Origin of the sequence: Dyella sp. (genome assembly GCF_035503745.1) — a bacterium.
Classification (GTDB): Bacteria; Pseudomonadota; Gammaproteobacteria; order Xanthomonadales; family Rhodanobacteraceae; genus Dyella_B.
On record NZ_DATJTC010000029.1, the window covers coordinates 1 to 101510 of the forward strand.

At 64.3% G+C, this 101510-nt stretch carries 80 protein-coding genes and 1 other RNA gene; 47 read left to right on the top strand and 34 right to left on the bottom strand.

Features of this window, described 5'->3' with window-relative positions:
• Positions 1–162: 162 nt before the first annotated feature.
• Genes tagH through icmH form a run of 4 tightly spaced genes read left to right on the top strand, consistent with a single transcriptional unit; the run spans position 163 to position 4793 of the window.
• Positions 163–1503: a type VI secretion system-associated FHA domain protein TagH gene (gene tagH / locus VME63_RS11485; RefSeq protein ID WP_325433388.1), complete on the top strand. Its 1341-nt coding sequence runs from the start codon at positions 163–165 to the stop codon at positions 1501–1503.
• 17 nt (positions 1504–1520) lie between these two features.
• Positions 1521–2633: a type VI secretion system lipoprotein TssJ gene (tssJ, locus tag VME63_RS11490; protein WP_325433390.1), complete on the top strand. Its 1113-nt coding sequence runs from the start codon at positions 1521–1523 to the stop codon at positions 2631–2633.
• Positions 2630–3967: a type VI secretion system baseplate subunit TssK gene (tssK, locus tag VME63_RS11495; protein ID WP_325433392.1), complete on the top strand. Its 1338-nt coding sequence runs from the start codon at positions 2630–2632 to the stop codon at positions 3965–3967. The genes tssJ and tssK overlap by 4 nt, the downstream gene beginning before the upstream one ends.
• Before the next feature lies 1 nt (position 3968).
• A complete protein-coding gene (gene icmH / locus VME63_RS11500) occupies positions 3969–4793 on the top strand; it encodes a type IVB secretion system protein IcmH/DotU (protein WP_325433394.1) in 825 nt (274 codons plus the stop codon).
• Here the strand turns inward: icmH and VME63_RS11505 are convergent.
• Positions 4783–5097, bottom strand: a complete 315-nt coding sequence (locus tag VME63_RS11505; RefSeq protein ID WP_325433396.1) for a hypothetical protein — start codon at positions 5095–5097, stop codon at positions 4783–4785. The genes icmH and VME63_RS11505 overlap by 11 nt on opposite strands.
• A 17-nt stretch (positions 5098–5114) precedes the next feature.
• Between VME63_RS11505 and VME63_RS11510 the strand changes: the two genes are divergently transcribed.
• The 6 genes from VME63_RS11510 to dusB all read left to right on the top strand — a co-directional run bounded on the left by VME63_RS11510 (position 5115) and on the right by dusB (position 11245).
• Positions 5115–5633 carry an Hcp family type VI secretion system effector gene (locus VME63_RS11510; protein WP_325433398.1) on the top strand — a complete coding sequence of 173 codons (519 nt, stop codon included), beginning with the start codon at positions 5115–5117 and terminating at the stop codon, positions 5631–5633.
• A 58-nt stretch (positions 5634–5691) separates the two neighbouring features.
• Positions 5692–6111: an inner membrane protein YiaA gene (yiaA, locus tag VME63_RS11515; RefSeq protein WP_325433400.1), complete on the top strand. Its 420-nt coding sequence runs from the start codon at positions 5692–5694 to the stop codon at positions 6109–6111.
• Between the two features lie 49 nt (positions 6112–6160).
• A complete protein-coding gene (locus VME63_RS11520) occupies positions 6161–8659 on the top strand; it encodes a type VI secretion system Vgr family protein (protein WP_325433402.1) in 2499 nt (832 codons plus the stop codon).
• A gap of 67 nt (positions 8660–8726) precedes the next feature.
• Positions 8727–8927: a hypothetical protein gene (locus tag VME63_RS11525; RefSeq protein ID WP_325433403.1), complete on the top strand. Its 201-nt coding sequence runs from the start codon at positions 8727–8729 to the stop codon at positions 8925–8927.
• Between the two features lie 121 nt (positions 8928–9048).
• On the top strand, positions 9049–9306 hold the full coding sequence (locus VME63_RS11530; RefSeq protein ID WP_325433406.1) for a PAAR domain-containing protein: 258 nt from the start codon (positions 9049–9051) through the stop codon (positions 9304–9306).
• Between the two features lie 961 nt (positions 9307–10267).
• Positions 10268–11245: a tRNA dihydrouridine synthase DusB gene (gene dusB / locus VME63_RS11535; RefSeq protein ID WP_325433535.1), complete on the top strand. Its 978-nt coding sequence runs from the start codon at positions 10268–10270 to the stop codon at positions 11243–11245.
• 308 nt (positions 11246–11553) lie between these two features.
• Here the strand turns inward: dusB and VME63_RS11540 are convergent, their stop codons facing one another.
• The gene (locus tag VME63_RS11540) at positions 11554–12813 is read right to left on the bottom strand and encodes a nucleoside permease (RefSeq protein WP_325433408.1); all 1260 of its coding nucleotides are present in this window, start codon (positions 12811–12813) and stop codon (positions 11554–11556) included.
• Positions 12814–13063: 250 nt separating this feature from the next.
• Here VME63_RS11540 and rhtC point away from each other — a divergent pair, with 250 nt between their 5' ends.
• A complete protein-coding gene (gene rhtC / locus VME63_RS11545) occupies positions 13064–13693 on the top strand; it encodes a threonine export protein RhtC (protein WP_325433410.1) in 630 nt (209 codons plus the stop codon).
• A 5-nt stretch (positions 13694–13698) separates the two neighbouring features.
• Here rhtC and VME63_RS11550 read toward each other — a convergent pair whose 3' ends face one another.
• From VME63_RS11550 to VME63_RS11565, 4 genes are read right to left on the bottom strand one after another with little or no spacing between them, the layout of a single operon-like run.
• Entirely contained in the window at positions 13699–14307 is a 609-nt protein-coding gene (locus VME63_RS11550; protein WP_325433412.1) for a uracil-DNA glycosylase family protein, read from the bottom strand.
• Positions 14304–15674, bottom strand: coding sequence for an FAD-binding oxidoreductase (locus tag VME63_RS11555; RefSeq protein ID WP_325433414.1), 1371 nt, complete (start codon positions 15672–15674; stop codon positions 14304–14306). Before VME63_RS11555 ends, VME63_RS11550 begins: the two co-directional genes overlap by 4 nt.
• Positions 15675–15705: 31 nt before the next feature.
• A complete protein-coding gene (locus tag VME63_RS11560; RefSeq protein ID WP_325433416.1) occupies positions 15706–16062 on the bottom strand; it encodes a YraN family protein in 357 nt (118 codons plus the stop codon).
• Complete coding sequence (locus VME63_RS11565) at positions 16062–17885, bottom strand: penicillin-binding protein activator (protein ID WP_325433418.1); 1824 nt, start codon at positions 17883–17885, stop codon at positions 16062–16064. Before VME63_RS11565 ends, VME63_RS11560 begins: the two co-directional genes overlap by 1 nt.
• A gap of 86 nt (positions 17886–17971) precedes the next feature.
• On the opposite strand from VME63_RS11565, the gene rsmI reads away from it, so the two are divergent.
• From rsmI to lpxC, 18 genes are all read left to right on the top strand, one after another.
• The gene (gene rsmI / locus VME63_RS11570) at positions 17972–18799 is read left to right on the top strand and encodes a 16S rRNA (cytidine(1402)-2'-O)-methyltransferase (protein WP_325433420.1); all 828 of its coding nucleotides are present in this window, start codon (positions 17972–17974) and stop codon (positions 18797–18799) included.
• 107 nt (positions 18800–18906) lie between these two features.
• Positions 18907–19269, top strand: an RNA gene (gene rnpB / locus VME63_RS11575) — RNase P RNA component class A.
• 312 nt (positions 19270–19581) lie between these two features.
• Positions 19582–20028: a division/cell wall cluster transcriptional repressor MraZ gene (gene mraZ / locus VME63_RS11580; protein ID WP_325433422.1), complete on the top strand. Its 447-nt coding sequence runs from the start codon at positions 19582–19584 to the stop codon at positions 20026–20028.
• Positions 20029–20338: 310 nt separating this feature from the next.
• Positions 20339–21283, top strand: coding sequence for a 16S rRNA (cytosine(1402)-N(4))-methyltransferase RsmH (gene rsmH / locus VME63_RS11585; RefSeq protein ID WP_325433424.1), 945 nt, complete (start codon positions 20339–20341; stop codon positions 21281–21283).
• Positions 21280–21552: a cell division protein FtsL gene (ftsL, locus tag VME63_RS11590; RefSeq protein ID WP_325433426.1), complete on the top strand. Its 273-nt coding sequence runs from the start codon at positions 21280–21282 to the stop codon at positions 21550–21552. Before rsmH ends, ftsL begins: the two co-directional genes overlap by 4 nt.
• Positions 21549–23375: a penicillin-binding protein 2 gene (locus VME63_RS11595; RefSeq protein WP_325433428.1), complete on the top strand. Its 1827-nt coding sequence runs from the start codon at positions 21549–21551 to the stop codon at positions 23373–23375. Before ftsL ends, VME63_RS11595 begins: the two co-directional genes overlap by 4 nt.
• Positions 23372–24847, top strand: coding sequence for a UDP-N-acetylmuramoyl-L-alanyl-D-glutamate--2,6-diaminopimelate ligase (locus tag VME63_RS11600; RefSeq protein WP_325433430.1), 1476 nt, complete (start codon positions 23372–23374; stop codon positions 24845–24847). Before VME63_RS11595 ends, VME63_RS11600 begins: the two co-directional genes overlap by 4 nt.
• Positions 24844–26211 carry a UDP-N-acetylmuramoyl-tripeptide--D-alanyl-D-alanine ligase gene (locus tag VME63_RS11605; RefSeq protein WP_325433432.1) on the top strand — a complete coding sequence of 456 codons (1368 nt, stop codon included), beginning with the start codon at positions 24844–24846 and terminating at the stop codon, positions 26209–26211. Before VME63_RS11600 ends, VME63_RS11605 begins: the two co-directional genes overlap by 4 nt.
• Positions 26201–27283, top strand: coding sequence for a phospho-N-acetylmuramoyl-pentapeptide-transferase (mraY, locus tag VME63_RS11610; RefSeq protein WP_325433434.1), 1083 nt, complete (start codon positions 26201–26203; stop codon positions 27281–27283). The genes VME63_RS11605 and mraY overlap by 11 nt, the downstream gene beginning before the upstream one ends.
• The gene (ftsW, locus tag VME63_RS11615) at positions 27283–28524 is read left to right on the top strand and encodes a putative lipid II flippase FtsW (RefSeq protein WP_325433436.1); all 1242 of its coding nucleotides are present in this window, start codon (positions 27283–27285) and stop codon (positions 28522–28524) included. The genes mraY and ftsW overlap by 1 nt, the downstream gene beginning before the upstream one ends.
• Entirely contained in the window at positions 28521–29594 is a 1074-nt protein-coding gene (gene murG / locus VME63_RS11620; RefSeq protein ID WP_325433438.1) for an undecaprenyldiphospho-muramoylpentapeptide beta-N-acetylglucosaminyltransferase, read from the top strand. The genes ftsW and murG overlap by 4 nt, the downstream gene beginning before the upstream one ends.
• Positions 29591–31030, top strand: coding sequence for a UDP-N-acetylmuramate--L-alanine ligase (murC, locus tag VME63_RS11625; protein ID WP_325433440.1), 1440 nt, complete (start codon positions 29591–29593; stop codon positions 31028–31030). The genes murG and murC overlap by 4 nt, the downstream gene beginning before the upstream one ends.
• Positions 31030–31965, top strand: a complete 936-nt coding sequence (locus VME63_RS11630) for a D-alanine--D-alanine ligase (RefSeq protein ID WP_325433442.1) — start codon at positions 31030–31032, stop codon at positions 31963–31965. The genes murC and VME63_RS11630 overlap by 1 nt, the downstream gene beginning before the upstream one ends.
• The gene (locus tag VME63_RS11635) at positions 31962–32708 is read left to right on the top strand and encodes a cell division protein FtsQ/DivIB (RefSeq protein WP_325433444.1); all 747 of its coding nucleotides are present in this window, start codon (positions 31962–31964) and stop codon (positions 32706–32708) included. The genes VME63_RS11630 and VME63_RS11635 overlap by 4 nt, the downstream gene beginning before the upstream one ends.
• Entirely contained in the window at positions 32705–32968 is a 264-nt protein-coding gene (locus VME63_RS11640) for a hypothetical protein (RefSeq protein ID WP_325433446.1), read from the top strand. The genes VME63_RS11635 and VME63_RS11640 overlap by 4 nt, the downstream gene beginning before the upstream one ends.
• On the top strand, positions 32965–34203 hold the full coding sequence (ftsA, locus tag VME63_RS11645) for a cell division protein FtsA (RefSeq protein WP_325433448.1): 1239 nt from the start codon (positions 32965–32967) through the stop codon (positions 34201–34203). The genes VME63_RS11640 and ftsA overlap by 4 nt, the downstream gene beginning before the upstream one ends.
• Positions 34204–34320: 117 nt before the next feature.
• A complete protein-coding gene (gene ftsZ / locus VME63_RS11650) occupies positions 34321–35502 on the top strand; it encodes a cell division protein FtsZ (protein WP_325433450.1) in 1182 nt (393 codons plus the stop codon).
• A 471-nt stretch (positions 35503–35973) separates the two neighbouring features.
• A complete protein-coding gene (gene lpxC, locus VME63_RS11655) occupies positions 35974–36888 on the top strand; it encodes a UDP-3-O-acyl-N-acetylglucosamine deacetylase (RefSeq protein ID WP_325433452.1) in 915 nt (304 codons plus the stop codon).
• 203 nt (positions 36889–37091) lie between these two features.
• On the opposite strand, the gene VME63_RS11660 is transcribed toward lpxC, so the two are convergent.
• Complete coding sequence (locus VME63_RS11660) at positions 37092–37574, bottom strand: DUF721 domain-containing protein (protein ID WP_325433454.1); 483 nt, start codon at positions 37572–37574, stop codon at positions 37092–37094.
• Between the two features lie 28 nt (positions 37575–37602).
• Between VME63_RS11660 and VME63_RS11665 the strand changes: the two genes are divergently transcribed.
• Together VME63_RS11665 and secA are read left to right on the top strand one after the other, a co-directional pair.
• Positions 37603–38535: a M23 family metallopeptidase gene (locus VME63_RS11665; RefSeq protein WP_325433456.1), complete on the top strand. Its 933-nt coding sequence runs from the start codon at positions 37603–37605 to the stop codon at positions 38533–38535.
• A gap of 319 nt (positions 38536–38854) precedes the next feature.
• The gene (gene secA, locus VME63_RS11670) at positions 38855–41578 is read left to right on the top strand and encodes a preprotein translocase subunit SecA (protein WP_325433458.1); all 2724 of its coding nucleotides are present in this window, start codon (positions 38855–38857) and stop codon (positions 41576–41578) included.
• Between the two features lie 68 nt (positions 41579–41646).
• On the opposite strand, the gene VME63_RS11675 is transcribed toward secA, so the two are convergent.
• The 6 genes from VME63_RS11675 to VME63_RS11700 form a co-directional block, all read right to left on the bottom strand.
• Positions 41647–42498, bottom strand: a complete 852-nt coding sequence (locus VME63_RS11675) for a symmetrical bis(5'-nucleosyl)-tetraphosphatase (RefSeq protein ID WP_325433460.1) — start codon at positions 42496–42498, stop codon at positions 41647–41649.
• 48 nt (positions 42499–42546) lie between these two features.
• Positions 42547–42930 (bottom strand): Co2+/Mg2+ efflux protein ApaG, encoded by a 384-nt coding sequence (gene apaG, locus VME63_RS11680; protein WP_325433462.1) that lies wholly within the window; start codon positions 42928–42930, stop codon positions 42547–42549.
• A gap of 79 nt (positions 42931–43009) precedes the next feature.
• A complete protein-coding gene (gene rsmA / locus VME63_RS11685) occupies positions 43010–43792 on the bottom strand; it encodes a 16S rRNA (adenine(1518)-N(6)/adenine(1519)-N(6))-dimethyltransferase RsmA (RefSeq protein WP_325433464.1) in 783 nt (260 codons plus the stop codon).
• Complete coding sequence (pdxA, locus tag VME63_RS11690) at positions 43789–44838, bottom strand: 4-hydroxythreonine-4-phosphate dehydrogenase PdxA (RefSeq protein ID WP_325433466.1); 1050 nt, start codon at positions 44836–44838, stop codon at positions 43789–43791. The genes rsmA and pdxA overlap by 4 nt, the downstream gene beginning before the upstream one ends.
• A 25-nt stretch (positions 44839–44863) precedes the next feature.
• Entirely contained in the window at positions 44864–46228 is a 1365-nt protein-coding gene (locus VME63_RS11695; RefSeq protein ID WP_325433468.1) for a peptidylprolyl isomerase, read from the bottom strand.
• A gap of 105 nt (positions 46229–46333) precedes the next feature.
• Positions 46334–48727 (bottom strand): LPS-assembly protein LptD, encoded by a 2394-nt coding sequence (locus VME63_RS11700; protein ID WP_325433469.1) that lies wholly within the window; start codon positions 48725–48727, stop codon positions 46334–46336.
• Between the two features lie 363 nt (positions 48728–49090).
• Here VME63_RS11700 and msrB point away from each other — a divergent pair, with 363 nt between their 5' ends.
• Positions 49091–49492 carry a peptide-methionine (R)-S-oxide reductase MsrB gene (msrB, locus tag VME63_RS11705; RefSeq protein WP_325433472.1) on the top strand — a complete coding sequence of 134 codons (402 nt, stop codon included), beginning with the start codon at positions 49091–49093 and terminating at the stop codon, positions 49490–49492.
• Positions 49493–49507: 15 nt separating this feature from the next.
• Here the strand turns inward: msrB and VME63_RS11710 are convergent, their stop codons facing one another.
• From VME63_RS11710 to VME63_RS11720, 3 genes are read right to left on the bottom strand one after another with little or no spacing between them, the layout of a single operon-like run.
• Entirely contained in the window at positions 49508–50425 is a 918-nt protein-coding gene (locus VME63_RS11710; RefSeq protein WP_325433537.1) for a histone deacetylase family protein, read from the bottom strand.
• Positions 50426–50440: 15 nt separating this feature from the next.
• Positions 50441–51007 carry a cob(I)yrinic acid a,c-diamide adenosyltransferase gene (locus tag VME63_RS11715; protein WP_325433474.1) on the bottom strand — a complete coding sequence of 189 codons (567 nt, stop codon included), beginning with the start codon at positions 51005–51007 and terminating at the stop codon, positions 50441–50443.
• Positions 51008–51009: 2 nt separating this feature from the next.
• A complete protein-coding gene (locus VME63_RS11720) occupies positions 51010–51615 on the bottom strand; it encodes a hypothetical protein (RefSeq protein WP_325433539.1) in 606 nt (201 codons plus the stop codon).
• 102 nt (positions 51616–51717) lie between these two features.
• Here VME63_RS11720 and ubiH point away from each other — a divergent pair, with 102 nt between their 5' ends.
• From ubiH to VME63_RS11740, 4 genes are all read left to right on the top strand, one after another.
• Positions 51718–52944 (top strand): 2-octaprenyl-6-methoxyphenyl hydroxylase, encoded by a 1227-nt coding sequence (gene ubiH / locus VME63_RS11725; RefSeq protein WP_325433476.1) that lies wholly within the window; start codon positions 51718–51720, stop codon positions 52942–52944.
• A complete protein-coding gene (locus VME63_RS11730) occupies positions 52941–54143 on the top strand; it encodes a UbiH/UbiF/VisC/COQ6 family ubiquinone biosynthesis hydroxylase (protein WP_325433478.1) in 1203 nt (400 codons plus the stop codon). Before ubiH ends, VME63_RS11730 begins: the two co-directional genes overlap by 4 nt.
• A gap of 165 nt (positions 54144–54308) precedes the next feature.
• Positions 54309–55103: a dienelactone hydrolase family protein gene (locus VME63_RS11735; protein WP_325433480.1), complete on the top strand. Its 795-nt coding sequence runs from the start codon at positions 54309–54311 to the stop codon at positions 55101–55103.
• A 234-nt stretch (positions 55104–55337) separates the two neighbouring features.
• Positions 55338–55679 carry an RcnB family protein gene (locus VME63_RS11740; RefSeq protein WP_325433482.1) on the top strand — a complete coding sequence of 114 codons (342 nt, stop codon included), beginning with the start codon at positions 55338–55340 and terminating at the stop codon, positions 55677–55679.
• A 110-nt stretch (positions 55680–55789) separates the two neighbouring features.
• Here the strand turns inward: VME63_RS11740 and VME63_RS11745 are convergent, their stop codons facing one another.
• A complete protein-coding gene (locus VME63_RS11745; protein WP_325433484.1) occupies positions 55790–56794 on the bottom strand; it encodes a polyprenyl synthetase family protein in 1005 nt (334 codons plus the stop codon).
• A 193-nt stretch (positions 56795–56987) separates the two neighbouring features.
• Here VME63_RS11745 and ssb point away from each other — a divergent pair, with 193 nt between their 5' ends.
• The 3 genes from ssb (at position 56988) to VME63_RS11760 (ending at position 60866) form a co-directional block, all read left to right on the top strand.
• Positions 56988–57500 carry a single-stranded DNA-binding protein gene (gene ssb / locus VME63_RS11750; protein ID WP_325433486.1) on the top strand — a complete coding sequence of 171 codons (513 nt, stop codon included), beginning with the start codon at positions 56988–56990 and terminating at the stop codon, positions 57498–57500.
• Between the two features lie 261 nt (positions 57501–57761).
• Entirely contained in the window at positions 57762–58889 is a 1128-nt protein-coding gene (locus VME63_RS11755) for a heavy metal-binding domain-containing protein (protein ID WP_325433488.1), read from the top strand.
• A gap of 246 nt (positions 58890–59135) precedes the next feature.
• Positions 59136–60866 carry a hypothetical protein gene (locus VME63_RS11760; protein WP_325433490.1) on the top strand — a complete coding sequence of 577 codons (1731 nt, stop codon included), beginning with the start codon at positions 59136–59138 and terminating at the stop codon, positions 60864–60866.
• Between the two features lie 20 nt (positions 60867–60886).
• Here the strand turns inward: VME63_RS11760 and VME63_RS11765 are convergent, their stop codons facing one another.
• Complete coding sequence (locus tag VME63_RS11765) at positions 60887–62827, bottom strand: esterase/lipase family protein (protein ID WP_325433541.1); 1941 nt, start codon at positions 62825–62827, stop codon at positions 60887–60889.
• A gap of 76 nt (positions 62828–62903) precedes the next feature.
• On the opposite strand from VME63_RS11765, the gene VME63_RS11770 reads away from it, so the two are divergent.
• A complete protein-coding gene (locus VME63_RS11770; protein WP_325433492.1) occupies positions 62904–63914 on the top strand; it encodes a DUF4105 domain-containing protein in 1011 nt (336 codons plus the stop codon).
• Positions 63915–64110: 196 nt separating this feature from the next.
• Here the strand turns inward: VME63_RS11770 and VME63_RS11775 are convergent, their stop codons facing one another.
• From VME63_RS11775 to VME63_RS11795, 5 genes are all read right to left on the bottom strand, one after another.
• The gene (locus VME63_RS11775) at positions 64111–66090 is read right to left on the bottom strand and encodes a M1 family aminopeptidase (RefSeq protein ID WP_414648249.1); all 1980 of its coding nucleotides are present in this window, start codon (positions 66088–66090) and stop codon (positions 64111–64113) included.
• A gap of 20 nt (positions 66091–66110) precedes the next feature.
• Positions 66111–67328, bottom strand: a complete 1218-nt coding sequence (locus tag VME63_RS11780) for an AGE family epimerase/isomerase (RefSeq protein WP_325433494.1) — start codon at positions 67326–67328, stop codon at positions 66111–66113.
• Positions 67325–68302, bottom strand: a complete 978-nt coding sequence (locus tag VME63_RS11785) for a carbohydrate kinase (RefSeq protein WP_325433496.1) — start codon at positions 68300–68302, stop codon at positions 67325–67327. Before VME63_RS11785 ends, VME63_RS11780 begins: the two co-directional genes overlap by 4 nt.
• Positions 68303–68374: 72 nt before the next feature.
• Positions 68375–69625, bottom strand: a complete 1251-nt coding sequence (gene fucP, locus VME63_RS11790) for an L-fucose:H+ symporter permease (RefSeq protein ID WP_325433543.1) — start codon at positions 69623–69625, stop codon at positions 68375–68377.
• A gap of 101 nt (positions 69626–69726) precedes the next feature.
• Positions 69727–70776: a LacI family DNA-binding transcriptional regulator gene (locus VME63_RS11795; RefSeq protein ID WP_325433498.1), complete on the bottom strand. Its 1050-nt coding sequence runs from the start codon at positions 70774–70776 to the stop codon at positions 69727–69729.
• A 208-nt stretch (positions 70777–70984) separates the two neighbouring features.
• Here VME63_RS11795 and VME63_RS11800 point away from each other — a divergent pair, with 208 nt between their 5' ends.
• From VME63_RS11800 to VME63_RS11815, 4 genes are all read left to right on the top strand, one after another.
• The gene (locus VME63_RS11800) at positions 70985–73285 is read left to right on the top strand and encodes a GH92 family glycosyl hydrolase (RefSeq protein WP_414648250.1); all 2301 of its coding nucleotides are present in this window, start codon (positions 70985–70987) and stop codon (positions 73283–73285) included.
• 155 nt (positions 73286–73440) lie between these two features.
• Complete coding sequence (locus tag VME63_RS11805; protein ID WP_414648251.1) at positions 73441–75249, top strand: sensor histidine kinase; 1809 nt, start codon at positions 73441–73443, stop codon at positions 75247–75249.
• Positions 75246–75692: a response regulator gene (locus VME63_RS11810; protein ID WP_325433504.1), complete on the top strand. Its 447-nt coding sequence runs from the start codon at positions 75246–75248 to the stop codon at positions 75690–75692. The genes VME63_RS11805 and VME63_RS11810 overlap by 4 nt, the downstream gene beginning before the upstream one ends.
• Before the next feature lie 79 nt (positions 75693–75771).
• Positions 75772–77364 carry a response regulator gene (locus tag VME63_RS11815; RefSeq protein ID WP_325433506.1) on the top strand — a complete coding sequence of 531 codons (1593 nt, stop codon included), beginning with the start codon at positions 75772–75774 and terminating at the stop codon, positions 77362–77364.
• Positions 77365–77370: 6 nt separating this feature from the next.
• Here the strand turns inward: VME63_RS11815 and VME63_RS11820 are convergent, their stop codons facing one another.
• The 10 genes from VME63_RS11820 to pgmB all read right to left on the bottom strand — a co-directional run bounded on the left by VME63_RS11820 (position 77371) and on the right by pgmB (position 96262).
• Complete coding sequence (locus VME63_RS11820; RefSeq protein ID WP_325433508.1) at positions 77371–78789, bottom strand: sigma-54 dependent transcriptional regulator; 1419 nt, start codon at positions 78787–78789, stop codon at positions 77371–77373.
• Between the two features lie 80 nt (positions 78790–78869).
• Positions 78870–79949, bottom strand: a complete 1080-nt coding sequence (locus tag VME63_RS11825; protein WP_325433510.1) for an alpha/beta hydrolase — start codon at positions 79947–79949, stop codon at positions 78870–78872.
• A gap of 90 nt (positions 79950–80039) precedes the next feature.
• The gene (locus VME63_RS11830; RefSeq protein WP_325433512.1) at positions 80040–81767 is read right to left on the bottom strand and encodes a trehalase family glycosidase; all 1728 of its coding nucleotides are present in this window, start codon (positions 81765–81767) and stop codon (positions 80040–80042) included.
• 63 nt (positions 81768–81830) lie between these two features.
• On the bottom strand, positions 81831–84086 hold the full coding sequence (locus VME63_RS11835; protein ID WP_325433515.1) for a glycoside hydrolase family 65 protein: 2256 nt from the start codon (positions 84084–84086) through the stop codon (positions 81831–81833).
• Positions 84087–84137: 51 nt separating this feature from the next.
• Entirely contained in the window at positions 84138–84941 is an 804-nt protein-coding gene (locus VME63_RS11840) for a class I SAM-dependent methyltransferase (protein ID WP_325433517.1), read from the bottom strand.
• Positions 84942–84984: 43 nt separating this feature from the next.
• Positions 84985–86802, bottom strand: coding sequence for a 2OG-Fe(II) oxygenase family protein (locus VME63_RS11845; RefSeq protein ID WP_325433519.1), 1818 nt, complete (start codon positions 86800–86802; stop codon positions 84985–84987).
• Between the two features lie 25 nt (positions 86803–86827).
• Complete coding sequence (locus tag VME63_RS11850; protein ID WP_325433521.1) at positions 86828–89074, bottom strand: glycosyl hydrolase family 95 catalytic domain-containing protein; 2247 nt, start codon at positions 89072–89074, stop codon at positions 86828–86830.
• Between the two features lie 47 nt (positions 89075–89121).
• The gene (locus VME63_RS11855) at positions 89122–90387 is read right to left on the bottom strand and encodes an MFS transporter (RefSeq protein ID WP_325433523.1); all 1266 of its coding nucleotides are present in this window, start codon (positions 90385–90387) and stop codon (positions 89122–89124) included.
• Positions 90388–90619: 232 nt separating this feature from the next.
• On the bottom strand, positions 90620–93178 hold the full coding sequence (locus VME63_RS11860; RefSeq protein ID WP_325433525.1) for a TonB-dependent receptor: 2559 nt from the start codon (positions 93176–93178) through the stop codon (positions 90620–90622).
• A gap of 63 nt (positions 93179–93241) precedes the next feature.
• Positions 93242–96262: a beta-phosphoglucomutase gene (pgmB, locus tag VME63_RS11865; protein ID WP_325433527.1), complete on the bottom strand. Its 3021-nt coding sequence runs from the start codon at positions 96260–96262 to the stop codon at positions 93242–93244.
• 286 nt (positions 96263–96548) lie between these two features.
• Between pgmB and VME63_RS11870 the strand changes: the two genes are divergently transcribed.
• The gene (locus VME63_RS11870; protein ID WP_325433545.1) at positions 96549–97511 is read left to right on the top strand and encodes a LacI family DNA-binding transcriptional regulator; all 963 of its coding nucleotides are present in this window, start codon (positions 96549–96551) and stop codon (positions 97509–97511) included.
• 196 nt (positions 97512–97707) lie between these two features.
• Here VME63_RS11870 and VME63_RS11875 read toward each other — a convergent pair whose 3' ends face one another.
• Positions 97708–98883, bottom strand: coding sequence for a hypothetical protein (locus VME63_RS11875; RefSeq protein ID WP_325433529.1), 1176 nt, complete (start codon positions 98881–98883; stop codon positions 97708–97710).
• Positions 98884–99406: 523 nt separating this feature from the next.
• Here VME63_RS11875 and VME63_RS11880 point away from each other — a divergent pair.
• Positions 99407–101077 carry a dermonecrotic toxin domain-containing protein gene (locus tag VME63_RS11880; RefSeq protein ID WP_325433531.1) on the top strand — a complete coding sequence of 557 codons (1671 nt, stop codon included), beginning with the start codon at positions 99407–99409 and terminating at the stop codon, positions 101075–101077.
• Between the two features lie 57 nt (positions 101078–101134).
• Positions 101135–101510, top strand: a 376-nt coding sequence (locus VME63_RS11885; RefSeq protein WP_325433533.1) for a hypothetical protein, incomplete at its 3' end; no start/stop codon positions are given.

Below are 101510 nucleotides of genomic sequence, written 5' to 3' on the forward strand. Positions count from 1 at the left end.
ACCCTCCGTTCGGATACGCGCCGAACAAGCTGCCGCATGGCGCGAGGAAGAAGCCCGCGAACATCCGTATAGGCGTCCAAGCGATCCGGAACAGGCGGCACGCGACAAGCAGACGCTGGATGACTTTATTGCCGGCGGCCCCGGTGTGGATTTGGACAAGCCATGACCGCCACTCAGCGCCACATCACGCTTGTGGTTTCCAATCCGGAGATCCTGCAATACGGCAACAAACCGCGGCATCGCTTTGATCGCACGGGAGGCACGATCGGTTGTCGAGGGGCCAACTGGTTGCTGATGGATCACCATGATCGTATCGAACCGATCCACTGCGAGATTTGCCTGGAAGACGGCCATTTTTGTGTCGTTGATCGATGCGGCAAAACCCATATCAATGGCGCCCACGCGCCAATGGGGCGCGGTGTGGGTGCGCGGTTTAGCGAAGGGGATACCCTTCAGGTCGGTCCCTACGATCTGACCGTGCTTCTGGGCGATGCCGATGCGATTGACGGAGCATCCCAGTCCCTTGGGGAGGACGGGATCGACCCGGAGTGGGCCGGTTTGCGGCGTGAGGGCGCCGAACTATCACACGCGCCGATGTCGTCAATGGCATTGCGGGATGCGCATGCAGCGTTTCAAGCGCTCGCCGCACCCGACCGCCCCCTTGCGTATCTGGATCCCCTCGAGGCGTTGGACGCGGCCGAGCGCGCCACTACGCGTTCCTCGCACGACCCGCTGGATCCCACCCATTACGGCCTGGCGGGCCCCCAGCCCCAGGCCGACCTTGGCGCCACCCGCTTCGAGGCGGTATCCGGCACACCTAAAACGCTTTCTGGAGAGACAGGCATGAGCACTTTACCGTCGGACACGACGCAAGCCCAGCATTGGTTGACCGCGCAACAGTTCTCGGGTGGGGATGCGCGCCAATTGGTCGCCCCCCTGATGGAAGGCCTCGGCGCGTCATGGGGGGCCATGGAGGGGCGGGCCGCCTATCGGTTGCTGCAGGAGACTGGACAGGCGCTTGAGGCGACGTTGCGTGGACTGTCAGCGCTGTATGGCTCGACGACGGAAAAGGAAGACCGACTGTCACTGCTGGGTCGCACACTGCAACCCATTGAGGACAACCCTTTGCGCCTGGGCCTGAACTATGAAGACACCGTACGCGCGCTTTTCGGCAACGAGCGCAGCGCGGTGCATCTGTCGCCCAAGGCGGCCGTGGAGGAAAGCCTAGCGCAGGTCCGTGGCCATCAGGCGGCCCTCGTGCAGGCTATCGGCGCCGGTTTGGAGGCGCTGCTTGGGGCGTTCTCACCGGACGTGTTATTGCAACGCTTCCAGCGCTACCAGCCTGATCCGGCGCAGCCCTCCGGTGTTGGCGACTGGGCGTGGCAGATGTACGCCCACTATTACGGTGAGTTGGCTTCGTCGCGGCAGTTGGGCTTTGAGAAGCTGTTCTGGGAGGTCTTTGAGCAAGCCTATGACCGAGCGCTCCGCACGGAGGCACAATGAGGTTCCGTCGAGCCGCCGTGTTGCTGCTGGTCTTAGTGAGTGCGGCCGGCTGCAGCATGCTCGGATTTCATCGAAAGGATGCAGAGGCGCCGACGCAGGTGGCGCTGAGTTTGTATGCGGCACCCAACGTGAATCCCAACGCCGATGCGTCGCCACCGGATATGTCCGCGCCTGCCATGCAGACATCGGACATGGCGACAGTCACGGTGGACATTCACGCCGAGGAAGGTCCGTACCTCGTCAACCTTACGGGAGGCAGCAAAGCCGAACTCGCCGAAAAGATGAAGGCGTTGCTCGACTATCTGCAAACACCCGACGAGGGCAGGCCCGCACCACAGGTGGCGTTGGAGGTGTCGCCCGTGCCGGGAGCGGCGGCTGTGGACAGCGCCCCGTCTGTGTCGGGTTCCCATGGCGCGGGAACGGTGGCATCGACCGTCCAACCCACCGTGGCCACGGCTGCCGCCGTGGCGCCTTATGCGCCTGGCGTACCCAGCGGCGTGGGCAAGATCACCGCCGGTGCCGCGAGTATCCTCGCGACGCCCCCGCCCACCGCATCGCCTATGGCTGCAGCCCCTCGATCTTGGTCATTGGCAGCCGCTCCACTGACACGCGGCAACGCGACAGTCATCGAGCAGGTGCCGGTTCCCCTTCATGCGGGCAGCCAAACATCAGCGGCGGGCGCCACGCATGCCAACGCACCGGCCCTTGGGCAGTATGCCGATAGCCCATCGGGCCCATCGTCTACGCCGGAGGCCTCCACAATCGCCAATGCCGGCACGCCGATTTCCTTCAAGATCCTGCAATTGAAGGACGATTCAATGTTCCTCAATGCCGATCACGACCTGCTGGCCGAAGATCTGAGGAAAGCATTGGGCAGCACCTATATCGATGACGATGACTACGTGCTCCAGCCGGGGCAGTTCAAATACATCGATTTCAAGAAGATGGACAAAAACACGCGCTATATCGCCGTGCTCGCCAACTTCCACGATCAAAGCAGCGCCGCCTGGAAGCAGGTGATGCGTATCGAAGCGGGCGGCTACAAATACTCCCTGCTGGTGATGCTTCAGAACCTCGACGTCGTCATGACGGATGAGAGCTACCACCAGCCGCCGAGGAAGAAATCATGACATCAAGAAACCCGGTCATCTGGAGTGAAGGACTGTTCGTCAAACCCCAGCACTTCCAGCAACAGCAGCGCGCGCTGGAGCATCATGCCAACCAGCGGGTCAGCGCGGTCAGTGCGCACCTGTATGGCTTGAGCGAGCTGGAGATCAACCAGGAATACTTAAGCTTCGGCAAGATCGCTATCGTGCGTGCGCGCGGCGTCATGCCGGACGGCAGTGTGTTTGACCTGCCCAACGACCAGGCGCCCCCGGCGCCGCTGGCTATCACCGATGCCTCCAGCGCCAATCAGGTGGTCTATCTCACACTGCCGCTGAAGTCCGATGGCGTGCTCGAAGTTCAGTGGCCCGAGTCCTATGCCCAGGCGCGCTATGCGGCGCGCGCCGAAGAGGTCAAGGACACCCACAGTCAGGAGGGCGACTATGTCTCGATGGATGTGGCGTCGCTCAATCTTCAATTGACCCTGGAACGCGACGATCGCAGCGCCTTTACCGGCATTGCGCTGTGCCGCATCCTGGATCGCCGACCGGACGGCAGCCTGATTCTGGACGAGACCTTTTATCCCACCAGCCTGTCCCTCAGCGCGATCCCGCCACTTCATCGTTTTCTGGGCGAAACCGCGGGTTTGATGCGCGAGCGTGCGAAAAACATTGCCGAGCGCATCGGTTCGCCCGGCCAGTCCGGTGTCGCCGATGTAACGGACTTCAATCTGCTGCAAGTGCTCAACCGTTTGCAGCCTTACTTTCTGCATCTGTCCCGATTGCGCCACGTGCACCCCGAACAGCTCTATGTCGCCTTCAGCCAGGCCTGCGGCGAACTGGTGACGTTCACGGACGAGGGGCGCTTGCCGCTCGAGTATCCGGCTTATCAACACGACAATCTGCGCGTTTCCTTTCGCATGCTGGAGGAAACCTTGCGTCGATCCCTCAGCACCGTGCTCCAGCCGCGTGCGGTGTCCTTGCCAATCATCAAGCAGCAGTACGGCATGCTTACCGCCGCCGTCCAGGATCGCAGCTTGCTGGCGAGTGCGGACTTTATCCTGGCGGTACGCGCGCGCATGCCCCTGGACACGCTTCGCCAGCAGTTCGTACAGCAGGCCAAAGTGGCGTCCATGGAAAAGCTCGGCGAACGGGTCAGTCTCCAGCTGCCGGGTATCCCGCTGGGCGCCTTGCCGGTGGCACCGCGCTATCTGCCATTCCACGCCGGGTTCACTTACTTCCAGCTCGATCGCACGCACGCGAGCTGGCAAATGATGCGCGATACCGCCGGCTTCGGCTTCCACATTGCCGGCGACTTCCCCGAACTCGAACTTCAGTTCTGGGCCATCCGGAGCGAATGAGATGACCGACTCGACCACTATTCGGCAGCGCAACGGCTTCTTGCGCGGCACACCCACCCCTGTGTTCGCCCAAAAGCAGTTCATTGGTTTCCAAACCATTGACGGCATCGACAACGATGCGGATCTCGGCTTCCCTTTGCGAGGCCACGGTTTCAACCCGCTGGTGGACGCCGCGCTGCCGCTCTTTGGCGTGGTCATTCGCCTGCGTCGTATGGACAAGCACGGCCACGTCGAACGCTTGTACAACGCCGTGCGCGATCAGATCGCAGCGATCGACGAAGAGGTGCGCAGGCAGGGTTACGAGGCTGCCACGCAGCTGGCTTACCGTTATGCCCTGTGCGCCTTCATCGACGAGGCGGTGATGCAAACGCACTGGGGATCGCATTCCTCATGGGCGGAACGCTCGCTGCTGAGTGCGCACCACCAGGAAACATGGGGTGGCGAAAAGTTCTTTACCGTTCTCTCCCGCATGTTGATGGACCCCAAGAAGTACCGCGACGTGCTGGAGTTCAAGTACTTGTGCCTTTGCCTGGGGTTCAAAGGCAAGTACGGCGTGCAGCACAACCAGACCGAAGCACTTCAAGGACTCATCAAGAAGGTGCACAAGGTGCTGCGCGAGCTGCGCGGTGACACACCCGAACGGCTCACCGACGGACAAGATCAGGTCACCCGCCGGCGCTACAACGTGGGTTGGCAGTGGCCGTGGTGGACCCCGTGGCTGGCCGTGCTCGGTGCGCTTGTTGTGGTCTACGGGCTGTACGCGATGAACCTGCATCAGACCGCGGATGAAGTGCTTCGCTCGCTGGACACCATGCTCAAGCGATAGCTGCGGCGTGAAAAACGCGTGGCGGGCAATCCATTGCCCGATCGGGCAAAAATTTGCCCGCTTGAAACGGCACAAAATCAATCACTTGAAAGTAAGCGAGCAACCCATTGCCCGATGCATCGGAAAAATCGGTCATTTCGGAGAAGGCGTGAGCAACTACCTGCGGCAGCGTGCGAAAGAGGATTGCGTAAAGCGTTGATATGCAGTCATTTTGTTCACACGCCGGCGTGTTGGCACGGCATTTGCTACACCGCCTCTCGTCATCCCTGCGGATGGCTTCGCGGCCCATGTGGCCATCGCTCACGACAATGGACTTCTGTCATGCCAACACCCGCCTATATCAGCATCACCGGTAAGACCCAGGGCAACCTCACCAAAGGCGCCTTCACCGCCGACTCCGTCGGCAACGTCTACGTGGAAGGCCACGAAGACCAGATCCTGGTACAGGAAATCGAGCACCGCGTCACCACCCCGACCGACCCGCAGAGCGGTCAGCCGTCGGGCCAGCGCGTGCACAAGCCGCTCATGTTCACCTGCGCACTCAACAAAGCCGTGCCGTTGATGTATCAGTCGCTCGCCTCCGGTGAAATGCTCCCCACGGTCGAAGTGCAGTGGTTTCGCACCTCGGTCGATGGCAAGCAGGAACACTTCTTCACCACCAAACTGGAAGACGCCACCATCGTGGACATCACCACCGTGCTACCGCACGCGCAGGACGCGTCCAAGTCCGACTACACCCAGCTGATCAAGGTGTCGCTGGCCTACCGCAAGATCTCCTGGACCCACAGCATCGCCGGTACCGAGGCTTCGGATGACTGGCGCAAGCCGATGGAGGCTTAACTCTCCGCGCAACATCCGAGGTGGCGGCCGCCACCTCGGTTCATTGATTGAGGACATCATGGAAACAACGCTTCATAAACCCTCCGGCGCGTTCGTCGCCGCATCGTGGATTGCCCTTTTGCTCGGGGTCGTCGCTTTTCTGGTCGGCCTGTGGAACGCGGCCTTGGCGCTCAACGAAAAGGGCTACTACTTTGTCGTGCTGATGTTCGGCTTGTTCTCGGCAGTCTCCATTCAAAAGAGCGTCCGTGATCGCGCCGACGGCATCCCCGTCACCGGCATCTACATGGGCTTGGCCTGGATGTCCATGCTCATGGCTTTGGTGTTGCTCGCCGTCGGCCTGTGGAACGCCACCAGCCTGCAGCTGAGTGAGAAGGGGTTCTACGGCATGGCATTCGCGTTAAGCCTCTTTGGCGCCATTGCGGTGCAGAAGAACACGCGTGATTTGGCTCACCGTACACCAGAGAGCACCGCCGATTAATTTCGCTCCGGCGACCTTGCCGGGTCGCCGACTCGCCAGGACGAGAGTGATGTCACGCCAAACGGATCTGCGTTTCACCTTCCAGGCGGCCAGCGGCCCGGCCTTGGAGGTCATCGAATTTCATCTGGACGAAGCGCTCTGCGAGCCCTACGTGCTTACGCTGGAGTTGGCGAGCGCCCATGCGGCCATCGACTTTGGCCAGCTGCTGGATCAGCCAGCGGTGTTCACGCTATGGCGCGGCGAACACGCCGAACGCATCGTGCACGGCATGGTCAGCGCGTTCGAGCAGGGCGACACCGGCCATCGACGCACCCGCTATCGCGCAATCGTGGAGCCGATGCTGGCGCGCATGGGCCTGCGCAGCGACTGGCGCATCTTCCAGCAACAGACTGCGCCGCAGATACTGCGAGCCGTGCTCAAGCGCTCAGGCATCGCCGACGTCGACCAGCGCCTCAACAAAGACCATCTCCCCCGCGAATACTGCGTGCAGCCCGGTGAGACGGATCTGGATTTCTTTACGCGCCTGAGCGCCGAAGAAGGTCTGTACTACGCCTTTGAGCACAGCCCCCATGGCCACACGCTGATTCAGGGCGATGTGCTTTACACCCACGGCGTCATCACCGGCGGTGCCGTCACCTACAACGCCACCCCGGGCGGTGATCAAGCCGAACCGTGCCTACGCTCGTTCCGTTACACCGAACACGTGCGAACCGCCGCGCAAACCCAGAAGGACTACACCTTCAAGCATCCGCGTTACGGTCAAAGTCACACCAGCACCGGCAGCAACCTCGACCATCAAAGCCGCGACTACGAGCGCTACGACTACCCCGGCCGCTACAAACAGGACGAAGCCGGCAAACCGTTCACCCAGACGCGCCTGCTGGCGCTACGCCGGGATGCGCAAATCGCCACCATCGAAGGTGACGACGCGCGCCTGCAGCCCGGCCTCGCCTTCGACCTGCAAGGCCACCCGCGCGAGGACTGGAACACCGGCTGGCGGACTGTGCGCATGGTGCACACCGGCACCCAGACGACCAGCCAAGCCGAAGAGAGCGCCGACGCCACCACTGGCACCCGCTACCGCTACATCGCGCAGGTGATCCCCGACCGCATCGAGTGGAAAGCGTCCCTGCACCCCAAGCCGCGCATCGATGGCCCACAGATGGCGACCGTAGTCGGTCCTCGGAACGAAGAAATCTTCACCGACGAATACGGTCGCGTGAAAGTGCAATTCCCGTGGGATCGCCAAGGCCAGAATGACGAGCACAGCAGCTGCTGGATTCGCGTCAGTCAAAACTGGGCCGGGGCCGCGTGGGGCCACATCGCCATTCCGCGCATTGGCCATGAAGTCATCGTGAGCTACGTCGATGGCGACTGCGACCAGCCCATCATCACCGGTCGCACCTATCCCGCGACGAACCCTCCGCCCTACGCCTTACCCAAGTTCCAGGCAATCGAGGCAGTCAAGAGTAAAGAGCTCAAGGGCAATCGCGCCAACGAACTACGCATCGATGATACGCCTGAACAAATCAGTGCGGCGCTGATGAGCGACCACGGCGCCACTGCCCTGCACTTGGGCTATCTCACCCAACCTCGCCCCCAAGGCGCGGCACCTCGTGGCGAGGGTTTCGAGCTGCGTACCGACGAGCACGGTGCGCTCCGAGCAGCCAAGGGTCTCCTTCTGTCGACGGACGGACGGGTCAAAGCCCAGGGCGGTCAACTAAGCCGTGCGGAACTGGTGCAGTGTCTGGAAAGCGCGTTGGAACTGGCCAAACAGCTCGGTGATTATGCGGGCCAACACCAGAACCTTATTCATGACGCGCGGCCTCAGCAGACCTTGAGCCATGCCGTACGTGACTTGGGGCACGGCGCCAACGACGAAAGCCAAGGCGCCAACGGTGGCCTACCGCTGATCGCACTGAGCAGCCCGGCTGGCATCGCCGCCGGCACGCCGCAATCGATCACGTTGGCGGCGGGCCAGCATGTCGATAGCGTGGCGCAGCAAAACCAGCAGATCACCGCCGGCCAAGCACTGGTGATGAACGCCGGCCAGGGCATCGGCTTCTTTGCGCAGGGCGGTGAACTCAAGCAGATCGCCCACCAAGGGGATCTCACCTTGCAAGCGCAGCAAGCCAGCGTGCGCCTCGAGGGTAAGCAGAGCGTGGAACTGTATGCCACTGACGACCATATCCTGGCCGTTGCGGGCAAACACCTCACGCTGATGTGCGGCGGTGCGTATATCAAGCTGGAGGGCGGCAACATGGAGTTGGGGTGCCCCGGTGAACTGCGCTTTAAAGCCGGTAGCTACGACATGGAGGGTGCAGCGAGTGCGCAAGGTGAATTGCCGCAGTTTGACGTAGGTGACACGCAGCGCCAATTCCGTGTGCTCATGCCCGACGGTGAGCGACCTGTGCCCGATCAACCCTACAGCATCACCTCCAAGCATGGCGAGATGGTCAAGGGTGTCACCAATGCCCAGGGAGTCACGCAATGGCTGCAAAAGGACACCATGCAGATCGCTGAGCTGGTGCTGCACAAAACGTCATGACCGACATTGTGTTCGTCGGCCTCACAAGGCCAGCGCATCTGACATCGAATGCACGAAGCGTTCAGCCATGAGCAACACCATTCCTGCTACAGACCAAACACGCGCACTGCTGCTCCCCAAGGCGGCAATTGCCGATGTACACAAGCAACAGCCCAAACCATGCATCACCATCGTGGTGCACGGTGTCGACGATCTCGCGGGGGGTGTATGCCGACATCAAAATGGTGTCGGACACGTTCCCAGTGGGCATTGGAAATTTTCGTCATAAGCCTATTTTGCAGGCATTTCATGCAACTTCCGATTTTGAGACAGTTTCTGCTGAATTTTGATCGACATTCAAGCGCACCAGCGCACCGATAGTTCGATGGCATTCCTACAAGGAGATGGCAATGCAATTTCCCGGCAAGCGCCCCGTACGTGAGGGCGACAGCACTACCCACGGCGGTACCGCGCTGCCGGTGTCGCATCAGTGGCGTATTGACGGCCGACATGTCGTTCGCGTCGGAGACGCCGTGAAGTGTCCAAAATGTGGACACACCACCATCGTCGAAGGCGATGCCTACCTGCGCATCGGTAACAGGGCGGTGGCCTTGCATGGTCACCACACCAGTTGCGGCGCCACTCTTATCGCGAGTCTGCCGGCATAGGACCGAGTGACCCATCGTGCCAAGGTTATGCCCGTGACAGGAAGAGCGGGTCACCCCTGAGTACAATAATGAGCGATGCCGTCGACCATATCTATCAACGTTCCATCGACGTCGAAAAGGCGGTCGCTACCCGTCGATAGAGCCTGCAATCGCTGTGAAGGCCCTCTTGCTTATTGGAGGCTATCCAGGACGCTCATTCAGCCAGAGAGGCTCTGATGTGCATTGCATGGTGCGTGGGCATTGGGTAAGGCGAGCTTGTATATGCACTGCCTGTGACCAGGAACGTCAGGAGCGACATCGTGCGCCAGAACGTGAGCGGCTGGGTACGTGGGTCGTCAGGGGAGACATGGTCTGAGTCCGAATCAGAACAAGCTGGGAGCGTATGCGAGAAGGAAAGCCGCTGGAGGGCACCTATGTGGTAAACGTCTTCGACAAAGACGATCACTAATGGTGTGGAGTATGATGTACGGCAAATGGACTGGGCCGAGCATCCACATGCAATCCCCGCGCACGAGATCTAACGCAAGGGTGTCAGATTAAAGCAAGCAACATCGCTCGAAGCCTCGGGATTTTCACCGTGAGCCCAACGATCTTGGCATCCGCTTCCACCAGTAGCGATAGCGCATGATTTCTCTGAAGGGTCATGGGTTCGATCTTCTCCTTGAGCTCGTTGTTACGTTGGAAGCACCTAACACATCTTGTCGTGCAGAGGTTCCTTGAGCGGCACTTCGTGCTGCACATAGGTCTGAATCCCGGCGACGAGTGCGAAGGTACAGGCGCCGGGGCAGGCCGTGTTGTCTCGTGTCGCTCAGTCAGGTGTCCACCCAGCCGGGCCCAGGCCCATTAACCTCGCTAGTCCAAGCAGGGTGGCTCAACCGATTCCCACGGACAAGGACTGCGGTTACGCACTCAGTAGCGCCAATTTTCGACTCAAATGCATGATGCCGCCGGTACTTTTCAAATGCAGATCGGACCCTACAAAATTGATCCTCCACTGGTCCTAGCGCCGATGGCTGGCGTGACCGATAAGCCTTTCCGCTTGCTTTGTAAGCGTCTTGGGGCCGGTTACGCTGTGTCTGAGATGACCATTTCGGACCCCCGGTTCTGGGGTACGAAAAAGAGCCAGTGGCGCATGGATCATGTGGGCGAACCCGAGCCGGTTGGAGTTCAGATCGCGGGGGCTGATCCGCGCCTTCTTGCCGATGCTGCTCGGTACAACGTTCAGCAGGGTGCTGAGGTGATCGATATAAACATGGGGTGTCCGGCCAAAAAGGTCTGCAGTGCATGGGCAGGATCTGCCCTATTGCAGGACGAATCTCTGGTAGGGCGCATCTTGGACGCGGTGGTGGGGGCAGTGGATATTCCAGTGACTCTCAAGATCCGCACAGGCTGGGGTAAAGAAAATAGAAATGGTGTCGCGATTGCTCGCATTGCTCAATCAGCGGGCATCGCGGCCCTGGCGGTGCACGGACGAACGAGGGATATGCATTACACCGGCGAAGCGGAGTATGAAACGATCGCCGAGATTAAGCAGGCGGTACACATTCCGGTAATGGCTAACGGAGACATTACCGACCCTGAGAAAGCAAAGAAGGTGCTTAGCGTGACGGGGGCTGATGCGCTGATGATCGGTCGCGCTGCGCAGGGGCGTCCATGGATCTTCAAAGAGATCCTTCATTATCTAGAAACGGGCGAAAAGCTGCCGGAACCTACTCCAAAGGAAGTGGGCTCCATTCTCATCGCTCACCTCGAACAGTTATACGAGCATTATGGGGAAAGGGACGGCGTTCGAATTGCTAGAAAGCATCTGGGATGGTATGCCAAAGACCGCGAGGAACATGTCCGCTTTCGAGCGGTGGTGAACAGGGCGGAGACGGCGCTCGAGCAGATGAGCTATGCCCGGCAATATTTCGAGTTGCTTGAGGGTGAGTGCGGATAGGAATGTCCGCTGACACGGGCATACTAGATGTCAGCCGTTTCAGTCAAAGCGGGTGACAGTAGAGACTGGTGGTTAGGTCGTTATAAATATAGTTTTTCTGTCTCTCGCTCCACCCTCTTGTAAAGGGTACGTGCTGCTGTCGATGATCTGCGTGCCGTTGGCCACGTTGAAGCGCGCCGCCTCGGCCAGCCCGGAACGCCCAATGCCCCGGCGCCAGCCCGAGCCGGGGGCGTCTTGCTGGCCGGCAGATGCGCTCGCCGGCCACGCATGGGAACGGGTGCCTTCTCAGAATGGCGGCGGCGCGCCGCTCAATGGATGGGTGCGCCGCTCAGCGCTTCGGGCGCGTGCTTATGCCTGAACAAAAACACGAACAATACCGCGACCACCAACGAATACGAGGCGAAGCTCATCCAGATGCCATGCCATTCCAGGCTGCGGTCGGGGCGCGTGAAGTAGGTGTCGATCACCACGCCGCTGATCCAGCTGCCCAGCACCGCGCCGATGCCGTTGGTCATCAGCATGAACAGCCCCTGCGCGCTGGCGCGGATCGCCGGGTCGCTCTGGCCTTCCACGAATAGCGAGCCGGATATGTTGAAGAAATCGAAGGCCATGCCGTAGACGATGCACGACAGCACGATCATCCACAGCCCCGCGCCAGGATCGCCGAACGCGAACAGGCCAAAGCGCAGCGTCCACGCCAGCATGCTGATCAGCATCACCGTCTTGATGCCGAAGCGCTTGAGGAAGAAGGGAATGGCCAGGATGAACAACGTTTCCGACACCTGCGAGATCGACATGATGATCGCCGGGTAGCGCACCGCGATCAGGTTTTTGTACGCGCCGATCTTGTCGAAATCATGCAGGAAGGTATCGCCGTAGGCGTTGGTCAATTGCAGGGCCGCGCCCAGCAGCATCGCAAAGATGAAGAACGCCGCCATCTTTGCGTTCTTGAACAGCGCGAAGGAGGTAAGCCCGAAGACGTCGAGCCAGGAGCGATGATCCGCCCCGCGCAGGCGCGGCGGACACGGCGGCAACGTGAAGGCATACGCGCCCAGCACCAGTGCGGCGGCCGCGGCCACGTAGAACTGGCCGGTAGTGGTTTCCAGATGCAGCAGGCTTACCGTCCACATCGCGGCGATAAAACCCACCGTGCCCCACACGCGGATGGGTGGATACGCGCGCACCACGTCCACGCCGTCGCGCTTGAGCGCGTTGTAGGCCACGGTGATCGACAGCGAGATCGTCGGCATGTAGCACATCATGTTCAGCAACATCACCCAGAACAGCGTGCGCGGGTTGTCGATCATCGGCACCATGCACAGCACGAGGGCGCCGCCGAGGTGCAGGCACCCGTACAGGCGCTCGGCGCGGATCCACTTGTCGGCGATCACGCCGGTGAGGGAGGGCATGAACAGCGAGGCGATGCCCATGGTCGAGAAGATCGCGCCGAACTGCTCGCCCGACCAATGGCGGTTCTGGAACCAGTAGGCGCCGATAGTGATCAGCCAGGCCCCCCACACGAAGAACTGCAGGAAGTTCATCGCGATCAGCCGCAGCTTGAGACTCATGGATGGGTGTCCTGCATGGTTACTTTTCCCCTGTATCAGGCCGCGGGCGAGTAGGTATCGATGGGCCCGCCGGTACCCGGCGATGGTGCCGGCAAAGGCTTTGTCAAGGCATGCAAAGGCCTTGGTGGTGTAAGGCAATAGCCCTTGGCAGCGTAGAGGAAGGCCCGGCCGGCCGGCAAGGTTCGCCGCGGCAGGTGTCAGGGGATGGGCCGAACCCTTACACTGCGCGCCAGTTCGCAGGAGCCCGCTCATGAACCTGTTCATCACCATTGCGATTGTCCAGATCATCGCCCTGATGAGTCCCGGGCCGGATTTTTTCTTCGTGTCGCAGACGGCGGTCAGCCGCTCGCGGCATGAAGCGATGGCCGGCGTGGTCGGCATTACGCTTGGCGTGGCGGTATGGTCGGCGCTGGCGCTGCTCGGGCTGCAGTTGTTGCTGCATCGGCTGATCTGGCTGGAGCGGCTGATTACGATCGGCGGCGGGCTGTATCTGTGCTGGATGGGCGTGAAGATGTTGCGCGGCGCGTTCGCCAAACCCTCGGCCGATACTGCCGAGCCCGCCGTGCAGGTGTATGCGGGCGCGCTGCGTTCGATGCGCAATGGCCTGTTCACCAACCTGGCCAATCCGAAAGTGGTGATTTATTTCGGCAGCATCTTTTCGGCGTTCGTCGGCCAGGGCGTTGCGTCCGGTGCGCGCTGGGGGCTGTGGGCGCTGGTGGTGATCGAGACGTTCCTGTGGTTTTCCTTTGTCGCGGGCTGCTTTGCGATGCCGGTGATGCGCCGTGGTTATCTGCGCATCAGCCGCTGGATCGACGGCTGCGCGGGCGCGGTGTTCATGTTGTTCGGCCTGCACCTGATCTTTTCGCAGCGCAGCGCCTGATCGGCTCAGTGGCGGCTTGGCATGTCAAGCGCCTGCGCGACTTCGCGGCGCAGGATCGGCAAGAGTTCGGCTTCGAACCACGGATTGTGCTTGAGCCATGCCTGATTGCGCGGGCTGGGGTGCGGCAAGGGCAATAGGCCATTCGCCAAGTGCTCGCGCCAGGCCGATACGGTGTCGGTAAGGTTGGCGCCGCAGCGCGTGCCCAGCAAGCCCGCTTGTGCGTACTGTCCGATCGCCAATGTCAGTTGCACGTGCTTGAGCATGGGCATGATGCGCGGGTGCCACGTGCGCGCGCATTCGGGGCGTGGCGGCAGGTCGCCGTTACGGCTGCTGCCGGGAAAGCAGAAGCCCATGCTGACGATCGCGATGCGCTGCGCGTCGTAGAAGGTTTCGCGATCGATGCCGAGCCAGCCGCGCAGGCGATTGCCGCTGGCGTCGTCGAACGGCATGCCGCTGGCGTGCACTTTCCGCCCCGGCGCCTGGCCCACGATCAACAGCCGCGACGAGCGCGCTGCCTGGATGACCGGTCGAGGTCCGTCGGGCAGGTGCGCCGCGCACAAACGGCACGCGCGGACGTCCGCAAGCAATGCACCCAACGTATCGCGCCCACTCACGGCAGCAGCTTGCCGGGATTGAGAATGCCGTACGGGTCGAACGCGGCTTTTACGCTGCGCATCAGGTTCAGCGTGCTTTCCTGCAAGGCAAGTGGCATGAATGGGCGTTTCACCAGGCCAATGCCGTGTTCGCCGGACAACGTGCCTTCCAGTGAAATCACCAGCGCGAACACGTCGGCGAGGCATGCATGCGCGCGTTCGCGTTCGGCGTCGTCGCGCGGCAGCAGATTGACGTGCAGGTTGCCGTTGCCGGCATGGCCGAAGGTGACGATCAGCACGTCATGCTTCTTGGAAAGTTGGCGGATGCCTTCGACCAGTTGGGGCAGATGGCTGACGGGCACCACCACGTCTTCGTTGATCTTGTTCGGCGAGATCGTGCGCTGTGCGGGCGACAGCGCCTTGCGCGCCGACCATAGCGACTGCGTTTCCCCGCTGCTTTGCGCCACGCGCAGTTCTTGCAATCCTTCGCCCTGCGCCGCACGCGACACCGCGTCGACGGCGGAAGGCAAGGTATCGGGCTCGCCGTCCACTTCGATCATCAGCATCGCGCCGGCGAGCGGTACGTCTTCGCCGCCGTGGTCGTGCGCGAGCTTCAGCGCGACATCGTCGATAAACTCCAGCGCGCACGGCGTAACCGGCTGCGCCATGATGCGTGCCACGGCATGCGCGGCGCTGCCCACGTCGTGGTATGTCGCGCGCAAGGTGCGCAGGCCCGATGGCTTGGGCGTGAGCTTCAACGTGGCTTCGGTGATCAGCGCGAGCGTGCCTTCCGAGCCGATCAGCAGGCGCGTGAGGTCGTAGCCGGTGGCGCCTTTGCTGGTATAGGTGCCGCAGCGAAAACCTTCGCCGGTACCCGCAACCGCCTTAAGGCCCAGGGTGTTTTCGCGGGGGCTGCCGTATTTGACGGTACGCGGGCCGGCTGCATTGCAGGCCAGGTTGCCGCCGACGCTGCACCACGGCGAGGAGGTGGGATCGGGCGGCCAGAAAAAACCGTGCGGGGCCAGTGCGCGTTGCAGGTCGCCGTTCAAGACGCCCGGCTCCACCACCGCCAGGCGGTTGTCCGGATCGATGCGCAGGATGCGGTTCATCCGTTCGAAACTCACCACCACGCCACCCTCAACGGGTACGGTGGCGCCGGTGGTGTTGGTGCCGCGTCCGCGCGCGATCACGGGTACGCGATGTTCGCGGCATGCTTGCACCAGCGCTTGGATTTGCATGTGTTCCTGCGCGAATACCACCGCATCGGGCATCGCGTTGTGGCGCGAGTTGTCGTAGGCATAGGCGATGCGTTGGGCTTCGTCGGTGAAGCAGCCCTGCGGGCCAAACGTGGTGCGCAGGGTGTCGAGCAGGCTGGCGGGGAGTTTCATGCGCACAGTATCCCACCGGCGCCGCTTGCCGTCAGGCGGCGTCGAATGCGTTGCGCAGCCAGTTCATGCGGGCATCGTCGATGGGGCCGTCATAGCTGACGACGTCGAAGCGGCAGGCGCGATGCGCATGCTGCGGATGGGCGGCCAGCCACAGTTGCGCGGTCCGCACCAGCCGGGCCTGTTTTGTCGCGGTGATCGAGGCCAATGCGTCGCCGTGGCCGGCACGTACGCGATGGCGCACTTCGGCGAACACGATGGTTTCGCCATCGCGCATCACCAGGTCCAGTTCGCCATAGCGCGTGGTGTAGTTGCGCGCGAGCAGCTTGAGCCCGGCGCGTGTCAGTGTGCCGCACGCGCGCTCCTCGAAAACCGCACCTGCCTTGCGCATCAGTTGCCGCTTGGCGCGGCGGCGCTGCTCGCCGGTGCCGGCGCGCTGCTGGAGGGCGCCGGTGCGTTTTCCATTTGCAGGTCGCCGGTCACCGGATGGGCTACGCCATCCTGGAACTTCAGCCAGGCCAATACGCGATTGATGTGGCCGAAGGTGTCGGCGGTGAGCTGTCCGGTGGCGCCGGGGACGTAGCTGCCGGGATGGCTGCGCAGCCAGTCCAGGTACGGCACGAGGTTCCAGGCATCCATGCCGAAGGCAAACAGCAGTGCGGTGGCGCCGCGCGCTGCCGGCAATTGCGCGGCGATGTCCTGGTAGCTGGGCAGGCCCGTCTGCGCGTCGAACAGCCAGGGCGCGTCGCAAAATTCAACGCCTTCCAGGTCACGGTCCGCGGCGGGGTTCTCCACGCCGCTGTAAATATGCGAGGTGGCGAACACCGGCAGGTTGATCCGCGCCACGCGCAGCTGCGGCAGCAGCAGGCGCGCCTGTTCGGCGCGCATGCTGATGAAGATGCCGGCATCGCTGCCGGCGCTGCCGGCATTGAGCGCGTTGATGGCGTCACCGTCATTGACGTTGCCCGAAGCGATCTGCGCTTCGCCGGCGATCTGGCCGCCCTTGGCCTGCAGCTCGGCCTTGAAAGCGGCCGCCGAGCGCTTGGCGAAATCATCGTTGGAAATCACCACATAGGCACTATGCACGCCGCGGTCGATCATGTGGTCGGCAACCTGCGCGCCTTCGTCTTCAGGCAGCAGCGCGAATTCGCTGGTGGTGCCGGCAGGCAGGCTTTTGTTTTCCGAACGGTTGAGCGCAAGCACCGGCACCGGCAACGAGGACTGGCCCAGCACGCCCATCACTTCCGGACGCATCAGCGGGCCCACCACCAGTTGCGCGCCGTCGGCGACGGCCTGGTCGTACGCCTTGATCGCGCTTGCCGCATTGCCGCCGCTGTCGTAGACGCGAATGGCGGCACGCGGTGCGTGCGTATCGGAAGCCTGGAAATACGCGGCAAAAAAACCTTCCCGAATGGCCGAACTTGCCGCGACCAGGCCATCGCTGTTGGGTAGCAGCAAGGCGATGCGCGCGGGCATCTTGTAGCCTTCGCGGACGCTGGCGTTGCTGCCCGGTACCAGGGTGCCCACGGGCTGGTTCAGGTTGGGCTGCGCCTGCGCCATGGTGACGCCAAGACGGCCCAATGCCTCCACGATCCACGGCAGCATCGGATCGCCCGACTGCATCGCGGCGGCGCGCTGCTTGAGCGGCGCCACACCCAGGCGCGCCAGCAGGGAAACGGCCTGATCGCGGTTCTTCTGCCGATCGGCGCCTTGCAGCAGGCCGTCCAATTGCACGCGCGTGCTCGCCGCGCTCCACAGGTCGCCGGTGTCGGTCATCGCCTGCGCGCGCAGGTCCAGCAGACGCGGCTGCAAGTCGGCGGGCGCATTCGCCGAGCTGGTGATCTGCAACGCGAGCGGCGCGTTGTGCTGGGCGATGGCGATCTGCGCGCGCAAGAGGTCCAGCCGCAGCGGATCGTCATCGGTCAGTTGGTCGCGGTGCATGCCGGCGACGATGGGCATCGCGCGGTCCAGGGCGTTTTCCTGCGCATAGGCTTGGGCGGCGAGCAGCTTGTAGTGATCGGCGCGGTCGGGGGTTTGCGCGGCAAGCGCGAGGTATGCTTGCGCGGCCTGGTCGTATTGTCCCTGGTGCGCGAGGTTGTCCGCGCTCTGCACCGCGGCGACTTCGGCAGGTGAGCGCGGCACCATCGATGGTACGCAGGCACTCAATGCCACCGAAATCAGCAATCCTGACGCGGCAAGACGACAAAGGCGCATGGGTTTCCTCGATTCTTTAGTCAAAGCGGGTCAATTGCGCGATCATAGCTGATCGCATCGACAGCCCGCGGTGGACGGATTCCAGCATGTCATCGACTCAGACCGGCTGCCTGTGGGTGGTGGCCACGCCTATCGGCCATCGCGACGATATCTGCGCGCGCGCCATCGAAACCTTGCGTAACGTCACGGTCATTGCCGCCGAGGACACCCGGTACAGCAAGCCCTTGCTGCTCCAGTACAACATCGCCACGCCGCTGCTGGCGCTACATGAACATAATGAGCGTGAAGCGGTCGCGGCGATCTTGCGGCGGCTGCAGCAGGGCGAATCGGTGGCGTTGATTTCCGATGCGGGCACGCCCCTGATCAGCGACCCGGGTTTTCGCCTGGTGCGCGCGGCGCGCGAAGCAGGCATCCGCTGCGCGCCGGTGCCCGGTGCTTGCGCGGCCATCGCGGCCTTGTCGGTGGCGGGGCTGCCCAGCGATCGCTTTGTGTTCGAAGGTTTCCTGCCGGCCAAGCCGGCGGCGCGGCGCGCCAGGCTGCAGGAACTTGCGGGCGATGCACGCACGCTGATTTTCTACGAATCCTCCCATCGCATCATGGAGAGCCTCACGGACATGCGCGAGGTCTTCGGTGCGGAGCGTGCGGCGGTGGTGGCGCGCGAACTGACCAAGCTGTTCGAGACGGTGTTGAGCCACACGCTGGGCGATCTGGTCGAACGCGTCGCCGCCGATGCCAATCAGCAGCGCGGCGAATTCGTGGTGCTGGTCGCCGGGCGCGGCGAGGATGTGGATGGCCGCCTCGCCGAGGGCCAGCGTGTGTTCGCGCTGCTGCGCCAGGAACTGCCCGCGGCGAAGGCGGCCAAGCTTGCCGCCGCGATCACCGGCGCGCCGCGCAAGGCGCTTTACGAGGCTTGAGCGGCAGGCATCGAGGCCGGGGCCTCCCGTGCCGTTGGTGTCGTATCGCCCTGGATTGCCGCTTTTTTGCCATGACTGGCCGCTGCCCTGCCGATACAATGGTCGGCGGAGTCGGCCGGACAGTCGCGTCGCGCGCAAGCGCATCGAGGAAAGTCCGGGCTCCACAGGGCAGGGTGCCAGGTAACGCCTGGGCAGCGCGAGCTGACGGCCAGTGCAACAGAAAGCAAACCGCCGATGGCCCGCAAGGGCACAGGTAAGGGTGAAACGGTGCGGTAAGAGCGCACCGCGCGCGGGGACAACGTCGCGTGGCACGGTAAACCCCACCCGGAGCAAGACCGAATAGGGGAACGATAACGCGGCCCGCGTTGTTCCCGGGTAGGTTGCTGGAGCCAGGCGGCGACGCCTGGCCGAGAGGAATGACTGTCGCGCCGCAAGGCGTACAGAACCCGGCTTACAGGCCGACTCCACCTCTTTCCTCCGTAGTTGCCGTCCATCCGATCGTGTCGGATGGACGGCAATCGGCTGTAGGCCTTGGATGAACGCCGGGTTCATCCCGAGATGGCCTGGACGGCCGGACAGAGCGGGCGCCGGCGGGCGGCCGATGGGCAAAAAATCTCCAGCTATCAAGCACCTTGGAGCACTTGCTAGAAATCGCTGGAAATTTGGCCGCACTGTTGCCTTTCTCATTGATTCACAAGCAAAAATCCCTTGACAGTCGCAGGGGGTGAGACTATCGTGGATTCCTGTGTGAAATCGTGGGATTTCGTGGGAGTTTACGGGTCGTGTTCCAGGGCGAGACCGCCATCACCGTCGACGACAAGGGCCGCCTGGCCATCCCGACCGCGTATCGGGAGCTGGTGGCGGGCGCTTGCGCCAATCGGCTGGTGATCACCTACAACCCCTTCGAGCAGGGCTGCCTCTGGCTGTTCCCGCGCGCGGAGTGGGAGCGGGTGCGCGACCAGGTGAACGCGTTGCCCAACGTCAAGGCGGTGCATCGTGCGCTGCAGATGAAGCTGGTCGGCGCTGCCGCCGACGTGGAGCCGGACAGCGCCGCGCGCATCCTGCTTCCGTCCAGCCAGCGCACCGCGGCGGGCATCGAGAAAAAAGCGGTTCTGCTGGGCATGGGCAACAAGTTCGAGCTATGGAGCGAGCAGGCCCACCTGGCCAAGATCCGCCAGACCATCGGCGAAGACGAGATCAGCGACGACATGACGGACTTGCGGCTCTGACCGGTGACGGCCAGAGGCGAAGCGATTGCGGACATAAGGCGGGAGTGCGGCATGGCCAAGAGCCAGAATTCATGTTGCCAATGGCCCGCGCCGGGAGTGAGTTGCGTGCAAGGCAAGCAAGCGCGAGGGAGTGTATGTCCGTACACGACCGAGCGATGACGCGTCCTTGCGCCCAACCAGGCCCGGCTCTTCGGGTTGTGTCGTTGTGGCCTTCATGCAGCAGCGCGCGGCTTGACCGGGGCGTCACCCCGGCTTGCGCCGCAGCCTGCCGCCTGAGGACCACAACGACACAGCGCGGGCCATTGGCAACATGAATTCTGGCTCCGTATTGCGGCACATCCCGGTAATGCTGGATGAGGCGGTGGAGGGTCTCGCCGTGCGGGAAGGTGGGCGGTATCTCGATGGCACGTTCGGACGCGGCGGTCACGCCCGCGCCGTGCTGTCGCGCCTGGGGCCGGCGGGGCGCCTGCTGCTGATGGATCGCGACCCGCAGGCCATCGACGCCGCGCAGCGGGAATTCGCCGCCGATCCGCGCGTGTCGATCCGCCACGGCAACTTTTCCACGCTGGCCGAATGGGACGAAACCGCCGACGGCCTGGATGGCGTGCTGCTGGATCTTGGCGTCTCATCGCCGCAGTTGGATGAAGCCGCACGCGGCTTCAGCTTCATGGCCGATGCGCCGCTGGACATGCGCATGGACACCACCCAGGGCGAGAGCGCGGCCGACTTTCTCGCCCGCGCCGACGAGCGCGAGATCGCCGATGTGCTATGGACCTTCGGCGAGGAGCGCTTCAGCCGCAAGATCGCCCGCGCCATCGTCGAGCGTCGCGCCGAAGCACCGATCGCCCGCACCGGCGAGCTGGCCGCTCTGATCGAGCGCGTGGTAGGCCGACGCGAGCCGGGCAAGCATCCGGCCACGCGCAGTTTCCAGGCGCTGCGCATCCGGGTGAACGGCGAACTGGACGCTTTGCAGCGCGGGCTCGATGCCGCACTCGAACGCCTCAACGCGGGTGGCCGTTTGTCGGTGATCAGCTTCCATTCGCTGGAAGATCGCGCCGTAAAGTTGTTCATCCGCGATCACTCCGGCCGCGTGCAAGGCAGTCGCCGTGGGCCGCCGGTGGCGGCGGCGCCGGCGCGCCTGGCGGCGGTGGGCAAAGCACGGTTTCCGTCCGAGGCGGAGCAGGCGGCCAACCCGCGCGCGCGCTCGGCGGTGCTGCGCGTGGCGGAAAAATTGCCGGACGAGGTGCTGGCATGAAGGTGATCGGCGTCTTCGGCCTGCTTATCCTGCTCGCCGCCGTCATGGTCAGTGCGATCGCGGTGGTGTGGACGCGCCACCAGAGCCGCGTGCTGTTCGTGCAGCTCACCCAGCTGCAAGGTCAGCGCGACGATCTCAACATCGAATTCGGCCGGCTTGAACTGGAGCAGGCGACCTGGGCCGAGCCGCGCCGCATCGATGACGAAGCGCGCAGCAAGCTGGGCATGTTCATGCCCAGCCCACAAGACATCCGGCTGGTGCAGCAATGAACCCGCGCCCGCGCATCCCCGCCAAACCCGCCGCGCGCCGCCAGAGCGCGGGGCCCAGCGTGCGCCGTCGCATGTTGCTGGTGATCGGCGTGCTCGGCGTCGCGTCGGTCGGGCTGGTTGCGCGCGCGTTCGATTTGCAGGTAGTGCGCAAGCAGTTCTATCAGAACCAGGGCGACGCGCGCTTCCTGCGCGAAGTGCCGATCGCGGTGTCGCGCGGCACCATCTTCGATCGCAATGGCGAGCCGCTGGCGGTATCCACGCCGATGGTGTCGATCACCGCCGTGCCCTCGGAAGTGCTGGACAACCCCGACCGCATCCCCGCGCTCGCCCAGGCGCTGGGCACCACGCCGGACGATTTGAAGGCGTACCTGGAACAGCGCGCCGATCGCGAATTTACCTACCTGCGCCGGCAGATGAGTCCGGACGCGGCCCAAGGCGTGCTTGACCTCGGCGTGCCGGGCGTAAACGGGCAGCGCGAATACAAGCGCTATTACCCCTCCGGCGAAGTGACCGCGCACGTGCTGGGCTTCACCAACGTCGACGATCATGGCCAGGAGGGCCTGGAACTGGCGTTCGACAACTGGCTGGCCGGCAAGCCGGGCGCCAAGCGCGTGATCCGCGACCGCATGGGGCACATCGTCGAAGACGTGGAACAGGTGCGTGCGCCGCAGCCCGGTCAAAACATTACCCTCAGCATCGATCGCCGCATCCAGTTCCTCGCCTATAGCGAGCTGAAAAAGCAGCTGCAGAACGTCAACGCCGATTCGGGCGAAATGGTGATCATGGACGTGCACACCGGCGAAATCCTCGCCATGGTGAGCCTGCCTACCTTCAACCCCAACGTTGTCACCGATAGCCAGCCTGCACAGCGCCGCAACCGCACCGTTACCGACGTGGTGGAACCGGGCTCCACCATGAAGCCGTTCACCATGGCCGCGGGCCTGTCCAGCGGCAAGTACACGCCCACCTCGCCGATGATCGATACCGGCAACGGCCACTGGTACTTCATGGGCAAGGACATCCGCGACGTGGAGTCGGGCGGCAACGGCATGCTTACCCCTACCGGCGTGCTGACCAAGTCCAGCAACATCGGTGCGGCAAAAATCGCGCTGTCGCTGGATACCCAATTCCTCTACGACACGTATCGCGCGTTCGGCTTCGGCGAAAGCACCGGTAGCGGCTTTCCTGGCGAATCGGCCGGCTTCCTCCGGCCGGGCCATACCTGGCGGCCGATCGAAAAGGCCACGATGGCCTATGGCTACGGCCTCAACGTCACACCGCTGCAGCTGGCGGTGGCCTACGGCACGCTGGCCGACAACGGCATCATGCACACGCCTACCTTCATCAAGGGCGGAGGCGATGCCGGAAAGCAGGTTATCTCGCCCACCATCGCGCGCGAGCTGGTGGACATGCTCGAAACGGTCACCGCGCCGGGCGGTTCGGCCACGCGTGCGCAGATCGCCAATTACATCGTCGCGGGCAAAACCGGCACCGCGCACCTGGCATCCGCCGGCGGTTACGCCAAGAACAGTTACAACTCGCTGTTTGCCGGCATCGTGCCGGCCACCGATCCGCGGCTGGTCGGCGTAGTGGTGATCAACAATCCCAAGTCCAGCATTTATTACGGTGGCCTGGTATCCGCGCCGGTGTTCTCCAGCGTCATGACCGGCGCGCTGCGCCTGCTGGACGTGCCGCCGGACAACATCGGCCGCTGGTATGCGGGTGGTCCGTTGCAGGCCGGCGGCGGCCTGGCGGGTACCGCGACCGCGCAGCCGCAGAACGCCAAGGACGATCAATCCGCGGTGGAGGCGGTCGAGCCATGACCGGCCAGCGTCTGGATCACCTGCTGCAAGGCATCGCCGAAACGAGGGCCGCGGGCCCCGTCATGGTTTCCGGCCTTGCGCTCGATTCGCGCCATGTGCGTAGCGGCGACGTCTTTTTCGCCTTGCGCGGGACGCGCGGGCACGGCATCGAATTCGTCTCCGGCGCAGTGCGGCGCGGCGCGAGCGTGGTGCTGGCCGAGGCGCCCGCGTGCGCATTCGAGCCGGTCGATGTGCCGGTGTTGTGGATAGAGGGCCTGCATGCGTTTGTGGGCGAGATCGCGGCGCGTTTCTTCGGGCGCCCTTCCGAATCGATGCGCGTGACCGGCGTGACCGGCACCAACGGCAAAACCTCCACCGTGCAGCTGCTGGCGCAGGCGCTGGAGATGCTTGGCCATCGCGCGGCGACCATCGGTACGCTGGGCGCGGGCCTGCACGGCCAGTTGCGCGAAGGCGAGCGCACCACGCCCGATGCGATTGCCGTGCAGCAGCTGCTGGCGCAATTTCGCCGCGACGGCGCCACGCATGTCGCGATGGAAGTGTCTTCGCATGCGCTGGAACAAGGGCGCGTGGCGGCCACCGCATTCGAGGTCGCGGCGTTCACCAACCTCACGCGCGATCATCTGGATTACCACGGCAGCATGCAGGCCTACGGCGCAGCCAAGGCGAAGCTGTTCGCATGGCCGCGACTGCGGGCGGCGGTGATCAATACCGACGATGCGTTCGGTCATGAACTGGCCGGCACACTCGCACCCGGCGTGCAGACGCTGCGCTTCAGTAGCGCGGGCGATGCGCAGGCGGAGATTGGCGCCACCGATATCGTGACCTCGGCCGAAGGCATCGCGTTCCAGTTGCGCACGCCATGGGGAACGCGGCATGTCCGCAGTCGCCTGCTGGGACGCTTCAACGTCGCCAACCTGCTCACGGTGGTGGGCTGCCTCGGCGCACTGGGCGAATCGTTCGGGCGCATCGTGGACACCGTCGAGGCGCTTGAGCCGGTCAACGGCCGCATGAATCGCATCGGCGGCGTGGATGGCCTGCCGCTGGTCGTGGTGGACTACGCCCACACGCCCGATGCGCTGGAACAGGCGCTTGATGCGTTGCGCGCGCATTGCGCGGCGCGGCTGATCTGCGTGTTCGGCTGCGGCGGCGAGCGCGATGCCGGCAAGCGTCCGCAGATGGGCGGCATTGCCGAGCGTCTGGCCGACACCGCGATCGTCACCGACGACAATCCGCGTGGCGAAGACGGTGACGCGATCGTCGCCCAGATCCTGGCCGGCATGCGTCACCCGGAGGCGTCCATGGTGCAGCGCGATCGCGAAGCGGCCATCCGTGCCGCGTTGGGCATGGCGCGCGCGGGCGACGTGGTGCTGATCGCCGGCAAGGGACATGAAACCTATCAGGAAAGCGCGGGCACAAAGCGCGCATTCGACGACATGGACGTGGCGCGTGCCGCGTTGGGAGGGCACGCATGATGCGCTTGAGCGCCATCGCTTTATGGACCCATGGCCGCATGCTCGGCGCCGACGCCCAGACCACCGGCGTGGCGATCGATTCGCGTAAGGTGCAGGCCGGCGACCTGTTCGTCGCGTTCAAGGGCGAGCGCGTGGATGGCCATGACTATCTCGCCGATGCCAAGGCGCGCGGCGCCGCCGCCGCGCTGGTCGCGCGCAAGATCGACATCGACCTGCCGCAAGTGCTGGTGGACGATGTGGAGCTGGCCTTGGGCGATTTCGCCAGCGCGGTGCGCGCGCAGCGCAATGCGCACGTCATCGGCATCACCGGCTCCAACGGCAAGACCACGGTGAAGACGCTTGCCGCCGCGATCCTCTCGCGCCACGGCCGCACGCACTTCAACACCGGCAGCTTCAACAACGAAATCGGCCTGCCGCTGACGCTGCTGTGGATGCCCGAAGACACCCAGTACGCGGTACTGGAAATGGGTGCCGGCAAGCCGGGCGACATCGACTATCTCGCTGCCATCGCACGGCCCGAAATCGGCCTCGTCAATCTCATCGCGCCGGCTCATCTTGAGCGCATGGGTACGATCGAGATGGTGGCTGAAACCAAGGGCGCGGTGTATCGCGCGTTGCCGGCCGACGGCGTGGCGGTGATCAATGCCGACGATGCCTTCGCCAGCTTCTTCGCGGGTCTGGCCGGCGCGCGCAAAGTGCTGCGCTTCGGGCTGGATCACAAAGCCGACGTCGGCGCCGATATCGTGGAGCAGCGCGTGGACGGTTCGCGTTTCGTGCTGAGCACGCCGCAAGGCGATGCCGAAGTGTCGCTGCCGCTGCCGGGTCGCCACAACATCGCCAATGCGTTGGCGGCGAGCGCGATTGCGCTGGCGCTGGATGTGCCGCTGGACACCATCGTCGCCGGGCTTGAGCAGGCCTCGGCGGTGGAGGGGCGCTTGAAGCGCATCGCCATGCCCAACGGTTGTACGTTGATCGACGACAGCTACAACGCCAATCCCAGTTCCATGCACGCGGCGATCGATACGCTCGCGCTGGCCGAGGGCGAGCGCTGGCTGGTGCTGGGCGACATGGCGGAACTGGGCGCCGATGCGCGCGCGCTGCATGCGGGCGTGGGCCGCCATGCGCGCGAGCGCGGCATCCAGAAACTGTTCGCGGTCGGTCCGCTCAACGCCGCCGCTGTCGAGGCGTTCGGCGCGGGCGGCGCGCATTTCGCCGACAAGGCCACCTTGGTCCAGGCGCTGCGCATGCAGCTGCGTGCCGGGGTCACGGTACTGGTCAAGGGCTCGCACTCGGCGGGCATGGAACAGGTTGTCGCCGCGCTGAAAACCGCGCAGCCGCAGGAGGGCGCCCCCCATGCTGCTTGAATTGGCCGACTGGATGGCGCGGCATTTCACCGCTTTGCATCTGTTTTCCTACATCACCTTCCGCACGATCATGGCGACGCTGACGTCGTTGTCCATGTCGCTGTTGTTCGGGCCGGCGTTGATCCGCAAATTGGCGGCGCTCAAGGCGGGGCAGGTGGTGCGCAAGGATGGTCCGCAGACGCACCTGTCCAAGGCCGGCACACCGACCATGGGCGGGGTGATGATCCTGCTGGCGGTGGCGGTGGCGACCCTGCTGTGGGCGGATCTCGCCAATCGCTACGTGTGGCTGGTGCTGGCCGTGCTGCTGTGCTTTGGCGCGATCGGCTTCTACGACGACTACCGCAAGCTGGTGCTCAGGGACAGCCGCGGCCTCGCTTCGCGCTGGAAATACTTTTGGCAGTCGGTGTTCGGGCTGGGCGCGGCGTGGTTCCTGTTCCATAGCGCCGTGCTGCCGGCCGAGACCGCACTGTACGTGCCGGTATTCAAGCACGTGGCGGTGCCGCTGGGCGTGTTCTTCCTGGTCGTGGCCTATTTCATGATCGTGGGTTTTTCCAACGCGGTGAATCTCACCGATGGCCTCGACGGCCTGGCGATCATGCCGACCGTGCTGGTATCGGGCGCGCTGGGCATCTTCGCGTACCTGGCCGGCAACAAGGTGTTCTCCGAATACCTGGCGATTCCGGCGATTCCCGGCGCGGGCGAGCTGGCGATTTTCTGCGGCGCGCTGTCCGGCGCGGGGCTGGGTTTTCTCTGGTTCAACACCTATCCGGCGCAAGTGTTCATGGGCGACGTCGGCGCGCTGGCGATCGGTGCGGCGCTGGCGGCGATCGCAGTGATCGTGCGGCAGGAAATCGTGCTCTTGATCATGGGCGGCGTGTTCGTGATGGAAACGGCGTCAGTGATGCTGCAGGTGGCCAGTTTCAAGATGACCGGCAAGCGCATCTTCCGCATGGCGCCGATCCATCATCATTTCGAATTGAAAGGCTGGCCCGAGCCGCGGGTGATCGTGCGCTTCTGGATCATCAGCGTGGTGCTGGTGCTGATTGGCTTGGCAACCTTGAAGGTGCGTTGATGTTTGATTTTGACACATCGCAGGCAAAGCGGCGGCAGGGCCCGCGCGGCAAGTTCGACTTGCCGCTGCTGGTGGCTCTGATCGCGCTTGCCTGCGTGGGTGTCGTGATGGTCACTTCCAGCTCGATCGCGGTAGCCGATTCCCAGCATTGGGGCCAGTTCTACTTTCTGAAGAAACACATCATGTTTCTTTCGATGGGGCTGGTGGCCGCAGGCGTGGCGATGCGCACCGAGTTGAAAGTGGTGGAAAAGCACGCCTTCTTCCTGATGCTGGTGGCCTTCATCATGCTGCTGGCGGTGTTCGTGCCGCATCTGGGCATGAAGCTCAACGGCGCACGGCGCTGGCTCAACCTGATCGTTACCTCATTCCAGCCGGTCGAGGCGGTGAAGCTGATCCTGGTGGTGTACATCGCCAGCTATCTGGTGCGCCACCGCGAAAGCATCGAGACGCGTTTCCTTGGCCTGATCAAGCCGCTGGCGGTATCGGGCGTGATCGTGCTGTTGCTGCTGGCGCAGCCTGACTTCGGTTCGGCCACGCTGGTCATTGCCGTCACCATCGCCATGGTATGGCTGGGCGGTGCGCGGCCGATCTTCCTGTTTCTGATGGGCCTGCCGCTGATGCCGCTGCTGGCGATCGCGGCGACCAGCGAAAGCTATCGCATGAAGCGCCTCACCACCTTCCTGCATCCGTGGGATCACCCGTTCGACGACGGCTTCCAGCTCACCCAGTCGCTGATGGCGATCGGCCGTGGCGAGTGGACGGGCGTGGGCCTGGGGTCGAGCGTGCTGAAACTGTCCTATTTGCCCGAAGCGCATACCGATTTCATCTTCGCCGTGATCGGCGAGGAGCTGGGACTGTTCGGCATCATCGCCGTGATGTGCCTGTTCGCGCTCACTGTATGGCGTGGCCTGCACATAGGCCTCAAGGGCGTGGAAGTGGGCCAGCGTTTTGCCGGCTACATCGCCTTCGGCATTTCCCTGATGATCGGCCTGCAGACGATGGTGTCGATCGGCGTGAACCTGGGCGCGCTCCCCACCAAGGGCCTGACCCTGCCGCTGATCAGCTACGGCGGTTCGTCCATCGTGCTCACCTGCGCGATGGCGGGCGTGCTGCTGCGTGCCACCTACGAAATCAACCGGGCGCTGGATGCGCGGCAGATGGCCACGCGCGTGCCTGCCGCCGCCGTGCCGGACGCGAACGCGCCGGCGACGCCACGCGAGCGCGAGGCGGTGGCCGCATGACTACGCAGGCTCCTGTCTTGATCATGGCCGGCGGAACCGGCGGCCACATTTTCCCCGGCCTGGCCGTGGCCGAAACGCTGCGTGCGCAGGGCGTGCCGGTGGTGTGGCTGGGCGCAGCCGGCGGCATGGAAACCAAAGTAGTGCCCGCGCACGGTATCGAGCTGCACACGGTGGCGGTCGGCGGCCTGCGCGGCAAGGGTTTGAAGACGCGCCTGCTGGCGCCGTGGATGCTGCTGCGCGCACTGCTGTCGTCGCTGGCCGTCTTGCAGCGGATCAAGCCGCGCAGCGTGCTATCGATGGGCGGCTACGTGGCCGGTCCCGGCGGTGTTGCCGCGCGCCTGTTGCATCGTCCGCTGCTGGTGCACGAACAGAATCGCGTGGCGGGCTTTACCAACCGCAAGCTGGCCGCGCACGCGCGTCGAGTCATGGCGGGCTTTGCCGATAGCCTTCCCAATGCCCAATGGGTGGGCAACCCCGTGCGGGGCGCCATCGCATCGTTGCCCGCGCCGGCGCAGCGCATGGCCGGCCGCACCGGCAAGCCGCGCCTGCTGGTGCTTGGCGGCAGCCTGGGCGCGCGCGCGTTGAACGCATCGGTGCCGCAAGCGCTTGCACTGATGCCGGCGGAGCAGCGTCCGGAAGTGCTGCATCAGTGCGGCAACCGCGGCATCGAGGAGGCGCGCAAGGCGTACGCGGATGCGGGCGTCCAGGCGCGCATCGTGCCATTCATCGAAGACATGGCCGGCACCTATGCATGGGCGGACCTCGCGCTGTGCCGCGCGGGTGCGTTGACGCTGGCCGAGCTGACCGCCTGCGGCCTGGGCGCCGTACTGGTGCCTTTCCCGCACGCGGTGGACGACCACCAGACGCGCAACGCCCAAGCGCTGGTCGCCGCTGGCGCCGCGCAACTGATACAGGAGCGAGATCTGAATACCAACGACCTGGCGCAGCGCCTGACGACCCTGCTGGGCGATCGCGCGGCACTGCTGGCGATGGCCGAGGCGGCGCGCACGCTGGCCAAGCCGGATGCTGCCGCGGACATCGCGCGCGCCTGCCTGGAGGTGGCCGCATGACACCGCGCCGCCTCCTTGCGCACGAAGACTTGATGAGCACTTTCCGTCGCGTGCATTTCATCGGCATCGGCGGCGTGGGCATGAGCGGCATCGCCGAGGTGCTGCACAATCTCGGTTATGCCGTATCCGGTTCCGATCGCAGCGAATCGGCCACTGCGCTGCGTCTGCGCGGGCTGGGCATCGAGCTGCACATCGGTCACGCGGCGGCGCATATCGGCGATGCCGACGTGGTGGTTACATCCAGTGCCATCAAAAACGACAACCCCGAACTGGTTGCGGCCCACGAAGCGCGCATTCCGGTCATCCCGCGCGCGGAGATGCTGGGCGAGCTGATGCGCTTTCGCCGCGGCATCGCCGTGGCCGGCACGCACGGCAAGACCACCACCACCAGCCTGGTCGCCAGCGTGCTGGCCGAAGCCAATTACGATCCCACCTTCGTAATCGGCGGCCAGCTCAACGCCGCCGGTGCGAACGCGCGGCTGGGCACGGGACAATACCTGGTGGCCGAGGCGGACGAGTCGGACGGTTCGTTCTTGCTGCTCTCCCCGGTGATCGCCGTGGTCACCAATATCGACGCCGATCACCTGGAAAACTACCAGGGCGATTTCGCGCTGGTGCGCAAGGCGTTCAGCGATTTCCTGCATCGCCTGCCGTTTTACGGTCTGGCGGTGTTGTGCGTGGATGATCCGGAAGTGGCGCAGCTGGCCAAGATCACCGCGCGCCGCGTGATGACCTACGGCATCGACAGCAGCCACGCGGACGTGCGCGCCGCCAACGTGGTGCAGCGCGGGTTCGAAATGCATTTCGATCTGCTGCTGCCGGGCATGAAGGATGCGATTGCGGTGCGCCTTAACCTGCCGGGCCGTCACAATGTGCTCAACGCATTGGCGGCGGCCTCGATCGGTTGGCAGCTTGGCGTGGAAGCCGAAGCGATCGCGCATGCGCTGGCCAATTTCCAGGGCGTGGGTCGCCGCTTCCATCGGCGCGGAGAGATCGCACTGGATCACGGCAACGTGATGTTGGTCGATGACTATGGCCATCACCCGCGCGAACTGGCTGCGGTGTTCGCCGCGGCGCGCGGCGGTTGGCCGGAGCGGCGCCTGGTGGTCGGCTTCCAGCCGCATCGCTACAGCCGCACGCGCGATCTGCTGGACGATTTCGCCAACGTGCTGGCCGAGGCGGATGTGCTGGTGCTGACCGAGGTCTATCCCGCTGGCGAAGCGCCGATCGCCGGCGCCGATGGCCGCGCGCTGGCGCGGGCGGTGCGCGCCCGCGGCAAGGTCGATCCGGTGCTGATCGGCCATCCGCGCGAATTGAAAGACACGCTGCCGGCGCTGCTGCGCGATGGCGATCTATTGCTGCTGCTGGGCGCCGGCGACATCGGGAGCGCGGCGGTGGAGCTGGCCCAGGCCGGTCATTTGAGGACCCACGAGTGATGAAGATCCAGGACCCCGCACAATTTGGTCGCGTCGCCGTGGTGATGGGCGGCAGTTCGGCTGAGCGCGAGGTGTCGCTCGACTCCGGCCGCAATGTGCTGGCGGCGTTGAAGGCGCGCGGCGTGGATGCGCATGCGATCGACGGCATCCCCGCGCTGCTGGATGCGTTGCGCGCCGGTCATTTCGCGCGCGTGTTCAACATCCTCCACGGCCAGCACGGCGGCGGCGAAGACGGTGTGCTGCAAGGCGCGCTGGAGTCGCTCAACGTGCCGTACACCGGTTCGGGCGTGCTCGGCTCGGCCTTGTCGATGGATAAGACGCGCTCCAAGCGCGTGTGGCAATCGCTGGGTTTGCCGACGCCCAAGTTCGTCGCACTGCCGCGCGGCGCGGACGTGCATGCGGCGGCACGGGAGATCGGTTTCCCGTTGATCGTCAAGCCTGCCTGCGAAGGTTCGAGCGTGGGCGTCACGCGCGTGTTCGAAGAGAAAGATCTTGATGCCGCCGTGGCTCTGGCCGAGAAGTATCCCGGCGATCTGCTGATGGAAACGCTCATCGAAGGCGACGAACTCACCGTCGGCATCCTCGGCCGCCAGGTGCTGCCGAGCATCCACATCGTGCCCAAGGGCGCGTTCTACGACTACAACGCCAAATACATCGCCGAAGACACGCGCTATATCTGCCCGGGTCTGGAAGGCGAAGCCGAAGCGGCCCTGCGCGCACTCTCACTGGAGGCCTTCGATGCGCTCGGCTGCTACGGCTGGGGCCGCGTGGACGTGATGCGCGACCGCGACGGCCGCAACTGGCTGCTGGAAGTGAACACCGCGCCGGGCATGACCTCGCATTCGCTGGTACCCAAGGCCGCCGCGGTGGCGGGCATCGACTACCAGACCTTGTGCTGGCGCGTGCTGCAAACCAGTTTCAGGGAGGATGCATGAGGGGAAGCATCCGCCTCGTTGCCTGGTGTCTGGCCATCGCCCTGGTGGTGTTGCCGATCGTGGGCGTGTTGTGCGGCTGGTTTGCCGCCGACCGCTGGCCGGTGACCCAGCTGACGGTGCAGGCCCAGTTCAAGCACGTGAGCGCCGAGCAGATCCGCGCTGCCGTGCAGCCGCGCCTGGGCAAGGGCTTCTTCGCCTTGAATCTGGATAACGTGCAGCAAGCGGTGGCGGCCTTGCCGTGGGTCGAATCGGTGGAGGCGAGCAAGCGCTGGCCCGATACCCTGCTGTTGCGCGTGTACGAGCGCCAGCCCTTCGCGCGCTGGAACGGCAACCAGCTGATCAGCGGCGAAGGCAAGGTGTTCAACGTGCCGGACGCGGCCCAATACACGCAGCTGCCGGATCTGCACGGACCGGACGACCATCTGGCCGAAGTGGTGAGCTTCTTCGCCGAAGCGCAAAAGGCGTTCACCGGCACGCATTTGAAGATTACCGGCGTATCGCTGACCGAGCGCGGCAGCTGGAGCGTGGCCACCGATTCGGGCGCGCAGATCGTGATCGGCGATCGCGGCCAGGCCGGACGCCGCCTGCGCCGCTTCCTGGACGTGTATCCGCAGGTGATGGCCGGTCACGTGCAGGGTTTTGAATATGCCGATCTTCGTTACACCAACGGCTTCGCCGTGAAATGGCCGCAAGCGACGGCCGCCCCGACCGCTCCTACCGCCGGAGGCACGCCCCGCACATGAAACAGAGCCTGCTCTCATACACCACGCATCTCGCGCTGCCTTTGATTGACCGCCAGATGGTCGTGCGTGGCGCGGCGCCCGGCTGGCTGTCAGGCCAAGGCGCGCGCCGCCGCACGGCGGCCAATCAGGGGCAGGCATCGGCGCCGGGTCTGTTGGCCCACATGGCTGCGTCGTCACTCAGTTACGTATCGACATACGCTTTTTCGTTCTTCCTTGCCCTGCGGGCAAACAGCTTCCGGCGCGGGGTGCTTGGTATATGAGAGCAGGCTCTCGAAGTGAAAAGCAGCTGGTTGTCGGCCTCGACATCGGCACCTCCAAGGTGGTGGCGATCGTGGGCGAGTACGAGCCGGGCGAGCCGATCGAAATCATCGGCATCGGCTCGCACGTGTCGCGCGGCATGAAGCGCGGTTCGGTGGTGGACATCGAATCGACCGTGCACTCGATCCAGCGCGCGGTGGAGGAGGCCGAACTGATGGCCGGTTGCGACATCCGCTCCGTCTTCGCCTCGATCTCCGGCAGTCATCTGGAGACACGCAACTCGCACGGCACCGCGGCGATCCGTGACCGCGAAGTGGCGCCGGGCGACCTGGAGCAGGTGTTGGAAGCGGCGAGCGCGGTAGCGATCCCGGCCGACCGCAAGGTCTTATATAAAGAGTCGCAGGAATACCGCATCGACGGCCAGGACGGCATCCGCTCGCCGGTCGGCATGAGCGGCGTGCGCCTGGAAGCCTCCGTGCACCTGGTGACCGGCGCGGCCGCGGCGGTGCAGAACATCAGCAAGTGCATCCAGCGCTGCGGCCTGTCGGTGGACGAACTGGTGCCCTCGGCCGTGGCCAGCGCCAAGGCGGTGCTCACCGACGACGAACGCGAACTGGGCGTATGCCTGGTCGACATCGGTGCCGGTACCACCGACATCGCGATCTACACGCAAGGTTCGATCCGCTACACCAAATCGCTGCCGGTCGGCGGCGACCAGGTGACCAACGACATTGCCTACGGCGTGCACACGCCGACCGCGCACGCGGAGGAAATCAAGATCAAGTACGCCTGCGCGCTGGCCCAGCTGGCGCACGCGGAGGAAACCATCCAGGTACCGAGCGTAGGCGACCGGCCGCCGCGCCGGCTGGCGCGCCAATCGCTCGCGCAGAGCGTGCAAGCGCGCTACGAGGAAATTTTCGAGATGGTGCAGGACGAGCTGCGCCGCTCCGGCTACGACAGCCTGGTCGCCGCGGGCGTGGTGCTGACCGGCGGCGCCTCGCGGATGGAGGGCGCGCTGGAGCTGGCCGAGGAAATCTTCCACAAGATGGTGCGCATCGGCACGCCCCAGCACGTCAACGGCTTGGGCGAAGTGACCGCCAACCCGCTCCATTCCACGGGCGTGGGCCTGCTGCTGCATGGCGCGCGTTCCGGCGGCACGCGCATGAGCGGCCCGGCCGGCGGAAGCATGGGCGGCCTGGTCGAGAAGCTGCGCGGCTGGATCACCAAGAACTTTTAAGCGGTTTGGCCGCGCAGGAGGCGCGGTACGGGCGAATGGAGGTTCGCTCATCACCAAGGGATGACAGGAGTCGTCCCGCGGTTACAACGACAACGAAAGCTCTACGGAGGACGGGAAATGTTTGAATTGGTCGAAAAACTGGCACCGAACGCGGTGATCAAAGTCATCGGCGTGGGCGGCGGCGGCGGCAACGCCGTGGCGCACATGCTCAACTCCAACATTGAAGGCGTCGACTTCGTCGTCGCCAATACCGACGCGCAGGCCATGAAGGGCTGCGGCGGTCGCATGCACCTGCAACTGGGCGCCAACGTCACCAAGGGCCTGGGCGCGGGCGCCAACCCGGAAGTGGGCCGCCAGGCCGCGCTGGAAGATCGCGAGCGCATCGAGGAAATGCTCGAAGGCGCGGACATGGTGTTCATCACCGCCGGCATGGGCGGCGGCACCGGCACGGGTGCGGCGCCGGTGGTGGCACAGCTGGCCAAAGAGAAGGGCATTCTGACGGTGGCGGTAGTCACCAAGCCGTTCCCGTTCGAAGGTCGCCGCCGCATGCAGGTCGCGCTCAAGGGCATCGAAGACCTGTCCCAGCACGTGGACTCGCTGATCACGGTGCCGAACGAGAAGCTGCTGTCGGTGCTCGGCCGCGAAGTAACCCTGCTCAACGCATTCAAGGCCGCCAACGACGTGCTGCAGGGCGCCGTGCAGGGTATCGCCGACCTCATCACCAGCCCGGGCCTGATCAACGTCGACTTTGCCGACGTGCGCACGGTCATGAGCGAAATGGGCCTGTCGATGATGGGTTCGGGCACCGCCCGCGGCGATGACCGCGCCCAGGCCGCCGCCGAGGCCGCGATCAACAACCCGCTGCTGGAAGACGTCAACCTCAACGGTGCCTGCGGCATCCTGGTCAACGTGACCGCCGGTCCCAACCTCACCATGCGCGAGTTCGACGAGATCGGCCGCATCATCCACGACTTCGCCAGCGAAGACGCCACGGTGGTGATCGGCACCTCGCTCGATCCGGAAATGCAGGACGACGTGCGCGTGACGGTGGTGGCCACCGGGCTCAACCGCGTTGCCGCGCGCCAGCCGATCCGTCCGGTGGCGACCCAGCAGGTGGAGATGCGCCAGCGTCCGCGTCCGATGGTGCTGCGTACCGGTACCGGCAACGAGGTGGTCGATTATGCCCAGCCGGAAGTGGTGGCGAACAATCCGCGTGGCGGGGACGCCTCGGCCAAGAGCGCCGATCCGAGCTTCGACTACCTGGATATCCCCGCTTTCTTGCGCCGCCAGGCCGATTAAACGTAAAGAATTGTGAATGTGATGAACTGACGACGTATTAACTTGTCAGTGTTCCCTGTGCCGGACAAGGAGGCGTATCCTCCCTGTCCGCAGCCTCGCCGCCGCCGGGAGCTGGTTGCGGCAAGGGGACATCACTATGTCGGCTGGCGTTCGTATTCGTGCGTTGAATGCGATAGGCAGTGCGGCCTTAGGATGGCGCACGATTGACAGTGTGGTGTGGACTTGCCGCCCTGCCGGTCCAAAATCCCGTTGCCGGACCTTCCCGTCCCCGGCGCGGGGTTTTGTGTCGAATCGCAAGTACTTGAATTATCTGTAGTGCTTGCATCATCAACATGCGAATGAATCGCATTCGTTGATGAAAGGAAAATGAAGGATTGCCCGGACTGTACGGTACGGTTTGTTTTCCCGCAGGTTAAGACTGTGTTAGCATCCCAGCTCGAATTGGCTGCTGCCCCTACAGGTACACAATAAATGATCAAGCAGCGTACGCTTAAAAACATCATCCGTGCCACCGGAGTCGGTCTGCATACCGGCGACAAGGTGTACATGACACTGCGTCCGGCGGCGCCCAATACGGGTATCGTGTTCCGTCGTACCGATCTCAATCCACCGGTGGAAATCCATGCGCGTCCGGATCTCGTCGGCGACACGAGATTGTCCACGACCTTGGTCAACGGCGACGTGCGTGTCTCCACCGTGGAACATCTGCTGTCGGCGATGGCAGGGTTGGGCATCGACAATGCCTACGTGGATCTGTCCGCGCCGGAAGTTCCGATCATGGACGGTAGCGCCGGTCCGTTCGTCTTCCTGCTGCAATCGGCCGGTATCGAAGAACAGTCGGTCGCCAAGCGCTTCATCCGCATCAAGAAGCCGGTGAAAGTGCAGGAAGGCGACAAATGGGCCACTTTCGAGCCGTTTGAAGGCTTCAAGGTCGGCTTCTCGATCGAGTTCAACCACCCGATCATCTCCAAGCGCACCTCGCGCGCAGAGATCGACTTCTCCACCACCTCGTTCGTCAAGGAAGTCAGCCGCGCACGCACCTTCGGCTTCATGCGCGACATCGAGATGCTGCGCGAACACAACCTCGCGCTCGGCGGGTCGATGGACAACGCCGTGGTGCTCGACGACTACCGCGTGCTCAACGAAGACGGTCTTCGCTACGAGGACGAATTCGTCAAGCACAAGATCCTCGATGCGATCGGCGATCTCTACCTGCTCGGTCACAGCCTGATCGGCGCGTACTACGCGCACAAGTCCGGTCACGAGTTGAACAACAAGCTGCTGCGCGCGCTGATGGCCGACGTCACGGCGTGGGAAGAGGTCAGCTATCAGGACGATCCGGCCACGGCGCCGATCTCCTACGCCCATCCCGCCCAGGCGATCTGATTTCGCCTTCCGCATCACCCCCAAACCGGGCCCTTTGGCCCGGTTTGTTCATTTATGTGATGCACATCACACTTTTGTCGGCCTTGGTTTCACGTTATTAAGACGTGGCCTAAAGACCGCGACGGGGTATTGCGTGGTATAAAACCGAATCCCGTGCCGGGGGTGGGTGGCTTTCGCCTGTCCGCCGGTCGTGACGCTTAAGCTCAGGGCGTCTTGTCGGGAGAGGAATTCGCAGTCTCGGCGACGGACGCCAGCTCCAGAAACATGGCCCTCAATTGAGGGTCTTGGATCGACTTCGCAGCAGCCTTCAAGTGAAGCGCTGCCGCGGCGGAAAGCGGTTTTAACTGCTCCGGCTGGGGATCGGGCGGAGGAAGGGGGGCCACTTTCACGGTGACTGAGCCGGCATTCGCGCCAATGGCGCGTGCGGCAGCGAGGATCTGCGTCTGTTGAAGACGCAACCGCGATGCCCAGGTCGGCGAGGAAGCCAGAAATACCAGACGATCGTCGCGCACGTTCGCAAACCTGACCTGCTCGCGCAGGGGCGACGGCAACGTTTGGCGCAATGCGCGGTCCAAGGCTTCCAGCTTGCCGGCTTTTTCCGCCAGTGCAGCCACGGGGCCGATATCGGCAAGGGATTGTGGTCCATGGCCGGTGCGGCTGGAGGCGGCGGGTGCGTCGCGCTGCATCAGTAAAAAACTTCAAAGTGGTAACGACATGCAAATCATACTCGTCTCGCGCGCGGGGAAAGTGCCAAGAACACTCGACCTGGCCAACCGGCAACTGCGCTGGCGCGTCCTGGGTATCGGCGCTGCCGTGGCGCTGGCGATCGGCAGCCTTGGCGCCGGCATGGCGCTGGCCCTGGCCAGTCCGCGCGATCGCGCGATCGCCCAGATCAATGCGCTGCACAAGCAGGTTACCCAGCAGGACAAGCAATTGGGCGACCTGCGCGAGGACGCGCATCGCCAGCTCGACGCGTTGGCCGTCAAGCTCGGCCAGCTGCAGGCCCAGTCCACGCGCCTGAATGCGCTGGGCGAGCGCCTGGTCGAAGTGGGCAAGCTCGACAGCAACGAATTCAATTTCGACCAGCCCCCGCCGGTCGGCGGCGTGGAGGTCAGCGCTGGCGGCAGCGAATACGCCTTGCCGCAGACCCTCGATGCCAGCATCGAGCAGTTGGCCAACCAGTTCGACACGCAGCAGGCGCAGCTCAGCGCCATGCAAAGCCTGCTGCTGAATGCCCGCATCGATTCCAACCTCAAGCCGACGGGCATGCCGGCGGACGGCTACATCTCTTCTTACTTCGGCGTGCGCGCGGATCCGTTCGATGGCACCGCCGAGCGTCATACCGGCCTGGACATCGCCGTTCCCTACGGTAGTCCGGTGCGCACCGTGGCCGAAGGCATGGTGACCTACGCGGGCGTACGCAGCGGCTATGGCAACGTAGTGGAGATCGACCACGGCAATGGCTACATGACCCGCTATGCCCATAACAGCAAGCTGCTGGTGCATCCGGGCGAGCACGTGCGCGTGGGCGACGAGATCGCCGAGGCCGGCTCCACCGGCCGTTCCACCGGCTCGCATGTGCATTTTGAGGTCTGGTACAACGGCCACGTGGTAAACCCGCTGGCCTACGTAAAGAACCACCGCTGAGCGCACGGTTGCGCCGATCCATTCATCGCAGGCGGCATGATATCCAGAAGGCCCGCGGGGCGTGCCGCACGGCTCGGCAGGACGGCCAGTCTCGCCGGCACCGCGGGTGACACCTGCCAGGAATGGATCACAACGTCCCTCGCGGCGCCCTTGAAAGCCGGGCGCCATACCGCCACTCCCTAGCACGACGTCCGATACCACCGGGTGTGCCGCCGGCTCCAGGCGTTTGGGATAGCCGGCGGACCCTAGTATCATCGTTCCTTTGTCCGTCCGGGCCTGTTCCGGCGGGCGTCCTTAAGTTTCCAGATCCGGAAGATCGATGCTCAACCGTGCCCTGACGAGCCTTTTCGGCAGCCGTAACGAACGCGTGCTGCGCCAGATGTCCAAGACCGTCGCGCGCATCAACGCGCTGGAACCTGAGCTGGAGAAGCTCAGCGACGAAGCCTTGCGCGGCAAGACCGCACAGTTCAAGCAGCGCATCGCCGATGGCGAGACGCTGGACAAGCTGCTGCCGGAAGCGTTCGCGGTAGTGCGCGAAGGCGCCAAGCGCGTGCTCGGCATGCGCCACTACGACGTGCAGTTGATCGGCGGCATGGTGTTGCACATGGGCAAGATCGCCGAAATGCGCACCGGCGAAGGCAAGACCCTGGTCGCGACCGCGCCGATCTACCTGAACGCGCTGGAAGGCAAGGGCGCGCACGTGGTGACGGTCAACGACTACCTGGCCAAGCGCGACGCGGCCCAGATGGGCAAGCTGTACAACTTCCTGGGTCTTACCGTGGGCGTGGTGTGGCCGGGCATGGAGCACGCCGACAAGTTCGCCGCCTACGGCGCGGACATCACCTACGGCACCAACAACGAATTTGGCTTCGACTACCTGCGCGACAACATGGCGTTGTCCAAGGACCAGCGCTGCCAGCGCGGCCTGCACTACGCCATCGTCGACGAAGTGGACTCGATCCTGATCGACGAAGCGCGTACCCCGCTGATCATTTCCGGCCCCGCCGAGGATTCGCCGCAGCTCTACATCGCGGTGAACATGCTCGTGCCCAAGATGACGCGCCAGGAAGTGGAAGACGGTGCGGGCGATTACTGGGTCGACGAAAAGCAGAAGCAGGTGCACCTGTCCGAAGAGGGCATGCAGCATGCCGAGGAACTGCTGCGCCAGGCCAAGGTCATCGACGAAGAGAGCAGCCTGTACGACGCGCGCAACCTGGCGATCGTGCATCATCTCAACGCGGCACTGCGCGCCAACGCGATCTATCAGCGCGATGTGGACTACATCGTGCGCGACGGCGAAGTGATCATCGTGGATGAATTCACCGGCCGTACCCTGGCGGGGCGCCGCTGGTCCGACGGCCTGCACCAGGCGGTGGAAGCGAAGGAAGGCGTGCCGATCCAGCGCGAGAACCAGACGCTGGCCACGGTGACGTTCCAGAACCTTTTCCGCATGTACAAAAAGCTGGCCGGCATGACCGGTACGGCCGATACCGAAGCGTACGAATTCCAGCAGATCTACGGCCTGGAAGTGGTGGTGATCCCCACCCACAAGCCGATGATCCGCATGGACAACGCCGACATGGTGTTCCTCAGCCAGGACGTCAAGTACAAGGCGGTGATCGAAGACATCCGCGACTGCCACCAGCGCGGCCAGCCGGTGCTGGTGGGCACCGCTTCGATCGACGTGTCGGAGCTATTGTCCAACCTGCTGCGCAAGGAAAAGATTCCGCACGAAGTGCTCAACGCCAAGCAACACGAGCGCGAGGCGCACATCGTGGCGCAGGCGGGCATGCCCGGCGCGGTGACCATCGCCACCAACATGGCCGGCCGCGGCACCGACATCGTACTGGGCGGCAGCCTGGAGGCGGCGTTGGCGGCATTGCCGGAAGACGCCAGCGAAACCGACCGCGCGCGCATCAAGTCCGAATGGAAGAAGCGCCATGAGCAGGTGCTGGCCGCCGGCGGCCTGCACATCGTGGGCACCGAGCGCCATGAATCGCGCCGCATCGACAACCAGCTGCGCGGCCGCTCCGGCCGCCAGGGCGACCCCGGCTCCTCGCGCTTCTACCTGTCGTTGCAGGACAACCTGCTGCGCATCTTCGGCGGCGAAGGGCTGGTGCGCTGGATGAAACGCTTCGGCATGAAGGAAGACGAAGCGCTGGAAGACCGCATGATCAGCCGCCAGATCGAAAAGGCGCAGCGCAAGGTCGAACAGCACAACTTCGATATCCGCAAAAACCTGCTCGAATACGACGACGTCGCCAACGACCAGCGCAAGGTGATCTACAGCCAGCGCGACGAACTGCTCGAAGGCGAGGATGTCTCAGCCACCGTTTTGGACATTCGCGACGACGTCGTCGAGGATGTGGTACGCCGCTACGTGCCGGCCGAGAGTATCGACGAGCAATGGGACATTGCCGGCCTGGAGCGCGAGCTGGAAAGCGATTTCGGCCTGTCTATCGACCTCAAGCACTGGCTTGAGGGCCAGCGCGAGGCCGATGCCCAGACCGTGCTGGAACACGTGCGCGCGCAGCTCAACGGGATGTTCCAGGCCAAGGAAACGCAAGTCGGCCCGGAAACCATGCGCCAGCTCGAAAAGCACATCATGCTCAGCGTGGTCGACAATGCATGGAAAGAGCATCTTTCCAGCATGGATTACATGCGCCAGGGCATTTATCTGCGCGGGTATGCCCAGCAGGATCCCAAGCAGGCGTTCAAGCGCGAGTCGTTCGATCTGTTCCAGCAGATGCTGGCACGCATCAAGACCGAAGTAACGCAGATGCTGGCGCGCATTCGCATCCGCAGCGAGGAAGAAGTCGCCGCGATGGAAGCCGAGCAGCAGCGCATGGCCGAGCGTTTGCAGCGCCAGATGCAGGCCAGCGGCGGCGGTGCCCCGGCCGGCGGCGCATTGGGCCTGGAGACGCAGGCGCCCGCGTCACCGCCCCAGCCCGCGTCGAACGCTGGCCCCAAGGTGGGCCGGAACGATCCGTGCCCCTGCGGTTCGGGCAAGAAGTACAAGCATTGCCACGGTCAGCTGAGCTGACCGCCGGCGCGGATAGATAGCGAACGCAACAAAACCTCGCCGCCCTGCATGCGGCGAGAGGGCGGGGGTCAGTCGCCGCCGCCAGGTGGGCGGGTGCGATGCGGCTCGGCGTCCACGGTCACGTAGTGCGGTTCCTCGCCATCCAGGCACAAGGCGGTGAGCTTGCCGCCCCATACGCATCCCGTATCGATGCCGTAGACACCCATGCCGACGAAGCGGCCCAGGGCCGACCAGTGGCCGCACACGATGCGCGTGTCGCGCCGGCGCATGCCTGGTACTTCAAACCACGGATACATGCCGGGTTTCTGCGTACCCGGCGCGCCCTTGCCTTCGAAATCGATCCGTCCGTTGACGTCGCAGAAGCGCATGCGGGTCAACGTGTTGATGGATGCGCGCATGCGCTCGATGCCCTGCAGGCGGCTCGTCCACGCCGCCGGGCGATTACCGAACAGATGTTTCAGCAAGCGGGGGTGGCGCGGGCTGGATAGTTCGCGCTCGACTTCCGCCGCGCACTTCTGTGCTTGCCGCAATGTCCAGATCGGGGCGAGGCCGGCGTGGACCATGGTCCAGCCCAGCGACTCGTCGTGGTGCAGCAATTTCTGCTCCCGCAGCCATTCGAACAACGTGGGCGCGTCCTGGGCGAACAGCACCTGGCGCAGCTCGGGGTTCACACGCTCCTGTGCATCGGGCTTGCGTAGGGAAATCGCCAGCAGGCTCAGGTCGTGATTGCCCAGCGTGACCACCGAATGCCCGCGCAGCGAATGCACCAGGCGCAGCGTTTCCAGCGACTGCCCGCCCCGGTTGACCAGGTCGCCACAGAACCACAGCCGGTCGCGGGCCGGATCGAAACGCAGCTTTTCCAGCAGCCGTTGCAGTTCCGGATAGCAGCCCTGGACGTCGCCGATGGCGTAGGTAGCCATCAGCAGCGTGCCTCAGGAGCCTGCTGCGGGTGGTTCATGTGCAGGCCCTCAGTGGAGAGTGCGGGGAATGGAAAGGGTGAACGCGGGGATGGGCGCTTCGAAGCGGGTGCCGTCGTCGGCCACCATCTCGTAGGTGCCATGCATGGTGCCCACGGCGGTTTCCAGCACGGCGCCGGATGTGTATTCGAAATCGTCCCCGGGACGCATCCAGGGTTGTTCTCCGACCACGCCGTCGCCGCGTACTTCTTCGACTTTACCGTTGGCATCCGTGATCACCCAGTGACGGGTGAGCAGGCGTGCGGGAAGGTGGCCGGCGTTATGCAGCGTGATGGTATAGGCGAAGACGTAGCGGTTCTCGCTAGGCACGGATTGATCGGGCACGAAGCGGGTTTGCACGTACACGTCGATCGTGTAGGGGGATTTCTCGTTCATGGCGCGATTGTAAGCGGTAACCGAGCGCAAAAGCAGCGCGCGCCGACAGCCCGGCGCGCAATACGATGACACGGCCATGTCAGGGTGAAATTTTGGCCAACCGTACGAAATCGGCCGGCGCCAGGGTTTCGGCGCGCGCTTTGGGATCGACCTCGGCACGGCGGATCGTGTCGGCGTCCATGAGTTGGCGCAGTGCATTGCCGAGTGTCTTGCGGCGTTGTGCGAAAGCGGCTTTCACGATCGCATGTACACGCTGGGGATCGGCGTCGTGCCGCGCTTGGGCGGCGAGGGGTGTCAGGCGCACCACCGACGAATCGACTTTTGGCGGCGGGCGGAACGCGCCCGGCGGCACGTCGAACAGCGGCTCGACCCGGCAGGCCAGCTGCAGCATGACCGAAAGACGGCCATACACCTTGCTGCCCGGTTCGGCCGCCATGCGATCGACCACTTCTTTCTGCAACATGAAGTGCATGTCCGCGATCGCGGCCGCATGGTCGACGCAGTGAAACAGGATGGGGCTTGAAATGTAATAGGGCAGGTTGCCCGCGATACGCAGGCGCGGCACGCCATGGCGCTGCGCCAGCGCGGAAAAATCCACCTTCAGTACATCGGCATGGATGATGGCCAGCTCGCCGATGCCGGCGGCGTTCGCCTGCAGATGCGGCAGCAGGTCGGTATCCAGCTCGATCGCGGTGAGTTTGCCGGCCGCGGCCAGCAGCGGGAAGGTCAGTGCGCCTTCGCCCGGGCCGATTTCGACCAGAAAGTCATCCGGACGGGGCGAGATCGACTTGACGATGCGCTCGATGTAGCTGCGCTCGTGCAGGAAGTGTTGGCCGAAGCTTTTCTTGGGGCGGGCGCTCATGGATGGCCTTGCGCAGTGGCCGTTTCGTCCCGGCGATCGGTGCCGGCAGACCGGGCCGCCGTGCTGCGGGATGCCAGCTGCAGCGCCATCTTCGCCGCCGCGATCAGGCTGGACGGATCGGCCTTGCCGCTGCCGGCCAGATCCAGCGCGGTGCCGTGGTCGACCGAGGTGCGAATGAAGGGCAGGCCCAGCGTGAGGTTGACGGTGCGATCGAACGCTTCGCTCTTGAGCACCGGCAGCGCCTGATCGTGATACATCGCCAGCACGGCATCGTAGCGTTGGCGCTGCGCGGGCACGAACGCGGTGTCAGCCGGAAGGGGGCCGAGCAGATGCATACCTTGCGCGCGCAGTTTTTCGAGCACGGGAATGATGACCTCGATTTCCTCGTGTCCGAGGTGGCCGCCCTCGCCGGCATGCGGGTTGAGACCCAGCACCGCCATGCGCGGCTCGGCCAGGCCGAACTTGGCGCGCAGTTCGCGGTGGACGATGTGCAGCGTGCGCTCCAGCGACGCCGGCGTAATCGCACCGGACACGGCGCTGAGCGGCAGGTGGGTGGTCGCCAGTGCGACGCGCAGCTCGGGACTGGCCAGCATCATCACCACCTCGGTCCGGCAATGTGCGGCGAAGAACTCGGTGTGGCCACTGAACGGGATGCCGGCGTCGTTGATGGAGGATTTCTGCAGCGGCGCGGTAGCCACGGCGGCGTAGCGGCCCTGCAGGCAGCCGTCGGCTGCCTCGGTCAGGGTGGCGAGCACGTAGTTGGCGTTGCGAGGGTCCGGCTGGCCGGGGATCTCCTCGGCCGCCAGCGGGACGTGCCGCACGCGCAGGGTTCCCGCAGGACGGTTTGCCGTGTCCGTGCCGTCATCATCGCGCAGCTCGATCGCGACGCCGCAGCGCGACGCGGCGCGTTCCAGCAGCGCGCGGTCGCAGACCGCAACGAAATTGGCCGCCAGGGAGGTGGCGGCCAATCGGACCAGCAGTTCGGGACCGACCCCCGCCGGCTCGCCCGCGGTAAGGGCAAGCCGCGGTAGCGCGAGGCTGCTCACGGCATGCTCGCGCGTCGCCGTGCCATCAGGAGGACACCTTGTTGTCGGTGTTATTGGTGTCTTCAAGCTCAGGCACCAGGATCTTCACGTAAGAGCTCGAGCGCAGATCGCGCAGGAAGTCGTCGTACGCCTGGTCGGCCTTGCGGTTGCCGATCGCCTGGCGCGCCTGGTCGCGGGCGAGCTGCGTGGTCATGTCGGTGCTGCGCGTGCCCAGGCGCTGCAGGATGTGCCAGCCGGCCTCGCTCTGGAAAGGCTGGGAAATTTCACCGTCCTTCAGGTCGGCCACTTTCTGGCCGATCAGCGTGCCCCAGTCGCCCTGCTGGAACCAGCCCATGTCGCCGCCGTTGTTGGCGGTGGTGTCGTCATTGGAGTTGTCCTTCGCCAGCTTGGCGAAGTCGGCGTGCTTGTTGACGAGCTTGTTGTACAGGTCCCGCGCCTTCTGCTCGGCCTGCGCCTGGGAGACCAGTTCGCTCGGGCGAATCAGGATCTGGCGGGCGTGGAATTCGGTCACCATCTGCTTGGACTGCTCCCGCTCGGCGATCAGCTGCAGGATATGGAAGCCGGTCGGCCCATGCAGGATGCCGCTGACCTCGCCCGGCTTCATGCTGTCGATGGTATCGACGAAGGCCGGCGGCACTTCGTCCACGCGGCGCCAGCCCAGGTCGCCGCCGTCCAGCGCATCGGCGGCATCGGAGAAACGGATGGCCGCGGCCTTGAAATTCATGCCGCCCTTGATCGCCGCCAGGGCCTGCTCGGCTTTCTTCTGGGCGGCCTGGATGTCCTGGGCGCTGGCGCCGCTGGGAATGCTGATCTGGATATGCGCCAGATGCACCTCGCCGGACTTGTAGTTGGGGCTGTTGAGCAGGTTGTTGATTTCGCTGTCGGTGACCGACACCGAGTCGTGCACCACGCTCTGGTGCAGCTTCTGCACGACCAGTTGGTCATGCAGCTGCTGGCGGAACGCATCGAAGCTCAAGCCGCTTTGTTCGACGGCGCCACGCAGCTGATCGGGGGTCATCTTGTTCTGCGCGGCCACGTTCTGCACCGCCTGGTCGACATCGGAGTCGGAAACGCGGATGCCCTGGTCGTCCGCGCGCTGCAGCTGCAGTTTCATCAGGATCAGGCGGTCCAGCACCTGGCGGCGCAGGACGTCGATCGGCGGAAGCTGACCCTGCTGGCCGGCATATTGTTGCTGGATGGCTGCGACCGCCTCGTTCAGCTCGCTCTGCAGGATGACGTCATCCTCCACCACGGCGACGATACGGTCGATCGGTTGCGGTCCACTGGCCGCGGCGGTGGCGTCCTGCGGCGGCGCAAGCAACTGGGCCTGGGCCAGCGTCGGCATCGCCAAGACGATCGTCAGCAGGAACAACGCAAAAATCTGCTTCATCAGTGAACAGCCTTCTATCGCCAATGGCGAGCGAATTAACGGTAGTCTCGAAAAACGGCCTAGGCGGCCATCTTGCTGAGGGCGCCCCGGGCCTCCTGGGCGCGCTTATTGATAGCCAAGGATATCACGCCGCAGGATGCTGTCCGTCTGGCCACTGAACGAACCCATGCCCTTGAATTCCAACTCAAACATGACGGCCGTATCGGTGCCGGGGCCGGTCTGGCCCGGCAACAGGCTGTTGACGACGCCGTCGTAGCCGGTCACGTAGTGGCGGGCCACCAGGCTGACCTTGACGCAACATCCCTCGTACTGCACGCCGGCAAGGGCCTCCACGGTTTCGTGGTCCATCACCGAGTAGGTCCAGTCGCCGATCAGGCGCCAGCGGTCCGTGAGCGGATAGACCGCGGAGATATCGTATTGTTCCACCGTTTTCTGGTACGCCTCCGCCGTGGTGGCGCTGGGGGCGGTAAGGGCCAGGTTCTGGCGCAGGCGGTAGGAGAAGTTGAGCACGCCGTCGAAGCCAAGGCGGCGCTGGATCGTGAACGTGCCCAGCTCGGTCTTGCGGGTGTTGGGGTTCCACAGGTATTCCGAGCTCATCGTCCACTGATCGTTGAGCTGGCTGCTCAGTTCCGCCACGTAGTCCGAGCCTGCCCAGTAGGTGGGCGGGTAATAGGTCTGCTGAACCAGCTGCGGCGTGAAATAACGGATCTGTCCGAATGTGGCCGTGAGCCGTTCCACGCCGCCATCGTCAAGCAGTCGGCTGGTGACCGCGGCGGTGAGGTTGTTCGCATTCATCTGCCGATCGGCGCCGGAGAACTGGTTCGGCGAGAAAAGCATCCAGTCGTCGAAGTTCATCAGCGAGGTATCGAACAACGGCAGGTTGTTCTGGTTGCGGTAGGGCACGTACAGGTAGTAGAGACGCGGTTCGAGCGTCTGCGTGTAATCGGTGCCGAACATCGATGTGTTGCGATCGAAGATCAGCCCTTCATCCAGGCTAAGGATCGGCAGCGACCGGCTGGGGGTGGAGTCGGTGTACTTGTAGCTGGTCGTCGTTGTCCGGGTGGTGATGGCGTAGACGTAATCCTGATAGCCCGCATCCAGCGAATAATCGGTATAGCGATAGGCGATTTTCGGCCGGATGAACCACCACGGGCCCTGGTAGTCCGCGTCGACGTAGGGATACAAATCCAGGCGGCTGCCTTCCACGCTTTGCGGTTTGTGGAACGACACCGCTTCGCTGGTCAGCCCGAAGTCGTACCAGTGCCAAAACGGAACGTCCATGTTGAACGTCGCGCGCGGCAGGCGTTTATAGGGTTCCACCGAGTTGGGCTGCGACGGATCGACGTTTTGCCACAAGTCGCCGCCGATCTGCGCGCTCCACCAGTTGCCCGATCCGTTGAGATAGAGGCTGGAATACAGGATCGTCGTCGAGACGCTATACAGGTCGTCGCCGAAGTCGTGCAGGTAATTCTGGTCCGAGGCGCGGTTGATGTTGGTGCTGAGCGACCAGCCGGGGAAAACGACCGTATTGTTGATGAACTTGTAGGAGTATCGCTGCTGGCCTTGCGTATCGATCGCGGTCGGCGTGATCTTCTGGTCGTTATAGTTGTCGCTCGGCAGGAAATCGAATTCGAACGTGCCGTTGGTACGGGGGAACAAGTAACGCACTTCGCCGCTCAGCATGGCCCCGCGCAGCGAGTAGTAGCGCGGGTCGAGCGTGGCGTCGTAGTTCGGCGCGAGATTGAAGTAATAGGGAATGCGAAACTGGTAGCCGGCGTTGCCGGTGTGTTCGAAATACGGGTACAGGAAACCGCTGGAACGATCGTCGGTCAGCGGGAAGGACATGTAGGGCGAGTAGAAGAACGGCACGCCGAACATGGACATGGTGGCGTCGCGCGCCACGCCCCGGTTGGTGGTCTGGTCGGTGTCGATCTTCTTGGCGCGGATTTCCCAGATGTGGCGGCCGATATCGCAGGTGGAGTAGGTGACCACGTCATAGCGATTGCGGTTTTCGTCGATCATCTGCGCACGCACGGCAGTGCCGTTGCCGTGCGAATCGAGCATCTGGAAGCGCACGTTGCCGGTGGCGATGCCCGTGCTGTTGTTGGTGTTGCCCACGATATGGTCGGCCGACAGCAGGTGCGTGGCCTCCTGGTAGTGCACGTTGCCGCGCGCATCGTAGTCGGAGGTATCGCTGTTGTAATCGGCGACATCGGCGTGCAGTTCCTGGTCGGCACGGACCGTTTTTACGTGGCCGGTCAGGTGGTAGATGGTCTGGTCCGGGCTCTGCACATGGTCGGCCCACACGTAGGTCTTGGCCGAGGCGCGCAGCGCCGAATCCTTGCTCAGGAAGGGGTCGTAGAACTCCAGCAGGCCGTTGGGGCGGCATAGCGCGAAGTTGTCCGGGCGCGGCGGGCAGATGAAGGTGCCCAGCGGACAAACGACCTCCGACCCGTCCAGGGAGCTTTTGACATGCTTGCTCTGAGATGCGGCCCGCACGCCAGGGCTGCTCAGGAGAGCGGCGGCGGCGGCGATTGCCAGCAGGCGGCGTGGAGGCATGGAACGCAAGGGCGGCGTAGGCTTCACGGAGTCAGGGCAGTCAATCGGCAACGAAGGGCGTTAAGCTAGCAGAAAGACCCTTGGGGATGCTCTGATTAATTTTCCGCAGGTGGCATGATGTCCAGAGGGCTCGCAGGCTGTGCCGCGCAGCTTGGCATGGCGGCCAGTCCTCCCGGTGCCGCGCAACACAGCCTGCGGGCCTTCCGGACATCACCCCATCAAGTAAAATTCAGGGTGCGGGTGACACCTGCGAAAAATTGATCAGGGCATCCCTGTACGGCACGCGGTTCGCAAGGAGCTGTCATGAATCATCCCAAGATCGGCAAGACGGACGAGCAGTGGCGCGGAAGCTTGAGCCCCGAGCAATATGCGGTATGCCGGTGCTCGGCCACCGAGCCGCCGTTCAGCGGCAAGTGGTATCGGCACAAGGAACCGGGAACCTACGTTTGCGCCGCGTGCGGGACGCCGCTTTTTGCGTCCGAGGCCAAATACGATTCCGGGTCGGGCTGGCCGAGTTTCTTTCAGCCGGCAACCCGTGCCTCGATCGGTCTCGTGCCGGACGAAAGTCACGGCATGCATCGCACGGAAGTGCGCTGTGCGGCCTGTGAATCACACCTTGGCCATGTGTTTCCCGATGGTCCCAAGCCGACGGGGCTGCGCTATTGCATCAATTCGCTGGCCCTGGATTTCGCGCCGATGAAATAAGGGCGCGGCGCCTGCTCAGTCGAGCAGCGCGCCCACATGCGCGCTTGCGCTGGCGGCCAGCGCGGCCAGGTCGTAGCCGCCTTCCAGCGTGGAGACCAGTCGTCCACCCGCATGCGCGTGCGCCAAGTCCAAGAGGCGTTCGGTGATCCAGGCGTAGTCCTCCGCCTGCAGGCGCAGGTTTGACAGCGGGTCGTCACGGTGCGCGTCGAAGCCGGCCGAAACCAGTACCAGCTGCGGCTTGAATGCATGCAGGCGCGGCAGCAGCGCGTCGTTCCACAAAGCGCGGAATTCGTAAGAGCCTTCGCCGGGCGAAAGCGGCGCGTTCACGATGTTGCCCGCACCGCGTTCCTCGGCGCTGCCCGTTCCCGGATACAGCGGGGACTCGTGGCTGGAGACGAACAGCACGCGCGGGTCCTTATGGAAAATATCCTGCGTGCCGTTGCCGTGGTGCACGTCGAAGTCGGCGATCGCCACGCGCTTCAAGCCGTGGGCCGCGATGGCGTGCGCGGCCGCGACCGCGACGTTGTTGAACAGGCAAAAGCCCATCGCCTGGTCGGGCGTTGCGTGATGTCCGGGCGGGCGAACCGCGCAGAACGCGCGCGTGGCGCTGCCCCGCATGACCGCATCCACCGCGGCCACCAGCGCGCCGGCGGCGCGCAGCCCGGCCTCGGCCGAGGCCGGCGACATCAAGGTATCTTCATCCAGCCGGACCGTGCCCGATGCGGGCAGGATGTCCAGGATCCGGTCGATATGCGCGGCAGTGTGCACGCGCAACAGCTGTTCGCGCGTGGCGCGCGGGGCCTCCACCCGGTCCAGGCTCGCGAAGCGGTCCTGGTCGAGCGCCTGCAGCACGGCGCGCAGGCGTGCCGGCGATTCCGGATGCCCGGGGCCCGGATCGTGCCGCAGGCACGTCTCGTGGGTGAAAAGCTGCACCATCATCGCCGTGATTCAGGGGCTGGGCTTGCGGCGGCGCTCGTGTTGCCAAAGCACCTCGCCGTGGCCGCTGGCCCGCGCCAGTACGCGGCATAGCACGAACAGAAGATCCGACAAGCGGTTGAGGTAGCGCTGCGCCTGCGGGCGGATCGTTTCTTCGCGCCCCAGCGCAATCACCTCCCGCTCGGCCCGGCGGCACACGGTGCGTGCCAGGTGGCAGCAGGAGGCTGCCATGCCGCCACCGGGAAGGATGAAATCCTTCAGTGGCGGCAGCGGGTCGTTAAAACCGTCCAGCGACTGCTCCAGCCGCGCGATGTCGGCGTCTTCGATCATCGCCATGCCGGGGATGCACAGCTCGCCGCCAAGGTCGAACAGCTCATGCTGTACCTGGGTCAGCGTTTCGCGCACGGCATCATCCACGCCTTCGCAGGCGAGCACCATGCCGATCGCGCTGTTGAGTTCGTCGACGGTGCCATAGGCGCCCACGCGCAGCGAATCCTTCGCCACCCGCGAGCCGTCGCCCAGGCCGGTGCTGCCGTCATCGCCGGTGCGGGTGTAGATCTTGGAAAGACGGTTGCCCACGGTCAGTGCTGGATCTGTCCGCTACGCTTGAGCGCGCGCGACAGGGTCACCGCCAGCACGTGCAGCACCGCGCCCAGGCCGACATACAGCGCCGTGGTCTGCAGGAACGGCAGGTACCAGTCGCCGAGGTTTTCGAACCACGCGCCCATGCTGCGGGGCGTGGGCACCGAGTGGCTCAGCCAGTAGAAGCTGCCGTTGGAAATCAGGTAGCAGAGATTTTCCGCGACCAGCAGCGCGACCGCCGCCAGCGCCAGCGTGGACAGGCGCAGGCCGGCCTGATGCTTGGCCAGCCAGCTGCCGCCCAGCCACAGCGAACCGTAGGCGGGAATCAGGAACCAGTAACCCGCCGATACGCAGTAGTGGCTGAAGAAATCGATGCCCATGCCGGTGATGACGACATAATCGACCACCACGGCCTCGGCCATCAGCAGCGGGAAGGCCCAGCGGGCCGAACCGCGCAACCAGAACCCGGCCAGGAAAAACACGCCCCAGCTGGCGTCAGGCAGTGCATCGAAGTGATGCAGGATCGAGTGATGAATGCGGGTGAGCGCCATCAGCAGCGCAAGCGCGGCGAAGATGCCGAGGCGTTGGTTCTGTGTCATCACCATGAAGAACTCCGTGCAGTGCTGGCGGCCGGGAAAGAATCCCAGTTTAGCCCAATGCGGGGCGGTCAGACGCATCCGCGAGGTTCTGCGCGTATCATCCCGCGCATGACTGCCTCCATTCCTTTTGCCGCCAACGGCAACGTGCTCATCATCGGCGGCGGCCTGGTTGGCGCCAGCCTGGCGATTGCGCTGGACCTTGCCGGTTGCCGCGTCACCCTGGTCGAAGCGGCCGCGCCGCGCGCCGATGCCCAGCCCAGTTACGACGAACGCAACCTTGCGCTGGCGCGCGCCACCGTCAACGGGCTGGATGCGATCGGTGTCTGGTCGCTGGTGGCCGCGCAGGCCACGCGCATCAGTCATATTCACGTGAGCCGCGCCGGCGAGTTCGGCAGCGCCCGGCTCGACGCCGCGCGGCACGGCGTCGATGCGCTGGGCTGGACCTTGCCCGCACGCGAACTCGGCAGCGCCTTGCTGCGCCGCTTGAACACCTGCCAGCGCCTGGTGCGGCTGGCGCCGGCAAGCCTGACCGGGCTGGAAAAGCACGCCGATGGCTGGCGCGCGCAGATCCGGACCGCAGAGGGCGCGCAGTACATCGATGCCGCCTTGCTGGTCGGCGCCGACGGCACCGAATCGTTCGTGCGCGGCCAGCTCGGCATCCAGGCCGAAACCTACGACTACGAACAGACCTTGTTCGTCTGCACCGTCACTCCCGAGCACGATCCTGCGCATCGCGCCTGGGAGCGGTTTTCCGATGAAGGACCGATCGCGATGCTGCCGTTGGCGGAGCGTCGCTGCGGCATGGTGCTGACGGTGCCCTCGGCGTCCACCGCGGAAGTGGCCGCGCTCGACGACGAGCGATTCACCGCGCTCGCGCAGCGCCGCTTCGGATGGCCGCTGGGCCGTCTGGGCAGGCCCGGCAAGCGTTACCCGTATGCCATCCGCCGCGTTGCCGCCAGCAGCCTGACCGCGCCGCGCGCGGTGCTGGTCGGCAATGCCGCGCAGACCGTGCATCCGATTGGCGCGCAAGGCTTCAACCTGGGCTTGCGCGATGCGCTTACGCTGGCCGAACTGGTCGCCGAGGCGGCCGATCCCGGCGCCCCGGCGCTGCTGGAACGCTACGCCGCCCGCCGTGCCCCCGATCGCGCGGGCACGATGGCGATGAGCCACGATCTGGTGCGTTTCGCTTGCATGGAGCAGCCGCTGCTGGCGCCCTTGCGTTCGCTGGCCTTGCTCGCCTACGACCGGATCGCCCCGCTGCAGCGCGTGCTGGCGCGGCGCGGCATGGGTTTCCGCGGCGAACCGCCGCGTGCCGTGCTGGAGCGTCTGTCATGAGAACGGTGCCTTCGAGCCTGCGCCGCGGTCCGGGGCTGGACGTTGCCGTCGTCGGCGGCGGCATGGTGGGCGCCGCCGCTGCGCTCGCGCTAAGCCGCGCGGGATTCCGTACCGCCTTGCTGGAGGCGCGGCCGCCGTTGCCCTGGCAGGCCGGCGACGACGTCGATCTGCGCGTGGTCGGGCTGGCGCCTTCGTCGATCGCCTTGCTGCGGGATCTGGACGTCTGGACGTCCATTCGCGATGCGCGTGCATGCCCTTATTCGCACATGCACGTGTGGGACGCCGGCAATGGTGCCGCGATCGATTTCGATGCCGCCGACGAAGGCCGCGACCTGCTCGGCTACATCGTGGAAAACAATCTGGTGCAATGGACGCTCTGGCAGTCGCTGGAGGCGGCGGGCGTGCGGCGGCTGTGCCCGGCCACGGTGAAGGATTACGAACTGCGATCGGACCGCGTCATGCTGGAGCTGGCCGACGGCGAAAGCCTGGCGGTGCGCTTGCTGGTGGCCGCCGATGGCGCAGGTTCCCCGCTGCGCGCGCGCGCGGGCATCGCCACCCGCGGACGCGACTACGCGCAGCGCGCGGTGGTGGCCCACGTGGCCACCGAGCGGGCGCACGCCCACACGGCCTGGCAGCGTTTCCTGCCGACCGGGCCGCTGGCCTTGCTGCCGCTGGCGGACGGGCGAAGCTCGGTGGTGTGGTCCTTGCCCGAAGCCCAGGCGCGTCGCGTGCAGGCATTGGATGACCAGGCGTTTTTGGACGAGCTGGGCATCGCCAGCGACTTCCGGCTCGGGCGGATCACCTCCACCACGCCGCGCGCGGCCTTTCCGCTGAAGCTGCAGCTTGCCGATGCGTACCAGGCCGAACGTTTCGTGCTGCTTGGCGATGCCGCCCATACGGTGCATCCGCTAGCCGGCCAGGGCGTGAACCTGGGGCTGCGCGACGTGGCCGAGTTGCGCGATACGCTGGTGCAGGCGCACGAACAGGGGCGTGACATCGCCGCTTCGCACGTGCTTCGGCGCTATGCGCGGCGGCGGCGCAGCGCCGATACGCTCGATGCCTATGGATTCGATGCGCTGGCGCGCATCTACGGCTGGCAGGCGCAGCCGCTGGTTGCCGCGCGCGGTGTGGGTGTGCACGTCATCGATCGCCTGACGCCATTGAAGCGACGCATCGCCGCGCATGCCGCGGGCAGCTAAGCCTCTTGCATGCATCGGCCTTCGTCGCGGATTTTGTTTCATGGTCCAGGGATGCTCTGATTCATTCTTCGCAGGTGGCATGACACCCCATCAGGTAAAATTCAAAGTGCTGGTGACACCTACGAAGAATGAATCAGAGCATCTCTAACGCAGAGGAATCACATCATGCGCTTCGTCCGGCTCGGTTGTCTGGCATTGCTGGCAGGGTTGAGCTTCGCCGCGCAGGCGAAGATGGTGCAGCGTCCGGTGGAATGGACGCTGGACGGTACGCATTTCAAAAGCGTGCTGGTGTACGACGACGCGAGCAGCGCCAAGCGTCCGGGGCTGGTGATGGTGCCCAACTGGTACGGCGTCAACGATGCGGCCGTGCAGAAGGCCAAGATGATCGCCGGCAAGGATTACGTGATTCTGCTTACCGACATGTACGGCGAAAACGTGCGTCCGCAGCAGGGGCACGCCGACCAGGCCCGGGCGGCGACCAAGCCGCTGTACGGCGATCGGGCGCTGATGCGCAAGCGCATCAACGCGGCGCTGGCGCAATTGAAGGCGCAGGCGGGCAGCGCGCCGATCGACCTGTCCAGGCTCGCGGCCATCGGTTTTTGCTTCGGCGGCACGGCCGTGCTCGACCTGGCGCGCAGCGGCGCGGACGTGGCGGCGGTCGTGTCCTTCCACGGCGGCCTGGCCACGGATAACCCTGCGCTGGCGCAAAACATCAAGGCGCGCGTGCTGGCGATGAACGGTGCCGACGACAAGGGCACGATGCCCGATGCCGACAAGTTCATGGACGAAATGCGCGGTAGCCCGGCCGACTGGCAGTTCGTGGTGCTGGGCCATGCCGTGCACTGTTTCACCGAGCAGGATGAGGACTCGCCCGGCTGCAAGTACGACCCTCGCGCCGCCGCAAGAAGTTACCGGTTGATGCGAGACTGGCTGCATGGGGCTTTCACCAACACGCCCTGAAGGTTCTGGATCCCACGATCCGGCTTGTATCTTCGGGTCTGCCCGTGCGATAACCGCAGGGTAGTTCGCTGCGTGAAGGGGATGGTGTCGCGGCGTTTCTCGTCGTGAGTCGGAGCGCTCCGCCTGCCCATGCGCGGGCACGGGCGCCCAAGTTCAAATAACAGCCGTTGGTTGATTTTTGCCGGTGCGGTTCGACAGTTGTCGCGTCATGACAAACACAGGGAGATGTAGTTCATGAACACTTTTACCAAGGCATTGACGGCTAGCCTGATGCTGGCCTCGCTTACCGCTGTCGCAAGCCCTTACCAGACGATGCAGGGCGGAGATAGCGCGATGTACGGAAGGCATCAGGGCATGATCTATTACCGCGTCGGCGGTATGGTTCCCGAGAAATACCTCGCGAGCGATCACGCGATCGTCAACTATCACCACTACCATCTGGAAAAGCCACAGGATGGTTATGTGTGGGTGCACGGCGAGGAAAACGACTATCTGCTGGTGGCCAAGTCCACGCATCTCCTGCGCAGGATCGAGTTCCGCCCGAACATTCCACCGGAAGAGGCGTCAAGCAAGTAACAATACTGGCTTGCGGATGGGGAAAGGCCCACGCCTGGGCGTGGCTTTCCCTCATGGCGGATGCGTGCGGCGGCCGGCGCGGGCCACGCCCATGGCGCGGTCTGACTCGGTCAGTGCGTGCGATCCACCGCGTAGGAGGCAAGCGCCATCAGTGCGCTGCGGTAAGACGAGGCCGGGATCTCGCTGAGCGCGGCCTGCGCCGCGGCGGCGTGCGAGGCGGCGCGCTGGTGCGTGCGTTCCAGTGCGCCCGAATCGCGGATCGTGGCGATGATGCGGTCGAGCGAGGCAAGTTCGCCGTGCTCGACGGCTTGGCGCAGCGACTGCGCCTGGTCGGCGGGGGCTTTTTCCAGGGCGTAGATCAGGGGCAGGGTGGGCTTGCCTTCGGCCAAGTCGTCGCCGATGTTCTTGCCTAGCGTGCGCGAATCGCTGACGTAGTCCAGCAGGTCGTCGGCAATCTGGAACGCGTAGCCCAACTGCATGCCATAACGGCGCAGCGCGGCGACCTGGGCGTCGGGCAGTCCGCCAAGCAGGCCGCCCAGTTCGGTGGCGGCGGCGAACAGCACGGCGGTCTTGCGCTCGATCACGGCCAGGTAGGCCGCCTCGCTCACATCGGCGTTGCCGATGTTGAGCAACTGCAGCACCTCGCCCTCGGCGATGGTGTTGGTGGTGTCGGCCAGGATGCGCATGATGCGCATGTCGTCCAGCTCCACCATCAGCTGGAAAGAGCGCGAATAGAGAAAGTCGCCCACCAGCACGCTGGCCGCGTTGCCCCACAGCGCGTTGGCCGTCTTGCGGCCGCGGCGCAGATCCGATTCGTCCACCACGTCATCGTGCAGCAGGGTGGAGGTGTGGATGAATTCGATCACCGCCGCGAGCTTGACGTGCTTGTCCCCGCTGTAGCCGGCAGCCCGCGCGGCCAGCGCATGCAGCATGGGGCGCAGGCGCTTGCCGCCGCCGGCGATGATGTGATCGGCGATCTGGTTGATCAGCACTACGTCGGACGCCAGCCGCTGGCGAATCAACGCATCGATGCGCTGCATATCGCCTTCGGCGAGCGCGCGTACGCCCGCATAGTCGAGCGCGGGGTCGATGGTCTGGAGAACGGAAGTGCTCATGCGGCGGGTGCTGGACATAGATCCCCGATTATAGAGGCGCCAGCCGGATTACGTGTGATTCCCGGCGGATTTTCTCCCGCCGGCCCGAGGCGATGGCGGACAGGCTGCCTGGGTGTCGTCCGGCATCGGCCCTGGGGGACCCTATGCTACGATGCCAAACCAGCCTGCTATAGGGCATCGTTCGAGGTTATTCATGGCACGCGGTATCAATAAAGTCATCCTGGTCGGCAATCTCGGCGCGGACCCCGAAGTCCGTTACACCGGCGGCGGTACCGCGATCGCCAGCCTGAGGATCGCCACCTCCGAGCAATGGACCGACAAGCAAAGCGGCCAGAAGCAGGAGCGCACCGAGTGGCATCGCGTGAAGCTGTTCGGCCGCCTGGCCGAGATCGCCGGCGAGTACCTGAAAAAGGGGCGCCAGGTCTATGTCGAAGGCTCCCTGCGCACCGACAAATACACCGACAAGGACGGCGTGGAGCGCTACTCCACCGACATCATCGCCAACGAACTGCAGATGCTGGGCGGCGGCGGTGAAGGCGGCGGCATGGGCGGTGGCGGCGGTGGCGGTGGTTATCGCGAGCGTGCGCAAGGCGGCGCGCCGCGCCAGCAGGGCGGCGGCGATTATGGCAATGCCCCGCAGCGCCAGTCGGCCCCGCCGTCGGCGGGCGGCGGCAGCCAGTTCGACGACGACGATATTCCGTTCTGAGCGCCGTTTGCGCCAAGAAAAGTCAGGCATTGAATCAACCCCATGATATTCATGGGGTTTTTTGCATCGATTGGCGGCACTCGATGAGTGGTGAGCGTTGCCCGTGCCCCTCTGCCCCTGTCATCCGGGCCGTGCGCGAAACATCCGATACTTGAGCGAAACCCACGGTCCTGACGCATCGCCGGACCACTTCGCATCGCTCATCCTCCCCTTCGCTAATTCACTAATTCGCTTGTCGCTTATTCACTCCAGGAGTCGAACATGGTGCAACCGATCGTAACGGGCTTGTCAGGGAATGAAATCTATTGCATGCAGCTGAAAGGCTTCAGGCCCAGCGGCATCGTGGTAGGCAACAGTGTTCAATCGATGGGGTTTCTGGGCGGCGTATCCTCGGCCTTTCGCGGCGCCATGGGCGGCGAGGTTTCCGCCGTCACGTCGATGATCCATGACGGACGCGAAGCGGCCTTCGAACGCATGGTTGACGAGGCGCGGCGCGAAGGCGTGCACGGCGTGGTGGGCGTTTCTTCCGAACTGCGCAATCTGGCGGGAAATTCCGAATTCCTGTTCGTCGGCTCCGGCGTCGTCGCCGAGACCGGCGCCGCGTCGTTTACCAGCGCGGGCGATGCGCAGGAACTGTATTGCCACATGGATGCCGGTTATCGGCCGCTGCAATTTGTGTTCGGCAACATTGCTTATTCCGTCGGGGCAGTGGGCGGCATCGTGGGCAATCTCAAAACCATGGTTCGCGGTGAAATTCGCGAGTTCAGCGACATCTTCAACACCACCCGTCATCGCGCGCTCGATCGCATGGTGAGCCAGGCAAGAAAGGCTGGCGCCAATGCCGTGGTCGGCGTCAGAACCCACGTCATGAAATTCGTCGGCTTTCACGAGATGTATATGACGGGCACCGCGGCGATGCATCCGGAACTGCCTGCTCAATGCATGACCTATCCGGTTACCAGCGATTTGACGGGCGAAGAGCTGTGGTCGATGACGAGCCTCGGTTACGTGCCGATCAAGTTGCTGATTTCGACGTCGGTGTATTCGCTGGGTGCCATCGGCAGCTTCAAAGCCATGCTCAAGGGTTTCGTCAAAGGCGAAATCAGCGATTTGACCACCATGATCTATGACGCCAGGGAGCACGCCTTCGATCGCCTCAGAAGGGATGCCGCGGCGGTCAACGCCGAGGAAATCGTGGGCATCAAGACCTACATCATCGAACTGAGTCCCGGGCTGATCGAAATCGTTGCCGTGGGAACGGCCGTGCGAAAGCTGCCGGGCGTGAAGGTCGCCACGCCCGCGCTCCCCGCACAGGCCATCATTCGCGACAAGGACACCTGGGTCAGTGGCGAAAGCGGATTTTCGCTGCAGTCCACGCGCGGCGGCTAGCAACCGCACGCCACGGCATCATGGTGCCGTGCGCGGGCTTTTTGACACCGGCGCAACACCAAGCGCGCGCGTCGCGGCGAAGCATGCCCATGCCTTGTCCACGCAGCGATTCGTGAAAAGCGCGCGGCCTGCACGTGGAGTAGACTGCCTGCGCTCCATTCCGGCAGCGCAGGGTCACGTGTTGCCGACGGGCGTTCGATAGCCGCATGTCGTAGATGGACATTCTTCGCGAACGGAGAAAGCCGGATGATGGCGGGCCGCACCAGGCATGTCCGAGGATCGGATTGGCGTTCGGCGATACGGGCGTTCGCGTGCGCCGGATGGGTGCTGTGCGCGGCTTACGTGTCCGGCTGCGCCTCGCCGGGCGGCGAACGCGCCTGTGCGCATACGGCCGAGGCCCTGCTTGAGAAAGCGCAGGACTGGCAGGCGCAGGCGATCCGCGTGCAGTCGCCAAGGGCGCAGGCGGGTGCATGGATCCAGTGCGCGACGCTGGCGCACGCGGCCATGGCCGCCGACAAGGCGGCGACCGAAACGGCTGCGGGGCTGCTCGCCACGCAATGCAGCCGCGCTTACTTCGACCTGGCTGCGCAAGGCGGCCCGGTCGGCGTGGCGCGGGGCGAATCGTCGCTGGGCGGCATGTCCATCCGAGTGGAATTCCGCGGCGTGCCGGACAGCCTGGGCAGCAGCGTTTTTCTGGAGCCGGCCGATCAGGTGAGCATGGAGCCGTTTGGCGGCGTGCGCTATCAACATCCCGGTTTCGGCGTGCCGATGGTGGCTTTTGCGCTGCCTTGCAAGGATCGGCCGATCTGCCGCCTGTATCCGCCCGAGGGTGTGTTCCGGCCGGTCACGATGTGGCTGGAGGCGGCACCGGGCGCGGGCGCCAAGGACAATCTACCGGTGCTGGTGCTGCAGAATCCGGTGCTTTTGCCCGAACACGTGGCGGGCTCCAACCACTATCTGCTCGCTCAAGATACCTCCGCGCCGTACGCGCAGCTGCTGGAGCGCTCGCACATCAAGCGGCTGGCGTGGTGGGGCCTGATCGGCGGCGCGGAAGTGGGCAAGCGTTCGGGCTTGTTTCTGCTGGACGACTACGACCCGGACAAGACGCCGATCATCATGATCCACGGCCTGGGTTCCAGTCCCGTGGTATGGGCGCGCTTGAGCAATGCGATCATGGGCGATCCGCAACTGCATCGGCGTTACCAGATCTGGCACATCGTGTATCAGACCAATGCACCGATGTTGGTGGATCGTTATCGCGTGCAGCACTCCATCGACCAGGCCTGGACGATCCTCGATCCGGACGGCCATGCGCCGGCCAGGCAAGGGGTGGTGCTGATCGGGCACAGCTTGGGTGGCGTGATCGCGCGCCTGTTATGCGCGCAAAGCACGCCTGCGGTATGGGATGCGGCCTTTGTTGCGCCGATGCAAAGCTTGCATGGCGATCCGGCCGATCTGCGTGCGTTGAAGAACGTTTTCCAGTTCAAGCCTTACCCGGGCGTTGACGAGATCATCTTCATGGCCGCGCCGCAGCGTGGCAGTCCGGCCGCGGAAGGTTTGCTGGGGCGGCTGGTGGGGTTGCTGGCATGGCACAACATCAAAGAGCTGGCGGGACTTGCGCGCATTGCCGTGCAGAATCCCAAGGCCATTCAGCCGCAGCTGTTGTCGATGCTTGAAACTGGGCACATCTCCAGCATCGTGAGCCTGCGGCCCGACCAGCCGGTGACGCTTGCGGACGAGAAGCTGATGCCCGCACCGGGCGTGCGTTACGACACCATCGCCGGCATCATTCCGGGCCTGCGACCGCCCGGCGATGGTTTCGTGCCGCTGAGCAGCGCCCTGCTGCCGGGTTCCACCACCACCTTGATCATCCACTCCGACCACAAGGTGCCGGCCAAGCAGGAGGCCATCGCGGATGTGCTGAAAATCCTGCGCGAACACGACAAGCCGCACGAGGTCGCCGCCGCGACACGATGACAACGCAGAGTGTCGATCGCTTACCGCGACGCATCAGGCGACGCGGCGCACGGTACTCGTTGCAGGCCTTCCGGCTGCAGGCAATGCAAGTCCGCAGCATGCAGGCGCAGAATGCGGCGCAGCTCGATGATCGCCTGCGGCGTTTCCTGCACATCGTGCCAGGACGGCACCGCCAGCTCCGAATCGGCGCCGGCCAGGTGCGCGCTGGTGTAAGGCACCACGCCGTCGTCCGAATCGGCCAACGGCGTGCCGGGCTTATGCACGCCGACAATGGTGTGATAGTGCACGTTGGGCGAAATCGGCAACGTGCTGGACGCCTTGATGAAAGGATCCGTGTCGCTGAGGTTGTCGATGCTGTTGGGCAGGTGCACCGGCTTGCCGGGCGTGGCGTTCTTGCCCTGCATGGCGTCGGTGATGTTCTTGCCTTCTTCCAACAACGTGATGGGCAGGCGGATCAGGTCGCCGATCCAGCGCGCCAACTTCCACCGCGCCACCGGCGTGCCGCGATGCGGCGCGGCCAGGAACACCGCGCGCGTCACCTGCGGCATGGGCTTAAATTGCAGGTAAGGTGCCAGGCGCTGACGCAGTTTCTGTTTGTCGGCGGCGGAAAGATCACGGCGGGCGGGTACCACGCTCCATAGCTTGTCGTCGCTGGACGACACCAGCAGGCGCGCGATCACGCCGCCCATGCTGTGCCCGATCAGCACGATATGATTGGAAGCGATCGCGTGGCCGGAAGGGTCGAAGTGGTGCAAGGTGTCGTCGATCGCGCGGCGGATCTGCAACAGGTTCGCCGCCACCGGCGCGTTGGTGGGGTAGTACACCTCCCACACTTGATACGTGCGGCGCAGTTGCGCATCGCCCATCACTTCGTTGACCACGTTGATCCACGCTTCCGGACTGCTGGCAAGGCCGTGCAACATGATGACCGTGAGCCGGTCCGGATCGTAGGGCTGCATCAGCAATACTTGCGCCTTGGTCAACCCGCCGCGCCCCAACAGCGAGCGAATCGATTGCCGTGCGAAACCCGAGCGCGCAAGCCATATGCCGTAAGGGGCGGTGAAGTTGGCGGCAAGCGGAATGGATTGGCCGTCCAGCGTGATCGTACTGTCCAGGTACGGGTTCTTGGCATACACGCGCACATCGGTGGTGGCGAGCACGCTTTCCAGGCTGGTGCCGGGAAATTCGAGCACGGCGGTCAGCGGCACATAGTTCGGCTCGCGCCATGCGTCATCGCTATCGCCGGGCGCGGCGCCGATGGCGACGAATTGCGAGCCGAAGCCGTCGCGCCGGTAGATGTTGCGCAACCCACGAAAACGCAAGCCTTCGGCGGGAATCAGTTCCTTGGGGATGTAGTTGCTTGAGCCCATGTAGACGTCGGTGTTGGGCCGAAGCACATGCCATCCGGCAATGGGGACGCTGTTCCAGCCGGTGCCGAGCGCGGGCAGCCGCTGGAAAAATTCGCGGACGGCCTGTTGCACGGCGTAATTGTAGAAATCCAGCACCTGTGACTGGCGCATCTCGAACGCGCGCTCGCCCGGATCGCGCGCGGTGAAAAACAGATACGCATAGGCATAGCGCGCCGATTGCAGATACTCGTTCAGCGCCTGGTCGTTGGTGGCCTCGCCCTTGCTTTGGCGTTCGGTCTGCAGCGCGTAGGCCAGCCACAGCTCCGCCAGCGCGGAAAGCCGCCGCTCGTCGTCCAGCCCGTCGGAATAGAGCAGGGTGTTGCTGCAGCGGGGGAAGTTGGCGGCGCAGGCATCGCGGCTCAGCGCCACCACGTTAAGCGTCTGGATGGTGCTGTCGCTCAGCTGCTGGTTGCTCAGCACGTCGCTGCGGCGCTGGGTGGCGTATTGCTTCGGCGTCACGTGCTTGACGCCCACCATGTCGCAGCCGGCCGCCAGCAGCAGCGCCAGCAGCGCGGCGGCACGGATGATCCAGTTGGATGGGCGGCCCTTCATCGGTTCTTCACTGGCGGGAAAACGGGATGAGCGGTCGTTGCTATTATCCATGCATCGGCGGCTTCGGAGGTATCCGGTGATCCTGCGATGGGTGCTCTACGTCCTGACGACCTTGCTGGTGGCTGCCTCCGGCAGCTGGGGCGCGCTGGCGCTGTGGTACCAGGCGGGCAGCAACGGGACGTTCCGCGCCATGATCGCCATCGCCTGGTCGCTGCTGGCGTTGACCGCGCTGGTGTTGCTGTGGTCCCGGCGCGGCGGTGGCGTGCCGACCTTCGTGTATCTGCTGGCCTTTGCCGTGCTGCTGGCGTGGTGGGGCACGATCGCGCCGTCCAATCATCGCGACTGGTCCGACGACGTGTCGCGCATGCTCAGCGGCAACGTCGATGGCGAGCGCGTGACGCTTTACAACGTGCGCAACTTCCGCTGGCGTTCCGACCAGGATTACGACGTGCGCTGGGAAACGCGCAACTACGATCTCGACCGGTTGGCGGGCGTGGACATCATTCTTTCGTCCTGGGGCGTGCCGGGCATTTCGCATGCGCTGGTGTCGTTCGGTTTCGACGATGGCGCGCACGTGGTGTTTTCGGTGGAAATCCGCAAGAAGCACGGCGAGGCGTTTTCCTCGCTGGGCGGATTCTTCAAGGAGTTCGAGCGCACCATCGTGGCGGCGGACGAGCAGGACATCGTGCGCGTGCGCACCAATGTGCGCGGCGAGAACGATCATCTGTACCGCTTGCGCATGAGCAAACCCGCCATGCGTGCGCTGTTTCTTGCCTATGTCAAAGAGGCCAACGAGCTGGCCGCCAAGCCCGCGTTTTACAACACCGCAACGTCGAACTGCGTGACTATCGTGTACCACATGGCCAAGCAGATCGACCCCGGCCTGCCGTATGACTACCGCCTGTTGCTGACGGCCTATCTGCCCAGCTATCTGTACCGCATTGGCGCACTGGATAGGCGCTATTCGCTCGCGCAGTTGACCGCGCAGGGCGATATCACTGCACGCGCGCGTGCGACGGGTCCGCAGGACGATTTCTCGCGCGCAATCCGCACGCCGCCCGAACCCGGCGAGGACGCGGCGCCTTAAGGGTGCTCCGATTACTTTTTCGAAGGTGTCACCCGCCCTGTCTGTTCGCAGGCCACAGGGCCATCGGCGCGGGCAGACGGGCTGTCTGTCAAGACGCCGGACCGAAGGCATGCGGACAGATAGCGCGGGCTTCTGGACATCATGCCACCTGCGTTAAGTCATGCCGGCACGCGCAGTGCCGGCATGACGATAAGGCTTACTTGACGGTGAAGCTGTTGTTGCTACGATCGACATCGGGAATCGCGTGCGCAGGATCGATCGTGGCCGATTTCACCGGCTTGTCGCCGTCCACGCGGATGTCGTAGCTGCGATGCTCCATCCAGGTTTCCACCGGCACGCGGATGTCCTGCTTGCTGCCATCGGTGTAGACCACTTCCAGCGTCGCCGGCATCACCAGCTTGTCCAGATTGGCCACCGTCACCAGCGCACCCTTGCGCCAGTCGCCATCGATGGCGGTTACGTTCCGCACGGCCAGGTCGAGCTTCCAGTTGTTTTCGTACCAGCCGCGCCAGAACCAGCCGAGGTCTTCGCCGGTTTCGCTGTCCATGAAGCGGAAGAAATCCGACGGACTGGGATGCTTGTAAGCCCAGGTCCGGATGTACTGGCGGAACGCAGGGTCGAAACGTTCCGGTCCCAGGATCTGTTCGCGCAGCAGTACCAGGCCGTAGGCCGATTTGAAGTAAGTGACCGGGTGACGGTATTTCTCGGGGATCTGGTCGGCGCGCGTCAGCAGCGGCGGTGCGTCAGGATCGGTCAGCACCTTGACGATTTCATCCGCGGGATTGCCATGGCCCGGCGCGTATTCGGAATCGCGCTTGGGCGCGTATTCGCCGTGGTTGAAGGCATTGGCTTCATACACGTCGATGAAGGTGTTGAAGCCCTCGTCCATCCATGCATTGCGGCGTTCGTCCGTGCCCACGATCATCGGGAACCAGGTGTGGCCGATCTCGTGCGCGATCAGCGCATGCAGCTCGCTGCCCTTGGCTTCCTTCGAATCGAAGGTGATGCTGGGATATTCCATGCCGCCGGCGCTGCCTGCCTCGTTGATGGCGACCGGATAGGGGTAGGGATACCACTGCTTGGAGAAATACTCGGTCGCGGCTTTGACATACTCGGTGGCGCGACCCCATGCGGCGTTGCCGGCGCTTTCCACCGGATAGGCCGATTCGGCCAGCGCGGTCTTGCCGTTGGGCAGGTTGATGCGCGCCGCATCCCAGACATAGGCTTTGGAAGCGCCGAACACCGCGTCGCGGCTGTTCTGGATGCGAAAGTGCCAGGTCAGCGTGCCGCTCTGCTTGGGACGCGTGTTGGGGTCGTTCACTTCATCGGGCGAGCGGATCATCACTGTCGCATCGCTGTGGCGCGCCTTGTCCAGGCGCTCAAGCTCGGTCTTGGTAAGCACGTCCTGCGGGTTGAGCAGTTCGCCCGAGCCGACCACCAGCATGTTCCACGGCACGGTGACCGAATAATCGTAATCGCCGTATTCGAGGTAGAACTCGTTGTTGAGATACGGATCGGTCGTCCAGCCGCGCAGGTCGTCGTACACGCACATACGCGGATACCATTGCGCAATTTCGAAGATCTCGCCGTTCTTGCTGGGATTGACGTCGGTGCGCCCGCCGAATTCGCCGGGCACGGTGTAGCTGTAGCTGATGTGCACGCGCAGCTTGCCATCGCGCGCCTTCAGCGGCTGCGGCAGGCGGATCTGCATGCGCGTGTCGGAGATCAGCCACTCGGCTTTCTCAAGCTTGCCCTCGGCGCCCTCCACCTGCACCGAGGCGATATGCTCCCCGTCGGTGAACTGTTTGGGAAACGCCTCAGCGCCGAACGCGCCGCGTGCGTCCTTGCGATAGCGGTTCTGCTCCACCTGCAGCCACAGCACGTCCAGATCGTCCGGACTGTGGTTGGTATAGGTGATGACTTCCTCACCGCTCAGCAGTCGCGTGGCCGGGTCCAGCGTGGCCTTGATCTGGTAGTCGGCGCGATTCTGCCAGAACAGTGGCCCGGGCCGGCCGCTACTGGTGCGGAACGCATTGGCCGCTTGCCGATACACGTACGGCGCGAAGGTCTGCAGCGGATCGTAATGGGACGCCGGCGGCGTCTGGGCCGCCATCCCCGTGCCAGAAACGAACAGCAGCGCAAGAGCGAGCGGATGAAGCATGGGGAGGCGGCGCATGGGTTTTCCCGGCTGAAAGTTTACGGAACGCCGCCGGCACGGATCAGGGCGAGCACCTCGTAGCACGCGCCCATGGTGTGGTAATCGGTCTTGCCGGCGGGACTTTTCTCGTCGCTGTAGGAACGGTTGTCGCGCGTGAGGATGCGCAACCACGCCCCATAGCGATGATCCACCAGATGTTCCCACGCGTACGCCCACAGCTTCCCATACCATTGGTCATACTCAGGCAAGCCGGTGCGCGCGTGCAGCAGGGCGGCGGCGGCCAGCGATTCGGCCTGTACCCAGAAATACTTGTCGTCGTCGCAGACCGAGCCATCGGGCGCGAAGCCGTAGCACATGCCGCCGTACTGGCTGTCCCAGGAGTGCTTGAGCGCGGTGTCGAACAGGTGGCGCGCGGTGGGCACGATCCATGCCTCCTCGCGACCGCGTTCGTGCAGCAGCGGTTCGAGAATCATCAGCAGCTTGGCCCATTCCGTCTGATGGCCGGGCTGGAAGCCCCACGGACGGAACAGGTGCTTGGGATCGTCGCGGTGGTATTCCCAGTCGATCGACCAGTCGGTGTGGTAGTGCTCCCACACCAGGCCGTTGGCGAGCGCGGCCTGGCGGCGGGTCATGCTGTCGGCGAGGGTGAGCGCGCGTTCCAGATAGCGCGGCTCGTCGCTGGCCTGGTAGGCCGCCAGCATCGCCTCGCACATATGCATGTTGGCGTTCTGGCCGCGATAGGTGCTGAACTGCCAGTTGGCGTCGGCTTCGTCGCGATAGAGTTTTGCCTCTGCATCCCAGAAGCGCGCTTCGAGCAGCTGCCAGGTTTCGTCCATCCATGGGAGCGCTTCGCCAATGCCGGCCTTCAACGCCGTCGAGTAGGCCAGCAGCACGAAGGCCACGCCGTAGGCGTGGTGGGTGCGGTCTTCCGGCTTGCCGTCGCGGATGGTCCAGGCATAACCGCCCGTCGTCGCGTCGCGATGCACTTGGCGCAGGTAGCGCAGGCCGTGCCGCGCGGCGTCAAGGTATTGGGGATCGCCGAACTCGATCGAGGCCATCGCGTAGTTGAAAACAAAGCGCGTGCTGCTTACCAGATGCCGATGGCTGGTGTCGTAGACACTGCCGTCGTCGCGGAAGTAATGGAAGAAGCCGCCGTTGGGATCGATCGCGCGCGGGTGATAGAACGCCATGGTGGTAGCGATGTGCTCGCGCAGAAATGCTTCCGAACGGAAATCGGGCGAAGCGGAGGGGGTCATGCGTGGTTCTCCAGGAAATGTTCCACCTCGTCGGCGCTCGGCATGGAAGCGAACGAGCCGTGCCGCGATACCGCGATGGCACCGCAGGCGCTGGCGTAGCGCAGCGTGGCGTGCAGGCGGGGCAGCGCGCCCACCCATGCATCGAGGTTGGCGGGGGTGATGTCCTGCGCGGCCAACTGGAACAGGAGGCCGCCGACGAAGGCATCGCCCGCGCCGGTGCTGTCGACCATCGGCACGTTGAAAACCGGCAGCTCGCCTTCGGCATCGGGGTGATACCAGCGCAGCGGCTTGGCGCCGTCGGTCACGACCAACAGGCGCGTGCAGCCGTTCCACAGGCGATCGAGCAGGGCCTGGGCGCCGTCGGTGGCAAGCCAGTCGAATTCTTCCGCGCTCAGTTTCACGACGTCCGCCAGATGCAGCGCGGGCCACGCATAGTGGCGCGGCTCGCCCTCGCGCGGCCATAGCGCCGGGCGCAGGTTCAGGTCGAAGCTGACCAGCGTGCCGGCGCGCCGCGCGCGGTGCATGCCTTCCATGGTGGTCGCGGCAAGATTGGGTTCGGTCAGGCTGTTGGAGCAGATGTGGAACGCGCAGGTGTGCTCGAACGCGTTGGCGCGGAAGTGTTCGGCGCGAAACAGCAGGTCGGCCGAGGGCGGACGGTAGAACGCGAAGCTGCGTTCGCCGATGTCATCGAGCGTTACAAACGCCAGCGCGGTATTGGCCTCGCCGGTGCGTACCACCTCGGCGGTGTCCACGCCCGCCAGTCGCAGGCTGTGCAGCAGAAAATCGCCGAAACGATCCTCGCCCAGCATGCCCGCAAAACGCGAGTGGCCGCCCAGCCGCGCCACCGCGACCGCCGCATTGGCCGGCGCGCCGCCGGCGAAAGCAAGAAAGTGTTTGGCAAAGCCATGGCCGTCGCTGCCTTCGCCGTGCATGTCGATCAACGCCTCGCCGAAGCAGAGGATGGAACGTTTCATCAAGTAAACCCCGGAACTTCATAATGCCGCCCGCGTGGGCGGCGGATGGATGACACGATCCTCAACGCTGGATCATCCGTGTTGCGCATCGACGGGCGCCGTGCGGATGTAGGAACCGCGCAGGCCGTAGAACACGATGTAGGCGTAGCACAGCAACGGCAGCACGAACGCGTGCTGCACGCCGATGCCGTCGGCCAGGTGGCCTTGCAGGTAAGGCAATACGGCGCCGCCCACGATGGCCATGATCAAAAGGCTCGACGCCTTGCCGGTCAGCGGGCCCATGCGCTCGATGCCGAGCGAGAAAATGGTCGGGAACATGATCGAGTTGAACAGCCCGATCGCCACGATGCTGTACATCGCGGCATTGCCGCTGGTGGCCATGGTGGTGAGCAGCAACAGCATGTTGACGGCTGAAAACACCGCCAGCAGGTTGCGTGGCGAAAAGCGCGCCAGCAGCCATGAACCGAGGAAGCGGCCAACCATCGCGCCGCCCCAATAAAGCGATACGTAGTGCGCCGCTTCCTGTTCGCTCATGTGGCCGATGTCCGGCAGCGACAGGTAATTGACCATGAAGCTGCCGATCGACACTTCCGCGCCGACGTAGAAAAAAATGCCCAGCACGCCGAACAGCACGTGCCGATAGCGCAGCGCGTCGAGCAGGGTGTGGTGGCTGGTGTCCGCCTTCTCGGTGCTTTCATCCAGTGCAGGCAGGTTGAACACCCACACGAAGATGGCCAGCAACCCCAGCACCACCGCCAGGCCGATATAGGGAAGCTGCACCGATTGCGCTTCCTGCAGGCGGTACAGCGTTTGCTGGTGCGCCGACATTTGTACGATATCGCTGGCGCTCTTCACTTTCGTGGACAGGATCAACAGGCTGCCAAACCAGGGAGCGATGGTCGTGCCCAGTGAATTGAGCGCTTGCGCCAGCGTGAGCCGGCTCGAACTGGTTTTTTCCGGACCCAGCAGCGCGACATATGGATTGGCGGCAACCTGCAGTACGGTGATGCCGGTCGCAAGCACGAACAACGCGGCAAGAAATGCCGGATACAGGCGCATGCCCGCCGCCGGCCAGAAGCCGATCGCACCGATGGCGGCGATGATCAGTCCGGCCACGATGCCTTTCTTGTAACCCAGGTGCGCCACCAGCCGGCCGGCCGGCAGCGACATCAGGAAAAACACGCCGAAGAAGGTCAGCTGCACCAGCATCGCCTGGGCATAGTTGAGCTGGAATACCGCCTTCAAATGCGGAATCAGGATGTCGTTGAGGCAGGTCAGGAAGCCCCACATGAAGAAGACCGTGGTAATCACGGTCAACGCCATCGGGTAGTAGGTATAGCGCTCGTCCTGCGAGGAGGTTACGGAAGACGTAGAGGACGTTGACGACGGTGGTGCGGTAAAGGCCATGACGTTTTCCGTGGGACTCAGGCGTGGGGCGGGCAGCTGCTGTCGCGGACCAGCAATTGCACGGGAACGATGGTCTGGCGCGGCGCGGCGGAAGGCTCCTTCACGCGCTGCAGGATCAGCTCGGCCGCCTGGCGGCCGCGATCGCGCGGCGTCACGGCCAGGGTGGTGAGCGGCGGCGCGCTGACGGCGGCCTCGGCGATGTCGTCAAAGCCGGTGAGGGCGAAGTCGGTACCCGGCTGCAGCCCGCGCTGGTGCAGGCCCAGCATCAGGCCCAGTGCCACCGCATCGTTGTAGCAAACGGCCGCCGTGGGCGCCTGCGCGCCGGCAAACAGCTGGTGGCTTTGCGCCACTGCGTCCAGGCGGTTGGGGATGCATTCGACCATCCACTGCGGCTCCACCGCCAGGCCCGCCGCGCGCATCGCTTCGGCATAGCCGGCGCGGCGCTGTTTGCACGAGCTGGAACCCAGATGGCCGCCGTAGAACGCGATGCGGCGATGGCCCTGCGCGATCAGATGCTCGGTGGCCAGGCGCGCGCCGCGCTGGTTGTCCAGGAACAGACGGTCCCAATGATCGCAGGCGGAAACGTCACCGCTCACTTCGCGGTTGAACAGCAGCAGGGGCGTCTGCGTGCCGACCGCGCCGAGAATCTGTTCCGCATCGCTGCCTTCGGCCGGCGACAGGATGATGCCGGCCGGGCCGTGCTCCATCAGCGAGCCCAGCACCGCCAGTTCGCGCTCGGTCGACTCGCCCGTGCTGCCCAGCAGGGTGACGAAGCCGGTGCTGCCCAGGATTTCGTCGACACCGGCCGCAAACTCCGCGAAGAACGGGTTGGCCAGGTCGTTGAGCACCAGTGCGATGCTGGACGATGTGCGTCGGCGCAGGTTCGCCGCCGCGCGGTTGTAGACGTAGCCTTGCCGGCGCAGTTCTTCTTCCACGCGGGCGCGCGTGTGTTTATTCACCAGCGGGCTGCCCCGCAGGACCAAGGACACGGTTGCGCGCGAAACGTCGCAACCGGCTGCGATGTCGCTTAGGGTGACCTTGCGGCCGACCGGCGGTATGTTCCCCATTAAGAGCCCGTCCTCATTGTTCTATGGCCCGCATTTTTGCGTTTGGAACGATCCAAATCTACCTGAATTGGTATTTTTTACGATTACGCACTGCAACATGCGAAGAATGCCCGGCAATGCTAGCTTGGCATGTTTAGAACGATCCAAAACTACCCACCGGCCGCCCCCCATGATCTACCGCCCGCTTCGTTCCTGCCTTTACGCCCTGATGATGGCATCGCTCGGCATCGCACTTGCCACCCCCTCCCTGGCTGCTGAACAGCATGCGGCAGAGGTTGATCCTCGCATAGGTACCGGGGGAGATGGGCATCTGTTTCCAGGCGCCACGGTGCCATTCGGCATGATCCAGCTTTCGCCGGACACCGCCATGCCCGATTTCAAGCACGCCTATAAGTGGGCGGCAGGCTACCAGTACGGCGATCCCACCATCATGGGTTTCTCGCATACCCATTTCTCCGGTTCGGGCCATTCGGACCTGGGCGATGTGCTGGTCATGCCCATCGCCGGCGACGTGAAGCTTGACCCGGGCGACGAAAAGGTCCCCGGCAGCGGCTACCGCTCGCGCTTTGACCATGCCACCGAGGTGGAGCACCCCGGCTACTACGCGGTGACCCTGAGCGACTACGGTATCCGCGCCGAGCTGACCGCCAGCCGCCGGGTGGGCTGGCACCGCTACACCTTCCCGCTGGGCAAGCCCGCGCATCTGCTGCTGGACCTGCGCCCGAGCATCTACGACTACCCAGGCAAAGTGCTGTGGTCCAACCTCCAGGTGCGCGGCGACGGCACGGTCACCGGCTGCCGCACCACGCGCGGCTGGGCGCCCGGCCGCGAGCTGTGCTTTGCCATGCGCTTCAACCAGCCGATGACCTCGCGCGAGCTGTACGACCGCGAGACCGACCTTATCTACAAGGGCTTCAAGGGCCCCGGCAACCAGCCGGAGGATGCGAACGCGCAAAACGGCCGCGCGCTGGTGGGCGTCTTCGATTTCGGCCAACTCAAGCAGCCGTTGCTGGTGAAGGTTGCGGTGTCCTCGGTCAGCGAGGCCAATGCCATCGCCAATCTCGACCAGGACGGCAAGGGCTGGGACTTCGACCGCCGCCGCGCCGAGGCCACGGCAGCCTGGGACAAGGCGCTGGCGTCCATCGACGTGGATGGTTCGTCGACCTTGCGCACGCAGTTCTACACCGCGCTCTATCACTCGATGATCGCGCCGAACCTGAGCATGGATGTCAACGGCGAATTTCGCGGCCCCGATCACCAGGTGCACCACGCCGACGGCTTCGATTTCTATTCCAGCTGGTCGATGTGGGACGTTTACCGTGCGCAGCAGCCGCTGCTGATCCTTTTGCATCCGCAACGCACGGTGGATTTCGTGCGTTCGCTGATCGCCGCGCAGCAGGCCAGCCCGTTCGGCATGTTGCCGGTGTGGGCCTACCAGGGCCTGGAAACCTGGTGCATGACCGGCTACCACGCCGTGGCGATCATCGCCGATGCGTACATCAAGGGCATCCGCGGTTTCGACGCCGACAAGGCGATGAAGGCAATGGTGTCCACCGCCACCTATGGCGATTACGGCGACCTGGCCGATTACATGAAGCTCGGCTACGTGCCGATCGACAAGGAAGTGGAAGGCGGCTCCAAGACCCAGGAATACGCCTACGACGACTGGGCCATCGCGCAGATGGCCAAGGCGATGGGCAAAAAAGACATCGCCGCCACGTTCTACAAGCGCGCCACCAACTGGCGCAACGTGTGGGATCCGAAGACCGGCTTCATGCGCGCCAAGCTCAGCAACGGCCAGTTCCGCGAACCGTTCGATCCCACCAGCGCCGGCTACGGCGACGATTACACCGAAGCGAACGCCTGGCAGTATTCCTGGTATGTGCCGCAGGACGTGGCCGGGCTGATCACCGCGATGGGCGGCGACCAGGCCTTCGACCACAAGCTTGACGAGCTGTTCGATGCCAAGGTGGATCCGTCCATCTTCAAGAACGTGGAAGACATCACCGGCCTGATCGGCTGGTACGCGCACGGCAACGAACCGAGCCATCACATTGCCTACCTGTACGACTACGCCGGCGAGCCGTGGAAGACGCAAGCCCGGCTCAAGCAGATCATGGATAACGAATACGGTCCGGGTCCGGCCGGCCTGATCGGCAACGACGACCTGGGCCAGATGTCGGCCTGGTACATCTTCACCGCACTGGGCTTTTATCCGGTCACGCCGGCCAGCGACGAATACGCCATCGGCCGGCCGTTCGTGCCGCGTGCGGCGATTCACCTGAGCAACGGGCGCACCTTCACCATCACCGCCTCGCCGATGGACGCGGCGCATCCGTACGTGGGCGCGGTCACGCTCAACGGCAAGCCGCTGGAACGCGTGTACCTCAAGCACGCCGATATCCTGGCCGGCGGCGAGCTGCACTTCAGCATGCAGGCCGAGCCCAACAAGCGCTGGGGACAGGCGATTTCCGCGCGGCCGACCTCGATGAGCCCGTACTCGCGCTGAATTTGGCTCGATATTAGCCACTTGCCCTCGCCGTTCACCCTGGCGGCGCGGGCAGGCGGCCGAGGGGCGCCTGTGCGGGCGGGCTGGTCAGTGCTGGCAAACATGCGCAGAATGCATGCATCATGCCGGATGCGCATGTCGATCAGGGGCCATCAATGATCCGCGCGGGGGTGCGACAAGTCGCAGCATTACGCTGGCGTACCGGCGGACTGCTGTTTGCCGTACTGGTGATCGTGGCGCTGCCATACATGATCACGCGCGGCGGCTCGCAGCAATCGCTGGCGGCCGGCGAGCGGGTCACCCGCGCCGCGCAAGTGCAGGCCCTGGTCTACCGCATCGCCGACCAGACCCATGACGGCGAATCGGCCTTGCAGCATCTGCTTGCCGGCGAGCCGCACAAACAATCCGAAGCCGCGGCCCAGGCCACCGGCAAGAGCGTGCCGCCGCTGCTGACCGAACTGCGCCGGCTTGCCATCGACTCGCCGCAACAGGAACACCTCGTCGAGCAACTGGACGAGGTGGAAGAAGGCCGCATGGCGCTGGTGCAGCAGGCCCTGCAGCGCTACCGGCAGAACGATTACGCCGGCGCCGAGCAGGCGCTGCGCGACGCGAGCGAGCTGTACCGCATCGACGGCCTGGTCAGCCAGATCGTCGCCAACGCGCAACAGACGCTGGAGGAGCGGCATCTCGATGCCCAGCAACAGTCCGTCAACAACCGCCTGGTGCTGGCGCTGACCGCCGCGGCCCAGCTGTTGATGCTGACTATCGTGGTGGTGGTGTCCGAGCGGCAGATCGGCCGGCGCCTGCAGGCGGAGATCCGTGAGCGGCAGGCCGTGCAGCGCTCGCAAATGATCCTGCAGGCGGTGCGCGAACCGATCGCGTTGCTCGACCACAACCTGCGCACGCTGCTGGTGAACGCCGCCTTCAGCGAACTCTACGGCGGGGCCGAAGACCGCCGTGCGGAACATCTGGAGGACATCGGGCAGGGAGCGTGGGCCGACGAAGTGTTGCAGCAGCGCCTGCGCGACGTGCTGCTGCGCGACCGCGAGCTGTGGGATTTCGAGCTGACCCAGCGCACCATCGACGGCGTGGAGCGGCACGTGGTGATCAATGCGCGCCGCCTGCAACAGCGGGACAGTGAAAGCCCGGCCCTGCTGCTTACCGTGAGCGACGTCACTGCGCGCGCGCTGGTCGAGCAGCAGGTGAAGGAGCTCAACCACCAGTTGGAAGGCAAGGTCACGCAGATTTCCGACGTCAACCGCGAGCTGGAGGCGTTCAGCTATTCGGTCTCCCACGATCTGCGTGCGCCGCTGCGGCACATCACGGCTTTCGCGCAGAAGCTGGAACACCATCTGGGCACAGAGGTTGACGACACCGCCCGTCATTACCTGGGCGTCATCCGCGAGGCTTCCGGGCGCATGGCGCAACTGATCGAGGACCTGCTGGTCTTTTCACGCCTCGGGCGCGGCGCGCTGCGCTTGCAAGCGGTGGACATGCAGGCGCTGGTGGAGGAGGCGCGCCTGCTGGCCGAGGGCGACGCGCACGGGCGCAGCATCGAGTGGAACATCGGGCCGCTGCCGGTGGTGGTGGGCGACGAGAACATGCTGCGCACGGTGTGGCAGAACCTGATCGGCAACGCGGTCAAGTACACCGGGCAGCGCGAGGTGGCGCGGATCGATGTGTCGGTACGGCGGGACGGCAGCGGCGACTATGAATTTACCGTGGCCGACAACGGCGCGGGTTTCGATATGCGTTACCTTGACAAGCTTTTTGGTGTATTCCAGCGGTTGCACAAGGCCAGCGAATTTCCCGGCAACGGCATCGGACTGGCCAACGTGCGGCGCATCATCATGCGCCACGGCGGCCAGGTGCGGGCCGAAGGCGAGCCCGGGCGGGGCGCGAGCTTCCACTTCACCCTGTCGGGCATCGATCCACCGACGGCGCAGGGATGGTTATCGCCATGAGACACGGTCCATTACGCACGATCTTGCTGGCCGAAGACAGTCCGGTCGATGCCGAGATGACGATGGATGCGCTGCGCGATGCGAATCTGGCTAATCCCATCGTGCACGTGGAGGACGGTGTCGATTGCCTGGACTGGCTGTACGCGCGCGGCGACTTCGCCAACCGCCCTGGCGACGATCCGGCGGTGGTGCTGCTGGACATCAAAATGCCGCGCATGAACGGCCTGGAAGTGCTCACCCAGATGCGCGCGGACGATCGCTTCCGCCGCACGCCGGTGGTGATCCTGTCCTCCTCGCGCGAGGAGAGCGATCTGGTGCACAGTTGGGACCTGGGCGTGAACGCCTACGTCATCAAGCCGGTGGACGTGGATCAATTTTTCCAGGCCGTGCGTACCCTGGGCCAGTTCTGGGGCGTGCTCAACCAGCCGCCCGAGACCGAATAGGCCCCCGTGCCAGGGTAGGGGCGCGCTATCGTCGTCCGTTGAAATATGATCGCCAGGGTGACCGCAGAAGGCCCGCAGGATGCCGGATAAGTCCAACCACCAACGCGCGCTGTCGCGCATACGGATTCTGCAGGTGGAAGACAGCCCGCTCGACGCGGAGCTGATTCTCACCGAATTGCAGGCCGATGGCATCGAGTACGACGTTCGCCTCGTCGACGACGAACCTTCCTACGTGCAGGCATTAGAACGATTTAATCCCGATATTGTGCTGTCGGACCTGAGCATGCCGGGCTTTTCCGGCCAGCGTGCGCTGGAGCTTTGGCGCGACCGTGGGGCGGGCATTCCGTTCATCTACGTATCGGCCACACTCGGCGAGGAGGCCGCGGTGGAGGCGCTGCGCGAAGGCGCCACCGATTACATCCTCAAGCAAAACCCCGCGCGCCTGGCCAGCGCCGTGCGCCGCGCGCTGCGCGAGGCCGAAGAGCAGCGCGCACGCGCGCATGCCGAGGCCGAACTGATCCGCGTGCAGCGCTTCGAAAGCCTGGCCATGCTGGCCGGCGGCCTCAGCCACGACCTGCGCAACTTGCTACAACCGTTGTTGCTGGCCGGCGACAGCCTGCTCGATTACCAGAACGATCCGCGCCTGGCCCGGCTGGGCGCACTGGTGCGCGACTGCGGCCGGCGCGGCATCGAGATGGTGCAGTCCATGCTGTCCTTCGCGCGCGGCGCGCGCCGCGCCGAGCAGGTGCGGGCGCAGGCGCTGGTCGATGCGCTGGCGCTGCTGCTGCAAGGAAGCGTGCCGCGCACCGTGCATCTGGATATCGAAGTGGCCGATCCGGAGCTGGCTTTCGAAGGCAACCACACCGAATTGCAGCAGTGCCTGCTCAATCTCTGCCTCAACGCAATCCAGGCCATGCCGCATGGCGGCATGCTGCGCGTGATGACCTGTCGCGTGCCGCTGGACGCGAGCTTCTTCGATCAGGGCGAAGACGCGCAGCCGGGCGACTATGTGCGCCTGTCGGTCACCGACACCGGGCAGGGCATGTCCGAGGAGGTGCGCAGGCGCCTGTTCGAGCCGTTTTTCACCACCAAGGAAGGGGGCACCGGACTGGGCCTGCTATCGTGCCGGCGCATCGTCGCCAGCCACGGCGGCGTGATGCGGCTGGACAGCATCGTGGGCGAGGGTAGCTGCTTCGATATCTACATTCCGCTCACCCGTCCCGCCGTCGATGCGCCGGAGCTGGCGGAGGGCGATGCCGCCCTGCACGGCAATGCCGAGCACGTGCTGCTGGTGGTGGAAGAGGCCGGCCAGCTCACCCTGCTCACCGATACGCTCGACACATGGGGCTACGAAGTGCACGCCAGCCAGAGCGGCACCGCGGCGCTGCAGTGGATCGAAGCCTGCGGCGTGCCGGACCTGGTGGTGATGGATGGCGACATGAGCCTGTTTTCCAGCGAACGCACGCTGGCCGCGCTTAGCGAATACGGCTACCACAACGGCGTGCTGATGCTGTGCCGGGCGGACGATCCGCCGGAGCCGGGGTTGCTGCCGATGCCCGGACAGCTGCGCCGGCTGGATAAACCGGTCAGCACCCGCGCGTTGCTGCAGGCGGTGCGCGATTCGCTGCGCGCCGCCCATGCCTTCGGGCATGGCCGGCGCGACACGTTCTAGATACGGTCAGTCGATGCCGAGCTTCTTCAGCTTATAGCGCAGCGCGCGGAAGGTGATGCCCAGTTTGCGTGCCGCGGCGGTCTTGTTGTAGCGCGATTCTTCCAGCGCCTTCATGATCGCCGTGCGCTCCAGATTGCTGATGTAATCGTCCAGCCCCACTTCGCTGGCCGGCGCGTGCGCAGGCGGCGAGGGCGGGATGGTGGCCGAAGGCGCATGCTGGCCATGCATGCCTGCGGCGGGCTCCGCCACCTGGCGCGGGGTGCGTTGGGGCAGCATCAGGTCGCTGGCATCGATGCGGTCGCCGTCGCACATCGCCACGGCGCGTTCGAGGATGTTTTCCAGTTCGCGTACGTTGCCGGGAAAGTCGTAGTCTTCCAGCGCCTGGCGCGCTTCGGGCAGCAGCCTTACCTGTGCGCCGCCGCTCTTGTTGGCCAGCTGCTTGAGCACGAAGTCGGCCAGCAGCGGCACATCGCCGCGGCGCTCACGCAGCGGCGGCACGCGCAGCTCGATCACGTTGATGCGGTAAAACAAGTCCTGCCGGAACTGGCCCTGGTCGACCAGCGCGGCCAGGTTCTTGTGCGTCGCCGAAAGAATGCGCACGTCCACCGCCACTTCCTCGCGTGCGCCGATCGGCCGCACGGCTTTTTCCTGGATCGCGCGCAACAGCTTCACTTGCATGTGCAGCGGCAGTTCCGCCACTTCGTCCAGAAACAGCGTGCCGCCATGGGCGGCCTGGAACAGGCCTTCCTTGTCGGCGACCGCGCCGGTGAAGCTGCCTTTGCGGTGGCCGAAGAATTCGCTTTCCATCAACTCGGACGGAATGGCGCCGCAGTTCACCGGCACGAACGGACCGGTCGCGCGCGGGCCTTGCTCGTGGATCAGCCGGGCTACCAGCTCCTTGCCCACGCCCGATTCACCGGCGATGTACACCGGCGCCTGGTTGCGGGCCAGCTTGGCAATGGTGCCGCGCACCTGCTGCATGGTGGCGGAGTCGCCGATCAGGCGATCGCCGGAACCGGCGGCCGGACCGCTGGCGCTGGCGCCGCTGCGTTTTTCCTCGGCGAGCTTGAGCGCGGTGCGCACCAGCCGGCGCAGCATCTGGATGTCGACCGGCTTGGAGACAAAGTCGAACGCACCGGCCTTCAGCGCCGTGACGGCCGCATCGACGTTGCCGTAGGCGGTGATCATCGCCACCGGCGTCTGGTCGTAATCGGCGGCGATCAGCTCGATCACTTCCTGGCCGCTGCCGTCGGGCAGGCGCATGTCGGTGAAGCACAGGTCGTAGTGATGCTCGGCCAGCGCATGACGGGCCTCAGCCACCGTGCCGACCGCATCGACCTTCAGGTCCATGCGGCCCAGGGTGATGGTGAGAAGTTCGCGGATATCGCGTTCGTCGTCGATGACCAGTACGGTCTGTTGGCTCATGATTCAGCGGCGAAGGTGAGATTCTGTTCAGGATACTCGCGGCACTTGCCAGTGGCAAAGCATGAAGTGTGTGCGTAGCGTCAATGCCCAAGATGTTGTAGGAAAAACCTGGCAATGACGCGATAGGCATCTTTTGATTCAGGCAGCTCCGGGTCGGAGAAGAAGGAGTGCCACATGCCCTCCCAGATGTGCAGTTCGGTCTGGGCCCCGGCCTGGTCCAGCAATTGCTGGCTATAGATCAGCGAACTCAAGGTCATATCGCGGGTACCGGAGATCAGCAGGGTCGGCGGGAACTTGGCCAGCAGGGCGGGCGACAATCCCGGCTGCACGAGCGGGTCGTTCGGGTTGGCGCCACGGAAGTAAGGCAAGGACGCCAGCCCCATTGGATGCGTGGGAATGCCCTGGCCGTTGAGCATCGGCGCCACGTAAGTGGCATCGCCCAGCACGTCCACCAGTGAGCCGCAGAAGATGCCGATGGCGCCGGGCACCGGGAGCTTGTCGCTGATGATGCGCGCGGTCGCCTCGCCGGTCAGGATGCCGCCGGCCGAGCAGCCGTAGATGCCGATGTTGCCGGGCTTGTACTGCTTGAGCAGGGCGCGGTAGACCGCTTCCACGTCATCGCTGGCCGCGGGGAAGGTGTATTCGGGCCCTTGGCGGTAGTCCACGCTGATCACCTTGATCCGGCCGACGCTGGCGATCGGGATCGATTCCACCAGGCCGCCGCTGTGCGCACCCCACAGGAAGGCGCCGCCGTGCAGGTTGATCAGAACGCGGTCGCGGTTGTCCGGCGCCACGCCCTGCGCGGGCAGCACGACGTCGGTGCCCACGCCGGCGATGGTTTCGCGGTGGATCTTCACCGGGTAGAGCTTCTGCATGCGCGCGGCGCGGTCGCTGTTCAGGCGGTCGTAGAACGCGCGGCTTTGCTCGATCGGCGCAGTGATCGGCGGTGCTTTAGCCCCTTCGGCCAGCATCTTGGGGAAGAACGCACGGGCCTGGGGCGAGGCGAGGCTGGAATAGGGGATGGTGCCCGCGGGCGAGGTGACGCTGCCGTCGGGGTGGAACAGCGGTTGCGGTTTGTCCTGTGCGCACAGCGTGTTGCTGGCCAACGTGGCACACAACAGGGTGACGGATGCGATGAGCGACAAACGTGAGGCATGCATGGTGCTTTTCCCTATGTCAGTCATTACCGAACGGTTGCCTCCCTCGCTGCCATTCCAGTGCCGGAATGACAGCGCGGGGGGAATGAAGCGTCATGGTGCGGTTGCGGGAGCCTTGTCCGCGGCGGAAGATTTCCCGGGCGCTTCGTTCAGCACCTCCTTCATCTTCAAATACACCGCATTGGTCCAGCCAAAACCGATCACATTCTGCGAATAGCCCGCCGACACCTTCACATCCGCATTGCCCAGCGCCATGTTGTATTTCTCGCGGATGGTGCCGTCGGCGGCGAAGCTGCGGTCGATGGTGGCGTCGAATTTGCGCGCGATGCGCTGCGCATCGTCATGGAAGCCGTAGTCGTCGAGCCCCTTCACCGCGAGCCAGTTGGTTGGTGCCCAGCCGAAGGGACTGTTCCACTGCACGCCGGCCGGCCGGTTGTCCATGGCCAGGCCGCCCTTCAGTTCGAAGATGGAAAGCTTGCCGCGCACGGCGGCGGCTTGCTGCTTGGACGCGGCGCCCGCCCACAACGGATAGAACGTGGTCAGGTACGGCGCGTCGGACGGTTTGCCGGCGATGAAGTCGTAATCGCGATACATGCCCGACTCCGGGCGCCACAGGTATTTGTTCATCGCCGCCTTGCGCGCGGCGGCGGCCTGGCTCCATCGTTCGGCGTCGGCGGTCTTGCCCAACTGCAGGGCGAAATCGCGCAGGTCCAGTTCGTAGCGATAGAGCAGGGCATTGAGATCCACCGCCGCATAGTGGTGCGTGGAGCCGCCGAACGGGCCGAAGTGGAAGTTGGTGTCGAAGCCCGATTCGCGCATGGCGCGATCGCCGTGATAGTAATCGGCGGTCAGGCGATAGCCGTCCACCCAATCGCCCGCGCACACCTTCGAAGTACGCACGTCGCAGCTTGTGCTGGCCAGGCGCGCGGCTTCGGCGTCGTCCGGATGCTCGGCGCCCTTCAGCAGGTAGCCGGGATTCTGCGCCGGGTGCGCGATCAACCACTTGATCACGCCGTTATAGAACGAGCTGTTCTGCGCCTCCAGCACCGGGCCGCTGCCCAGGTCGTAGTAGCGGGCCAGGCCCGTATCGCCCGCCCGGTGTTCGGGGCGCGTCCAGATGTCGTGGTTGCGCACCGCCAGCGGGTAGGCTTTTTCAAGCCACGCGCGCTTGGCTTGGGCGTTGGGGAAACTGGCCGGATCATCGAGCAGCGCCACCATCATGGCGGTAAGGAAGGGCGGCTGCGAGCGGCTGAGGTAATAGGTGCGGTTGGCGTTTAACACGCCGCCGTAGTACTGCACTTCGAACAGGTGGTTCTCGACCATGTCGCGCGCCAGATCGAGGCGGTGATCGGCCACCAGCCCAAGCGTGATGAAGTAGCTGTCCCAGCCATACATTTCGTTGAAGAAGCCGCCCGGCACCACGTACGGATGCGGCAGGTACAGCAGGCCCTGCACCGGGAGCTTGGTGGCATCGATATCGCCGAGCTTGTCGATCACTTTGGGCAGCGGCCGCACATCGACGTTGCAGCGTTTGCCGATCTGGCTCAGCTGGGCCGTGATCGGCCATTGCGCGGGCACGTACAGCACCGGGCGCGTGGCGACCTTTTCGTCGGTCAGCGAGGCGCAATCGTCCATCGAGCGGGTGAGGGTGGTCCAGGCCCGGTCGATATAGGCGCGCGTTTTAGCCGGATCAGGCTGCGCCGCCAGCGCCGTGCCGGCGAGCGATGCCGACAGCAACACTGCGGCCATGCAGCGTGCGATGCGACGGGTGGAGGGCGATGGGGAAGCGTTGATGCGATTGGCGCGTTGGATGTGTTTCATGTCTGTACCCCATGGATGGCGGCCGGCGGTGGCGGTGGGGTGCCGGCTGCGTGGTGCAACGATTCATAATGCATGGCGCGTCAGCGTCACCTTGCCCCGGGCGTCGCGCTTGACGTCGATGTCGTAGTACTGGCCGCGAAACGCGATGTGTTGCAGTGTCATGGACGTCCACCCGGGCGGCAGCATGGGCGGATAAGCTTCCACCAGTCCTTGCTGCCGGATGCGCAATCCACTGAAGCCATAGATCAGGTTCTGCAGGAAGCCGCCGCTGGCGGTCGCGAAATAACCGGTGTTGTTGTTGGCGGTTTCGGTGCGCACGTTGAAGGGCGGCTTCAACACGTGCGCGAGCAGATTGTGCTCGAACCATTTGCCCGCATCATCGTTGTCGCCGGCGGTGGAAGCGGCGATGGAAAGCGGCGTGAAGCCCATGCTGTTGGGGTCTTTGTGCGATCGCAGGATCGGTGCGATCGCGTAGGCGTAATCGCGCCGGCGCACCGCCGCATCCATCGGCATGTCGAGCGAGGGGTACGACAGCATGGGCAAGGAGCTGCCGCCCCACGAATCGATGTCGTGCGGCACCGATTCGTCGAAATCCAGATAATGGCCCTCTTGTTTAGAAAACGGCAGGTACAGGCCCTGGGCCACGGTTTCCCACTGCGGATCGGGCTTTTCGCCGACCACGCCGGCGGCGGCCGTGGCGATCTGTAGCGCCTTGCGTGCCGAGGCATTGGTGAAGGTGTCGTTCGGCACGTCGCTGTAGTCTTCGTCCACCGAAGTGACGTGCTGGATTTCATAGCGATGCTTGGCGGGCACGTCGGTGGCGCGGCTCGCCCAGAAATCGGCGACGGCCTTGATCACCGGCCAGCCATGCGCAAGCAGCCACGATCGATCGTGCGTGGCAAGGTAGTACTGCCATTGCGCGATGGCGATGTCGGCGTTGACGTGAATCTCGCGCTCGTCCAGTACCCAGGCAAAATGCGGCGTCTGCGAGCTGCCGTTGTCGGGATCGGCTTCCCACGGATACATGGCGCCGCGCAGGCCGCGTGCGCGGGCGCGTTGCTCGGCCGCGGGCAGCGTCTTGGCGCGGAACATCACCAGCGACTTCGCGCGTTCGGGGTGCAACAGCAGCAGGGCGGGGAAAACCCAGGAATCGCTGTCCCAGAACACGTGTCCCGTATAGCCGGGGGTCATGCCGCAGGCGCCGATCGGCCATGCCGTGTCGGGCGTGGAGTTGGACAACAGGTAATACAGGTCCGAGTGCACGATCTGCTGGGCTTTGGGATCGCCGTCGATCACGATGTCCGATTGCCACAAGTCGTGCCAGGCGCGCTCATGCTTGTCCAGCAGCGAATCGAAGCCGGCCGCGCGGGCGCCGGAAGCAAGCGCCAGATCCTGCCGCGCGTCCCCGCCCCAGTCCGCGCGGGACAGTGCCACGTACTTGGTGAAGGTATAGGTGTGGTCTTTATGGACGTCTATACGCAGATTCAGGGCGAGCCGATAGGCATCCTTGTAGAGTGTGACGTCTTTCGCCTGCACGCCCTTGGGCAACGCCACCGCCACCGCTTCGGCCATCGCGGCACCTTGTTCGGCGCGGCCATCGAGCCACAGCGTCAGCGTTGCGGCATCGCCGCCATCGTTCACGACGTGCGTATCGCCGTGGTACCAAAGCGGCGCGCGGTCCGGCGTGGCGGGCGCGATGGGCTGCAGCGCGAGATTGTTGGCTGCCACCGCTTCCTGCATCTGCGGACCGGTCATCGTTCCCAGCGGGAAGCGCGGCTGGTGCGGCGCCCAGGGATTGAGCGCGAAGGAAAGCTCCACTTCGCCGTCGAAATCCGGCGTGATCGTCAACTGATTGGCGGCCAGATGCGGCGAGGCCTGGCTCACCAGCGTGAGCACCTGGACATCGGTCGATTTGCGTCCGTCGACGTAGCGATAGCGCGTGCTCAGCACGCCGTTGTACATGTCCAGCGTCTGGCTGTAATTCTGGAATCTTGCCGCACTGATATCGACTTGGTTGAGCCAGAATTGCCCCGCATGCGAGGGGCCGGTGCTGTAGTCGATCTCGCTCCAGCCGGGAATGGCGGCGGGGCGCGAGACGTCGCCCTTCGCGTAATCCATGAAGGCGGCCATGTACGCCAGATTGCCTTCCGTACCGCGCGGCGCGGTCAAGGTCGAAACGTAGCCGTTGCCCAGTTGCCCGGGGAAATAGGTATCGAGATCCTGCAGCCTGGCGCTAAGCACAAAGCTGGGATCGGTCGCCGCGCAAGCCTGTGCGGCGAGCAAGGCCAGCGAGGCGCCGATGAGGCACGGGCGCTTCATGCCCGGTCCTTGGCCGTTGCGTGGATGCTGGCCGGGCAAGGCCGTTGGGTATCAAGTGCGTACATGAGTGGCATGCGCGGGAAACAGGTCGTCGGGGGCAATGCGCAGCCATGCCGTGCTGTTCTGGCTGCGCGGCGCCTTTTCGACCAGATGCACGAGCTGGAAGCTGCACGTGTCGACCAGTTCGTCCAGCGCCGTGCGTTGATCGCCATCCAGTCCCTGGCGCAACGCGGCGGGAATGCGCTTGGCGTTGAGCATGCGCACCAGGTTGTCGAGCATCCAGTACGAGGGCAGGTAGGTCGAGGCGCTATCGATGTAAATGGAAGAGGTGGTGTTCATATGCGCCAGGTAGGCGCCGAGCAGCTGGATGATGGTCTTGGGCGCGTGATTGAAATCGGAAAACAACAGATCGATTTTTTCACCTTGCGCCACCGCTTCCACCGCGCGCGGCTGGAATTCGATCTCGCCCTTGACCAAGTGCACCCGGTCGGCGACGTCGGCGTGCTCGAAGATCCACGCCATGCAGGCTTCGTAGGCGCCGGTCTGCGACAGCTGCGCAAGCTCCAGCAGTGGTCCATGCAATTGCGCGAGAAAGGTTTTGACCGATGCATCCTGGAAATGGCTGCCATTGTCGAACGTGTAGATGCGGCCCTCGCCGAGTTCCTTCAGGGCGGTGGCGATCCATGCGGTGGTCGCGCCGAAACCGGTGCCAAGTTCCACCACCACGCGGGGCTGCTCGCGGCGCACCATGCTGTAGAACAGCATGCAGAGATCTTCGCTGCCGTACACCGGGCCCAACTGGTCGCGCAGTGCGAGGAGGCAATCGATGTTCCGTCGGATGTTCCATGCCTGCACAAATTTCTCCCAAACCTTTGTTGAATGCGAAGGTCGCCGTTTCTTACTGGGTTTGCGGTACCACATCGAAAGCCACGGTCAGCCTGGCCTTGTCGCTGTGGAACGGCACGGTGCCATGCCAGACATACGACGGAAACAACGCCAGCCGGCCCGCTTGCGGACGCACCACGTGCTGGGCGTGCAGCGGCGGTTCGGTGATGATGCTCGGTTCGCCGAACGCCAGGCATCCATACAGCGAGGATGACTGGGCCATTTCATCGGGCAGGTCGACGTAAAACGCGGACGAGATCCAGCCGCGCGGATGCACGTGATTATTGTGATAGCCGGCGCTGTGCAATCGCACCGACCAGCCGCCATTGAAGCGATAGGCACCACGGTTGCGCCGGCGCAGCGGGTCGCCGCCGTTGCCGATGTAGGCCATGTAGTCGCGAATCGGCGCGTCGAAGGCCTTGAACAGGGCCTGGATTACCGGATCGGCTTCCCGCGTGAGATCGTTGGTGGTTTCCGTGCCGTGGCGCAGCGACTGGAACAGCAAGGGATGGCCGTGCGGATTGTGCAGGCGTTCGAGGCTTTGCTTGAGGTCGGCCAGGAAGCTTGCCAGGTCCGTCCACGGCGCGGGTGCTTGCAGGCGGTACGCGCGCACCAGCTTGGCGTAGTCGCAGAACGCCTCGTAACGTCCGTCGCCAAGCAATCGCCAGGCCGTGGTTTGCAAGGCGATCAGGTATTGATCGTCGGGTGCGGCGGCTAGCAAGGTTTCGCAATGGGTGAGCGCGGCACGGGCGTCGCCCGTGCCGAGCAAGGCGGCGGCGAGCAGGTTCTTCGCCGAGGTCGAGCCGGGCGAAAGACGCAGCGCGCGTTCGGCCAGCGTCACTGCCGTGGCGGGTTCGAATTCCAGCGCGGCCAGGCCCGCGCGTACCAGCAAGGCCGGGCCCGCTTGCGCGCGCGCCGCCGAGACGGCCAGGCAGGCGTAGGCGCCGCGTGCGTCGCCCGCGCCTTGCAGGATGGCCGCCTTGGCCGCCAGCAGCGCATCGTCGCCCTGAAAGCGCTGCAGGGAGTAATCGAGCGCGGCGGTGGATTGCGCCCTGTCGCCGGTGCGCATCCATACCAGTCGCGCCAGGTGATTGTGCGCTTCGATATGGCGCGGTTCCTGGCCCAGACATTCGCGCAAAGAGGTTTCCGCGCGCTCGAACTGGCCCAGTGCGATCAGGCTGTTGGCGTGAGTGAAATGGACGGCCGCGGTCCGGTGGCCGCGCGCCAGCGCCTGCTGCGTGCTGCGTTCTGCTTCGGCATGCCGGGATGCGGCGGCCAAGGCAATGGCCAGCGCGTGCGCGGCGCCGGGATGATCGGGCATCCGCTGTGCCAACTGGCGATAAAAGTCGACCGCGTCGCCCTGGCGCCCGAGAGCGGCGAGCGCCGCGACATGCTGGGTGACCAGTTCCGCCGGCGCCTGTCCGGATGCGCACAGGGGCTCGATTACGGCCAGCGCCTGGGCCGGTTGCTGCTGGTCGTTGTAGTGGCGTGCCAATAGCCATGCCGCGTGCGGCAGGTGTTGCGCGGCACGTTGCAGTAGCGGCAGCGCTTCGTCGTAGCGTCCGCTGTGGAGCAGCATTTCGCCCAGCGTGGCCAGCGACGCCGGCCAGCCGGGATCGGCGGCGACGGCACGCCGCAACCACGCTTCGGCGCCCTTGGCATCGCCCAGCGCCAGTTGCACGCCGCCGAGCAGGCGCAACGCTTCGCCGTAGTCGGGATGCTGTTCGACCACTCGCTCCAACTGCTGGTGGGCGGCGCGAAAATCGCCCGTCTGCAGCAGGCTGCCAATCTGCCGCATGGTGTCGACAACGGGGGGCGGCGGGGTGGACATGGGCGTGCGGGCTTGCCTGCTCGGGTTATAAGGCTTGACGGGTCAACACCGCCTTGCCCGACGCATCGCGCTGGACGGTGATGTCGTAGAGCTTGCCACGGAAACGGACATGCCGAAGCGTCAGCGATTTCCACGACGGCGGCAGTTGTGGCGCGTAGGCAGCATCTAGGCCCTTGTCGTCGATGCGAAGACCGGTCAGGCCGTACATCATGCTCTGCACGAAGCCTGCGGACGTGGCCAGAATATAGCCCGCATTGTTGGCCACCGTTTCGGTGCGCACGTTGAACGGCGCCTTGAGGAAGCCCACCAGGTTGCGCGCGATCCAGTCGCCGGCCGCTTTCGCATCGCCCAGTTCCGAGGCGCCGACGGCGAGCATCACCATCATCATCTCGTTCGGATCGTCGCCGTGCACTTTCAGTTCGTGCAGCTGGAAGTCGAAATCGTTGCGGCGCACCGTGTCGGACATCGCCAGATCCAGGTTGGGATACATCAGCCAGGCCAGCGACGAACCCATCCAGGTGATCTTGTCGTGCGGCACGGATGCGTCGAAGTCCAGATGCCGCTGCTCCTTGTCCAGGAAGGGGATGTACATCTTCGCTGCAATCTGCGACCACTTCGGATCGGCGTTTTGTCCCACGCGTTTGGCCGCCTCGACGGCGATCAGCAGCGCTTTGCGCGCGGCGGCGTTGGTGAAGGAATCGTTCGGTACGTCGTCGTAGGCTTCATCGGGCGAGGTGACGTGCATGATTTCGTAGCGATCCTTCGCCGCGTTATAGGTCACGCGGCTGGCCCAGAACTGGGCTATCTCCTGGATCACCGGCCAGCCGTATTGCTTGAGCCACGCATCGTCGCCGCTGGCCAGGTAATACTGCCATTGCGCGATGGCGATGTCGGCGTTGACATGGATCTCGCGATACACGCCATAGGCAAAATGCGGCGTGTAGTCCACGCCGGTCTGCGGATCGGCTTCCCACGGATACATGGTGCCCTTGGCACCGTATTGCCGCGCGCGGTCGCGCGCCGGCTGCATGGTGCGGTCGCGGAACATCACGATCGGTTTGGCACGCTCCGGATGCAGCAGCAACAGCGCGGGGAACACCCACGAATCGCTGTCCCAGAACGCGTGCCCGGCGTAATTGGGCGTAAGCGCGCAGGCGCCCATCGGCCAGGCGGTGCCGACGGTGGTGTTGGAGAGCAGGTAGTAGAGATCGGAATGGACGGCTTTCTGCACCTGTGCGTCGCCGTCGATCACGATGTCCGATTCCCATAGTGCGTGCCACGCGGCCTGGTGCCGGGCGAGCAGGGTCGCAAAGCCGGTCCGCCGCGCTTGCGTGGCCAGCGCCAGGTCATCCTTGGCCGCGCCGCCCCAATCCTGGCGGGACGCGGCGATGTATTTGTCGAACGTGTAGGTAGTGCCTTTGCGCACCTTGGCCGTGACGTGCAGCGAGAGCACGTCGCTGGTTTTTTCCAGCGTCACATTTTCAACCTGCAGCGACGCCGGCAGTTGCACCGCCGCCGCTTCGGCCATGCTCAGGCCCGCCTTGGCGCGGCCATCGAGCCATAGCGTGAGGGTCTTGCTGTCGCCATCGGCCGCAAGCACTTGCGTGTAGCCCGGATACCACACGGCGGCGCGGTCGGGCGTGGGGATCGGCTTGTTGTCCAGGTTCTGTCCGCTGGCGATGACGGCGGCGATCATCTGGTCGCCGGTCATGCTGCCGATTGGAAAGCGCGGCTGGTATGGGGACCACAGCCGGATCGGGAAGGTGAGTTCCACGCTGCCGTCGAACTGCGGCGTGATCGAGATCTGCGTGGCCGCGAGGTGGTTGTCGGCCTGGCTGACGAAGGTGACCACCTGCACGTCGGTGGACTTGTTGGCGTAGTCGAAGCGATAGCGCGTGGTCAGCGTGCCCTCGTGCATGTCCAGCGTTTGCGAGTAGTCCGCGAAGATCTTGCTGTCCAGCCGGGTGGAGTTGATCCAGCCGCCGCCGGGGTTGTAGTCGATCTCGCTCCAGCCGGGAATCGCCGCGGGACGTGCGATGTCGCCCTTGCTGTAATCCATGAACGCGACCATGTAGGCACGCGAGGGTTCCGTGCCGCGCGGCGAGGTCATGGTGGAAAAGTAGCCGTTCGCCAGATAGCTGGGAAAGTAGCTGCCGAAATCCTTCGACGTGGCGGTAAGCGTAAAACTGGGATCGGTCGCGGCCTGCACCGCCGGCGCGGCGGCGGTGGCCAGCAGAAGCAGCGCGGTTAGGCCGATGGTGCGATGAGTCATGAAAGCTCCAGCAATGACGCGCGTTGCCGTTTCCTGCCAAGGCAACGCTATTTGGCGATAAGGCTCGAAATGCTCGCCGTTTGTGTTCCTTCGCGGTCGGTTTCGCGCTTGAACAGGAACAAGGTAATCAGGATCAGCAGCATCGGCACCAGCGAAAAGTAAAACGCGTGAATGCCGTCGAAGCGCGAGAACACGATGGCGGTAATGCGCGAGCCCAGCGTGCCGCCCAGCGCCGAGAAAATCACGATCAGGCCGGTCATGGCCGCATGCGCGGGCTTGGGCAGCGAGCTGAGCGCCACCGAGTTGATGACCGGATAGATCGGCGCCATCAACAGGCCGATCAGCGGAATCAGGTAAGCGGCGATCGGCGCATTCAGCCAGCCCACGTTGGCCCGCGCGGTCACGCCGTGTGCCAGCGGCAGGGTCAGCATCACCAGCAGGCCCATGCCCAGCACGCAGAGGTTGAGCAGCATGTACCAGCGCATCCGACGCAGCAGTTGTCCGGCCACGATGCGCCCGAGCGCCGATGCCGCGGCCAGGATCGTCGCTAACTGGATGCTCATCGCATTGGGCAGCTTGAGGATCTCGTTGTTGAAGGTGGGCAGCCAGGTGCTGAAGCTCTGTTCGATCAGCACGTACAGGAAGGCCGAAGCCAGGAACACGTACACCAGCGGGCGCAGGAACAGGTGCACCATTTCCAGCAGCGAACCGTGGATGGACTTGGTTTCCTTCGTGCGTGCGGCCGATTCATCGAGCTTGGACGTAGCCAGCAGCACGATCACCAGCACGCACATCACCACCAGCACCCAGTACACGTTGAGCCAGGACGGACTGGCCGGCGATTGCCGATTGACGAACGCGCTGAACAGCCAGCCGGCGATCAGCACGCCCACCATGAACAGGCCCTCGATGGTGTTGGTGAGGCGGCCGTGTTCGGACCGGTCGTTGGTGAGCAGGCCGATCGAGGAGTACACCGACACCTTGGTGAGCGCGAAGGAAACGCCCACGCAGGTGAACAGCAGTTCCGTGGTATGGAAGCTCGGAAACAACGGCATCAGCGCGCATGCGCAGGCAACTATGCCCAACGCGATCATCATCGCGCGCCGATAGCCAAGCAGGGGAAGAAACGAAGCGACCAGAAAGGACGTCACCGCGATCGGCAGGTCCTTGAACAACTCCAGCAAGCTCGCCTGCGGCTTGTCCACGCCGAAGGTATATATCGATTGCAGGATGACCGTGCCGACGCTGTTGAGCAAGATGGCGAAGACCATGTAGATCAGGGCCAGCGCAGCGGTCATGCGGAATCGATTCATGGCGACCTGCTTGGATAGGTGCGTGGGCGCCAACGCATGGTGCTGACGCCGCATGGAGCCGGTAACCCTTGCGTGGCCGATGCCGGCCGATCCTCGGTCGCCATCGTGCGCGGCACGGGCACTGTACAACGAGTAAGACGGCCCTGGAGCGGAAAGTCCATGGCCGGGTGCTTGCACACCCGGCCATGGGTGCCCCAGGGAGGGGAGGGCGACTAACCGTTGGAACGGATGCTTAGAACTGGTACTTGATCTGGCCTTGGATTTCGCGGCCCAGGATCGAGCGGGCCAGAATTACGCCACCTGTACTTGCAAAGCCGAACAGGCGGGCGTTGCCTTCGGTGATGCCGATCTGGTTGGTCATGTTGGTGCCATTGAGGCTGTACACCCAGTGCTGACCCACATTGGCGGCCAGGAAGAAGCTGAGGTCGTAGTAATAACCCAGCGGCTGCTGTTCGATCAGGTCGCCGTAGCGGTTGCCCACGTATTCATACGTGATGCCGCCGCGGATGCTGCCCCAGCTGGTCGGATAGGTGTAGGCCGGCGTCAGGCGGAACTGCACCCTCGGCTGACGCTGCAGCACCTTGCCGTACAGGCTGGCGTATTCGGTTGCGCCGGACTGCGCGGTATAAGCCTCAAGACCGGTATTGGTGTAGTGGCCATCCATGTAGTCGCCGCTCAACGCCACCGTGAAGTTCTGGAATGGCTTGAACGTGGTCGAGAGGTTGACGCCCTTGGTGTTGGTGCCGTACAGCAGCGAGATCTGCTGGCCCTGCGGATCGGTGTAGGTGTAGGGCACGCCGAAGAACAGACGGTGGTAGGCGCTGGCATCCACCACGACCCAGTCGGACTGGTACTTGAAGCCGATTTCCTGGTTATGGATCTTTTCCACCGGCGTCACCACCGGATAGCTGCCGCGCAAGTCGTCGAAGCCGGGGAAGTGCACACCGTCATTCAAGCGCACGTAGGCGCTCATGTTCGGCGTAAACTCGTAGTTGGCACCGATCGTCCAGGAGGGCGCGCTCTTGGTGTACTTGATATACGTCTCGCCCGCGTTGTAGTTGAGGTACTCCGCGTTGTTGTTGTAGAGCGTGTACAGGTTGTCGTCGAGGTCGCCGGTGGTCGGATTGATCAGGCCGCCGCTGACCTGCTGGCGCTCTTCGCGGAAGCCGGCATCGATCAGCCACTGGTCGATCTTCCAGCTATCGGTCAGGAAGAACGCGGTGTTGAAGCCGTTCCAGCGTTCCTGCAGCGCGTAAGTCGGGCCGCTGACGAAACCCTGGTCGCTGCTCAGCTGATAGGTGTTGCCGCCGCTGTTGATGTCCACCACGATCGGATTGGGGTTGCTCACTGCCTGCAGCAACATGTTGTTGCCCAGGAACCAGGTGTCGTGGTCGGTGTAGACGTCGGTGAAATTGCCCAGCGTCAGCGTGTTGCCGTCGAACAGCTCCTTGCTGATATGGAACTCGTTGCTGGCCGAGGTGATGCGCTTATGCACGTACCAAAGACCCTGCGTGGTGACGTTCTGGCCCATGTCGGCGGTCTGGCCATTGGTGTAGCTGGCCGTCGCCGTGTAGCCGGCCGGTATGCCGTCGGCCGCGGCTTGCGTGGCGATGTAGGAAGACAGCGTGCTCGGATTGGCGCCGGTGCTGAAGAACGAAATCGTGTTCATCTGGCCGAAGGTGAAATTGGCCTTGTCCGAGATCGTCCAGCCGTTGCCGAAATCCCAGTCGAAGTTGCCGCCGAACGAGCGCAGGTTGGAGCCGCGGCCCTTGGCCAGGTTCAACGGAATGCTGCCGGGCGTGCAGCCGGCGGTGTAGCAGGGCGATACCTGGATCGACTCGTACTGGTCGGCCTTGCTGCTGAAGGTGCCATTGAGGGGATCGAAGCCCGGATAGGGGCTGAAGTCGCCCTTGCTGGGGTTAAGGATCGGCGTGTCGGTGACGAACTGGTTGTGGTCTCTCAGTGCGCGCGCATACAGCATCAGCGAGCCGCTATCCCAGTCGCGCGTCAGCGTCGCGGCGAGCGAGCCGCCGTCGTCGGCGGTAAATTGCGCATCGCGGTAATCGTCGCGCCGATACCAGCCGCCGAAGCTGCCGTACCAGTTGTTGGCGATCTTGAAGCCGATGAAACCGTCCAGTCGCTGCAAGCCGTCGGAGCCGGCGGTGTAGCCCAGGTCGCCGGACGGTACGTCGGTGCCTTCCTTCTGGATGAAGTTGGCCGTTACGCCAGGCTGACCGGTGCCGTACAGCACGGCCGGGCCGCCCTGGATGATTTCCACATGGTCGATGGTGTCATCGGGAATACGCGTCAGCGAGGAGGTATCCAGGAACGACAGCGCCATCGGATACATCGGCGAACCGTCGAGCTGGAAGGTGACGTACGGCGCGTCGCCGCCGCCCGGGAAGCCGGCCACTTCGATGTTCGCGCCGGTCTGGCCGCCGGACGATTCGGGGAACACGCCGGGCGACTGCTTAAGCAGGTCGGCCGCGCTGATCGGGTTGGATTCCTTGATCTGTTGGGAAGACAGCGACGTGATCGAATAGGCCGCGTCGATCTTCTTCACGCCGCCCAGCGTCGCCGTACCGGTGACGACGACCTGGTCGAGGGTGGTCGCGTTTTTCGCATTGGCAGCTTGTTGCGCACCGGGGCTGGCTTTGGCGGGCGCCGTTGTGGTGGTCGAACTCTGGGGCTGCGCGGTCTGGCTGGTTTGCTGCGCGCACACGGCGCCGGACATCAGCGTTGCCGCGATCGCCGCCGGTAGTGCTAGACACTTCAAAGGCTTGCTGTTCATCGTTCGTTCTCCCCAAACGGTTTTTGTAAATGTTTGCGTGGCACGCCACGCCTGTTAGCCGCTTTATGTCATCAACCTGCCGATATCGAACGCGGCGACGTCCGGTAACAGCAAATCCGCTTCGGCCAGCGCGTGCGCGTGGCCAATTCCTACTGCTTTCATTCCTGCTGAGTGGATGCTGGCTATTCCCGCCGCGGCGTCCTCCACGCCCAGGCATTCGCTCGGTGCCAGGCCGAGGCCGCGAGCGGCGGCCAGGAAAATCTCAGGGTCCGGCTTGGCGCGACTGATGTGGTTGGCGTCCACCACGTAGTCGAACAAATCGGCGATGCCGAGCTTTTCCAGCAAAAGCGGTGCATTGCGGCTGGCCGAGGCCAGCGCGGTCTTGAGGCCGGCGCGACGAACCGATTCGATCGCCGACTTGGCGCCCGGCAGCAGGTTCTGCGGGCCGAAGCGTTCGATCTGCTGGCGGTAATAGGTGTTCTTGCGCGTGGCGAGGTCTTCTTTTTCCGGCTCGCTGTAGATGCGCGGCGACTGTTCCAGCAGGATGTCCAGCGATGCGCGCCGATCCACGCCCTTGAGCCGTTCGCCCACCGAATCGTCGAACGGAATGCCGATTTCCGCGGCGAGTTTTTTCCAGGCCGCGTGATGCACCACGGCCGTATCGGCGATCACGCCATCCAGATCGAAGATCACACCCTTGAGCGAAGTCTCCGGCGCCTGCGAGGGCAGCGCACGGCGCACCGGGTACCCCTTGCTCAACAGCACGCTCTGGCCGTGATGCAGGATTTCGATTTGCGCGCCTTCGGTCAGCGTGTATTCCACGCCGCCGGCATCGACAGCGACCCGGATGTGCGCCTGGCGCCAGCGCAAGCCGAAGCGATAGCCGTTCCACGCCTGCGGCAGCGCGGGTGCGAAGCTTGGACGTCCGTTTACCGTGCGCAGGCCGCCGAAGCCCCAGGTCAGCGCCAGCCAGCTGCCGGCCATCGCCGCCATGTGTACGCCGTGCGACGTGTTGCCGTGCAGGTTGTCCAGGTCCACGCGCAACGTGTCGAGGAAATAGCGGTAGGCCTTGGACGCGTAGCCCACTTCCGCGGCGACGATGCTGAAGGTGGAGGCCGACAGCGTGGAATCATGCACCGTCACGCCTTCGTAGTAATCGAAGTTGCGGCGCTTGCTGTCCTGGTCGATCGCATGGCCGGCCAGCACGAACGCCTGCAGCACGTCGGCCTGCTTGCAAACCTGGTGGCGGTAGATCGTCAGCGGATGCATCCTCAGCAGCAACGGGCGATGCCCCTGCCCGTCGGCGTGGGCGATCGGCAGGCGCGGCTTGTCGAGGAAGTCGTCGTCTTGCGGAAAAATGCCCAGCTTGGCATCGACCGGCAAATACATCGCATCGGCGGCGGCGAGCCATGCGGCCACTTCATTGTCGGTCAGGTCGATCGATGCGGCGATGCGCGCGTAGTCCAGCGGATGCTCGTGCGCAAGCTGCCGGGCGATCGCGCCGGCATAGCGCAGGTGCTGCTGCGCCATGTGGTTGGTGTAGTAGTTGTTGTCGACCAGCGCCGTGTATTCGTCCGGGCCGGTGACCTGGCAGATGCAGAAGGCGTGCCCGCGGCGGGGATTGTAGTAACCCACCTGCAGCCACAGCCGCGCCGTTTCGAACAAGGTTTCCGCGCCGCCGTGCACCAGGAAATCGACGTCGCCGCTCGACTCAACATACAGCTGGATCGCGAAGGCGATCGCCGCATTGATGTGGTATTGCGCCGAGCCGGACGGAAAGTAGGCCGAACACTCATCGCCGCTGATCGTGCGCCATGCGTATAGCGCGCCGATCGGGTGATTCATTTCGCGCGCATGGGCACGCGCGCGATCGAGCGTGCGCACGCGGTATTGCAGCATGCCGCGCGCGTGTTGCGGCGATGTCAGCGCCAGCACCGGCAGGATGAACGCCTCGGCGTCCCAGAAATAATGCCCTTCGTAGCCTTCGCCGGTGAGGCCCTTGGCGGCGGCGCTGCCGCTGCCGTCGCGGCTGGTCGATTGCAGCAGGTGGAACAGGTTCAAGCGCAGCGCCTGTTCCACCGAGGGGTCGCCATCGATCGCCAGGTCCACCCCCTGCCAGAACGCGGCGCACGCCTTCGCCTGGTCCGCCAGGTGCGCATCGAAGCTGAGCGAGAGTGCATCTTCCAGCGAGGTGGCGACGGTGTTCAGCAGCGCCGTTTCCGCATCGCCCCCTTCGGGCAGGCTCCACGCGTAGGCGATGTACTTTTCCAGCAGCACGCTCTGGCCCGGGTGCAATTGACCGGCGTAGTGCTGCTGCACGCCCAGGTCGTCCTCGATGATCGCGCGCGCGAACGTCAGCCCCTGTTCCGGTAGCCGATGGCGCTGGCCGCTGGCCAGGCGGATGTGGCTGTGCTGGGTGCGCTGGCAGATCGAGGCCAGGGTGTGGTCCGAATCGGAGGCGGTGATGCTGAGGCCGCCCATCACCCGCGTGCCGATGCGCGGGTCCTCGCCCTGTTCGGCGGCGGTGGCGTTGGCCATTAACGCGGATTCCAGCGTAATCGGTCCGCGGTAATCGATAGAGGTGACGCGGTAGCGGATGCACACGAGGTTGGGCGTGTGCAGGGGTACGATCCGCTCCGCGTCGATCTGCAGGGTGACGCCCGTGGGGGAGCGCCAGTGCAGCGTTCGTTGCAGACAGCCGTTGCGCAGGTCCAGGCCCTGCTCGAAGGACAGCCATTCGCCATCGTCCAGGTCGACCAGGGTTTCGCCCAGGCGCAGGCCGATGTGGGTGCCGTCGGCGACCGGCAGGCGGGTATCGGTGTTGCGCGCAAAGCCGGGGAAACGTTCGTGGTATTCGATCGGCGTGCGTTCCCACACGCCGGTGAGGAAGGTGCCCTGTGTGCGGCTGGCGCCTTCTTCCAGCCCCCCACGCACGCCCAGCACGCCGTTGGCCAGCGCAAACAGGCTTTCCAGTGTGGCGCGGTCGGATTCGGTAGGGCGGCGCGCGTGCACCAGTCGCCACGGGTCGGTGGACCCGTGTTGCGCCGTGTCCCTGGCTAGCGTTGGCGCATGTTGGCTTTGCACGCAGTCTCCCCTTGGCATCTTGGCTTGTTTCTCTTTCAGCCCGTGGGGCCCATTGCAGGGGCGAGCATAAGAGCGAATGATATCGATATCAAGATATCGATATCATATGTCGCACCGCATCAATGCTGCGCCCGGGCACGTATGGGAAATGTCGTCGCACGTGGACGAAGAGGTGGTTGCAGGCCAAACTTGATCGCCGCAACGGTTTATAGCCCCCGCCCTCGAAGGCCCGATCTTGACGAACGCCAAGAAAAAACAGCCTGCTGCGCATCGTCCCAACCTCACCATGGCGGATCTGGCCGAGCTGGCGGGGGTGTCCAAGATCACCGTGTCGCGCGCGTTGAGCGAAAGCCCGCTGGTGAACATCCAGACGCGCGAGCGGGTGCAGGCGCTGGCGCGCAAGCACGGGTACAAGCTCAACGTCAGCGCCCGCAACCTGCGCCTGCGGCGCAGCCACACCGTGGCGGTGATCGTGGAGATGAAGCCGTCCTCGGGGCGCACCATGTGGGATCCGTACCCGCTTTCGCTGCTCGGCGGCATTTCGCACGAGCTGACCTCGGCCGGCTACAGCGTGTTGCTGACCACCCGCCAGGGCGCGGCCGACGCCGCCGTGCAGGCGGCCGATGGCCTGATCCTGCTCGGCCAGGGCGTGCGCCAGGACGCCGTGCGCCTGTACGACAAAGTGGGCCTGCCCATGGTGGTGTGGGGCGCGGCGGACCAGGGCGGCGACAACCACGTGGTGGTCGGCAGCGATAACCGCCAGGGCGGCATCAGCGTGGCCGAGCGCTTTCTGTCGATCGGGCGGCGCAATCCCGTCTTCATCGGCAATCCGGACCATCCGGAAATGGCACAGCGTTTGTTCGGTTTCGTTGACGAGTTGGCCGGGCACGGCATCAAGCCGTTGCTGCTGCGCCGGAATGATTTCACGCTCGAATCGGGCATCGACGCGGTGCGTTCGCTGCACGAGCGCAAAGTACGCTTTGATGCCATCTTCGCCTGCAGCGACTTGCTTGCGATGGGGGCGATCCGCGCGCTGGTGGAGCTGGGCCTGTCCGTGCCCAATGACGTGTCGGTAATCGGCTACGACGATACGCCGCTGGGCGCGAGCTTCCTGCCGCCGTTGAGCACCGTGCGGCAAAACTGGCAGGAAGGCGGCGTGCTGCTGGCGCGCAAAGTGCTGGCGATGATCCACAACCAACCGGTCACCTCGCAGATGATGGCGACCACGCTGGTGGTGCGCGCAACCTGAGCCGCGGCGGCATCGCCGATGGGTGGGCGGCCGTGCGCCCGATGGCGTGCTTGGGTTACCCCGGAAGTTTTGGCCTGCATGAGGCCTTGGACGCTTGCACGGACGCGGCGACGCAGGTGGGGGCGTGCCGCTCCCACTCGCCCGGATCGAGCGACCCGGACGAATAGGTGGCTGGAATGGGCAAATCCTGTTTTTACTAGGTCTTGGCGCCCTTATGGTCCTTATCGTCACCGCTGCCGCCGCCTGCAAACAGCATGTGGTAGATGCCCAATCCGCTGGCGCCGCCCGCTACGAAGAACGAGGCGTTTCTTACCTGATATTGGTGCCGTTCGTATCGGTTCTTTTTGTTCGCCAAGGCCTTGTCGGCCGACGTCTCCAACTGGCTTTGAAATTTCGCGTTGCGGTCGCGCATGTAGTCAAGGGTGGCGCCAGGATTCTTCAAATACTGCGCAAGTTCCGCTTCGAAATTCTTCTTCTGCTTCAGTAAGGAAGTCAGTGCTTTTGCATCTTTGGGATGCACGGTGTACACGGACCGGAGGGTGACGGGGGAATGAATATTGAAAGAAAGCCAATGGGGCGTATGGCGTCCTAAAGGACGAAAGGGGATGGTTGAGGGCGCATATTGCACGGGACTTTGCAGCTTTTCTTTTTTAGCCAGATAGTTGATGGCATGGTCAAGATCCAGATGGGTTAGCGTCTCTTTTCCTGGATAGCGATTTAGCAAGATGGCTTTCAGCTCAAGCTCCAGGGCGCCGTCGAATCTCAGCCAGGTCTTCACGTCGTTGAGGCGCAGGGACGGATGCCGGGCGATCATCGTGGCCAATGTCATGGTGTACTTGTCCGCCAGCGCCTGAAAATTCTTCTTCTGCTGACTCCATGCGGCTTTTTTATTCGCATAGGTTTGGTACATCTCCTTCAGGGCTGGTGAGGTGGCTGGAATATCCTCGATGCTGGCCGGGATCCTGGGCAGCTCCGTAAGCTGCTTAGGCATGGGCGGCTCTTCATCCAGAAAGGGCGGGGTGACGAAGCCCATCCCTTTGCTATCGAGCAATGCCCGCGCCGCGCTAAGCGACATCGGCGGGCTCGCGGGGGCTCTGCCGGCAGGGGCCGGTTCGTTCGATGCGGCCCGTGTCGATCCAGTGCGGCTGTGCTCCGGTCCGGCAGGCAACGAAGGGCGATGGCTGGAAATCCCTTGCGACGGGCGAGAGACAAAACCGGCCGCTTCCGGCGTTGGCGGCGTCATCGACGCGGGAGTGGGTGCGCGATGGTTTTCGCTTTGTTCGCTGGCACGGACTTCTGTAGTGGTGGTGCGCGTATTGGTGGCGCGAAAGGAGAACTCGGAACGAAAGCTGGCGTGCGGTACGCTGAACATGGATAGGACTCCTGTCTGAGGAAAGGAGCGCGAGCCGTCGCGCATGCCAGCGCTGGACCGATTCCCACGGCTCGTACACCGTTACGCAAAACCTTCACGCGACAGCCGTTGCGCGTGTGGTTTGTGCGCGCTTGCAGGCTAGTGATGTTCCATGCGGCCGGTGCGTTAGTCGGTTGGTGACGTGCAACGGGCGATGTGCCCGGTAGCCATGCTGGTCCAGACATGCCGCTGTCGATCCGGCGGGCCGCGTTTGGCCGGCTGTTCGCCGCATGGTGTTGCGAGCCTGGCGACGTGCCTTAGGTCGTCATGCCGGGGGCAAGATCACTGACAGTGGTCGAGTCATCCATATACCGCCATCGATCCGTGCATGCGCGCAATAAAAGACGTATCGGCTCGATGTGCCCGCGCGAGCAGAAGGCGAATGCCGACATGGTGCGGGTGGATGTTCGTCGTGGCCCACGCAGGGCGCTTCCCATCCTGGGAAGCCGCCCTGGTTACGCATTCAACGCATCGTCAGGACAACATGAATCCACTTGGCAGCGTCTCATCTCGCAGCGCTTCGACGGTACCGGCGGCCAACGATGGCGAACAAGGCTCGCCATCGCCACTCAAGTCTGGGCCTGCCGTGGTCTCGCTTCAACCGTCATCACCCTTCCACGCCGAACCGGCCGGCGGCCGGCCGGTTTACGCGACGGCAAACACCGTCGCTTACGCTGCGGCGGCAAAGAAGCCTGAGCCGGCGCATCAAGCGCCACTGCTGGTGCCTTTTTCGACGCCGCAAGACACCCAGGCTTTCCAGGCGCGCCTGTCGGCGCTTGCGCAGCTGGAAGTACCGGACGCGCGAAAGGCCGCCCGGGATTTCATCCGGCAAAACCTTGGCGTGGACGGCGACCAGTACATCGTGGCCCATTTCAAGGACGATGACAGCAAAACCCAAGGCAAGCCGGATAAAGCATTTACGCTGACCGAAGCGGTGATGCAGAACTTTCCCGGCTTTCGCCATCGTGGCGCGGCTCCTTATCTATCCGACGAGATCGGCTTCTACTCCACGGGCGGCGTTCCCGTCACGAAAGAACTCAAGAGCTTGCTGCACAGTCAAAGCGCCGGTGAATTTTTCGGGTATCTGGGCAGATCGCTGATCAATCGAACCGGCCCTGGCTACATCTACAACCTATTCGCGCACGACAACCCCGCTGCGGAGTCGCTCAAAACCGTCGATCAGTCGTTCGGCATCTACAAGAAAACCGCCGGCGGTGCGCAATCCTATGCGAAAGATAGCTGCTCGGACCTTCTGCCGTCGGAGGTGTACAGAAGGTTCAAGGCAGGCGCGTTTCATCAAGTGCCGTACATCACCGCGTTGAACGCTGAACTCGATACCTATTGGAACACGGTCAAAGGCGACTGGCCTTCGGCCAGGCGCTATCAGTTTCTGGAAGATGCCCGCGGCGCGGCGCAGCGTGGCAGCTTGACCAAGGACGAGTACAAGATGGTGATGAAAGCGGCCGTGCCGCAGTTGCCGCTCAAGCCGCCCTACACGCTGAAGGACCTCGATCGCGCATCGCCGCCGGATCCATCCGTGAAGGTTGCGCGTTTCGATATCTACGGTTATCGGGCTACCGACATCGTGCGGTTCATCGGGTCCGATCACCGGGAAGTGATGTACATCCCGGGCAACGAGCCGCCATTCGTCGTTTTCCACAACAACAAGGAGCGCAATGATTGGGTGGTGGCGCAAGGCAAAGATCCCTCCAAGTCGGCGCAGCTGCTTCGTCACTTCTCCGTCTACGACCGCCAGGACGGCACGCTCTTTAGCGGTGTGGAAAGTGCATTGAAAGGATTGGCCCACGGCACCTGGTCGCCGGGCGACGGCTATGTCGACCAGGACAACCGGTTGATCGAGGGCGACGTCTTCCAGGACATGGCCGGGCAAGTGGAGCATCGGTTGCGCGAGGACAGCGGCATGCAGACGCGCACGGCAGGGGAAGCATGGCTGGATACGCTCAACATGTGGAGCGTGTTGATGATCGTTGGGCCTGGAAAGTCGTTATCGGCGGCATTGCAAGTCGGCAAGGCGATGCAGCTGGGAACGCAAATCGCAACGGGCGTGGTGAGCAGCGTCAACGGCAAGACGCCCGACGAGCGCGAGGGTGGCGTGCTTCAGACCGGAGTAGCCGCGGGAACGGCACCGGTTTGAACGGTACGCGACTGTCGTGCGCGAATCATGACTTTCATTGTGCAGGAGATCCACCTTATGTCCCCCGTCATTTCTCGCTCAGAATTTATGGCTGGCACGCGTGCCGAGCCCGAGTCCACCGCATCGCCGTCCGCGCGCGATAGCGCGGCGCGGACAAGCCGGGAGTCGGTGGTGAGCATCGTTCCCGGCGGCGGCGACGGCTTTTCGCTGCCGTCCGCGACGACGGCCATGCCAAGCCGGCCGCTTGCCGCATCGTTTGGCATCATTCCCCTTCGAGGCCATCCCGGCGAGGCGTATGAGGTTGCCCATCCCGATTCGACGTCGCCGCAACGGCTCTACAAGCAAGATCCGGAGACCGCTTTGCCGGTCTCGACGGGTAGTTACGTGCAAAAGAATCCGCAAGGCGAATGGGTGCCGGCCAGGCCTGCGGCGC

Bases quoted from the DNA above. Each gene is read 5' to 3' on its own strand.
- VME63_RS11565 (WP_325433418.1), bottom strand. From the start codon at position 17,885: ATGCGCCTTTGTCGTCTTGCCGCGTCAGGATTGCTGATTTCGGTGGCA.
- rsmA (WP_325433464.1), bottom strand. From the start codon at position 43,792: ATGAGCGCCCGCCCCAAGAAAAGCTTCGGCCAACACTTCCTGCACGAG.
- rhtC (WP_325433410.1), top strand. From the start codon at position 13,064: ATGAACCTGTTCATCACCATTGCGATTGTCCAGATCATCGCCCTGATG.
- mraY (WP_325433434.1), top strand. From the start codon at position 26,201: ATGCTGCTTGAATTGGCCGACTGGATGGCGCGGCATTTCACCGCTTTG.
- ftsW (WP_325433436.1), top strand. From the start codon at position 27,283: ATGTTTGATTTTGACACATCGCAGGCAAAGCGGCGGCAGGGCCCGCGC.
- fucP (WP_325433543.1), bottom strand. From the start codon at position 69,625: ATGGCGTTGACCGTGATTACCACGGTCTTCTTCATGTGGGGCTTCCTG.
- VME63_RS11735 (WP_325433480.1), top strand. From the start codon at position 54,309: ATGCGCTTCGTCCGGCTCGGTTGTCTGGCATTGCTGGCAGGGTTGAGC.
- ssb (WP_325433486.1), top strand. From the start codon at position 56,988: ATGGCACGCGGTATCAATAAAGTCATCCTGGTCGGCAATCTCGGCGCG.
- VME63_RS11530 (WP_325433406.1), top strand. From the start codon at position 9,049: ATGCAATTTCCCGGCAAGCGCCCCGTACGTGAGGGCGACAGCACTACC.
- VME63_RS11675 (WP_325433460.1), bottom strand. From the start codon at position 42,498: ATGGCTACCTACGCCATCGGCGACGTCCAGGGCTGCTATCCGGAACTG.
- VME63_RS11835 (WP_325433515.1), bottom strand. From the start codon at position 84,086: ATGAAGCGCCCGTGCCTCATCGGCGCCTCGCTGGCCTTGCTCGCCGCA.
- VME63_RS11755 (WP_325433488.1), top strand. From the start codon at position 57,762: ATGGTGCAACCGATCGTAACGGGCTTGTCAGGGAATGAAATCTATTGC.
- VME63_RS11845 (WP_325433519.1), bottom strand. From the start codon at position 86,802: ATGTCCACCCCGCCGCCCCCCGTTGTCGACACCATGCGGCAGATTGGC.
- VME63_RS11850 (WP_325433521.1), bottom strand. From the start codon at position 89,074: ATGACTCATCGCACCATCGGCCTAACCGCGCTGCTTCTGCTGGCCACC.
- VME63_RS11870 (WP_325433545.1), top strand. From the start codon at position 96,549: ATGGCGGATCTGGCCGAGCTGGCGGGGGTGTCCAAGATCACCGTGTCG.
- VME63_RS11860 (WP_325433525.1), bottom strand. From the start codon at position 93,178: ATGAACAGCAAGCCTTTGAAGTGTCTAGCACTACCGGCGGCGATCGCG.
- VME63_RS11805 (WP_414648251.1), top strand. From the start codon at position 73,441: ATGATCCGCGCGGGGGTGCGACAAGTCGCAGCATTACGCTGGCGTACC.
- VME63_RS11540 (WP_325433408.1), bottom strand. From the start codon at position 12,813: ATGAGTCTCAAGCTGCGGCTGATCGCGATGAACTTCCTGCAGTTCTTC.
- VME63_RS11825 (WP_325433510.1), bottom strand. From the start codon at position 79,949: ATGCATGCCTCACGTTTGTCGCTCATCGCATCCGTCACCCTGTTGTGT.
- VME63_RS11555 (WP_325433414.1), bottom strand. From the start codon at position 15,674: ATGAAACTCCCCGCCAGCCTGCTCGACACCCTGCGCACCACGTTTGGC.
- VME63_RS11785 (WP_325433496.1), bottom strand. From the start codon at position 68,302: ATGAAACGTTCCATCCTCTGCTTCGGCGAGGCGTTGATCGACATGCAC.
- VME63_RS11510 (WP_325433398.1), top strand. From the start codon at position 5,115: ATGCCAACACCCGCCTATATCAGCATCACCGGTAAGACCCAGGGCAAC.
- VME63_RS11520 (WP_325433402.1), top strand. From the start codon at position 6,161: ATGTCACGCCAAACGGATCTGCGTTTCACCTTCCAGGCGGCCAGCGGC.
- VME63_RS11695 (WP_325433468.1), bottom strand. From the start codon at position 46,228: ATGAAGCAGATTTTTGCGTTGTTCCTGCTGACGATCGTCTTGGCGATG.
- ftsZ (WP_325433450.1), top strand. From the start codon at position 34,321: ATGTTTGAATTGGTCGAAAAACTGGCACCGAACGCGGTGATCAAAGTC.
- VME63_RS11760 (WP_325433490.1), top strand. From the start codon at position 59,136: ATGATGGCGGGCCGCACCAGGCATGTCCGAGGATCGGATTGGCGTTCG.
- rsmI (WP_325433420.1), top strand. From the start codon at position 17,972: ATGTCATCGACTCAGACCGGCTGCCTGTGGGTGGTGGCCACGCCTATC.
- VME63_RS11640 (WP_325433446.1), top strand. From the start codon at position 32,705: ATGAAACAGAGCCTGCTCTCATACACCACGCATCTCGCGCTGCCTTTG.
- murC (WP_325433440.1), top strand. From the start codon at position 29,591: ATGACACCGCGCCGCCTCCTTGCGCACGAAGACTTGATGAGCACTTTC.
- murG (WP_325433438.1), top strand. From the start codon at position 28,521: ATGACTACGCAGGCTCCTGTCTTGATCATGGCCGGCGGAACCGGCGGC.
- VME63_RS11560 (WP_325433416.1), bottom strand. From the start codon at position 16,062: ATGCGCAAGGCAGGTGCGGTTTTCGAGGAGCGCGCGTGCGGCACACTG.
- VME63_RS11875 (WP_325433529.1), bottom strand. From the start codon at position 98,883: ATGTTCAGCGTACCGCACGCCAGCTTTCGTTCCGAGTTCTCCTTTCGC.
- VME63_RS11820 (WP_325433508.1), bottom strand. From the start codon at position 78,789: ATGAGCCAACAGACCGTACTGGTCATCGACGACGAACGCGATATCCGC.
- rsmH (WP_325433424.1), top strand. From the start codon at position 20,339: ATGAATTCTGGCTCCGTATTGCGGCACATCCCGGTAATGCTGGATGAG.
- VME63_RS11800 (WP_414648250.1), top strand. From the start codon at position 70,985: ATGATGGCATCGCTCGGCATCGCACTTGCCACCCCCTCCCTGGCTGCT.
- VME63_RS11855 (WP_325433523.1), bottom strand. From the start codon at position 90,387: ATGAATCGATTCCGCATGACCGCTGCGCTGGCCCTGATCTACATGGTC.
- VME63_RS11775 (WP_414648249.1), bottom strand. From the start codon at position 66,090: ATGCGCCGCCTCCCCATGCTTCATCCGCTCGCTCTTGCGCTGCTGTTC.
- icmH (WP_325433394.1), top strand. From the start codon at position 3,969: ATGACCGACTCGACCACTATTCGGCAGCGCAACGGCTTCTTGCGCGGC.
- msrB (WP_325433472.1), top strand. From the start codon at position 49,091: ATGAATCATCCCAAGATCGGCAAGACGGACGAGCAGTGGCGCGGAAGC.
- VME63_RS11880 (WP_325433531.1), top strand. From the start codon at position 99,407: ATGAATCCACTTGGCAGCGTCTCATCTCGCAGCGCTTCGACGGTACCG.
- yiaA (WP_325433400.1), top strand. From the start codon at position 5,692: ATGGAAACAACGCTTCATAAACCCTCCGGCGCGTTCGTCGCCGCATCG.
- VME63_RS11660 (WP_325433454.1), bottom strand. From the start codon at position 37,574: ATGCAGCGCGACGCACCCGCCGCCTCCAGCCGCACCGGCCATGGACCA.
- ftsL (WP_325433426.1), top strand. From the start codon at position 21,280: ATGAAGGTGATCGGCGTCTTCGGCCTGCTTATCCTGCTCGCCGCCGTC.
- VME63_RS11720 (WP_325433539.1), bottom strand. From the start codon at position 51,615: ATGGTGATGACACAGAACCAACGCCTCGGCATCTTCGCCGCGCTTGCG.
- tssK (WP_325433392.1), top strand. From the start codon at position 2,630: ATGACATCAAGAAACCCGGTCATCTGGAGTGAAGGACTGTTCGTCAAA.
- VME63_RS11630 (WP_325433442.1), top strand. From the start codon at position 31,030: ATGAAGATCCAGGACCCCGCACAATTTGGTCGCGTCGCCGTGGTGATG.
- VME63_RS11810 (WP_325433504.1), top strand. From the start codon at position 75,246: ATGAGACACGGTCCATTACGCACGATCTTGCTGGCCGAAGACAGTCCG.
- lpxC (WP_325433452.1), top strand. From the start codon at position 35,974: ATGATCAAGCAGCGTACGCTTAAAAACATCATCCGTGCCACCGGAGTC.
- VME63_RS11605 (WP_325433432.1), top strand. From the start codon at position 24,844: ATGATGCGCTTGAGCGCCATCGCTTTATGGACCCATGGCCGCATGCTC.
- VME63_RS11780 (WP_325433494.1), bottom strand. From the start codon at position 67,328: ATGACCCCCTCCGCTTCGCCCGATTTCCGTTCGGAAGCATTTCTGCGC.
- VME63_RS11745 (WP_325433484.1), bottom strand. From the start codon at position 56,794: ATGAGCACTTCCGTTCTCCAGACCATCGACCCCGCGCTCGACTATGCG.
- tagH (WP_325433388.1), top strand. From the start codon at position 163: ATGACCGCCACTCAGCGCCACATCACGCTTGTGGTTTCCAATCCGGAG.
- VME63_RS11740 (WP_325433482.1), top strand. From the start codon at position 55,338: ATGAACACTTTTACCAAGGCATTGACGGCTAGCCTGATGCTGGCCTCG.
- VME63_RS11815 (WP_325433506.1), top strand. From the start codon at position 75,772: ATGCCGGATAAGTCCAACCACCAACGCGCGCTGTCGCGCATACGGATT.
- VME63_RS11600 (WP_325433430.1), top strand. From the start codon at position 23,372: ATGACCGGCCAGCGTCTGGATCACCTGCTGCAAGGCATCGCCGAAACG.
- ubiH (WP_325433476.1), top strand. From the start codon at position 51,718: ATGACTGCCTCCATTCCTTTTGCCGCCAACGGCAACGTGCTCATCATC.
- secA (WP_325433458.1), top strand. From the start codon at position 38,855: ATGCTCAACCGTGCCCTGACGAGCCTTTTCGGCAGCCGTAACGAACGC.
- VME63_RS11595 (WP_325433428.1), top strand. From the start codon at position 21,549: ATGAACCCGCGCCCGCGCATCCCCGCCAAACCCGCCGCGCGCCGCCAG.
- VME63_RS11665 (WP_325433456.1), top strand. From the start codon at position 37,603: ATGCAAATCATACTCGTCTCGCGCGCGGGGAAAGTGCCAAGAACACTC.
- VME63_RS11830 (WP_325433512.1), bottom strand. From the start codon at position 81,767: ATGAAACACATCCAACGCGCCAATCGCATCAACGCTTCCCCATCGCCC.
- VME63_RS11730 (WP_325433478.1), top strand. From the start codon at position 52,941: ATGAGAACGGTGCCTTCGAGCCTGCGCCGCGGTCCGGGGCTGGACGTT.
- VME63_RS11795 (WP_325433498.1), bottom strand. From the start codon at position 70,776: ATGGGGAACATACCGCCGGTCGGCCGCAAGGTCACCCTAAGCGACATC.
- dusB (WP_325433535.1), top strand. From the start codon at position 10,268: ATGCAGATCGGACCCTACAAAATTGATCCTCCACTGGTCCTAGCGCCG.
- VME63_RS11525 (WP_325433403.1), top strand. From the start codon at position 8,727: ATGAGCAACACCATTCCTGCTACAGACCAAACACGCGCACTGCTGCTC.
- VME63_RS11635 (WP_325433444.1), top strand. From the start codon at position 31,962: ATGAGGGGAAGCATCCGCCTCGTTGCCTGGTGTCTGGCCATCGCCCTG.
- ftsA (WP_325433448.1), top strand. From the start codon at position 32,965: ATGAGAGCAGGCTCTCGAAGTGAAAAGCAGCTGGTTGTCGGCCTCGAC.
- apaG (WP_325433462.1), bottom strand. From the start codon at position 42,930: ATGAACGAGAAATCCCCCTACACGATCGACGTGTACGTGCAAACCCGC.
- VME63_RS11765 (WP_325433541.1), bottom strand. From the start codon at position 62,827: ATGAAGGGCCGCCCATCCAACTGGATCATCCGTGCCGCCGCGCTGCTG.